Raw genomic sequence first — 115,343 nt, 5'->3', positions numbered from 1 at the left:
TAGAAGCCATCCTCGGAACAGGGTTATTTCTGGCGGAAGTCTATATCTGGATAATGCTGCTGCTGAACTATTTGCAGACCGTCTGGCCTTTAAAGCGCGATATTACGCCGCTGCCGGATGATATGTCGCTGTGGCCCACGGTGGATGTTTATATCCCGAGCTACAACGAACCGCTGGACGTGGTACGCGATACCGTGCTGGCGGCGCAGTGTATCGACTACCCGAAAGACAAAATCAAAATCTATCTGCTCGATGACGGTAAACGCAGCGAGTTCGCGGTGTTTGCCGCCGATGTGGGCGTGGGTTATATCACCCGGCCTGACAACAAGCACGCCAAAGCGGGCAACCTGAACCACGCGATGAAGCTCACTAAAGGCGAGCTGATTTGTGTCTTTGACTGCGACCACGTGGCAACGCGTATTTTCCTGCAGGCGACAGTTGGCGGCTTCCTGAAAGACCCCAAACTGGCGCTGGTGCAAACGCCGCACTACTTCTATTCGCCGGACCCGTTCGAGCGTAACCTTTCTGTCGGCCGCAACATCCCGAACGAAGGGATGCTGTTCTACGGGCCCATTCAGCAGGGCAACGACAACTGGAACGCCACCTTCTTCTGCGGCTCTTGTGCGGTGATTCGCCGCAGCGCGCTGGAAGAGATTGGCGGGTTTGCGGTAGAAACCGTTACCGAAGATGCGCACACCGCGCTGAAGATGCAGCGTCTTGGCTGGAAGTCGTCGTTTATTGATATTCCGCTGGCTGCGGGGCTTGCGACCGAGCGTCTGGTTCTGCACGTTATCCAGCGAACCCGCTGGGCTCGCGGCATGACGCAGATTTTCCGTATGGATAACCCGCTGTTTGGGCGTGGGCTCACTTTCCAGCAGCGCCTGTGTTATCTCAGCGCCATGATGTACTACCAGTTTGCTCTGCCGCGTGTGGTGTTTGTCACCGCACCGCTGGCGTATCTGCTGTTTAACCTCAACATCATTCACTCCTCTGCGAGCCTGATTGTCGCTTATGCATTGCCCCACCTGTTCCTGGCGATATACGTCGGTTCGCGGATGAATGGCCGCTATCGCTACAGCTTCTGGGGCGAAATCTACGACATCGTGCTGGCCTTCCACCTGGTGCTGCCAACGCTTATCACCATGATTTTCCCGAAACGCGGCAAGTTCAACGTGACCGACAAAGGCCAGCTGCTGGATGTGGGCTATTTCGACTTCGCGGTGGTGCGCCCGCATCTGGTGGTGGCGTTCTTGCTGGGGGCCGCGGTGATTGCCGGTATTGTCAGGGCCATCGGTCATGACTACTTCGGCTCAGACCCGAGCGTTATCGCCCTGAACGTCGGCTGGGGAGCGTACAGCCTTATCTTCCTGCTGGCGGCCATCGCGGTGGCGCGTGAATCCAAACAAACCCGTAAAACTATCCGTATCGATGTCGATATTCCGGTGTTGATCCACTATGCCAGCGGCATTGTCTCCCGCAGTAAAACGGCAGACTTGTCGATGGGCGGTTGCCGCGTGGTGGTTCAGGATGAGCGCCATCTGAATGATGAGATTGAAGAAGTGGAACTGATCCTCGGCTCGGGCGCGATTTCTATTCCGGCCAAAATGATTGCCTCGGACGAGCGCTATATCCGCCTGATGTTTGAAGAAAATATGCCGCTGTCGCGCCGCCGTGAGCTGGTGCGTGTGGTGCTGTCTCGTGCCGATGCCTGGATAAACCCGCCGCGTCCACAGGACAATCCGTTCCGCTCGTTCGTGACCATTTTACGCTGCGTCTTCGATCTGTTCTGGCTGTCCTGGAAATCACGTAAGGAGAATCGTCGCGCGCGTGCGGCGATGGCAAAAGGGGAAGGCCGAGTATGAAACGAATGACGACGCTGGCGTTGCTGATGGGCACGCTGCTGGCGCCTTCTGTCCACAGCGACGACACGCCATCCGCGCCGATGAGCTTCCCGTCTCCGATTGCCGAAGGGGATGCTGCACCTGACAGCCAGAGTGCGCCTGCAACCAGCGCTACTGCGCCTGATGCGGCGGCGGCTGAGGGTGATGCTGCACCTGACTCAGCGGCTGCACCAGATACCACAGAGTCACCTGCGGCGGTGGTTCCGCCTCCGGCGATGCCACCTGTTCAGGATGACACCACGCCAACCCTCGGTGGCCTGGTTCCCTCCATAGTGAGCAGCCTGAACCTGTCGCAGATGGGGATGCCGGAAGGGGTGATCCTCAGCGGCGGTCAGCTTCAGGGCGGCGCGGATTTTACGCTGCCGGGCGATCAGGTGGTGACCACGGCACAGCTGAATCTTGATGTGAAAGTCTCGCCAGAAATGGCGACCCGTAACGCCACGCTGCAACTGATGCTCAACGGCCAGCCGTTAGGCACCGTGCCATTGGGTGCGGCAGAAAATGACATTTCCCACTATCAGCTCGACGTTCCGGCGGCGCTGATGGTGTCGAGTAACAACCTGAGTTTCAAAATTAACGATGGCGATGCCCAGCAGTGTCTGCGTGACCTGACGGATAAATACCGCGTCGTGATCATGCCGACTTCTCGCTTTAACTGGGAAGGGCAGCAGCTGGATATTGGTTCCGATTTGAGCCACTTCCCGCGCCCGTTCTTCGACAGCATGCAGATGACACCTGCCAGCGTTTCCGTGAGCTTCCCGGCGCGTGTGACGCCTGATGAAGTGGGCGCGGCGGCGATAGTCTCTTCCTGGCTGGGGATTCAGGCGGATTACCGTGGGATCTCCTTCGATGCGATGCATGACCGCCTGCCGGATAAACACGGGATTGTCATTGGGCATCCAGGCGAGCAGGTCGGCGGGCTGACGCTGCCGCAAACCAACAAGCCGCTGCTGAAAATCATTCCGAACCCGGCGAACCCGGTTTATAAACTGCTGCTGATTGTTGGTAACGATGACACCGCGCTGCGTGCCGCCGCATGGCGACTGACTCGCGGTAACTTCGCCCTGCAAACGGCGAGCAGCGATATCGATCCGCAGGCGATCCCGGTGAGCCGTCCTTACGATGCGCCGCGGTGGATCCCAACCGATCGTCGGGTGAAAATCAGCGATCTGATCCGTAAAGATCAGAGCACCACCGTCAGCGGTGTGTGGCATGAACCGCTGCGCGTGGCGTTCCGTGCGGCCCCGGATTTGTACCTGTGGGATGGCGAAACTATTCCGCTGCAGATTGGCTACCGTTTCCCGTCTGAAAGCTGGATTGATGAGCAGAAATCCCTGCTGAGCGTAACGCTCAACAACACCTTCCTGCGCAACCTGCCGATGAACAAACAGGGGCTGCTGGAGTCGCTGTGGCACAAGCTCGGCGGTGATGCCCGTCAGGAGCAGTTCACCATTCCGCTGGAGCCGTACCTGATTTACGGTGACAACCAGATGTCGCTCTATTTCAACGTGGTGCCGAAAGACAGCGCCCCGTGCAGCGTGCTGCTCAACAACAACATCAAGAGCCGGATAACCGACGACTCGTGGATTGATTTGAGCCACACCCGTCACTTTGCCCTGCTGCCGAACCTGTCGTATTTCGTGGGGGCTTCGTTCCCGTTCACGCGGCTGGCGGACTACTCACAGACCGTGTTACTGCTGCCGGAAAAACCGTCGGAAATGCAGATTACCACGATGCTGAATATGACCGCGCGTTCCGGTAATGCCACCGGCACCGCGCTCGGCAACAACAAAGTGGTGATGGGCATTCCGGCAGGCGGGGCGAATCTGGAGTATCTGCGTAACCGCGATGTGCTGGCGGTCAGCGGCCTCGATCAGAAAGCGTTCAACCAGAGCCTGCTGGAGAACTCGCCTTATACCGTCACCGATAACACCCTTGGCGTGCGTGGGGCCACGATGTGGCAAAAAATGCAGCGCTGGATGGTGGGTGACTGGACGGCAGATGGTGTTGACGCAGACCGTTACTTCTCTTCCAACAGCTCGTGGCGTGGCTTTATCAGCTATCGCTCGCCGTGGAACAGCGACCGCCTGGTGGTGACCGCCATTGGCAGCAATGACGATCAGCTGTCGCATCTGTATGACGACCTGAATTCACCGCGCATCAACGCCGGGATCCGTGGCGACACCTCTATCATCACCAACGAAAACGGGGTGCGCAGTTTCCGCGTCAGCACTCAGTTCCCAAGCGGGCAAATGCCGTGGTACATGATGGCCATCTGGTATGCCAACCAGCACTCCGGCCTGCTGGCGATCCTGGGGCTGATTGCCACCACGATAATGGGCGTGGCGCTCACCGCCATGTTCCGCCGTCATGCCCGTAAGCGCCTGAATCCGGGGGAAGATAAATGAAAAGAGCCACCCCAATGAAGACACCTAAGCTGCGCAGGCTTTCCACGCTGTGCCTTTCCGGCGCGCTGGCGTTTGGCGCGATGGACAGCGCCCAGGCCGCGGGTAACGATGCGGCGATGAAAGCGCTGTTCGACCAGGCGCAGTACTGGCATGAAAAATCCCATGACGACCTGGCGATGGACTCGCTGAAGAAAGTGCTGATGGTCGACCCCAACAACACCCAGGCGCTGTACCTGATGGCGCTGTGGAACCAGCAGAGCGGCAACCTGCAGGCGTCCGCGCAGTGGCGCGAGCGTCTGGCGAAAGTCTCGCCTGGCGATAACGGTCTTCAGGAGCTGGATAACGCCCGCAAAATGGCGAAAGTGCCGCAGGGGCAGTTGAACCTTGCCCGCCAGCAGGCCCGCAGTGGCAACATTCCGGCGGCGCTCACCACCTGGCGCAGCATGTTTAACGGCGACCAGCCACCTCAGGCGCTGGCGGCGGAATACTACATGACCATGGCGAGCGACAAATCGCTCTATCCTCAGGCGGTGAGCGAGCTGCGCGGGTATGTGGCACAGCATCCGCAGGATAACGCCAGCCGCGTGGCGCTCGGCAAAGTGCTGACCTGGCGTGAAGATTCACGCCGCGAAGGTATTGAGATGCTGGAGCCGATGGCGAGCGGCAACAAAGAAGCCGATGCCGGGTTACGTCAGGCGCTGTTGTGGCTGGGGCCACAGTCGGGCGATGACCAGTATTACAACACCTGGATGCAGCGCCACCCGCAGGATTCGGCGGTACAGGCGTATTACCGTGAGCACGTTGGCGGGCTGGCGAAAGGTCAGGGTTATACCGATCTCAACAGTGGCAATACCGCGGGCGCGAAACAGCAGTTCGAACAGGTTTTACAGACCAACCCGGAAGATGCCGACGCGCTGGCGGGCATGGGCTATATCGCCCAGCGAAATGGCGATTATCAGGCGGCGGCGCAATACCTGAACCGTGCAGCCGCGCTGGGTGGCGATGCTTCAGCCGAGCGAAAACAGCAGGCTGAGGATTCCCAGTTCTACGGGCAGCTGGCCCAGGCGCAGGCGGCTTATAAGCAGGGCAACGTCAGCCAGGCGCTGGCGCTTTCCGCCCCGCTCGCCCAGCAGAGCGGTACCCGCGGCACCGCGGCGAAGCTGTTCCGCGCTGACGTGCTGCGCCACAACAAAGATTATCCGCAGGCGGAACAGACGCTGCGCTCGTTGCTCAACGATCAGCCACAGAACGCCTCCGCGCGTGAAAACCTGTATTACGTCCTGCGTGACCAGAATAAAACTGAAGAAGCCCAGGCGATGCTGCGCACGCTGCCAGCCAGCTTGCAGGCTAAGCTTGCTCCGAAAGTGGTGACTGGCGTACCGGGAGATGGCATTCGCCGTCAGGCACAGCAGCTGGCGGCCAATGGCAATACGCAGCAGGCCATCACCACGCTGCAGCAGGGCGTGGCGCGTTATCCGGACGATCCGTGGATGCGTCTGGATCTTGCGCGGATGCTCCAAAAATCCGGCAACAGCAGTGAAGCCGCCTCGGTGATGGCAACAGCTTATCGTCCGGGTGCCAGCAATAACTCGCTTTATGCCGCTGCGCTGTTTGCCAGCGAGCAGGGGGCATGGCAGCAATCGCAGTCTTTGCTCTCGCGCATTCCGGGTTCTGCACAGACTTCGCAGATGCGCGATTTGCGCCAGCGGGTGAACTACAACCTGCAAATGGCGACGGCGCAGAGCTATCTCGCCCAGGGCAATACCGTCGCCGCCGCGAACACCCTGAAAGCGCTGGCCGCCACGCCGCCGAAAGACCCGGCGGATGTCGGAAAACTGGCACGTATGCTGGCGGATAGTGGAGATATGAATACGGCTGTTTCGCTGGTGCGGAACAACATCAGCCAGGGCGTGCAGGGCAACGTGGGTGATTACGCAGACCAGGTCACCGTGCTGAATCAGGCCGGACTGACGCGTGAAGCGCAGACCTTGTTGTCGAATCCGACCTTACAGGCCAGCAGCACGCCGACTCAGCTGGCGAGCATTCGTAATGGTTACGTGATCAACGATGCCGATCGCCTGCGCGAACAAGGCAACTATGCCGGGGCTTACGACAAGCTGATTGGCGCGCTGCAAAACGATCCGCAAAACACCGATCTGATGTTTGCCATGGCGCGTCTGTATCAGACGGGCAAGATGAACAAAGAAGCGGGTGTCGTTTACGACTACCTGATGACGCGTGATACCCCAACGCAGGATGCCCGCGCGGGCGCAATCGACGTGGCGCTGGCACAAGGCAATGACGATCGCGCGGCGGATTTGGCCAAAGGATTACGCAACGACAACACGCCGGATCGCTTACTGCTGCTGGCCCGTGTGGAAGAAGCGCAGGGCCACCATCAACAGGCCATGACTTACCTGCGCAGTGCACGCGGGAAGCTGGTGGGGCTTGATGCAACCAACAATGCGCAGACGCCAACTGTCGGTGGTTTGCTGATGGCGGATAACCCGTTCATCGGCACTTCGAAAACGCAGGTTCCGCCGCGCACGGCTTCAGCCTATGGCACCACGTTGCCGTGGCAGGTTGGGCAAGTTGCCGCCGATCCGGGCACGGCGTATCCAGGCACTCAGCGTACCGATTTGCCCGTCGATACCGCGCAAAGCCGTACGCTGCGCCAGGTTGATACCATGATGCAGCAGCTCGAAGAGAAAACCGGCACCTGGCTACAGGCGGGCATGCAGGTTCGCAGCCGCGATGGTGAATCGGGCACCAGTAAACTCACTGAAATGAAAGCGCCGCTGACGTGGTCTTCCTCCCCGTTTGGCGATGCACGCTTTGATTTCACCGTCACGCCAGTGACGCTCAGCGCAGGGGCGGCAACCGGCGATGCCTGGCGTCGCTACGGTTCGAATCCGCTCTCAAACGCGGTATCGAACATCACCACCACGGCAACCAATGAACAGAAAGCCATCGCGAATATGACGGCCGCAGAGCGCGCGACCTATTTCGCTGCGAATCCAGGTGCCGCTGCGCTGGCCGGATTGGGCACGCTCGACCCGGCTGATTTCAATGCCACCACCGAAAGCGGAATGGAAAATCTGGCGAAGCTCGGTGCTTATGACGGCGGGAATGTCGCGTCTTACCTTGCGGCCTCTAACCAGAAGCCGAACGTGAATCAGCCGGGCGATGTGTCGACGGATTCACAGAAGGCTAACGGCGTTGAGCTTGGGATGGCGCTGAGCGGCGACAACTACAAGGTTGATATCGGTAGTACGCCGCTCGGGCAGGATCTCAATACCCTGGTCGGCGGCGTGAAATGGTCGCCGAAGCTGACCAATTACCTGTCGCTTATCTTTACCGGTGAGCGCCGTTCACTGACCGATAGCCTGCTCTCGTATGTTGGGCTGAAAGATCAGTATTCCGGCAAAACCTGGGGCCAGGTAACGAAAAACGGCGGCGATGTTCAGCTGAGTTACGACGATGGCGATGCCGGGTTCTACGTGGGGGCGGGCGGCTACAGCTATCTCGGCGACAACGTGGAAAGCAATACCAGCTTCAACGCCAACGCCGGGGTCTATCTGCGTCCGTATCACGACGAATACCAGACGCTGCAAACCGGGCTCAGCATGAGCTACATGGACTTCTCGAAGAACTTAAGCCAGTTCACCTTCGGGCAGGGCGGCTACTTCAGCCCGCAGAATTACGTCAGCGTGTCGCTGCCGGTGGATTTGACGCAGAAATACAACAACTGGACGCTGAAAGTGGGCGGTGCGGTCGGCTATCAGTCCTACAGCCAGGATGAAAGCCCGTACTTCCCGACGCAGTCCGGCTGGCAGCAGTCGCTGGAAAACGCGGTGGCTAACGGCTTTGCGAAAGAAGCGTACTACAAGGGCACCACCGAAAACGGCATGGGTTACACCGTGCGCGCGGGTGCAGATTATAAGGTCAATCATCAGATGACCATTGGCGGTCAGGTGGGTTACGACACCTTTGGCAGTTATAACGAAAGCACCGCCGCGCTCTACTTCCGTTACATGTTGGGAGATTATTAAAATGACGGACAACACCGCCTCCACCGCACTGGCGTGGTTTCAACAGCAACAGACGCCTGCGGGCTGGTTTGATCTCCTGACCATCATGGTCGATGGGATGGTGCGTAACGCGGGTGAAGTGGAAAGCCAGCCGTTTCTGCGTCAGATGGGCCAGCAGCTTGCGGAAAGCTGGCCGCTGCCCGAATCGGAAACGCTGGGACAACTGGAGAGCAACATCAACCATTTCCTGACGTTGTTCAAGTGGGGCGTGATCACCCTGCACACCGGCGAAAACGGCATTCTTATTCGGCATCAGGCGCTGCCCGTCAGCCGTGATGAGGAACAACAGATGCGCTGGTGCAACGCATTTTGTACGATACTGGAAGGGCTTTACGCACGCTGGCTGCAGGCGCAGGGCGGCGGCGACCATGTGCTGCTACAGCGGGAACGGATTGGGTCCGTGACCGATGTACAGTTCCGCTACTTCAATCCATAAGAGTGACGCTATGCTGGTGCGACTGCTGATAGCAATGACGGTGCTGATGTCCGGGTTTGCCCGGGCCGATGCCTGGGAGAGCTTTAAATCCCGTTTTGTGATGCCTGACGGGCGAGTGGTGGACACCGGCAATGGCAATGTCTCCCACACGGAAGGCCAGGGGTTTGCCATGTTGATGGCGGTCAATCTTAACGACCGCCCGACGTTTGATAAGCTCTGGCAGTGGACGAACGCGACGCTAAAAAACAAAGATAACGGCCTGTTTTACTGGCGTTATAATCCGGTCGCCGCCGATCCCATCACCGATAAAAACGATGCCACCGACGGCGATATGATGATTGCCTGGGCGCTACTGAAAGCGCAAAAGCAGTGGAGGGAAAACAGCTACGGTATTGCGTCTGATGAGATAACCCGGGCCTTGCTCAAACACACCGTGATCACTTACGCGGGCTATAAGGTGATGTTGCCTGGCGCAAACGGGTTCAACCTCAACAGCTACATTAATCTCAACCCTTCCTATTTTATCTTCCCGGCCTGGAAAGCGTTTGCCGACAGAACACATCTGGTGGCGTGGCGAGATTTACAGCGAGACGGGCAGAAGCTGCTTGGCAACATGGGCTGGGGCAATGCCAGGCTGCCGACAGACTGGGTGAGCCTGAGCGCCGATGGAAAAATGAAACCTGCCGACCAGTGGAAACCCCGGATGAGCTACGACGCAATCCGCATTCCGCTCTATATCCGCTGGCAAGATCCGCAAAGCGCTCTGCTAACCCCGTGGAAAGCCTGGTGGGGACGCTATCAGCGTGAAAAAACGCCAGCCTGGGTCAACGTGCTCAGCAATGAAACCTCACCTTATCCCATGAACGGTGGCCTGCTGGCTGTCCGTGATTTCACGATGGGCATTAACTCCGGCGAACCGCAAATTACCGCACAGGATGATTATTACTCCGCAAGCCTGAAGATGCTGACCTGGCTTGCTGAACGGGATATCACGAAGTAGCGACAGCGTTTTGCGAGGCGCTTTCAGGAACTGGAACAACCCTATTTACAGCCAGCCTCCGGGGATTACACTGCCCAAAAGTTAATCACTGGAGGAAATATATGGATGTTATCTGGTCAAATATGCACCGTGATTGTACAGTAAGTAGTACAATGATGGAGGTGCCCTTGCGTACGATCACTTATAGCGAAGCCCGACAAAAATTGTCGGAAACCATGATGCAGGCTGTTGAAGGGTGTGAACCCGTACTGATAACCCGGCAAAATGGTGATGATTGCGTATTAATGTCCCTGAAAGAGTACAACGCGCTGGAAGAGACTTTCCATCTGCTGCGTTCACCAGAAAATGCCCGACGATTAATGCAGTCAATCGAGCAATTGAATAGTGGTCAAAGTCTGGAAAGGGACATCATTGAATGAAACTGATCTGGGCAGCGGATGCCTGGAAAGACTATCTCTGGTGGCAGGAGCACGATCGGTCGGTGCTTGTCAGGGTGAATGAGCTGATTAAAGAGTGTCAGCGAATGCCATTCTCTGGCAAGGGGAAACCCGAGCCGCTACGCCATACCCTGAAAGGGCTCTGGTCACGCCGTATCACCGGCGAGCATCGTCTGGTTTACAAGGTGACTGATGAGGCGCTGCTGATAATTGCTTGTCGGTATCATTATTAATAAAAAAACCGCTGCGAAAGCGGGTTTTTTTGTGGCCGAAGCTTATTGCGGATAAGGCACCCAGTCGCCGCCGTTGAGACGGACATACGGTTTGCCCTGGTACTGAATAACGACGGCATTCGAGTTTTCTGAGACGGGCGCAGTCTGTGGCAGATTGCTGGTGTACTGATCCCAGTTCACGCTGTCTTCGGTAAACATTTTGCCGTCAACCGCACGGGCCACCAGTTCAGAGATGGCCAGGTAGCTGCTCGGCTGATCGATTTCAATCGCGGAGCCCTGATGCGGCGCTTTCATGCCAAAGAACTTGATGGCGGCTGGCACGTTGGTGATGTTCGGGCTTGGGATATCGCGCAGGCCAGAGACCTGCATCTTATCGCCCTTCAGCGCTCCACCGTGCTCCGGCGCAATCACGACCATCACTTTACGGCCCGATTTTTCCAGCTCGGTGAAGAACGAATCAAGCTCATCAAACAGCTTCTGCGCACGCACTTTGTAATCGGCCGTTTTGCTTTGACCGGCAAAATGGTTGCCGTCATGCAGAGGCAGAATATTAAAGAAGGTCGCTGTCCGTTCCCCGTTCTCTTTGCCCTCGCCCTCAAGCCAGCGGTTTAGCACCGCCAGGTCGTCGTAGACAGGTGAACCGTCAAACCCAAGCAGGCTCACCGGCAGACCTTTTTGGTCCATCAGCGGCGCCTGCATGTCGCCATAGTTACGCAGCTCCTTCAGGAAGTCGCCAAATACGCCGTTGTGGCCGAGCATCAGCTGGTTTTTGAAGCCCAGCGTGGCAAGGTTATCAAACAGATAGCACTGTTTTCCTGCCGGTGAATAGAGGTTGGTGTGTGAAGGCTGTCCGCAGCTGGCGCGCAGTAAACGTATGGCCGCCGGGCCGCTGTAGGAGGTCGCTGAGTTAAAGTGTTTAAACACGATATCGAAATGAGACCACAGCGGATGCTGCATCAGGCCTGCGGCCTCAATGTCATCCCACGACAGGGAGCAGATGTTGATCACCAACAGCTCAAACGGCTGCGCATCCGCGGGCAACGCCGTTGGGAATGTGGTCTGGCGTTTATCTTCTGCGGCATAGAAGCTCGACAGCCAGGCGTTCAGGTTCGCTGATGTCGGCGGAGCCGTCTGCGCAGGAATATCGCCCACGACAGGTTTTGCGTTAGCCGTGGCGATAGTTGCCGCAGCGGTTCCGCCGGTGGTGGTCACGGTGCCGGTTTGCTGTCCGCCCGGGAACAGAGAGAAGTTCGGCCCGACGACGGTTATCAGATTGAGCCACAGCATCGCCGCCACGATAAACACCGTGACGCGCACCCACTGGGATAAAAACAGCCAGGCCACCAGGCCGACGAAGAACAGCCCGACCATCTGCCAGTTAATAAAACGGGTCACCAGGTCGATGATGTAATCCATGCTGAAGCCCGCCAGCTGCGAGCCCTGGCTGAAAATACTTTCCGGGCCCGGCAGCCAGGTGTCATGCCAGAACAGCGCAAAGCCAATCGGGATGGCAATCCAGTGGCGCCATTTGTGGAGCTTGCTGTTCGGGATAGGCAGCAGCAGAAACGCCATAAACACCAGGTTCTGTAGCGCGTGAAAATTCAGATAGCCCGCCCACAGCAGGCCAAACTTCACCAGAAAGTAGAAGTTCCAGCCGGAAAGGCCGCGCCAGTACTGCCAGAAAGGTGACGGGGAGACGGCGGTTTTAGTTGGTTTAGTCATCTTTTTGCTTTGCCTTGACGTGCCCGGTCCTGTGCAATGTGCCTGCCGGTTTGACATAACGAGGTTTGAAGAACATCAGTCTGAGCGTCGTTTCAATCCGACGGAAAAAGTGGCGCGCGATGTAGCCCAGCGGGAAAAAAATCAGCGCACACAGAACAACCAGTTGAATAATATCGGCAATGGACATCATTGTTTTGATTCTCCCTGTGCCTGCCCAAGATGAAGTGGCTCAGGGAAGCGGCGCCAGCTGCGGCCGTCGTGCGTGGCATTCATCACTTCGTTCTTGTCCGTCGTGAGAGGCAGCGGCGCTGTCCAGCGCTCAGCGGTAACGGCTTTCATCTGCACGATTTCCGCCGTGATTTGCTTGTCTTCAAACCAAATCATTCGGTTGGAGAAAATATCGCCCGTCGGCAGCGGGAAAATGTGGTTAAGGGCGGTATCAAGATCGTTGATGCGGCAGAACGTTAAGAACAGCACCAGACGATTATCACCAATGGTCATGATATCGCCAAGGCGGTTTGGGCGGCACAGCGTGAGCGCTTGCTCCACTCTCAGGCCCGGTACCGGGCGCAGAGCGACCATCACCCCTTTGTTGTCATCAGGCAGCAGAGGGTTGTTCATGATGTTGTGCACCGCGTCGCAGAAAATGTCCCACTTCTGGTAACCGCGCAGCTTCAGCGGTTGGGTCATCGCCAGCAGGGTGCCAATCTCATCCGGCACGTGGCGCTGGAACTGTTGTTTTTGCACACTTTCAACCAGCGTCAGGCAGCGTGAGAGCGGGGCATTCCAGGGGATAACCAGATTCGCACCGCAGCCCAGCAGCAGGCGTTCATCGGTGGCGCGCAGGCAGGCTGCCGTTTCGCGAACGACTATCTTCAGCGCGCTTCCGCGCTGTCGACGTAAGGTGTGAATAGAGTGCGCCAGTTGTTCAATCTGGCTGGTTTGCTCTACGGAGAAGATTATCGTGGCGGCCTGAACGGAACGGGAGGCGTTAAAGACGGCATCGTTAGTATCGAAAACTGACCAGTACTCTGACAGCGGTGGCGCACCTTCCAGCGCCATTTTGGTGCTGATAACGTCTTTTTCATCGCTACGAGGCTGCACCACGGCTTCTTCGTCTTCCGCCAGTTGCCATAAGCTGTCGTTATACGTCACGCGCAATTGCTGACGGGCACTCACCCCTTTCTCATTACCCCAGAAAGCAATATCAAAGAGGTGGCTATCGCCCTGGAAACGCAAACTTGCCAGGCCGGAAAGGGTTCGAAATTCGCTCAATAATAGCGACAGTTGCGCATCGATATTGTTACCTGGATTAAGCACCAGCAAAGAACAATGGTAGTATTCGGCCCAACGCTGAGCGTTATTTAGCCATGTTCGAAAACGATCTGCGGAGATATTTTGCCAAATGTTATCGGCACACAAGAGGATAAATAAATAGCCCGTGGGTTCTAATGAGCAGAGCAGATCACGGCGCAGTGAGTATAGACCATTTTCATTTTTTGGCATGGTGAAAAGGCGTATTTTTTCAGGACCGTGAGATTCATTAAGTTTCACTATCGTGCGGGGTTTTTCTCCCATCGTAATGGCGGCAATTTTGGCGTCAGCGTGCTGTGCTGCAATCGTTTGATTCAGCAGACTTACGGCATCTTCCCGACGTTCAATATTCATCCACCACACGCCGCCTAAGGGCATATGGCTAACTTCGTCCCATAGAGACTGGATTCCAAGTGAAAATACAGGGTCCACGGCATCCCTCGTGTGCAATTTAGCTAACTCTCAGTTTACTAGCAAAAGAGTCAGATTAAACCTAACATTGAAATTAAAGAGTAACAGATTTAGCATGTAAACGATTTTTCCGATCGGGCACAGTGTATCGAAAAGCAGAATCCACGTTGAGTCCCGCGAATCAAAGAAATGTCCGATACGTTTATCCACGAAATGTCCGATGAAGGGTTAAAGCTATGTCTGAGAATGAACTCCGGACAACATCAGATACAACGCCTGGTTACACCTTCCAGAATGACTTTTTGGCATTAAGCCGGGCATTCTCATTGCCGGAAATAGATTACACCGATATTTCCCAGCGCGAGCATCTTGCTGCCGCTTTAAAGCGTTGGCCGCTGCTGGCTGAGTTTGCGGAACATAAATAAGGAAGCCTGAATGGCCATTTTGGGATTGCAGGGCCTGCGAGGCGGTGTCGGAACAACATCGCTGACGGCAGCGCTGGGTTGGTCATTACAGATGCTGGGTGAATCCGTCATCGTGGTCGATGCATGTCCAAATAATATGCTACGTTTTTGCTTTAACGACAGCATTTCTCACTGTGATGGCTGGGCGCGGGCATTGCTCGATGGAGGAGACTGGCGAGATGCCGGTATGCGTTACACTTCCCACGTCGATTTTCTCCCCTTTGGCCAGCTTTCGGCCACAGAACGTTTAAATTTCCAGGTTTTGACCCCGGTCCTCGACCGTGCGGTTGAGATCATCAAAGCGCTGCATCAGCAGGGCCAGCACAAGTGGATTCTGGTGGATTTACCGCATGAGTTTGCGCCCTGGCTCCAGCCGCTGATTGAGGCCTGTCATCATGTGGTGACGGTGGTCAATCCGGACGCTAATACGCATATTCGCCTGCATCAGCAGGTGCTGCCAAAACATGGTCACATCCTGATTAACGACCTGCGCGTTGGCAGTCAGATTCAGGATGACTTGCATCGCATCTGGCTGCAAAGCCAGCACCGTCTGTTGCCGGTTGTAATCCACCGCGATGAAGCGATGGCGGAGTGCCTGGCGGCAAAACAGCCGTTGGGCGAGTACCGCAGTGATTCCCTGGCCGCAGAAGAGATGATCACCTTTGCTAACTGGTGCCTGATGCATTACGCCGGCTCACCGGCAGCCGTGGAGTCATCTTCATGATACGCCTTACCGCTCTGCTGCTGGCGCCGGAAGCGGGGGCACGCCTGCGTGCGCGGTATCAGGATTATCGAACTCATAAAGCGTCGTGGTTTGGTGCCACGATGGGCTGTTTCTGGGTCGCTCTGTCCTGGATTTTCCTGCCGCTGGAGCATCCTCGCTGGCAGCGAATTCGGGAGAATCACGCCGAATTTTATCCTCACATCAATCCTCATCGTCCGCGCCCGCTGGATCCGATTCGTTACCTGCTGCAAAGCGTGTGGCTGGTGGCAACGCGCCCGACGGAAGAGAAGAAAAACTTCGACTGGCAGGGCTTCAAAAAGATGGCGGGCGTTCGCGGACGTTACCACCAGTGGCTTGAAGATTTGCCCGAGAGGATGAGCAAAAAGACCGCGCACCTCGACCATAAAAAAGAGCTGGCGCACGTGAACCCGAAAGTGCGTAAAGCCATTCTTGGGGTCGTCATTTTCTGTTCGCTGCTGCTGGCACTGGTTTGCGTGACCCAACCGTTTAACCCGATGTCGCAGTTTATTTTCCTGCTGCTGCTTTGGGGCGTGGCGCTGCTGGTGCGCCGCATGCCGGGGCGTTTCTCCGCGCTGATGCTGATTGTTTTGTCGCTCACCGTGTCGTGTCGCTATATCTGGTGGCGCTATACGGCGACGCTGAACTGGAACGATCCGGTCAGCCTGACCTGCGGGCTGATTTTGCTGTTTGCGGAAACCTATGCCTGGATTGTGCTGGTGCTGGGTTATTTCCAGGTTATCTGGCCGCTAAACCGCCAGCCGGTGCCGATGCCTAAAGACATGTCGCAGTGGCCTGCGGTCGATATTTTTGTCCCGACTTACAACGAAGACCTGAACGTGGTGAAAAACACCATTTACGCCTCGCTCGGGATCGACTGGCCGAAAGACAAGCTGAACATCTGGATCCTGGATGATGGCGGGCGTGAAGAGTTCCGCCAGTTTGCGAAGGACGTCGGGGTGGAATATATCGCCCGTACGACTCATGAACACGCCAAAGCAGGTAACATCAACAATGCGCTGAAGCACGCCAAAGGCGAGTTTGTGGCGATTTTTGACTGTGACCACGTGCCGACCCGCTCATTCCTGCAAATGACCATGGGCTGGTTCCGCAAGGACAGTAAACTCGCCGTCATGCAGACGCCGCACCACTTCTTCTCACCTGACCCGTTTGAACGTAACCTCGGGCGTTTTCGCAAAACGCCAAACGAAGGCACGCTGTTCTATGGCCTGGTGCAGGACGGCAACGACATGTGGGATGCTACGTTCTTCTGCGGCTCCTGTGCCGTGATTCGCCGCGCACCGCTGGATGCCATTGGCGGCATTGCGGTAGAAACGGTGACAGAAGATGCGCATACCTCGCTGCGTTTGCACCGCCTGGGCTACACCTCCGCTTATATGCGCATCCCGCAGGCGGCGGGTCTGGCAACAGAAAGCCTTTCCGCGCACATCGGCCAGCGTATTCGCTGGGCGCGAGGCATGGTGCAAATCTTCCGTATGGATAACCCGCTGTTCGGTAAAGGGCTGAAGATGGCACAGCGCGTCTGCTATGCCAACGCCATGCTCCACTTCCTCTCAGGTGTCCCACGATTGATCTTCCTGACAGCGCCGCTGGCTTTCCTGCTGCTGCATGCCTACATCATCTACGCCCCGGCGCTGATGATTGCGCTGTTCGTCCTGCCGCACATGATCCACGCGAGCCTGACCAACTCCAAAATACAGGGCAAGTACCGCCACTCGTTCTGGAGTGAAATCTACGAAACGGTGCTGGCCTGGTATATCGCGCCGCCGACCATCGTGGCGCTGATTAACCCGAAAATCGGTAAATTTAACGTGACGGCGAAGGGCGGGCTGGTGAAAGAAGAGTATGTCGACTGGGTGATTTCCCGTCCGTATCTCTGGCTGGTGTTACTGAATTTACTGGGGATTGCTTTCGGCATCTGGCGTCACTTTACCGGGCCGGAAAATGAAATTCTCACCGTCTGGGTCAGTATCGTGTGGGTGTTCTACAACCTGATTATTCTCGGCGGCGCGGTTGCGGTGTCGGTGGAAAGCAAACAGGTGCGTCGTTCTCACCGTGTGGAAATGAGGATGCCAGCCGCGATTGCGCGTGAAGACGGGCATCTCTTCTCCTGTACGCTGCACGACTTCTCTGACGGCGGGGTTGGCCTGAAAATCAACGGCCAGGCGCAGGTGCTGGAAGGCCAGCGAGTGAATCTTCTGCTCAAACGAGGCCAGCAGGAATACGTGTTCCCGACGCAGGTGGTTCGCGTCTACGGCAGCGAAGTGGGCCTGCAACTGCTGCCGATGTCCACGCGTCAACATATTGATTTTGTTCAGTGTACTTTTGCCCGCGCCGATACCTGGGCGCTGTGGCAGGACAGCTTCCCGGAAGACAAACCGCTGGAGAGCATGCTGGACATTTTGAAACTGGGGTTCCGGGGTTATCGCCACCTTGCGGAGTTCGCGCCGCCTTCGGTGAAATTTATTTTCCGATCGCTTCTTTCACTGGTTGCCTGGATTGTCTCTTTTGTCCCGCGTCGCCCCGAGCGCGCTGCGGTCACGACGCATCCACAGCCGGCAATGGCTCAACAATGATGATTCTATGATGAAAAGAAAACTTTCCTGGATTTGCGCAGCGGCTGTGGGAATGGGGGCACTGACCCCACTGACGACTTACTCCGAGCCGACGGCGGCGACCCCGTCACCTGAACAACCTGCGGCCGCCGCGGCAGATGCACCTGTCGTGACAGCCACTCCGGCTGATGCTGCACCTGCCGTGCCTGAGGGAGACGCAACCACGCCAGCGGCACCGGTTCCGCCTGTTGCGGCACCGGGCATGGTTGATCCCACGGTTACCGATCCGGGTGCTGTGGGTTCTGCCGCAGCAGTGACCACGCCTGCGGTCGTCGAAAATACGCCAAGCCGCGACGTGAAGCTGAGCTTTGCGCAAATTGCCCCCGCGCCGGGAAGCATGGTGCTGAAAGGCTCGAACCCGACCGGTTCCGTGCAGTTTGGTACGCGCAGCGATGAAGTGGTGTCGAAAGCGATGCTCAATCTGGTCTATACGCCATCGCCTTCGCTGCTGCCCGTTCAGTCGCAGCTCAAGGTCTATCTCAACGACGAGCTGATGGGCGTTCTGCCAGTCACCAAAGAGCAACTGGGCAAGAAAGTGATGGCTCAGGTGCCGGTTGACCCGCTCTACATCACCGATTTGAACAACGTGCGGCTGGAGTTTGTCGGCCACTATCGCGACGTGTGTGAAAACCCGGCCAGCACCACGCTGTGGCTGGATGTGGCACGTAACACGTCGCTGGATTTGACCTTCCAGCAGCTCAACGTCAAAAATGACCTGTCGCACTTCCCGGTGCCGTTCTTTGATTCTCGTGACAACCGCCAGCTGAATTTGCCGATGGTGTTTGCTGAGACGCCGGATATCACGCAGCAAAAAGCAGCCTCAGTGGTGGCTTCGTGGTTTGGTGCGCGCGCAGGCTGGCGTGGGCAGACGTTCCCGGTGCTGTATAACCAGTTGCCGGATCGCAACGCCATTGTGTTTGCGACCAATGACAAGCGCCCTGATTTCCTCAAAGATTACCCGCTGGTGAAGGCACCGACTATCCGGATGGTAAGCCACCCGGATAAGCCGTATGTAAAGCTGCTGGTGGTGTTTGGCCGCGACGACAAAGATTTATTGCAGGCGGCTGAAGGGATTGCCGCCGGGAACATCCTGTTCCGTGGCGATACCGTCACGGTGGATGAAGTCAAACCGCTGATGGAACGTAAACCTTACGATGCGCCGAACTGGGTGCATACCGACCGTCCGGTGACGTTTGGCGAGCTGAAAACCTACGAGCAGCAGCTGCAGTCTACCGGGCTTGAGCCTGCGTCCATCAACCTGTCGCTGAACCTGCCGCCGGATCTCTATCTGCTGCGCAGCAACGGCATCGACATGGATCTGAAGTATCGCTACACCCAGCCCGCGATGAAAGACAGCTCGCGCATGGACATCAACCTCAACAACCAGTTCCTGCAATCTTACAACCTGAGCAGCACTCAGGAAGTGAGCAGCCTGCTGCTGCGTCTGCCGATTGTTCAGGGCCTGCTGGATGGCAAAAACGAAGTGTCGATCCCGGCGCTGCGTCTGGGGGCAACCAACCAGATGCGCTTTGACTTCCAGTACACCAACCCGATGCCGGGTGGCACCATTGAAAACTGTATTACCTTCCAGCCGATTCAGAACCACGTGGTGATAGGTGACGATTCGACTATCGATTTCTCCAACTATTACCACTTCCTGGCGATGCCGGATCTGCGCGCGTTCGCCAACGCAGGTTTCCCGTTCAGCCGTATGGCAGACCTGTCTGATACGCTAATCGTCATGCCGTCAAAACCGACGCAGAATCAGGTCAGCACGCTGCTTGATACTGTCGCAACAATCGGTGGACAAGTTGGATTGACGGGCGCTCGCCTCAAGCTGACCGACGATCCGGCTGAAATGCAAAAGCAGGATGTCGACATCATGCTGATTGGCTCCATCCCGGACAAACTGAAAGACGACAAGCATATTGATCTGCTGGTCGATGCGACGAAGAGCTGGGTGAAAACGCCGGTTCGCCAGAACGAATTGCCTTCCGTGAATGTGGACGACAACGAGCGCCAGCCCGCGGCTCAGGCTACGGTGACCTCGGACGGCCCGATGGCCGCCATCATTGGCTTCCAGTCGCCGTATCACGATCAGCGTAGCGTTATTGCGCTGATGGCTGACAGCCCGCGTGGTTTCGAGCTGATGAACGAAGCGCTGAACGACAGCGGCAAGCGTGCGGTGATGTTTGGTTCCGTCTCGGTTATCCGTGAATCTGGCGTGAACAGCCTGCGCGTCGGTGACGTCTATTATGTCGGGCATCTGCCATGGTATGAGCGCGTCTGGTTTGCGCTGTCTAACCATCCGATTCTGCTGTCGATTCTGGCCGCATTGAGCGTCGTGCTGCTGGCCTGGGTGCTGTGGCGTCTGCTGCGCATTATCAGCCGTCGTCGCCTGGATCCGGATAACGAGTAACCGATGATGAACCGCCCGGGCCAGTCTCTACTGGCACTGCTGATGCTTTTCACGTTGCAGGCCTCTGCGGCCTGCAACTGGCCTGCGTGGGAGCAGTTTAAAAAGGACTATATCAGCGACGGTGGGCGAGTGATTGACCCCAGCGACGCAAGAAAAATCACCACCTCCGAAGGACAGAGCTATGCGCTGTTCTTCGCCTTAGCCGCTAACGATCGCCCGGCGTTTTCGTCGCTCTTCAACTGGACGCAAAACAACCTCGCGGAAGGCAACCTGAAAGCGCATCTCCCGGCCTGGCTGTGGGGCAAAAAAGAGGACGGTAGCTGGAGCGTTATCGACAGTAACTCCGCCTCGGATGCCGATATCTGGATTGCCTGGTCGCTGCTGGAAGCGGGGCGGTTATGGAATCAGCCGCAGTACAGCGAAGCGGGCAAAGCGTTGCTCTCTCGTATCGCCAGTGAAGAAGTCGTTAAGGTGCCGGGCCTCGGCTCGATGTTGCTACCGGGGAAAGTGGGCTTTGTCGACGAGGCAGGCTGGCGGTTTAATCCCAGCTATTTGCCTCCTCAACTCGCCGCTTACTTCGCCCGTTTTGGTGAGCCGTGGAAAGCCTTACAGGCGACGAATTTACGCTTGCTGCTGGAGACTGCGCCGAAAGGCTACTCGCCAAACTGGGTGCGCTTTGACAAGAAAAAAGGCTGGCAGTTAAAGCAGGATAAATCTTTGCTCGGCAGCTACGACGCCATTCGCGTGTATCTGTGGACTGGGATGATGAACGATGCCGATCCGCAGAAAGCCCGGTTGCTGAACAAGTTTAAAGCCATGGCGGCGCAAACCGCGAAAGCCGGTGTGGTGCCTGAAAAAATCGATATCGCTACGGGCAACATTGACGGCGATGGGCCGGTAGGGTTTTCTGCTTCGCTGCTGCCTTTCCTGCAAAATCGCGATGCTCAGGCGGTACAACGCCAGCGCGTGGCAGACCATTTTCCGGGCAATGGCGCCTATTACAGCTATGTTCTGACCCTGTTCGGGCAAGGATGGGATCAACACCGTTTTCGGTTCACTGCTCGCGGTGAACTTCTACCTGACTGGGGCCAGGAATGCGTACCTTCTCACTAAGTTTACTCAGCCTCTCGCTCGGCATTGCGCTCATGCCTCTTGCGCATGCCGCGTCGTCGGCACAGCAACAACTCCTCGACCAGGTTCGACTGGGCGAATCGACCAAACGTGAAGATCTGGTGCGCCAGTCGCTCTATCGCCTGGAGCTTATTGCGCCTGACGACCCGCAGGTGATTGCCGCTCGTATGCGCTATCTGCTGCGGCAGGGCGACAACGCCGGAGCTCAGAAACAGCTTGAACGCCTGAAGGCTTTAGCGCCGGATTCCGACACCCTCAAAGCCTCGCAGAGCGAGCTGCAACTGTCGAGCGGCGAGGGGCGTCAGGCCTTGCAGCAGGCGCGTTTGCAGGTCACGACCGGGCATATTCCTGAAGGGATTGCGCTCTACGACAAACTGTTCAACGGCGTGCCGCCTGATGGCGATCTTGCGGTGGAATACTGGAGCGCGGTGGCACGTCTGCCTGCTCGCCATAACGAAGCCGTCAACAAACTGAAAGCCATTAACGCGACGTCGCCGGGCAACACCCAATTACAGACAACGCTTGCGAAAATGCTGTTTGCCGATAACCGCAGTCAGGAAGGCTACGCGGTGCTGGAGCAGATGGCTCGCTCTGACGCAGGCCGCGGGACGGCGGCAGACATTTGGTATGGCCAGGTTAAGAACCAACCGCCCAGCGATAACAGCGTGAAAGCGTTGCAGCGTTTCCTGACGCTTTTCACCACCGGTGATCTGGCGGATGAAGCTCGCAGCAAACTGGCTGAACAGCAAAAGCAACTGGCCGATCCGGTGTTCCACGCCAAAGCCGAACAGCAGGCCAAAGCTGCGGAAGTGGCGAAGGTGGAAGCCAGCAAACCGCAGACCTGGCAAATAGTCTGGCCGCTTATCCGTAAGGGCGATGCGGCGCTGAAGACTAATAATCTCGATCAGGCGCAGCGCTTCTATCAGCAGGCGCAACGCGTGGACAACAGCAACAGCTACGCCGTGCTTGGCCTGGGTGATGTGGCCCTGGCTCGCAAAGACACGGCGGCCGCAGAACGTTATTACCAGCAGGCTTTGCGCCTGGATCGCACGAACAGCAACGCCGTGCGCGGGCTCGCAAATATTTACCGGGCAGAGTCACCTGAGAAGGCGACGGCGTTTATCAACGGGCTCTCTGCCAGCCAAAGACGCAGTATCGATGATATTGAACGCAGCCTGACCGACGATCGTCTGTCACAGCAAGCCGAAGCCCTGGAAAATCAGGGGCGCTGGGCGCAAGCGGCTGAACTTCAGCGCCGCAGGCTGGCGATGGATCCTGAAAGCGTGTGGGTGACTTATCGTCTGGCGAAAGACTTAAACAGCGCCGGGCAGCGCGGTGAAGCCGATAATCTGATGATGGATCTGGCGCGCAAAAAGTCCGGCGATCCGGATCAGGTATACGCCTACAGCCTTTATCTTTCGGGGAACAATCAGGATCTGGCGGCGCTGTCACACCTCAACACCCTGCCGAAAAGCCAATGGAATGCCAATATTCAGGAGCTTTCAGACCGTCTTGAGTCTGACCAGCTCCTGCAAAAAGCCAGGCTGCTGCGTGATAACCGCCATGAAGACCAGGCCATTGCTCTGCTGAAACAGCAGCCACCGTCGGCGCGTTTTGATTTAACGCTGGCAGACTGGGCGCAGCAGCGCGGTGATACCCCTGCGGCAATCGCAGCCTACAACTCGGCTCTGGCGAAAGAAGCGGACAACGACGATGCACGCTTAGGTCTGGCAGAAGTGTATGTGGCTGACGGCAATGATGCCGCCGCTCGTGAACAACTGGCGAAAATCAAAGCCCCTGCGGCGGGGGAAACGCCTTCACTCGGCACTCAACGCCGCATCGCGCTGGTGGATGCAAGCCTGGGCGACACGGCAAAAGCCCAACAGATTTTCAGCTCCATCGTGCCACAGGCAAAAGCACAGCCCGCATCGATGGATAGCGCGCTGGTTTTGCGTGATAACTCGCGTTTTCAGGTCCAAAACGGCGACCCGCAAGCCGCGCTGGAAGGCTATAAAGATGCGATGGTGGCAGCCGGTATCACGCCGGTTCGCCCGCAGGATAACGATACCTTTACCCGTCTGACGCGTAATGATCCGAAAGATGACTGGCTCAAACGAGGCGTGCGCAGCGATGCAGCCGATCTTTACCGTCAGCAGGATGTGAACGTTACCCTCGAACATAACTACTGGGGCTCAAGCGGCACCGGTGGCTATTCCGATCTTAAAGCTCACACCACCATGTTCCAGGTGGATGCGCCGCTGGCGGATGGCCGCATGTTCTTCCGTAGCGATTACGTGAACATGAACGAGGGCAGTTTCTCCACGGATGAAAACGGCGGGTATTCACCGAAATGGGGCACCTGCGCCGATATCACCTGTTTTGGCGGCGATAAGAGCCAAAGCGGCAAAGGGGCGAGCGTTGCCGTGGGCTGGCGTAACGCGACCTGGGATATGGACATTGGCACCACGCCGATGGGCTTTGACGTTGTGGATGTCGTCGGCGGCCTGAGTTACAGCAACAGCATCGGTTCGCTGGGCTATACGCTCGAAGGGCATCGCCGCCCAATTTCCAGCTCTTTGCTGGCATTCGGCGGGCAAAAAGATACCAACACCGGCACCACCTGGGGCGGCGTACGGGCCAACGGGGGCGGCGTGAGCCTCAGTTATGACAAAGGGGATGCGAACGGCGTCTGGGCTTCATTAAGCGCCGATACGCTGACCGGTCAGAATGTGGAAGATAACTGGCGCGCCCGCTGGATGGCCGGGTATTACTACAAGGTCATCAATGAGAACGATCGCCGGGTAACGGTCGGCCTCAACAACATGATCTGGCACTACGACAAAGATCTCAGCGGCTACACCCTTGGGCAGGGCGGTTATTACAGCCCGCAGCAATATTTGTCGTTTGCGGTGCCGGTGAACTGGCGTCAGCGTACCGAGAACTGGTCATGGGAACTGGGCGGGTCGGTATCGTGGTCGCATTCGAAAACAGATAACCAGGCGCGCTACCCGTTGCCGAACCTGCTTCCGGCAGACTTCCGCAATGAAGGCAGTCAGATTATTGATGATGGCAGTAGCAGTTCGGGCTTCGGTTATACCGCGCACGCGTTGATTGAGCGTCGTTTGACCTCAAACTGGTTTATCGGCGCGGCTATCGACATTCAGCAGGCGAAGGATTACACCCCGAGCCATGCGTTGCTGTATGTGCGTTATTCTGCCGCAGGCTGGCAGGGCGATATGGACTTGCCGCCGCAGCCGCTGATCCCTTACGCTGACTGGTAACAGATTCGCCCGAAAACTGCTTTCTCCCGTCACGATATACTCTCAGTTAGCGTATAATGTGCCGAAAATCACTTAATGCCGGGTTGAACTGTGCTAACCCGGCCTTAACGTGATCCGCCGAAGGGCGTGGTTTTACTCTGGGGAGAGTTCCTTTGCGCGTCAGCCGCTCACTCACAATTAAACAAATGGCCATGGTGGCGGCAGTGACCATGGTGTTTGTGTTCGTCTTTTGTTCCATTTTGTTCTTCCATTTTGTTCAGCAGAACCGCTACATGACGGCGACGCAGCTCGAAAGCATCGCCCGTTCCGTGCGGGAACCGCTTTCTTCCGCCATTTTGAAAGGCGATATTCCGGAAGCCGAAACCATTCTGGGGCGCATTCAGCCTGCGGGCATTGTCAGCCGTGCGGATGTGGTGTTGCCCAATCAGTTTCAGGCGTTAGGCATGCGCTTTATTGAAGAGCGCCCGGTGCCGGTCTGGATCACCCGCACGTTTGAACTTCCCGTGCAGATTTCGCTGCCGGTTTACTCCCTGGAACGCCCGGCAAACCCGCAGCCATTGGCTTATCTGGTGCTGCAATCGGATTCTTATCGAACCTATAAGTTTGTCATGAGCGCCCTTGCGACGTTGGTGACTGCTTACTTACTTCTGGTGTTAATGCTGACCGTTGGATTAACGTGGTGCATTAACCGTCTGATTGTGCGGCCTCTGCGCACCCTTGCTCGCGAACTGAACGATGTGTCTCCGCAGGAACGCGTCGGGCACCAGTTGGTGCTGCCGCGCCTGCATCATGACGATGAAATCGGCATGATGGTGCGCAGCTACAACCGTAACCAGCAAATTATGTTGCGCCAGCATGAAGAGCTGAGCAGCCATTCCACACGTTTTCCGGTGACTGACCTGCCTAACAAAGCTTTTCTGCTGGCTTTACTGGAACAAACCGTCGCGCATCAGAAGACCACTGCATTGATGGTGGTGGCCTGTGAAACGCTGCAGGACACTGCAGGTGTGCTGAAAGAGAACCAGCGTGAAATGCTGCTGCTGACGCTGGTTGAGAAGCTCAAATCGGTGATTTCACCGCGTATGGTGCTGGCGCAAATCAGCGGTTATGACTTTGCTATCCTGGCTCACGGGGTGAAAGAGCCGTGGCATGCCATTACATTAAGTCAGCAAGTACTCACTCTCATTAATGAGCGTTTGCCGCTTCAGGGCATTCAGCTGCGCCCCAGTGCGAGCATCGGGATTGCGATGTTCCATGGCGATTTATCCGCAGAACAGCTCTATCGTCGCGCTTGCTCGGCGGCTTTTACCGCTCGTCGTAAGGGCAAAAACCAGATTGAGTTCTTCGATCCGGAGCAGATGGAAAAAGCGCAACAACGCCTGACCGAAGAGAGTGACATCCTTTCCGCGCTCGATAACCAGCAGTTCGCCATCTGGCTTCAGCCGCAGGTGGATATTGCCAGCGGCAAAGTGTGCAGCGCCGAAGTGCTGTTACGTTTACGCCAGCCGGACGGGAGCTGGGAGCTGCCGCCCGATCTTATCGAGCGGATTGAAACCTGCGGCCTGATGGTCACGGTGGGTTACTGGGTGCTGGAAGAAGCCTGCCGTCAGCTCGCGGCGTGGCAGAGTCGGGGCATCATGCTGCCGCTGTCCGTTAACCTTTCGGCGTTGCAGCTCCTGCATCACGACATGGTGGCGGACGTGCTCGAACTACTGAACCGCTACAGGATTGCACGCGGTACGCTGGTGCTGGAAGTGACCGAAAGCCGACGTATCGACGACCCGAAAGCCGCCGTGGCAATCTTGCGCCCGCTGCGTAATGCGGGGGTACAAATCGCGCTCGACGACTTCGGCATGGGCTATGCCGGTTTGCGTCAGCTTCAGCATATGAAATCGCTGCCGGTCGATATTCTCAAAATCGACAAGATCTTCGTTGAATCGCTGCCCAATGACACCAGCATGGTGTCGGCCATCATTCAACTGGCGCGCAGCCTGAACCTGAGCATTGTGGCGGAAGGCGTTGAAACACAAGCCCAATTCGACTGGCTGAAAACGGCAGGGGTGGATATCGCCCAGGGCTTCCTGTTCGATCGTGCGGTTGCCCCGGAAACCTTCGAGAGCCACTATCTCGAGTCCCTTGATGAAAATGAAAGCGCGTAATTGTTGCGCGCTTTTACGAGTCAGCTCTAAATTTTTAACATTAGTCAGCCATTTTGTTTCTGTGTTGTATGCCGGATGTTATTTTAAAGCCGCAGGCGAATAAAAACCCTATTCAGCCTGTGGTTTTATATTTAAGGACATCCTATGAAAACCTCTCTGTTCAAAAGCCTTTACTTCCAGGTCCTGACGGCTATCGCTATCGGTATTTTGCTCGGCCACTACTACCCGGAACTCGGTGCTCAAATGAAGCCGCTTGGCGATGCCTTCGTTAAGCTCATCAAAATGGTTATCGCTCCCGTCATCTTCTGTACCGTGGTGACCGGTATTGCCGGAATGGAGAGCATGAAAGCCGTTGGCCGCACCGGTGCGGTGGCGCTGCTCTACTTTGAAGTGGTCAGTACGCTGGCGCTGATTATCGGTCTGGTGATTGTGAACCTGGTGCAGCCAGGGGCAGGCATGAACGTCGACCCGGCAACCCTTGATGCGCATGCGGTGGCGGTGTATGCCGATCAGGCGAAAGATCAGGGCGTGGTCGCCTTCCTGTTGGATGTCATCCCTTCCAGCGTGATAGGCGCGTTTGCCAGCGGTAATATTTTGCAGGTGCTGATGTTCGCTGTGCTGTTTGGTTTTGCGCTGCACCGTCTGGGCAGCAAAGGCCAGCTGATTTTCAACGTGATTGAGAGCTTCTCTCAGGTCATTTTCGGCATTATCAACATGATCATGCGTCTGGCCCCGATTGGTGCATTCGGCGCGATGGCGTTTACCATCGGGAAATACGGTGTCGGTACGCTGGTGCAGCTCGGGCAGCTCATCATCTGCTTCTACATCACCTGTATTTTGTTCGTGGTGGTGGTGCTCGGGTCGATTGCGCGAGCGACGGGCTTTAGCATTTTCAAATTCATCCGTTATATCCGAGAAGAGCTGCTGATTGTTCTGGGGACGTCATCTTCTGAATCTGCGCTGCCGCGTATGCTCGATAAGATGGAAAAGCTGGGCTGTCGGAAATCGGTGGTGGGGTTAGTCATTCCGACAGGTTACTCGTTTAACCTCGACGGCACCTCGATTTACCTGACCATGGCGGCGGTGTTTATCGCTCAGGCGACCAACAGCCATATGGATATTTTCCATCAGATAACGCTGCTGGTGGTGTTGCTGCTTTCCTCGAAAGGGGCGGCGGGCGTGACGGGCAGTGGCTTTATCGTGCTCGCGGCGACTATCTCAGCGGTCGGTCATTTACCGGTAGCGGGTCTGGCGCTGATTTTGGGCATTGACCGCTTTATGTCTGAAGCCCGTGCGCTGACCAACCTTGTTGGTAACGGTGTGGCGACCATCGTGGTGGCAAAATGGGTAAAAGAGCTGGACACCAAACAGCTCGACGATACGCTCAATAACCGTACTCCGGCTGAGAAAACGCAACAAATTTCCTCATAATCCCGCGACTTATCACATCTATCTGCCCGTAGTCCCTTGATGGACTACGGGCTCCTGCGCATAATTGACCATATTTTTCGTGGAACGTGTGACTTTTCATCTTTCGCACGGTCTATACCCTAAATAATTCGAGTTGCAGGTAGATGGCAAGGGAGTGAATCCCCAGGAGCTTACTTGAGTAAGTGACTGGGGTGAGGGAGTGCAGCCAGCGCCCCTGCAGCTTGAAGTATGACGGGTATAACCACGTATTTAACTCATCATAATGATCATGAGTTGTCATTTTAACCAGGATTGTTGATTCAGGGGTTCACATGCAGGGCACAAAAATTCGACTCGTAGCGGGCGGGATGCTGATGATGGCGACCGCGGGCTATGTGCAAGCAGAAGCGCTCCAGCCAGACCCGGCATGGCAACAGGGAACACTGGCGAACGGACTTCAGTGGCAGGTGTTAGCCACGCCGCAGCGCCCAAGCGATCGTGTTGAAATCCGCCTTCAGGTCAACATCGGTTCCCTGAGTGAGAGCACTCAGCAGACTGGCTATAGCCACTTTATTCCCCGGCTGGCGCTCTCGCAGAGCGGCAGCTTAGAGACCATGCAGGCACGTTCTTTATGGCAGCAGGGCATTGATCCTCAGCATCCGATGCCTCCGGCGATCGTTTCTTACGACTACACCTTGTTCAGCCTGAGCCTGCCGAATAACCGCAATGATTTACTCAAAGAAGCGCTGACTTACCTCGCCGATGCGGGCGGTAAGCTGAACATCACCCCGGAAGCCGTGAATCACGCGCTCAGCGGCGAAGACATGGTGGTGACATGGCCTCAGGATCCGAAAGAAGGCTGGTGGCGCTATCGCCTGAAGGGCTCAACGATGCTGGGCCACGATCCGGCCGAACCGCTCAAACAGCCTGTTGACGCCGCGCAGCTGAAAAGCTTCTACCACAAATGGTACACGCCGGATGCGATGACGCTGATTGTGGTCGGTAACGTCGACAGCCGCAGCGTAGGCGAGCAAATCAACAAAATCTTTGGCGAGTTAAAAGGCAAACGCGAAACACCTGCCGCCGTGCCAACGCTGGCTCCGCTGTCACCGCAGCCGGTCAGCATCATGACCGACGCGGTGCCGCAAGACCGCCTGTCTATCATGTGGGACACGCCATGGACGCCAATCCGCGAATCCGCTGCGCTTCAGCGTTACTGGCGTGCGGATCTCGCTCGTGAAGCCCTGTTCTGGCATGTGCAGCAGAATCTCAGCAAAAACAACGTGAAAGACATCGGCCTGGGCTTTGATTGCCGCGTGCTTTATCTGCGTGCGCAATGTGCGATCAACGTCGATTCACCGAACGAGAAGCTCAATAACAACCTCGGTTTGGTGGCGCGCGAGCTGGCAAAAGTGCGTGAAAATGGCCTGACGCAGGAAGAGTTCAACGCGCTGATTGCGCAGAAAAATCTCGAGTTGCAGAAGCTGTTTGCGACCTACGCCCGCACCAATACGGATTTGCTGATCAGTCAGCGCATGCGCTCCCTGCAAAATCAGGTGGTGGATATTGCGCCGGAGCAGTATCAGAAAGTGCGTCAGGATTTCCTGAATTCGTTGACGGTTGAAAGCCTGAATCAGGACCTGCGTCAGCAGCTGTCACAAGAGATGGCGCTGATCCTCCAGCAGCCGAAAGGCGAGCCGGAATACAACATGAAGGATTTGCAGGAAACGTGGGACAAACTGATGGTGCAACCGGCAGCCGCTGCCCCTGCAGCGAATGACGATGCGCATCAGGATGTGACGGATATTCCGCCGGGGCAGTAAGGACAGGTACGCGCTGTTCCCCCTCTCCCCGACCCTCTCCCCATGGGAGAGGGAGAAAATCAAAGACCGCGCCGATCGGTTCCCTCTCCCTGGGGAGAGGGTTAGGGAGAGGGTGTCAGCCGGACGTTGCCTTCACCCTCACACTCTTCACTCAGGCATCGCATCCCGAGGAATAATCGCCCCGCGATACTGAATCACAGTGCTGGCAGTCAGGTGCCCACGCTCGGCAGCCGCTTTCGTGTCGCCACCCGTCAGACGAACCGCCAGATACCCCGCGCTGAAGGAATCTCCCGCCGCTGTCGTATCCACGACTTTCTCTTTTGGCAGTTTCACCGCAGGCACATCCACAACGGCTTCGCCCGCCAGCGACACCAGGCAGGAGTCTGCTCCGCGCTTCACCACCACTTCATTCACGCCAGCCGCGTGGGTGCGGGCAATCACTTCGTCCACCGGTTTTTCGCCCCACAGCGCGTCTTCGTCATCCAGCGTCAGGAAGGCGATATCTGTGCATGCCAGCATCTGCTGATAGACCTGCTGCGTCTCTTCGCGGCTGGCCCACAGGCGCGGGCGATAGTTGTTGTCGAAAATGACTTTGCCGCCGTTTGCCCGGCATTCGTGCAGTAGTGAGAAGAGTTTTTCACGGCTGGCAGGGCTTAAAATCGCCAGGCTGATACCGCTCAGGTAGAGGTAGTCATACGTTGCCAGCTCTTCGCAGATAGCCGCGGACTCCTCGCTTTCCAGCCAGAATTTTGCGGCCGCTTCGTTGCGCCAGTAGTAGAAAGTGCGCTCACCTGTATCGTCGGTTTCGATGTAATACAGGCCCGGCATGCGGTTGGCCATGCGTTGAATCAGGCGGGTGTCGACGTTCTCATTCTGCCAGGCGTCCAGCATCTGCTGGCTGAAACTGTCCGTGCCCAGCGCAGTAATGTAGCTGACCTGGAGGCTGCTTTGTGCCACCTGACGGGCGATGTACACGGAGGTGTTCAGCGTATCGCCGCCAAAACCGCGATTCACCAGCGAACCCTTCTCTGAAAGCTCAATCATGCATTCGCCAATGACGGCAATTTTCTTGGACATAGTCTCCAGGCCTTATCGAAATCGGAAAAAATAAGCGCTAGTTTGCGCTGTGGCTGTAAGGGGGTCAACTATATTAAAACAACGTTCCATTATTTTTTTGAGCTGGCGCGTATCTTGCTCAGAAACTTCCCGCACAGATTCGCAAAATGCCGCGAGTTGAACATAAAGTTCTCACCCTCAGCGCCGATAACCCAATGACGAGTTCCGAGAGATTCCCCCTATTAACAGGACAGCTGAGATGAAGTTAAAGCAGGTTATCCAGCGGCTAAGCCTTCCCGATGCAGGCATTGAAAGCCTTCAGGAGCGACGCTATTGGCTGGAGTGTGAGCGTGCTTATACTTACCAGCCCATCTACAAAATCGATGGTCGCCTGATGGCGGTTGAAGTGCTGACGGTCGTGACGCACCCGGAGCATCCGGGCCAGCGCATTGCCCCGGATCGCTACTTTGCAGAAGTGGCCGTGCGCCAGCGTATCGACATCGTCAAAGAGCAACTGGCGGTGTTGACCGCAAAGCAGGATTTTTTCACCCACAACGGCATCCTGGCGTCGGTCAATGTGGACGGCCCAACGCTGCTGGCGATGCGTCAGGACTTGTCGCTGATCGCGCAAATCGAAAACACGCCGTGGCTGCGTTTCGAACTGGTGGAACACATTCGCCTGCCGCAGGACTCGTCGTTCGCCACCATTTGCGAGTTTGGCCCACTGTGGCTGGATGACTTCGGTACCGGAATGGCTAACTTTTCGGCGCTCAGCGAAGTGCGTTATGACTACATCAAAGTCGCTCGCGACCTGTTTATCATGCTGCGCAAAACCCCGGAAGGGCGCAATTTATTCGAGCTGCTTATCCAACTGATGAACCGTTATTGCCAGGGCGTGATTGTGGAAGGGATTGAAACGCTGGAAGAGTGGCGTGACGTTCAGCAATCCCCTGCTCATGCAGCTCAGGGCTACTTCTTATCCCGTCCGGTGCCGATTGCCACCCTTGAAGAAGTGATGCTTAATCTGGCCTGATCTGCCGTTTTTCTGTCAGCCTCAACTATATTCATGAAAGGCGAGGCAAAACAGGAGTGCTCTCGGTATGTCAAAAACCACCAAAACGATAGCCATCATTTTTGCGACGTTCGTGCTGCTCATCGTCCTGCTTATCATCATTATCGCGACCTTTGACTGGAACCGTCTGAAGCCAACCATTAACCAGAAAGTGTCTGCGGAGCTCAACCGTCCGTTCGCGATCCGGGGTGATTTGGGGATTGTCTGGGAGCGTCAGCCAACGGAAACCGGCTGGCGAAGCTGGGTGCCGTGGCCGCATGTGCATGCCGACGACATTATTCTTGGCAACCCGCCGGACATTCCCGAAATCACCATGGTGCATTTACCGCGTGTAGAAGCGACGCTCGCGCCATTGTCTTTGCTGACTAAAACGGTGTACCTGCCTTGGATCAAGCTTGTCCAGCCCGACGCGCGCATCATTCGCCTGTCGGAAAAAACCAACAACTGGACATTCAGGCTGGCCTCTGACACCGGTAATCAGAAAGACGCGCAGCCCTCTTCATGGTCATTCCGTCTGGACAATATTCTCTTCGATCGTGGCCGTATCAAAGTCGATGACAAAGTGACGAAGGCTGACATTGAGATCTTCGTCGATCCGCTGGGTAAACCGCTACCGTTCAGCGAAGTGACGGGCGATAAAGGCAAAAACAGTGGCCCGAAACCGGGTGACTACGTCTTTGGCCTGAAGGCCGACGGGCGCTACAACGGTCAGCCACTCACCGGCACCGGCAAGATTGGCGGCATGCTGGCGCTCCGCAGCGAAGGCACGCCTTTCCCGGTGCAGGCAGATTTCCATTCCGGCAATACGCGCGTGGCGTTTAGCGGCACAGTGAATGACCCGATGAAAATGGGCGGTGTTGATTTGCGCCTCAAGTTCTCGGGCGACTCGCTCGGACAGCTTTACGATCTCACGGGCATTGTGCTGCCAGACACGCCGCCGTTTGAAACGGACGGCCATCTGGTGGCGAAAATCGATACCGATAAAGGCTCGGTCTTTGACTATCGAGACTTCAATGGGCGCATTGGCGACAGCGATATTCACGGCACGCTGAAATACAGCATGAGCAAGCCCCGGCCGAAGCTGGAAGGGGATATGGAGTCGAAACAGCTGCGGCTGGCGGATTTAGGCCCACTGATTGGCGTCGATTCTGGCAAAGGCACCAAATCTGCTGAAGTGAAAAAGGATGCCCAGCCTGCCGGCAAAGTGCTGCCCTACGATCGCTTTGAGACCGATAAATGGGACGTGATGGACGCCGACGTGCGCTTTAAAGGGCAGCATATCGAGCATGGCAGCACGCTGCCGCTGAGTAATCTCTCAACGCACGTGATCCTGGAGCGCGGCGACCTGCGCCTGCAACCGCTGAAGTTCGGCATGGCGAACGGCACCATCAGCGCCACCATCCACCTGGCGGGCAACAAAAAACCGATGCAGGGCGAGGCCAATATTCAGGCCAGGCGGCTGCGGCTGAAAGAGCTGATGCCAAATGTTGAGCTGATGCAGAAAACGTTGGGTGAAATGAATGGCGATGCTCAATTGCGTGGGACGGGCAACTCGGTCGCCGCGCTGTTAGGCTCAAGCGACGGTAATCTCAAGCTGCTGATGAATGACGGCGTGGTAAGCCGCAACCTGATGGAAATCCTCGGCCTGAACGTCGGCAACTTTATCGTCGGGCAAATCTTTGGCGATGACGAAGTGCGGGTGAACTGCGCGGCGGCCAACGTTGATATCCGCAACGGCGTTGCCCGGCCACAAATTCTGGCGTTCGATACCGAGAATGCGCTGGTTAACGTGACGGGAACGGCGAGCTTTGCCTCGGAGCAGCTGGATTTGACGATTGATCCGGAGAGCAAAGGCATTCGTATTATTACCCTGCGTTCTCCTCTTTACGTTCGCGGCACGTTCAAAAATCCGGATTACGGCGTGAAGCCTGGCCCACTGATTGTGCGTGGCGCGGTGGCGGCAGCGCTGGCGACACTGGTAACACCAGCCGCAGCGCTGCTGGCACTGATTTCACCGTCAGAGGGGGATGCCAATCAGTGCCATGTGATTTTGTCGCAGATGAAACGGTAGGCGGTTTTTCCCCTCTCCCTAACCCTCTCCCAAAGGGAGAGGGGACAGGCAGGTGCGGTCTTTGATTTTCTCCCTCTCCCTTGAGGGAGAGGGGAAAGGCAGGTACGGTCTTTGATTTTCCCCCTCTCCCTTGAGGGAGAGGGCCGGGGAGAGGGGGGGCAGACAGCTCAAATCTCACAAAGACTGATGCTTCGTCTCATGCGTCAACACCAACGCAATCAGCGTCAGTGCCGCCATCGAGGCCAGGTAGTAACCCACATACGCCAGACCATACGTCCCGGTCAGCCATGCCGCGATATACGGTGCCACGGATGCCCCGAGAATCGACGACACGTTATAAGAGAACGAGGCACCGGTGTAGCGAACTTCTGTCGGGAACAGCTCTGGCAGCAGTGCGCCCATCGGGCCGAAGGTCAGGCCCATCAGGCTCAGGCCCAGCAGCAGGTACGCCATAATCAGAGCAGGATTGCCTGATCCCAGCAGCGGCTGGAACACAAACAGGCCAAACAGGATGATCAGCGTGGTGATGGTGATCATGCTCTTACGACGGCCAAAACGGTCAGCCAGCAGGCCTGCAATGGGCACCATCACCCCGAAGCCAATCACCGCCATCATCAGCATCCACAGCACTTCATTACGCGGCAAACCCAGACCGTGTGGCACGGCAGCGGTGCTGTATGTCATTGAGTACACGGTCATGATGTAGAACAGCGTGTAAGTGGCCAGCATGATGAAGGTGCCCAGAATGGTCACACGCAGATGCTTGCTGAGCAGCGTGCCCATCGGCACTTTGACCTGTTTTTTCGCTGCCGCGACTTTGGCGAAGACCGGCGTTTCATGCAGAGAAACACGCACGTACAGGCCGATAATGACCAGCACGGCAGAGAAGATAAACGGCACGCGCCAGCCCCAGCTCATGAACTGCTCGTCGGTAAGCAGCCACGAGAGCAGCAGGAAGGTACCGTTGGCAAAGAAGAAGCCAATCGGTGCGCCGAGCTGCGGGAATGAACCGTACAGCGCGCGTTTTTTCGCCGGAGCATTTTCTGTCGCCAGCAGCGCCGCGCCACCCCATTCACCGCCCAGACCGAGACCCTGGCCAAAGCGCGCCAGCGCCAGTAACAGCGGAGCCAGAATGCCGATAGTTTCATAGCCCGGCAGCAGGCCAATCACCACGGTGGAAATGCCCATGGTCAGCAGGGAAGCCACCAACGTGACCTTGCGGCCAACGCGATCGCCGAAGTGACCAAACAGCGCAGAACCAATGGGGCGCGCGACAAACGCGATGGCGAAAGTCGCCAGCGATTGCAGCGTGGCAGCAGCAGGATCGCCCTGCGGGAAAAAGATGTGCGGGAAGACGATAACCGCGGCGGTGGCGTAAATATAGAAATCGAAAAACTCGATGGCGGTGCCAATCAGCGAGGCGACGATGACCTTATTACGTGAGTTTGCCGGAGCGGCATCCTGAGGCGTATCAAGTGTTGTGGTGGCAGTTTGCATAGCATTTTCTTATTTTTTGGCGAACGAAGGGCCATATTACGCACAGCAAAAGCCCTATTTCAATGTGTAACAAAGGCGCGGCTTGGGTGAAAAAAAGACAAAAAGTGGATAATTTTCAGGCCGGGAAATTCGCAACCATGAAATGCTTCACATAAATGAATAATTAGCAGATAAAACCAGTTTTTGGTTAAAGAAAAGTTACCATCTGGATTTATCTGCTAAGGATGTGCGCCGGGCTGAGATTTCTCCCCGGCGAGAGGATTAGCGGTGCGTTTTGCCCGGCATTCTCGGGTCGTCTTTGTACTCTGCGGTGGCTATCCACGCCGCGCAGAACAGGGTCAGGCGCGCGAAGAAGTAGAAGAAAGCCATCAGGCCGAGTACGGAGCCGAACGCTGCGCCTGAGGGGGATTTCACCAGGGCAGGCAGCGTCCAGGTCATGATGATTTTGATCACTTCAAAACCAATTGCCGCGATAAAGGTGCCGCGGATTAACGCCTTTTTACGTGGGCGATGGCGAGGCAGACGCCAGAAAATCCAGAAGAACAGCAGGTAGTTGGCGAAAATGGAAATCGCCAGACCAATCACTCGCCACGCGGGTTTTAACCACTCGACAGAATCCAGATACAGCGCGGAAATGATCATCTGCTGCGCGGAGCCCGCAACCGACGTAATGGATAGCGTGACAATCAAGGCAACCAGCAGGCCAATCAGCGAGACAAGATCGCGGAAATACTTAACCCAAATTTTCTCCTGATCCTGCGGCGTGCGCTCCCAGACGTCACGAGACTGCGCCCGAATGGCTTCGCGCAAATTCCCCATCCAGTTGATGCCGGAATAAAGCGCGACCAGCAACCCGACAATTCCGACGGTGGTACGCTGCTGAACGGCGGTGTTGATGGTGCTTTTCAGCGTGGCCGCAAGCGTCGGGTCACTGACATTAATCAGGATCTTGTCGAAAATATCCTGCAACAGCGTGGGGTGTGAGGCCAGAATGAAGCCCCCGGCGGCAAAGGAAACCATCAGAATGGGGATCATCGACAGGAAAGAGAAGTAGGTAATTGCCGCACCAAACTGATTACCTAGCCTGTCGTTGAAACGTTCCGCCGCGCGGAGCAAATGCGCGATAATCGGCTGGCGCTGCACCTTCTGCGCGGTGCCTGTGGCTTTGGTCAGCGCGCCTGTCGCACGCTGTTTAATTCCCGAAGTGGCTTTCTCCCCGGTCTCCATTTTCCTGACGGGATCGTAGTCCAGATCCTGAGTAGGGCGTTTTGCGTCGTTATCCGGCGTCATCAGGGTGCTATTCCTTATATTTACAACATAACGGAAATTATAGCCGATGAGGCGTCGAAAACTGACAAAACCTCAGGACAATCAATCTACATAGCTTTTTAAAATTTCCGTTAACCACTCCATAAACAGATGAACGCGGCGGGAAAGATTGCGGCGATGCGGATAAATCAGCGAGACCGGCATCGGTTCTGCGCGATACTGCGGCAGGATTTCGACCAGTTTTCCGCTGCGCAACGCTTCCTTCACTCCCACGCGCGGCACCTGAATAATCCCCAGTCCGGCAAGGCAAGCGGCGTGATAAGTTTCGGTGCTGTTGACCGTCAGCACCCCTCCGGTTTTCAGCCAGTGGGTCTGGTTATCCATGCTCAGCTCAAACCCCTGTGGGCGAACGCCAAGATTCACGGCGTAATGAATCAGCGCATGACTGGCGAGATCGTCGAGCGTTTCCGGGTAGCCAAAACGCTCCAGATAATCCGGGCTGGCGCAGTTCACCACTGTCAGTTTACCGACCGGACGAGCCACTAAGCCGGAATCTTTCAGCGTGCCAACGCGCACCACGCAGTCGAAACCTTCGCGAATCACATCGACCAGCCGATCGCTGCTGCTCAGCTCCAGTTCAATGCCGGGATACTGCTGAAGAAACGCAGGCAGCTTAGGGATGACTAAATTTCGGGCAACGCCGACAGGCATATCCACCCGCAGGCGGCCGCTGATGCTGGTGGGATCGTGGAGAAACATGCCGTCCAGCTCATCGAGATTGCTGAGCAAATCCTTCGCTCGTTCGTAATAGACCATCCCGTCCTGAGTCAGCTGAACCCGGCGGGTCGTGCGATGCAAAAGGCGCGCGCCCAGCAGATTTTCCAGCGCCTGGATCTGGCGCGATACGCTACCTTTAGGAAGGCCCAGCGTGTCGGCGGCGCGGGAAAAACTCTCCAGTTCCGCCACGCGAAGGAACAATTGCATTGCGTGAATTTTATCCATAGCTAACGCCTTTTGTTGTTCTCATTGAAACAATGAAACGTAATTTGCACTCTTTATTGATTTTATAGCAGCTAATAAGCTCTTTCTCACTGTTCACAGACCGGAAACGAGGTGGGTTATGTCTCAACGTATTGCTGTAATCACTGGCGGCAGCCGTGGCCTGGGTAAAAACGCGGCGCTGAAGCTGGCGGCGAAAGGAATTCATATTCTGCTGACTTACAACAGCAACCAGCAGGAAGCGCAAAAAGTTGTGCACGAAATTGAGCAACTTGGCGTGAAAGCCGTGGCATTGCAGTTGAATGTCGGGGAAGTCTCAGGCTTCGAGCGATTCGCAACAGAAGTGCAGCAACAGCTGAAACATGTCTGGCAGCGTGACACATTTGATTATTTAGTGAACAACGCCGGAATTGGTTTGTACGGCGCATTTTCCGAGACCACGGAAGCCGTTTTTGACGAGCTGATGAACATCCACTTCAAAGGCCCGTTTTTCCTCACTCAGCGCCTGCTGCCGCTGATTCAGGACGGCGGGCGCATCCTGAATGTCTCTTCCGGTCTGGCGCGTTTTGCTCTGCCAGGGTTCGCGGCTTATGCCTCGATGAAAGGCGCAATGGAAGTCCTGACGCGCTATCAGGCCAAAGAGCTGGGGGCGCGCAACATTTCGGTGAATATCATTGCCCCGGGCGCGATTGAAACTGACTTTGGCGGCGGGCAAGTGCGCGATAACGCTGAGATGAATAAGCATATTGCGGCACAGACGGCGTTGGGTCGCGTGGGCCTGCCGGACGATATCGGCAATGCGATTGCGGCGCTGCTGAGTGATGAACTCGGCTGGATGAATGCGCAGCGCGTTGAGGTTTCAGGCGGGATGTTCCTGTAATCTTTTTGTGTGTGCCGGGTGGCGAGTGCCGGGTGGCGGCTACGCCTTACCCGGCCTACCAAACCCCGGGAGAGTAGGCCGGGCAAACAACGTGCCGCCCGGCAATCAGCGCTGAAACTCGCTGCGCAGCAACCCCAACAACCAGTCATTATGCCACTGCCCACCGAGCTGATAGCTTTCTCTCAACTCGCCTTCCAGCACAAAACCTGTTTTTTCCAGCAGGCGGCGTGATGCCTGATTTCCCACCGTCACGGTTGCCGACAAACGCCTGATCTTCCCCTCAGTGAAGGCGAAATCACACACCGCCTGAAGCGACTCAAAACCATACCCTTTTCCCTGAGCCGCGGGCGTGAAAAGAAATCCAACCTCGGCTATCTCATCATCCCGCTGGATAAATCCCGTCAGCCCCAGCGGCTGGTTACTTTGCTTTTCGCGAACCACCAGACAAAGCCAGTGAGCCGCTCCCGGTGCCCAGGCGGCAAGCCGTGGTTCGAACGCTTCACGGATATCGGTTTCGCTGAGTTCATCCATCACAAAGCGCATCACCGCAGGGTTCTGGTACAACGACAAAAAGAACGGCCAGTCCGCTTCGCACAACGTTGTGCAGGTCAGGCGCGGGGTCGTGAGAATTATCATCGTAATTACTCCGGGTAATTTTGTCGGTTTATAGACGGATTAGCGCTGACGCAGATGCGCTAAGCTACTTTGTAACTGTCTAAAAACAAAAATAAAACCCTGTTGTTTATCAGGGGAAATACACGGCCTTGCAATAAGGAAAATGGATGCACACAGCATCGCACTACTCCGGCGATCAGTTTGAACACTGCCTTGGCGTGGTTCGCCAGGCGGCCACAGAAATTCTGTCGTTGCTCAACGTTCATACCTCTGAAGCGAAAGATCCTCGCTGGTTTCTGGAGCAGCTGGAGCAGGCGCGTTTGAATCTGGGCGGCTGGGCGGCAGTTGCTCGCAAGCTCAATCTTAATGATGCTGAGCTGAGTGATTTCACCGTGCAGTTACGCCACTTACAGCAGGCCGTGCCGGTGTATGAGCGTGGTCAGGCGGTCAGCGAAAATCAGCTCATTGCGGCTTTGCGCTTTGCGGCGGTGCTGGAAGCCGTGCGGGAAAAACAGCCGCTGCTGAAGTTTGCCTCCATTGCGGGGGATGACAGCAATGCGCGCCAGGAGCAGGCGCAGCGGCAAATGCGTGCGCTGACATTGACGCTTAAAGCGTTGATTTCGCAAGCGTGGCCGGACACCACGAAACTCAATAACCACCTTAAATTACAGTTTGGTGCTGATAGCGTACGGCGCTGGCTGGCGAACAGCGATGCGGGCGATATTCTCTCCGGTATGTTGTTCAGCGATCTGGCTTCGCTGGTGGTCGATAAAAAAGCGTTTGCTCGTCACTACTCCCCTTTATTTAACTCGGCGTCAGCCCTGACTTTTCTTGCTGAACAGCGCGTCACGCTGCATGCCTTTCTTGAGGATTGTCGGGGAATGCGCAACGCCATGGTGGCGCAACGTCCTCTGACAACCACGGAAATCGCCCTGCTGGATAACTTTGTTCAGCAAATCGCAGGACCGATTCAGCGAGCCTTTGAGCAAGGGCGAACCCGGGTGAACCCGACAGCGTTTATGGCCGTGGACAGCAATGAGTTACACCATTTCTGGGAGGAGGCCCGCACGAAGGATCGGGCGCTGGGCGGCGATCATCTGCCTGTTCGCGACAACATTGAACCGCCAAAGAAGCAGGAGAAAAGCACGCCGGAAGATCGTGAGCAGCTCATCTCAACGATTTTGTGGGGAACGGTGGGCGTCGTGGTGCTGGTAATGGCTTTCGCTTCGCTGTGGATGTTCAGCAACACCACACCGGCAGAATCGGCCGCGCAGCCCACGACTCAGGCGCTAATTGATGCTCCGGAGCGTGAGATCCCTTCGCCACGTGAAAAGCTGGCGAACATGGGCATTACCTGGGATGTGAACAGCTTACGTGCGGCTATCGATCGTAACGATACGCGCGTCACGACGCTCTTTTTACAGGGCGGCATGACCTGGCAGCTGGCGTGGACAGAGCAGGCCCAATCCTTCCGCTATGACGAAGTGCTCGAACTGTTGCTGCGTTATCGCCTGCAAATGGATGAACCCAAGCCGTGCCGTCGCTTTATGAATACATTGGGGCATGCCATGGCGAACGGGGAGTCGCTGAATTCGATGCGAAAATCTTACCTGCAGGCGTTTTGCACCACCCCAGCCGTGGTGGAACGCCAGCGCTATAACGTTTCACAGGCCAGATTACGCGCGGATGCCTCACCGGATGTGCAGAATAAAAAATGGCTGACGATCCAGTCAGCCATTTACGATGCGATTCGCTAAGCTAGTCCGGCTCGCCGTAAAGCCCCATCAGGCGGCGCACCACGCCGTTGGTCCAGCCGAAACCGTCCTGCAACGGATATTCACCGCCGCCCCCTTGCCGGGGCGTGCTGGAACCGATGTGATACTTCTCAATCAGCTTGTGATGCTTCTGATAAACGTGGTTGACGGTCTTCAGCCAGCTGCGGGCGATTTCATTGCCGAGTGCGTCGTTGCCATAGAGCTTGAAGCCCTGGATCGCCATCCACTGTAGCGGTGCCCAGCCGTTAGGGAAATCCCATTGCTCGCCGCTGTCGTACTCTGTCGACAGAATACCGCCGGGCGTAAGCAAGCGCGTTCTGACCGCAGTGTCCAGCTTATCGGCCTGCTCATGCGTCGCCATGCCGACATAAAGCGGGGCCATGCTGGCGGCAGAAAAAAGCCCCAGCGCTTCGCGACGCCAGTCGTAATCACGATAACAACCCTGTTCGTCATCCCACAAATAACGGTTCACGGCCGCGCGGCGCTCGCTGGCCTTATGACGAAAGTCGGCTTCGGTTTCTTTATCACCCTTCAGACCAGAAAGATTGGCGATGGTATTTTCCAGTTTGAACATAAAGGCGTTCAAATCGATCGGTACAAACTGCGTGGTGCGAATACTGGCCAGGCGGGTGGTGTCCCGCAGCCAGCGAGAGGAGTAATCCCAGCCGGATTCTGCCCCGGCGCGCAGGTCGCGGTAAACTTCATTGGGCGGTCGTCCCGAATGGCGAGCCGTTTCCACGTCTTCCAGCCACGACTCATCGCGCGGCGTATCACGGTCATCCCAATAGCGGTTCAGCAGCGAGCCATCGGGCAGGCGAACCACGTGGCGATACGCCTGATTGGGCAGCAGCGTGCCTGAGCCGTCCATCCAGAAGTCATATTCCATCTTCAGATGGTCAAGATAGCGCTTCGCACCGCGCACGCCGTCTTCCTCAAAAAGCTCAACCATCAGGGCGAAAACCGGTGGCTGGGAGCGGCTCAGATAGTAGGTACGGTTGCCGTTGGGAATATGGCCGTAGCGCTCAATCATCCACGCGAAATTATCCGCCATGCACTTGAGCAAATCTTCGCGCCCGCTCTCTTTCAGGCCGAGCATGGTGAAGTAGGAGTCCCAGTAATAAGTCTCGGTGAAACGCCCGCCGGGCACGATATAGGCCTGAGGCAGCGCCAGCAGCGAAGACCAGGGGATATGATCCTGCGGTTCACGCGTCAGAATGGGCCACAGGTTTTCAATGTGTTCTTTGAGTGAGTTTTCGGGGTCAGAGACGTACTCATTGGCGTGACTTTCCGGCAGCCAGAAATGCTCTTCAACAAACGCCCGCAGGTTGAAGCCAGGCAGGCGTTTCTGTTGGCGAAAGCGAATCAGAATATCCAGCGGGTCCATTCTTGGCGCACAGTCGGGGAAGGTTTTGCTGTCGGCAAAAATGCGCGCGGCCTGAACACGTTCAAAAAGCTCCAGATATCGGTCAGCAGGGGTGAGGGCATCCGAGGCGGGCATCCCCTCGATCATTTCCGGCTCCGGCTCAACCTCCGTCATGGCATCCAGTTTTAGCTCGCACGGATCCGTCTGGTAGCAAAGCTCAGCGGCCAGCGCCTGCACTTCGTCGGTGTCCGGGTTACGTAATTTCTGGTTGAGCATAGTGATAAACACCTCCGGCTAACGTCAGTACAAAATGCCGGGTTCCTCCGGCGCTCTACTAAGCTTAGACATTCGCTTCGATCGGTGGGGCGTGAAACGTGCACTTCGTCGCAAAAATGTGCGAAGCCTTTCGGCGATGTTGCGGCCTAATGCGATGTATTCACGAAAAATTCGCTGAAAAAGCGGCAAACCGGCTGGTCTGCACTTTCGGAGCTTTCACTTTGCAACCGAATGTGAATCTCGCTATGGTTTGTGCGCTGTTTACCCCCGCTCACTTTATCTCTCTTATGTCAGGAAGGTCAGTTTTGAAAGGGTTTGTACTCCCTGTGCTGATGGCGTCTGCGCTTGTCTGTGGCTGCTCAGGAACGCTATCACAAATGAATATGCCTTCCAGTGAAGTGAAGCAGGTGGCGCAAAATGGTCGCACGCTTTCTGTCAACGAACTGGTGACGGAGTACATGCAGAGCAAACAGGTCTCCGGCATGGTGGTGGCCGTGATCCACGAAGATGGCCCGCCGAAGTTTTATTGCTATGGCGTGACCGACGAACAGCATCGCTATCCCATCACGCCTGACACGCTTTTCGCGCAGGGCTCACTGAGCAAAGGGATTACGGCGGAAGTGACCACGCAGCTGGTCAATGAAGGGCGTCTGCACTGGGATGATACGCTGGAAACGCTGCTGCCACCGGGCACGCCGCTCAGTGACGACGCACGTAAAATTACGCTTTTGCAACTGGTGACGCACACCTCCGGCTTACCGCGTCAGCCAATGAGTTTGCTGTCACTTGAGCATCTGTTGCGCTATCTGAGCGACGGTGAGAACTTCTATCACGAACTGGATAACGACAGCGTGCTGGGCTATCTGAGCAGCTTCAACGCACCGCTCACCCGCGAGCCACGCTACTCCAATATCGGCTATGCCATTCTGGGCTATGTGCTGAAAGTCCAGACCGGGCAGCCTATCGAATCCCTGGCTGAGCAGCGCATTTTCCAGCCCCTGAAGATGCAAAATTCCAGCTTCACGCCTGAAACGCTGCGCAGCTATCCATTACGCGCATTAGGGCATGCCGGCGATCAGCCAAAATTTATCGCTCGCGGTTCTTTAACGCCGGACTGGCAGTTCAGCAACAATATGATGGGCGCGGCAAGTCTCTACAGTGATGCCCGCGATTTGATTGAATACGCCAGAGCTCATTTCAGCGACACGGGAAATATTGTGCTGAATAAAGCTTTCCGCGACGTCAGTGCGGATTATTTTCCACGTGAAAAAGAAGCAGCCAATATTGCATGGATTACTGATACCTACGGCGATCAGAAAATTACGTATCAGGTAGGCTATATCGGCGGATATTCCAGCTATATCGGATTTGATAAAGCGAATAAAAGCGCGGTAGTGGTTTTGCAGAATAGCTTTAACTGGAGTAATTATATCGGGCACGCACTTTTAAAACGTAACGTGCCCGAATAATCAATTTACCACTTCTCGTCGCGCGCGTTCTGACGGCCATCACGGCGGTTTTCACGCTTATCATGGCGGCAGCTGGCATTGCTTTTATTATCATGCTCGTAGCATTCGCGCTTATCTTCACGCCCCTGAGTACGCGTATCCTGGCGAATATCGCGGGCATCCTGACGTTTGTCGCTACGGTAAGTCGCCTGTGCAGGAAGCGTCAGTGCGGGCAGCAATAATGCGGCGGTGACCAGAGAAATAATTAATTTTTTCATTGATTTAAGACCTTCTGGAAAAACAAAGAATAGTGGACGCTATTCATCAAAATGTAGCCTATTTTCTCTTGGTTCAAATTAGGGACTTGGTGCAATTTGTGCGGGGCAGAAAGAAAGGTTGTTTAATTTAAAATTGCGAAACCAGATACGCGGAAAGAACGAAAAAAAAGCCCCGTGATAACGGGGCCTTAGGGATTAACGCATGGTGACAAATTCTTCCGCAGCGGTCGGGTGGATCGCCACAGTGTTGTCGAAGTCTTTCTTGGTTGCGCCCATTTTCAGCGCCACAGCGAAGCCTTGCAGAATTTCGTCCATGCCAAAGCCAATGCCGTGGATACCGACGATCTTCTCTTCCGGGCCCACACACACCAGCTTCATGCGACACGGCTGACGGTGAGACGTCACGGCGGTGTACATGGCGGTGAAGGACGATTTGTAGACCTTCACGGCATCCTCACCGAACTGCTCACGCGCTTGGGGTTCTGTCAGGCCCACGGTGCCGATTGGCGGGTGGCTGAAGACCACTGTCGCGATGTTGGTGTAATCCAGATGCTCTTCCGGCTTGTTGTTAAACAGGCGTTCAGAGAGGCGACGGCCAGCCGCAACGGCAACCGGAGTCAGTTCTACAGCACCGGTGTTGTCGCCAACGGCATAGATGCCCGGCACGCTGGTGTTCTGGAACTTATCGACAACGATGTAGCCTTTGTCGTTGGTTTTCACCCCGGTCGCGGCCAGGTTGAAGTTGTCGGTTTCTGGCTCACGGCCAATCGCCCAAATCAGGCTATCGACCGTCTGGCTGCGACCGTCTTCCAGTTCCAGCGTCAGGCTACCGTCGGCATTTTTCACGACTGCTTTTGGAATGGCATTGGTGTGCAGCGTCGGGCCTTCAGCCGCCATCACTTCTACCAGCGTTTCGACAATCATTGGATCGAAGCTACGCAGCGGCGCGTGTTTGCGCACGAACAGGTGCGTTTCAGCGCCCAGACCGTTAATCACGCCAGCCAGTTCGACAGCGATGTAGCCTGCGCCCACAACAGCCACACGTTCTGGCAGCGCGGGCAGCTCGAAGAAGCCGTCAGAGTCGATGCCGTATTCCACACCTGGAATGTTCGGGTGGCTTGGGCGGCCGCCGGTGGCGATCAGAATGTGATCTGCTGTCAGCGTTTCGCCGTTCACTTCGATGGTTTTCGCATCAACAAAGCGTGCAAAACCTTTGATCACATCGACATTGTTCTTGCCCAGCACGTTGTCGTACGAGGTGTGAATGCGGTCGATATAAGCGGTGCGGCTGGCAACCAGCTTGTTCCAGTCGAAGTGGTTAATCGTGGTGTCGAAGCCGTAGTCCGGGCCATACATATGGATGGCCTCGCGGATCTGCGCGGCATGCCACATCACTTTTTTCGGCACGCAGCCCACGTTGACGCAGGTGCCGCCCAGCTCTTTGGCTTCAATCAGCGCACACTTCTGGCCATACATGGCCGCGCGGTTGATGGAGGCGATGCCGCCGCTGCCGCCGCCGATAGCGATGTAGTCATAATGCTTAGTCATAGGGTCTTCCTTAATCGTTGATTGCCGCGATTGTATACCTGGAATCCATAGGTTCCACCGATGATTGCGATTACTCAGGCACGATCCAACTGACGGTGGCGTGGCCTGTGCCGGCTGGAACCAGCGTTTTGTGCAGCCACGGCAGCACGTTGTTCATCTGCTGTTCGAGCTTCCACGGTGGGTTAATGACGATCATGCCGGAGGCTGTCATGCCGCGCTGATCGCTGTCCGGACGAACGGCCAGCTCAATTTGCAGAATGCGGCGGATGCCGGTGGCTTCTAACTCTTTAATCATGCGTTTGATCTGCGCACGCAGAACGACGGGATACCACAGCGCGTAAGTGCCGGTGGCGAAACGCTTGTAGCCTTCGCTGATCCCGGAAACCACCGCCTGATAGTCGGTTTTAATTTCGTAAGGTGGGTCAATCAGGATCAGGCCACGGCGAGACTGGGGTGGCAGTTTCGCTTTCAGTTGCTGATAGCCATCGCCTTTCGCCACACGAGCGCGATCGTCTTTCTGGAACTCAGAACGCAGCAGCGGGAAATCGCTTGGGTGCAGCTCGGTCAGCTCCAGGCTGTCTTGTTCGCGCAGCAGCTGGCGAGCAATCAGCGGGGAACCTGGGTAATAGCGTAACTGGCCGCTGCGGTTAAAGTGCTGCACAACGCTGATGTACGGCTCCAGCTCGGCAGGTAAATCATCCTGCTGCCAGATACGTGCGATCCCTTCCAGATATTCACCGGTACGCTCTGCATGCTCGCCGCTCAGCTGATAACGCCCGGCGCCCGCATGAGTATCGAGATACAGAAACGGTTTCTCTTTCTCTTTCAGTGATTCGATGATCAGGCTCTGAACGGTGTGTTTGAGGACGTCGGCATGGTTGCCGGCGTGAAAGCTGTGGCGATAACTGAGCATGGATACGGGTGTTCCGAAGTAATAAACGATGCCGACAGTTTACCGCAGATTGCCGCAGATTACCGCTGAAGCCTCACGACAGGCTGGCAAGGATGCCAGAATCGACCAACACTATGAGGGGCATCGTGCGTAATGGCTACTTAAGACAGGACTCAACATGAATCATCGTCTGGCCTTTTTTGTTTCCGTGTTGTTGATGAGCTCGCCCGGTATGGCGAAAGAGATGTCGATTCCCGGTTCGGCGGAAGTGGCCGACAGGGTGTCGCAATCGTCTGAACTGTCTGCGTATGTGAGTCTGGAAAAAGAGGTGCTGACGGCGCTGCGAAAATCATTGCAGGGCACTGCTCCGACGCTGACGCGTGACAATCTGGAGAAAGCCACGCAGTCGTCCACTCAGGCTGATACCGCCTGGCTTAAGGCCAGCGGCTATGACTTCCAGACTGCCGCTTTGCAAAAGCAGGGAATTCAACTGCTTTCCGGCTTCAGCGATCTGCCGGAGAACACGCTGAAAGCCAGCCTGCAAACCGTGATTATCATCAATCAGGACGCGACGGAAAGCCTGCGCCGTCAGGCACTGATGGACGCTGAAGGGATCAGCTATTTGTGGTTCCTGAGCGATGCATTGGGTCCGCGCCTGGGCAGGGCGTTTATGACGGCTTATGGCAAAGGTGAACTCAGTAAAGCGGCGGCGCTTATCAAAGCCAGCGAAGTCAGCACCGGGGCGGCCAAAAAATATTTTCGCTATGAGCGGCCTTTCCTGGTGCAGGGCAGCGGCATTTATCTGGTGCCGGATAACACGGTCGTCAAAGATTTGCATCCGTATAGCGCAGAGGGGGGCTCATTTCCCAGCGGACATACCAATACCGGCGTAACGGATGCGACGCTGCTGGCGCAAATGCTGCCCGAACGCTACGAGGCGCTGATGGTTCGCGGAGCGCGCTACGGCTACTCACGCGTCGTGCTTGGCGTGCATTATCCTTTGGACATTATGGGCTCGCGAATGGTGGCCCTGAGCAATGTGACGCACTATCTGAACGATCCCAACTATCGCCGCCTGTTTAACGAGGCGCGGGATCAGCTTCGATCCGCGCTGGAAAAAGAGTGTGGTATGCCGCTGGCTGAATGCGCACGTTCCGATGCGAAAGAAGATCCCTGGCACGACCCGGATATGCGTGAATTCTATCGTTATACCCTGACATGGGATTTGCCAAAGCGGGACGCCGCTAAGAGCGGGTTAACGGTTCCGCCGGGTGCCGAAGTGTTGCTTGAGAGCGCGTTGCCTCATCTTTCTGCGGCCAAACGGCGTGAGCTTTTGCAGAAAACGGCTTTGCCTGCGGGATATCCACTTTCTGGCAGCACGCCTGAGCAGCAGTTCTGGCAGCGGGTTGATCCTGTGGCGGCTTACGTGGCGGGGACGCATTTACATTAACAGAATGCCGGGTGGCGCTGGCGCTTACCCGGCCTACTTTTCGTGTAGGCCCGTGCAAGCGTCAGCGCCGCCGGGCAGAGTAATATGTCTTCCACGTGTTCCGCTATTGAAATCCTCTACACTTAACCCCATTCTCACTCTTATCGGTAAAGCGCCGGACGTGCGCTGTGACATTCACTTTTTCAAAGGACCGCGCTTATGACCAATCCATTACTGACGCCTTTCGAATTACCGCCTTTCTCAAAAATCCAGCCAGAGCACGTCGTGCCAGCCGTCACCAAAGCGCTGGATGATTGCCGTGCGGCGGTAGAAAGCGTTGTGGCGCAGGGCGCGCCTTACAGCTGGGAAAATCTCTGCCAGCAGCTTGCTGAAGTGGATGATGTGCTGGGCCGTATCTTCTCCCCGGTGAGCCACCTGAATTCCGTGAAGAACAGCCCGGAACTGCGTGAAGCCTATGAGCAAACGCTGCCGCTGCTGTCTGAATACAGCACCTGGGTCGGTCAGCACGAAGGCCTGTATCAGGCCTATCGCGATTTGCGCGAGGGCGACAATTACGCGGGCCTGAACACCGCGCAGAAAAAAGCGGTAGATAACGCGCTGCGTGATTTTGAATTATCCGGTATTGGTTTGCCAAAAGAGCAGCAGAAGCGTTATGGCGAAATCGCCGCGCGTCTTTCTGAGCTGGGCAACCAGTACAGCAACAACGTGCTTGATGCCACCATGGGCTGGAACAAGCTTGTCACTGACGAAGCTGAGCTTGCCGGGATGCCGGAAAGCGCCCTGGCCGCCGCCAAAGCGCAGGCTGAAGCGAAAGAGCAGGAAGGCTATCTGCTGACGCTGGATATCCCAAGCTACCTGCCAGTGATGACCTATTGCGACAACCAGGCGCTGCGTGAAGAGATGTATCGCGCTTACACCACGCGAGCTTCCGACCAGGGGCCGAATGCGGGCAAATGGGACAACAGCCCGGTGATGGAAGAGATCCTCGCGCTGCGTCACGAGCTGGCGCAACTGCTGGGCTTTGAAAGCTACGCGTTTAAATCGCTCGCCACCAAAATGGCGGAAAACCCACAGCAGGTGCTCGATTTCCTGACTGACCTGGCAAAACGCGCGCGTCCTCAGGGCGAAAAAGAGCTGGCACAGCTGCGTGCTTACGCGAAAGCCGAGTTTGGCGTGGATGAGCTTCAGCCCTGGGATATCGCTTACTACAGCGAAAAACAGAAACAGCATCTGTACAGCATCAGCGACGAACAGCTTCGTCCTTACTTCCCGGAAAACAAAGCCGTTAACGGCCTGTTTGAAGTGGTGAAACGCATTTACGGTATCACCGCCAAAGAGCGCATCGATATCGACGTCTGGAACCCGGAAGTGCGTTTCTTCGAGCTGTATGACGAGAAAAACGAGCTGCGCGGCAGCTTCTATCTCGACCTGTATGCGCGTGAGCACAAGCGCGGCGGGGCGTGGATGGACGACTGCGTAGGCCAGATGCGTAAAGCCAGTGGCGAACTGCAAAAACCGGTCGCCTACCTCACCTGTAACTTCAACCGCCCGGTGAATGGCAAACCTGCGCTGTTTACTCACGATGAAGTCATCACCCTGTTCCATGAGTTCGGCCATGGTCTGCATCACATGCTGACGCGTATCGAAACCGCCGGTGTTTCCGGTATCAGCGGTGTGCCGTGGGATGCGGTCGAACTGCCGAGCCAGTTTATGGAAAACTGGTGCTGGGAGCCGGACGCGCTGGCGTTTATCTCCGGTCACTTTGAGTCCGGCGAACCGCTGCCGAAAGAGCTGCTGGATAAAATGCTGGCGGCGAAGAACTACCAGGCGGCGATGTTTGTTCTGCGCCAGCTGGAGTTCGGTCTGTTCGACTTCCGTCTGCATGCTGAGTTCAACCCGCAGCAAGGGGCGAAAATTCTCGACACACTGGCCGAAATCAAGAAACAGGTTGCCGTGGTGCCGGGTCCGTCATGGGGCCGCTTCCCGCACGCCTTCAGCCATATCTTTGCCGGTGGCTATGCGGCGGGTTACTACAGCTATCTGTGGGCCGATGTACTGGCAGCCGATGCCTTCTCTCGCTTCGAAGAAGAAGGTATTTTCAACCGCGAAACCGGGCAGTCGTTCCTCGACAATATTCTGAGCCGTGGCGGTTCTGAAGAGCCGATGACGCTGTTCAAACGCTTCCGTGGCCGCGAGCCGCAGCTGGATGCGATGCTTGATCACTACGGCATTAAGGGCTAAGCGTTTCGTGAAAATCTGTTTAGTGGATGAATCAGGCGCCAGCGATGGCGCCTTATCTGTTCTTGCCGCCCGCTGGGGGCTGGAGCACGATGCTGAAAACCTGATGGCGCTGGTGTTAACGCCGGAGCATCTTGAATTACGCAAACGCGATGAGCCAAAGCTTGGCGGGATCTTCGTGGATTTCGTGGGCGGCGCGATGGCGCATCGCCGTAAGTTTGGTGGAGGTCGCGGTGAAGCGGTGGCGAAAGCGGTCGGCATTAAAGGCAGCTATTTGCCGGATGTCGTCGATGCAACCGCCGGGCTTGGGCGCGATGCGTTTGTGCTGGCTTCCGTGGGTTGTCACGTGCGAATGCTGGAACGTAATCCTGTCGTCGCAGCATTGCTGGATGATGGGCTGGCGCGTGGCTACGCAGATCCGGAAATAGGCGGCTGGTTGCAGGAGCGTTTGCAGCTGATCCACGCCTCAAGCCTGACGGCGCTGACGGATATCACGCCGCGCCCGCAGGTGGTTTATCTCGACCCGATGTTCCCGCATAAGCAAAAGAGTGCGCTGGTGAAAAAAGAGATGCGGGTGTTTCAGTCGCTGGTGGGGCCGGATGTAGACGCCGATGGTTTGCTGGCACCAGCGCAGCAGCTGGCAACGAAGCGTGTTGTCGTGAAGCGCCCGGATTATGCGCCGCCGCTGGCGGATGTCGCGACGACCAATGCGGTGACCACCAAGGGCCATCGGTTTGATATTTATGCGGGGAGTCCTGGGTAGTCCCCTCACCCTAACCCTCTCCCCAAAGGGGCGAGGGAATGGTTTGCTCCCTCTCCCTTTTAGGGAGAGGGCCGGGGTGAGGGTTACAGCAACGGCTTAATCTTCGTCTTCGTCATCTCGCAGTGGGACAATCAGCATGTCCACGTGCACGGTGTTAATCAGCTGACGAGCAGAAGACATCAGCTTGCTCCAGAAGTCCTGATGGTGACCGCAAACCACCAGGTCCATATCGTATTTCTTAATGGCATCTACCAGCACCTGACCCAGATCGCCGCTGCCGCTCAGGGTTTCGGTAATCGGGTAGCCGGCGTTGGTGGACAGCTCAGACAGCGCGTGGTGAGTCTCTTCCGAAATGCGTTTCTGCATATCACCGAGGTTGACATCAATCAGGCCGGTGTAGAGATCGGAGTAGTTCACATCGACATGAATCAGGGAAACTTTCGCGTTGTAAGGGCGGGCCATGGAAACAGCCTTGTCGACCAGAACTTTACTCTCTGGTGACAGGTCAACGGCGATAAGAATGTGTTTGTAAGCCATAGTGTTACTCCTTCCTTAAGTGATGACTAAGTGGTTATGCCTTAAAGTGTAGACAACTCAACCTTAAAACTCCCCTCAGGCTACGTCAATCGGCCTTGATCACCAATCAGTCAAACAAATTATTCGGCTTGAGCAATTGATAACGGTTAAGGATGTGGCAAAAAAATCCGCTGATCTCCTACACTATTTAAAGAGCCGATGGGTTGGCGTTCTGTGATCGGTTTCTCACTCTTTCACTGACTGTCTGTCGAGTTTCGGGTTGCGGTAGTCCCGGAGGGGTTCTCCGTGGGCGGGTCGCCGGGGAGGAGGTATGGTAAGCACTGTCGCACTGTTTTGGGCTTTGTGTATCGTTTGTGTTGTGAATATGGCGCGCTACTTCTCATCATTGCGCGCGCTGCTGGTGGTGCTGCGTGGTTGCGATCCCTTGCTCTATCAGTATGTGGATGGCGGAGGCTTTTTTACCTCCCATGGTCAGCCTGGCAAGCAGGTGCGTCTGGTGTGGTACATCTACGCGCAGCGATACCGCGATCATCATGATGATGAGTTTATCCGGCGCTGTGAGCGTGTTCGTCGTCAGTTTGTGTTGACCAGTGCGCTGTGCGGACTGGTGATTGTCAGCATGGTTGCGCTGATTATCTGGCACTGATTTAAGGCGATTGCGGCATAAAAAAACGGGTCAGTTTCCTGACCCGTTTTTGGCGTTTGTGCAATCTTAGATTAGCTTCAGGCTGAGCCAGTACAGCACGCCGGAAAGGATAATCGCTGCTGGCAGGGTTAACACCCACGCCATCAGAATGTTGGTCACGGTTCTGCGCTGCAACCCGCCACCGTCAACGAGCATCGTACCGGCAACCGAGGATGACAGAACGTGAGTGGTGGAGACCGGCATCCCGGTGTAGCTTGCCAGACCGATTGAAACCGCTGCGGTCATCTGCGCGGACATGCCCTGAGCGTAGGTCATGCCTTTCTTACCGATTTTCTCGCCGATGGTGGTCGCCACGCGACGCCAGCCGATCATCGTACCAATGCCCAGCGCCAGTGCGACGGCCATGATAATCCAGATTGGCGCATACTCGATGGTGTTGAGCATGTCGGTTTTGAGTTTCTTCAGCAGACGCTGATCGTCAGCGCTTACGTCTGGCAGCTTCGCCACTTTATCCGTGGTATCAGAGATACACAGCATGATACGGCGCAGCTGGCTGCGCTGATCGACGCTCAGCTTGTCGTAGCTTTCGACATTGTTCGCCAGCATGCCCTTCACGCGATTCAGTGCGTTAAGGGTATTGGCCGGGTGGCAATGGAATTCGCCAGGCGTGGTCGTGGTCGCTTCCGGTGAAGGAATTAACTGATCAACGCCGGTCACTTTTTTCAGCAGGTCAGGATGCTGCTGGAAGTAGATTTCGACGTTGTTCACGGCATCGCGGGTACGGGTAATGTCGTAACCGGAGGCATTCATATTCACCACGAAACCAGCCGGTGCCACACCAATCAGAACCAGCATCACCAGGCCAATGCCTTTCTGCCCGTCGTTTGCGCCATGAGAGAACGCCACGCCGATAGCGGAGAGGATCAGCGCAATACGGGTCCAGAATGGCGGCTTTTTCTTGCCGTCTTTCTTTTCACGTTCCGCTGGAGTGAGGTGAATGCGAGCGCGTTTTTTGGTGCCGCTCCAGTAACGACGCAGGATGAAGATTAACCCCCCTGCGACAACCAGACCGACAATCGGAGAGATGATCAGCGAGCCGAAAATCCCCATGACTTTCGGGATATTCAGCGCGTCAACCACCGAGGTGCCGGTCATCAGCGCATTGGTTAACCCAATCCCGATGATCGCCCCGATAAGCGTATGCGAACTGGATGCAGGCAGGCCGAAGTACCAGGTTCCGAGGTTCCAGATAATCGCGGCTAACAGCATCGAGAAGACCATGGCGAGACCATGAGCAGAGCCCATATTCAGCAGAAGATCCGTTGGCAGCATATGCACAATCGCATAGGCTACGCTCAGACCGCCCAGCAGCACGCCAAAGAAGTTGAAGAGGGCCGCCATCACCACCGCGAGCTGAGAACGCATCGCGCGGGTATAGATGACGGTTGCAACTGCGTTTGCAGTGTCATGGAAGCCGTTAATCGCTTCGTAGAACAACACAAACCCCAGAGCAAGCAATAATAAAAGCCCGGTATGGAGATCCAGGCCGGCAAACAAATGTAGCATAGGACGTTACGCCATTTTGAGGACATGAACGCGGCGCATTATCCAGGACAAACGCAGCGTGGGCAAAGAGAAATATAGACTTTTATTGATATTTGTTCACTTCGGTAAAAATGCCGTCAGGAATTATCCTATATGTTTCAACGGTATGACTGGTGATGAAAAAAATCTTACTGGTCGTACCCGCCGGTAAAATTTACACTTCCCGACATTCAAAGAAGAGGAAACGTCTGTGGAAAGGTTTGATGCCATTGTTGTCGGCGCTGGCGCGGCGGGAATGTTTTGTGCGGCCCAGGCAGGGCAGGCCGGTGCGCGTGTGCTGCTGCTGGATAACGGTAAAAAGCCTGGCCGCAAGATTTTAATGTCCGGTGGCGGGCGCTGTAACTTCACCAATATGTATGTCGAGCCAGCCGCTTACCTGAGCCAGAACCCGCATTTCTGCAAATCGGCGCTGGCGCGTTACACCCAATGGGATTTCATCGATCTGGTGGGTAAGTATGGCATTGCCTGGCATGAGAAAACCCTCGGGCAGCTTTTCTGCGACGATTCTGCTGAGCAAATCGTCGATATGCTGGTGGCCGAATGTGACAAGGGCAACGTCACAACGCGCCTGAGGACGGAAATTCTCAGCGTTGAGCGCGATGACGAAGGTTACGTTTTACAGCTGAACGGTGACGCCGTGGCGGCGAAGAAGCTGGTTATCGCCAGCGGCGGTTTGTCGATGCCGGGTTTAGGTGCCTCGCCGTTTGGCTATAAGATTGCCGAACAGTTTGGCCTGAAGGTTCTGCCAACCCGCGCGGGTCTGGTGCCGTTCACGCTGCATAAACCTCTGCTGGAGCAGTTGCAGGTGCTGTCCGGTGTTTCTGTGCCTTCGGTGATCGCTGCCGACGACGGCACGGTGTTCCGCGAGAATCTGCTGTTTACGCATCGCGGCCTGTCCGGCCCGGCGGTTCTGCAAATCTCCAGCTATTGGCTGCCGGGTGAATTTGTCAGCATCAACCTGCTGCCAGAATGCAGTCTGGACGAGTTCCTTAATGAGCAGCGAACAGCGCATCCAAACCAGAGCCTGAAAAACACGCTGGCGATGCAGCTGCCGAAGCGCCTGGTGGAGTGCCTGCAGCTTTTAGGGCAAATTCCGGATGTGCAGCTGAAACAGCTCAACAGCAAAGATCAGCAGCAGCTGGTTGAAACGCTGACAAACTGGCGAGTGCAGCCCAACGGTACCGAAGGTTATCGTACGGCAGAAGTCACGCTCGGCGGCGTGGACACCAACGAACTCTCTTCCCGCACCATGGAAGCCCGAAAAGCGCCTGGCCTGTATTTCATTGGCGAAGTGATGGATGTCACCGGCTGGCTTGGGGGCTACAACTTCCAGTGGGCCTGGGCGTCCGCCTGGGCTTGTGCTCAGGCTTTGGTGGAGGTTTAGGCCATATGACAGGGAATTGTTATTTTAAACGGATTTAAATGAATCCAGATTGTTTAAAACTCAGAAACAATTCCCTCCTTTCACCATGGGCATGGCTGAGGTAGCATTCGCAGTCCTGATCCGGTCGACCCAAGAGCACGCATGAGCCTTTTTGCTATTCTTCTGATTACCTTTGCCGCTAAGGCCCTGATTTCTTTTGCTGTCTATCTGAAAGCCAGGCACGCGATCGCGCGCATGAGCATGCCTGCGAAAGGGATGGTAATTGGCAGCAGCTGGTTATTTGGCTACGGTATTTCCCAGCTTGTCGAAGAGTTTATCTGACCACCGTGTCAGGCAGCACCCGACGAACAGCCAGCAGATGGTTGTTCCAGTAAGGGTTGCTTAGCGCTGAAATGGTAACGCCTTTGCGGCGTGAGGCGTGAATAAAGCGGTTATCCCCGATGTAAATCCCCACATGTTTTTGTGCTCTCCCGGTTTTAAAGAAAATCAGATCGCCAATGTGCGGTGACAGCTGCTTCGCTTTTTTCCCTTTTTTGAGCTGTGCGGTCGTTGTACGCGGCAGATCAATCGCAAAAGCTTCCCGATAAAGCCGTTTGGTCAGGGCAGAACAGTCGATCGCATTATGCGAGTTGCCTCCCAGGCGATAACGGGTTCCTTTCCAGTTTTTATACTCATTCATCAGGCGCTTACGGCGTTTGAGATTACTGGCTTTTTTCGTCGGTTTGAGGGCGACTTCTTTGGCGTGATGAGGCACCAGCAGGCTGTCGGCCTGGGCTGCGCAATGAAAGCCCAATAAAAGGCCGGTCAGGAGAAGGAGACGAAAAAACATAGCAGTAATATAGGATGACGTATAAGAAATTTAGGGTGAATAACAGGCATTGATGCTACTTATTTTATGTACAAGGGGCAATGTTAAATATGCAAATATGTGATTTGAAAAAGTCCTTTCTGCATATCACTTCAACCGGAATGTGTCGCGACGATTTTTATTTAAATCTGGATTGCATCCTGATGTTCCGCCTCTGTTTAAACCCGGGCAGACAAATTGTCCGCCCAAATTATCAAAGTGCATTCAGTGCCGTTGAAATTTTGTCCAGATTCAGCGCGTTTATATTCTCTTCCATAGCCCGGTGATAGTGTAAATAACATTCAAAGGTCATCTCTAACGCCGGAGGCGGCGTATGTGCCTTAAGGGGGAAACGGGCTTGCAAAAACGGAATGAACATCTTTGGCATTATCATCACGTATTCTGAGGCAGAACAGTGCCAGGCCAGCGCCAGCAGGTTCGGGCTGGTCCAGGCAATTTTACGCCCCGTCATCAGGTGGACATCCACTTTATCCACCATTCCCCTGAGGCTTCCCACTCCACGTTGCCAGCTGAGATGTTCGTTTTCGAGCCAGTCTTCAAGCGTGAAATTTTGCTGAATGCGCGGGTGATCCGCGGCCGTCAGAATGCAGGTTTCGGAACGCACAAACCGCCTGGAGACGATAGCGCGGTCATCCGGTAACTTCCCGCCAATATCAATATCCACTTCACGGTGTTTCAGTTTACGCAGGCGCTCTTCCGGGCAGGTCGCCATGGTCGTAAAGTGCATCAACGCATCGCTGCCTAAATGGATATGTTCTGCCAACAGCATCTCAATCAATGAATAGGTCGCAATAACAAATTCATTTTTGATCGAGCTTAGCTGTGAAATCTCTTCAAATTTTTTCTGTAACGCCAGCGCATGTTCATTTGGCTTGAGCCCGCTGCGCGTTCGCACAAACAACTCCTGCCCCATTTGCTTTTTTAGCTGATTGAGTGAGTAACTGATCGCCGAGGGGGATATCTTTAATTCCTGAGCCGCTTTCACGGCGCTTTGGCACTTAATCAGAGTGTTAATAATTTTTAACTGGCGAATGCTAATGTCATTCATTGCGTAAGATCCCGGATGTTAACTGCGTGACAATATCGCTAATGACGGTCATCAGCTCTTCGTTTTCAGTCAGTTGTCTATTGAAGTGGATATAGCAGTCGTAGCGGATAGCCAGTTCACGAGGCATTGCCAGACGTTTAACTGAAAAGACAGAGGTCAGCGTGCGGGTAAAATAATCCGGGATCATCATGATGCAGTCACTGGAAGCACAGAATGTCACCATATTGATAATGCTCGCGGAAATCATCGCGACTTTACGCTCGCCGATATGCTTCATGACCTCCTGAGAGGTGGCGATGTCTTCCGTATAGTAATCTGCCAGCACGGACCATACTGCGTGTTTTCGGCTTTGCCACTCATCGAGCGTTAGCTCTGTGTCTAACGAGGTGTTGCGATTCACCAGAACCGACACCGGGCAAGAGAAGAGCTTAATTTTATTGATGAGCGGGTCGGCCGGTAGCTTGGCGCCAATATCAATATCCACCTGCCCATTTTTAAGCTTTTCCAGTCTGTGATTTACGTTGGAATCATAAGGAAGAAAGGAGAAGTGGGTGGTTTTCTCTCTGGGGCCTCTTTCTTTGACAGCACAAGCGATCATCATCTCGACCGGTGAATAGGTCATAAACGTTAAGCGATTGCCGCTTTCTGTTTCGTCCGTCTCTGCCGTTTCGCTATTAACGCCGGTGAATTTTTGATAGCGCTGACTTAATTCCCTGGCGGTGGTATCGGGTTTCATCCCTGATTTGGTGCGGATAAAAAGGTGCGCGCCAGTAATACTCCGCGCCTTTTTAAGTGCATAGCTGATGGTGCCTGGGCTCAGGTTCAGCAACTGCGCGGTTTTGGTGACGCTACCACTGACGACCAGCGTATTAATGACTTTTAATAATTTGAGATCAATTTCAGTATGCATGTGTTTTATTCCCAGCGGATCGAGCTCTTGGTAAAACTGACACGCATCTCAGGGTATTCGGAGGTTTCTGGTCGGGTAGTATTCTCGTTAGACGTAAGATATTTCTGGAAGAAAGGAATCTACTCGTAAAGGGCATGTAAACACAATCACGGATCCTTTTTGACCTTTGGAAAACTAAGGCATTAAGGCGAAAGGGATATCTAACTGTGTGTATTATTAAGGTTTTTTTGAGTATTTAAATTGTTTAAATAGCGCTGGTGCTTTTTTTGAATATTGGGGGAATAGCGCACTAAGGCGAATTCTGTTGATGAAAATGAGTATTTTGAAAAGAGACGGTACGGAAAGAATGGGGGAATGGCAGGGAGAATATCTCTCCCTGTCGGCAGGCTCAGAAGCTATCAGGCGTGTTGGCTGATCAAGCCATGTAGCTGAGAACCATTGCTGCGTGAGATGGCGGTTTTAATGCGCAACATCGCCAGCGTGTTCTTCGACTTCATGCGAAGTTTGTGTTGAATATTAACGCGATGTCCGCTGGCTGTTTTCTGTGAGATATCCAGCTCACGGGCGATTTTGACATTTTGCAGGTGGAAGACGTCAAGGATGTCCAGTTCACGCTGAGTCAACACGTTTTGCCGTGGTTTCGGGAAATAGCGGGCAATTTTCTGGATGTAATGCGGCGTGCACTCCATCGATGAGAACACGACATCACCAATCTTAAAGCAGTGATCTTTGATGATATCCTGCATCAGCACCATGTACTTTATGCTGAGCTGATTCACTTTATTGATAAAGTAATCACGCAGAAACAGATTCTCAATGCCGACCACCAGATAATTAGCGGGATTATAGTCACTGAGATAGCTGTCGATGTCAGATTTGCAGGCAATTTGATGTGACTCAAACACCTGCGATTCGATTCCTGCGCACAGGTAAAAATTATCACTAACAAAACTGATATTCATAATTTATTTCAGATCCTGGGCGGTAAGTAAATTTCCCTGAGCCAGAGTTATAATGTTTATTTTTAAATTTCTGACGGAGGGTGAGTATCCGCAAAAACAGTAATGTTATTCGCCGGGCATGTAAACCCCTGACAAACAGAACATTGTTCAAAATGAAATTTTATAAAACTGCAATTTGTTGTTTCTCATCCCAAAACAGGTGTTTTGGGAGAGGTGGATAAAAGATGCTGTTACATATATTGTTATTTTGATTAATTGAATACTTGCTGAAAAAAAGTAATCAACTCGCTCAGGTTCTTATTATCAACGTGACTATGATGATAATGAAGAAAACATTCGTAATGCATGGTTAATTCATCCGGCGCAGAAAGCCATTTTACCGGAAGTATTTTTTCCAGCTTATTGCCAACAATTTTGGGCATCAAAATCACCAGATCGCTAAGGGCGCAAAGCGTCGCAACGCTCAGGGAGCTACTGGAAACCAGCGAGAGACCCTGATCCCGGAAGATCGCATTAAACTGATTGGTTTTTGTGATGTCATCGCTGAAGAAGTGCATTCCGCGAGCCCAGATGGCATGGCGGCTGTTTTGCCACTGCTCAAGCGTTATGCTTTCTTTGATAGTCGGATGCTCTTTGCTTAACAGCACTCCTGTGTCGCCGACAATGAATTTAATCTGCACAATGGAGCGGTCTACCGGCAGGCGAGTGCCAATATCAATATCGACTTCTTTATTGCGTAACTTAATCAGACGCTCGTTTTCACTTTCATGCTGCGGCTGAAAGTGAAGCATCGGCAGCGTTGAGGCGCTGTTGAGTGCCGCGTGTGACAGGATTAATTCGGCAAGTGAATAGGTACTCACCACGATGTTTCGGCTGGCATAGGCATTGTCGCTGTCTGGTGCGTTCAGCTCATGGTTGATGTTCTGATAACGCTGGCTAAGCTCTTTGGCCAGCGTGTTGGGCTCCATGCCGGTGCGGGTACGAAAAAACAGAGCTGAGCCCGTTGTCTTACGGGCTTTGTTGATAAGATAGCTCACCGCGCCCGGGGTGACATGCAAAATTTCGGCTGCCCTGGTCACGCTTCCACAGGTGCTAAGCACGTGGATTGCTTTCAGGACTTTCATATCCAGGCCATCGTCCGCCATAGTTTTTTCTCGTTATATTATTGATTAGTTGAATGATAGTTCACGCCGCGGGAGACGGAAGTTCCTTTTGTGCCTTCGATGAAACCGGGTCGGAGGAGAGCGTATTTCGGTTTTCACGATGTATCAGTGCTAAAGCGACCAGAGGCGACGGAAAATGAAATGTGAAATGTGACGAAGTTCATTGAATAGCATGCAGAATATATTTCCCGTTTAGCTTTCATTGACATTATTAACAAAACCTTAGGATGACAGTATTATTAATCTTCGATAAAGATGTGTTTTGCTGACAAAAGGGCATGTTACATAACTACATGAAAAATTAGATATTATCTTGATATCTCCCCCCGTCATTGTCTTTCTTAATATTATCCTAATAAACGTTGGCTATTTTTGATGGCATTGAACTGGCGTTTATAAAACCGTGCCATTTGACCTCTTTTATTTTTATTTCGTTTAACTTCGCAAGCGCACCATGGTGGTGTAATTCCCAATGTCTGGGTGAGGACAATTAATGAGTGAATTTTTACCCTTCTCACGTCCCTCTATGGGCGACGAGGAGTTTGCCGCGCTCAAAGAGGTGCTGCAGTCTGGATGGATCACCACCGGGCCAAAAAATCAGCAGCTTGAAGAGGCGTTTTGCACCCTGACCGGAAATCGCCATGCGATAGCGGTAAGCTCCGCGACCGGCGGGATGCACGTCACCCTGATGGCGCTCGGTATCGGCCCGGGCGATGAAGTCATTACCCCCTCGCAAACCTGGGTTTCCACCCTCAACATGATCGAACTGCCTGGCGCGACGCCGGTGATGATCGATGTCGATCACGACACGTTGATGGTGACGCCAGAAGCGGTTGCTGCTGCTATCACCCCGAAAACCAAAGCGATTATTCCGGTTCATTACGCTGGTGCGCCGTGCGATATTGACGGCATTCGCGCCGTTGCCGAACAGCATGGCATTCCGGTGATTGAAGATGCGGCCCATGCGGCAGGCACTTACTACAAAGGCCACCACGTTGGGGGCAAAGGCACCGCCATTTTCTCTTTCCACGCGATCAAAAATATGACCTGCGCGGAAGGTGGTTTGATCGTTACTGACAATGACCAGCTGGCGAATCGCATTCGCAGCCTGAAATTCCACGGGCTGGGTGTCGATGCCTACGACCGTCAGACTCACGGCCGTGCGCCACAGGCGGAAGTGATTTCCCCAGGCTTCAAATACAACCTGGCGGATATCAACGCGGCGCTGGCGCTGGTTCAGTTAGGCAAGCTGCCGGAAGCGAACCGTAAACGTGAGGCCATTGCTCAGCGTTATTTGCAGGAACTGGCCGACACGCCATTCCAGCCGCTGACCATCCCCGCCTGGCCTCATCAGCACGCCTGGCATCTGTTTATCATTCGTGTGGACGAAGCACGCTGTGGCATCAGCCGTGACGGCCTGATGGAGCAGCTCAAAGCGCAGGGTATTGGCACTGGCCTGCATTTCCGCGCGGCACACACGCAAAAATACTATCGCGAACGCTACCCGACCCTCTCTCTGCCCAATACAGAGTGGAATAGCGCGCGTATCTGTTCATTGCCTCTTTTCCCGGATATGACTCATGACGACACAACCCGCGTCATTTCTGCGCTCCGTAAGCTCGCAGGACATTGATATGTTTGAAACCCCGAAAGTGAAAAAAGTCTCGGTGGTGATCCCTGTTTACAACGAACAGGAAAGCCTGCCAGAGCTGATTCGCCGGACTGATGCGGCCTGTGCCACGCTGAACCGCGACTATGAAATTCTGTTAGTCGACGACGGCAGCAGCGACGACTCCGCACGCATGCTGTGCCTGGCCGCTGAAGTGCCAGGCAGCCATGTGGTTGCCGTGCTGTTGAACCGTAACTACGGCCAGCACTCAGCGATCATGGCCGGTTTCAGTCACGTCACAGGCGATCTCATCATTACGCTTGATGCCGACCTGCAAAACCCGCCGGAAGAAATTCCGCGCCTGGTTGAAAAGGCAGATGAAGGCTATGACGTGGTCGGCACCGTGCGCCAGAACCGTCAGGACAGCATCTTCCGTAAAACAGCTTCGAAGACGATTAACCGCCTGATTCAGCGCACCACCGGCAAAGCCATGGGCGACTACGGCTGCATGTTGCGCGCTTATCGCCGCCACATTGTTGACGCGATGCTCAACTGCCACGAGCGCAGCACCTTTATTCCGATCCTTGCCAACACCTTTGCGCGTCGCGCGGTAGAGATCCCGGTGATGCACGCCGAGCGTGAGTTTGGCGATTCCAAATACAGCTTTATGCGTCTTATCAACCTGATGTACGACCTGGTGACCTGTCTGACCACCACGCCGCTGCGTCTGTTGAGCGTGGTCGGCAGCATTATCGCGGTGGCGGGTTTCGCCTTCGCCCTGCTGCTGGTCGTGCTGCGTCTGGCCTTCGGTGCTGAGTGGGCAGGCGATGGTTTGTTCCTGCTGTTCGCCGTGCTGTTTATGTTCATCGGCGCGCAGTTCGTCGGTATGGGTTTACTTGGGGAATATATCGGCCGCATCTACAACGATGTCCGTGCTCGTCCCCGCTATTTTATTCAACGTGTTGTTCGTCAGGAAAGCCTGGCGACTGAAGAGGAAGATCGTTCATGAAAGCTGTTGTATTCGCCTATCACGACATGGGTTGCACAGGTATTCAGGCCCTGCTGGACGCCGGATATGACATCGCGGCCATTTTTACCCACCCGGATAACGCCGGTGAAAACCACTTCTTCGGCTCCGTTGCTCGCCTCGCGGCAGAGCAGGGGATCAGCGTTTACGCGCCAGAAGATGTGAATCACCCGCTGTGGGTGGATCGCATTCGCGAGATGAGCCCGGATGTGATTTTCTCCTTCTACTACCGCAACCTGCTGGGCGAAGAAATTCTCAACACCGCGCCTATTGGCGCCTTTAACCTGCACGGTTCCCTGCTGCCAAAATACCGGGGTCGCGCACCGCTGAACTGGGTACTGGTGAACGGTGAGAAAGAAACCGGCGTGACGCTGCACCGTATGATCAACCGCGCGGATGCCGGTGACATCGTGGCGCAGGAAGGGGTCGCGATTGAGGCAAACGACGTTGCGCTGACGCTGCACCGCAAACTGTGTTCTGCCGCTCAGACCCTGCTGCGTGATGCTCTGCCGCTGATCCTGAACGGCAAAACCGTTGAAAAAGCGCAGGACGAAAGCCAGGCAACCGTGGTGGGTCGTCGTACGCCAGAAGACGGTCGTCTTATCTGGGAACAGCCTGCTGAAGCGCTGCACAACCTGGTGCGTGCGGTCTCTGACCCATGGCCGGGCGCGTATGGCTTCGTCGGCACAAACAAATTTATCGTCTGGAAATCTCGCGTGCGTCACGATGTGGCTGCCGCTAAACCGGGCACCGTTATCTCTGCTTCTCCGCTGATCGTCGCCTGTGGTCAGGGCGCGCTGGAAATCCTGACCGGTCAGAGCGACAAAGGCGTTTACATGCAGGGCGCTCAGCTTGCTCAGGCGCTGGGTCTTGTGGCGGGCGCGCTGTTGACGAGTTCACCGTTTGTGGCGGTAAAACGTCGCACCCGTGTGCTGATCCTCGGCGTAAACGGCTTTATCGGTAACCACCTGACTGAACGCCTGCTGAAAGACGACAACTACGAGATTTATGGCCTGGATATCGGGTCTGATGCGATCAGCCGTTTCCTCGACAACCCACGTTTCCACTTCGTTGAAGGCGATATCAGCATTCACTCCGAATGGATTGAATACCACATCAAGAAATGTGACGTGGTTCTGCCGCTGGTGGCTATCGCCACGCCAATTGAATACACCCGTAACCCGCTGCGCGTGTTCGAGCTCGACTTCGAAGAGAACCTGAAAATCATCCGTGACTGCGTGAAGTACAACAAGCGCATCATCTTCCCGTCCACTTCAGAAGTGTACGGCATGTGTACGGATAAGAACTTCGACGAAGACAACTCCAACCTGGTCGTCGGGCCAATCAACAAGCAGCGTTGGATTTACTCGGTGTCCAAACAGCTTCTGGACCGCGTGATTTGGGCGTACGGCGACAAAGCCGGTCTGAAATTTACCCTGTTCCGTCCGTTTAACTGGATGGGGCCGCGCCTGGACAGCCTTAATTCTGCGCGTATCGGCAGCTCTCGTGCTATCACTCAGCTGATCCTGAACCTGGTGGAAGGCTCACCGATCAAACTGATTGAAGGCGGCAAGCAGAAGCGTTGCTTCACCGACATCAGCGACGGTATCGAAGCGCTGTTCCGCATCATCGAGAACAAAGAAGGGCGCTGCGACGGGCAGATCGTCAACATCGGTAACCCGGACAACGAAGCGAGCATCAAAGACCTGGCTGAAATGCTGCTCGACTGCTTTGAACGTCACCCGCTGCGTAACCAGTTCCCGCCATTCGCCGGTTTCCGTGAAGTGGAAAGCAGCGACTACTACGGGAAAGGTTATCAGGACGTTGAGCACCGTAAGCCAGGCATTCGCAATGCCAAACGTTGCCTCGACTGGCAGCCGACGGTGGAAATGCAGCAGACCGTTGAACAAACCCTGGACTTCTTCCTGCGCACCGTCGAGTTAACGGAAACCCCAAAATGAGGCAGAAGGTTGGCTTACGCGTTGATGTAGATACCTTTCGCGGGACGCGCGATGGGGTGCCGCGCCTGCTGGATATTTTCCAGCGGCACGGCATTCAGGCCAGCTTCTTTTTCAGCGTCGGGCCTGACAACATGGGGCGCCACTTGTGGCGCCTGCTAAAGCCGAAGTTCTTGTGGAAAATGCTGCGCTCGCGCGCAGCATCGCTGTATGGCTGGGACATCCTGCTCGCGGGCACCGCCTGGCCGGGGAAAAATATCGGCACGCCAAATGCCGATATCATCCGCGCCACGGCGCAGGCTCATGAAGTGGGTCTTCACGCCTGGGATCACCATCGCTGGCAGATGTGGAGCGGGGTGTGGGGTCAGGCTGAGCTGGAAGCGGAAATCGCCCGAGGGTTGCAGGCACTCGAAGCCATCACCCAAACGCCCGTGACCTGCTCAGCGGTTGCTGGCTGGCGTGCTGACGGTCGGGTCGTGAAAGCCAAAGAAGGGTTTGATTTCCTCTACAACAGCGACTGTCGCGGCACTCGCCCTTTCCTTCCTGTTCTTGAGGAGGGGAAAACGGGTACCGTACAGATCCCGGTCACTTTGCCGACCTGGGATGAAGCCGTGGGCGTGGAGGTTAGCGCGGAAGGGTTTAACGACTGGCTGATTGACCGCATCCATAAAGATTGTGGTGTGCCGGTGTATACCATTCACGCTGAAGTGGAAGGGATTATCGGCGCGGCACAGTTTGAGCGGCTCCTGCAACAAGCGGAGGACGAGGGCATCGAGTTTTGCCCACTGAGCGAACTGCTGCCGGACGACTTCAGTACGTTGCCAAAAGGGAATGTGGTACGTGGCGAACTGGCGGGTCGTGAAGGCTGGTTAGGACAAGAACAACTTTTGGGATAAGCCTGATGAAATCCTTACGTTTAAGCGCATCACTGCTGTTTTTGTACGCGCTCTACTATTTACTGCCGTTGAATTTCCGCTTGTTATGGCAGCCGGACGAAACCCGTTACGCGGAAATCAGCCGCGAAATGCTGGCTTCCGGCGACTGGATTGTGCCGCATTTTTTGGGCCTGCGTTACTTTGAAAAACCGATTGCCGGGTACTGGATCAACAGTATCGGGCAGTGGCTGTTTGGTCATGGCAATTTTGCCGTGCGCTTTGGCGTGGTGTTCTCAACGGCCAGCACCGCGTTGCTGGTGGCCTGGCTGGCGTGGAAACTCTGGCAGGATAAGCGTACCGCCATTCTCTCTGCCGTCATCTTCCTGACCGCGTTCCTGGTCTACGGGATTGGCACGTATGCCGTGCTCGACCCGATGATATCCCTGTGGCTGATGCTGGCGATGTGCAGCTTCTGGGGCGCAACGCAGGCACAGACCACGGCCGGAAAACTGGGCGGCTACGTGCTGCTGGGGATTGCGTGCGGAATGGGCGTCATGACCAAAGGCTTCCTCGCGCTGGCGGTGCCGGTCATTGGCGTGTTGCCATGGGTGATTGTGCAGAAACGCTGGAAAGAAGTGCTGCTCTGGGGCTGGGTGGCGATCGTCGTTTGCGTCCTGACGGTGCTGCCGTGGGGCCTGGCGATAGCGCATCGCGAGTCTGATTTCTGGAATTACTTCTTCTGGGTCGAACATATCCAGCGCTTCGCGAAGAGCGATGCGCAGCATAAAGCCCCGTTCTGGTACTACATTCCGTTCCTGGTTGCGGGCAGCCTGCCATGGCTGGCGCTGCTGCCGGGGGCGCTGAAAAAGGGCTGGCAGGAGCGCGAACCGCAGCGCGGCGCGTTCTACCTGCTAGGCTGGATTGTGATGCCGTTCCTGTTCTTCAGCATCGCGAAGGGCAAGCTGCCAACCTATATCCTCCCTTGCTTTGCACCGCTGGCCATCCTGATGGCACGTTATGCGCTGGAAGCGGTAGACAAAGGGGCGAAGGCGCTGCGCTACAACGGCATGATTAACATCGGCTTTGGCTTAATCGGCCTGATTGCGGTGTTGGTGGTGTCGCCGTGGGGCATGCTGCATAAACCGGTGTGGAGCAACATTGAGCTCTACAAATGCCTGCTGGCAGCGATCGGATTTGGCGTCTGGGCGCTGGTCGGCTGGTTGTCGATTCGGGATGGCGTGAAGGGCTGGGCGCTGGCGGCCTGTTGCCCGCTGGGTATCGCGTTGCTGATTGGCTTTGCTATTCCTGACAAAGTTATCGACAGTAAGCAGCCACAGTTCATTACTGATATTGTGAGTGAACAGCTGACACCAAGCCGTTACGTTCTGACCAACAGCGTCGGCGTGGCCGCAGGACTTGCGTGGGAGCTTAAACGCAGCGATATCACGATGTTCCGCCAGCAGGGTGAGCTGAAATATGGGCTGGCCTATCCGGATGCGAAAGACCGCTTTGTCGACAGCGATCAGTTCGACGGCTGGCTGGCAGAGCATCGCAAAGAAGGGCCAGTCTCGCTGGTGCTTCAGCTCAACAAAGGACAACAGCTTGAGGATCTGAATCTGCCGAAACCGGACAACGTCTACAAGATGAGCCGAATGGTGTTCGTGCAGTATCTGCCACAATGATAACGACCCTCTCTCTGCTGCTGGCAAGCCTGTTGAGCTGCGCCGGGCAGCTCTGCCAGAAACAAGCGACCCGTCCGGCGAAAGCCGGGCGGCGCGGGCAGCATATCGCCCTGTGGCTCGGGCTGGCGTTAGTGACGCTAGGAATGGGTATGGCGCTGTGGCTAGTGGTATTGCAGCGCTTGCCGGTCGGCATTGCTTACCCGATGCTCAGCCTGAATTTTGTCTGGGTGACGCTGGCGGCAAAATTCATCTGGAAAGAGCCTGTTTCAGTGCGCCACTGGTTGGGCGTGAGCCTGATAATCGGCGGGATTCTGGTGTTGGGGAGTAGCCTCTGATGGGTTTAGTCTGGGCATTATTCAGCGTCATTCTGGTCAGCGGCGCGCAGTTGCTACTGAGAGCAGCGATGCTGCTGCTACCGCCAGTCGGGGATATCGGCGATCTGCTCTCGCATCTGATCACCCTTCAGCCGGGAAGCGGTCTGTTAGTGCTGGGGTTGTTTGGCTATCTGGCATCGATGATGTGCTGGTTCTTCGCCCTGAAACGCCTGCCGTTGTCGAAAGCCTACGCCCTGCTGAGCCTCAGCTACATCGCCGTCTGGGCCGCAGCAGTGTTCTTTCAACACGAAGCGTTTTCAGTACAAGCGCTGGTGGGGGTCTTGCTGGTGATGGCTGGGGTGATGACGATTTTTGCGCCTGTGCGGCGGTAAGATTTCCCCCTCTCCCTAACCCTCTCCCTCAGGGAGAGGGAACCGAAATGTGCGGCCTTTGGTTTTCTCCCTCTCCCTGGGGAGAGGGTCGGGGAGAGGGCGCGCACAAGACGTTCAACAATGATCTCAACCCACCCGCTCAATCACCTGTTCTGTCACATGAAACGGCGTTGGCGTACACGCCGCCAGGCTCAATCCTTCATGTTGTAAATCACTCAGATGCAGATTCAGCGGCGTGGTGCTGTCAAAGCTCACTATCTGCCATGCGCTGCCGCCGCGCTGTTTCACCATCGCTTCTTTGCGTGTCCAGATGCACCAGAACCTTTCCAGACGGTGCGCTTCGGCTTCTTTCTCCAGCTCCGCGTGTTCATTGATGGTAAAGGTCGCATTGGCGAGCTGTTGCCAGTGTGGGCGCGGGCGAATCGCTTCGATGTCACACCCCACCGGGCCTTCATCACTCAACAGCAGCGCGATGTTGTCGCCGCTGTGGCTCAGGTTGAACCACAGCGCGTGATCCTCGTCGAACCCCGGTTTTCCCTGATCGCCATAGTGAATCGTCGGCAAAGGCGAGACGGCATGGCACAGCAACGCGCGGCCAGCCAGCCACGCATTGCGCCGTTTTCCTTCCGGGGCAAGCTTCGCAAGCTCAGGCGGAAGCGCCGTCAGACTAAGGGTCGATATTTTCCCGAGGAACAGCCGATACATCGTTACTCCCAACGCTTAATGACAATCGAGGTGTTAATTCCGCCGAAGGCGAAGTTATTGCTCTGCAAGAATTCGCAGTCGATAGCCCGCGACTCTCCCATAATGTAGTCCAGATCGCCACATTGTTCGTCAGGCTGTTGCAGGTTAAGGGTCGGCGCAAACCACCCTTCGCGCATCATTTGCAGGCTCATCCAGGCTTCCAGCGCCCCGCACGCGCCGAGCGTATGGCCGAAATAACTTTTCAGCGAAGAGATAGGCGTCTGGTTGCCAAACACCGCCGCCGTCGCCTGGCTTTCCGCAATATCGCCACGATCGGTTGCCGTGCCGTGTGCTGAAATATAGCCGATGTCGGACGGCGCAAGGCCCGCCTGACGCAGCGATTGCTCCATACAAATCTGCATGGTTTCGCGCTGGGGTTGGGTGATATGCGCCGCATCGCAGTTGGTGGCAAAGCCGACGATTTCACCGTAGATTTTTGCCCCGCGCGCTTTGGCGTGTTCCAGCTCTTCCAGCACCAGCGTGCCGGCACCTTCGCCGATCACCAGTCCGTCGCGATTTACATCGAACGGTGATGGCGTGGCCGCTGGCGCATCGTTGCGCTGGCTGGTGGCGAACAGGGTATCAAATACCGCCGCTTCTGACGGGCAGAGTTCTTCCGCGCCGCCCGCAACCATCACGGTCTGATAGCCGTTACGAATGGCTTCGTACGCATAGCCAATGGCCTGGCTGCCAGACGTGCAGGCGCTGGAGGACGGGATCACGCGCCCGCGCAGGCCGAAGAACAGCCCGGTGTTCACTGCCGTCGTATGCGGCATCATCTGCACGTAAGTGGTGCCGGTGATGTTATTGGTGTGCTTCTCAGTCAGCATGGTGGCGAACTCGCTCACCGGGCCGGTACTGCCCGTGGAGGAACCATAGGCTATACCAGTTTCGCCGTTGGTCAGCACAGGGTTATCGATTAACCCAGCTTGTTCCAGCGCCAGCTCGCTGGCACGCGTCGACAGCAGAGACACGCGGCCCATCGCACGAATGCGTTTGCGGGTGTAGTGGGCTGGCAAAGTGAAGTCGTCAATCGGTGCGCCGAGCAGCGTGTGCAGGCCGTCGTAAACCTGCCACTCAGGCATTTTCCGCACCGCATTTTGATAATTCCGCAGGCGCGCAGAGACCGATTCCCAGTCTTCGCCGAAAGCGGTCACGCCGCCCATCCCGGTGATCACAACGCGACGGGTCATAGCATGCCTCCGTTAATGGAAATCACCTGACGGGTGACATAGCCCGCGATATCCGACATCAAATAGCTGGCAAGCCCGGCCACTTCTTCGGCCTGACCCATGCGTTTCATCGGGATAATGCTCATCGCTTCTTTCAGCGCGGCTTCTTCCATCGCAATCATGCCGGTGTCGATAAGCCCGGGCGCGATGCAGTTGACGGTGATTTTGCGCTTTGCCAGCTCAATCGCCAGCGCTTTGGTCGCGCCGATGATCCCCGCTTTTGCCGCGCTGTAGTTCACCTGGCCACGGTTGCCCATGACGCCGGAAACGGAGGAAAGGGTGATGATGCGACCGCCCTGACGTGCTGAAATCATCGGCATCACGCAAGGATGGATGACGTTGTAGAAGCTGTCGAGGTTGGTGTGGATGACGCTGTCCCAGTCGTCTTCGCTCAGCGCCGGGAAGGCGCCATCGCGGGTGATGCCAGCGTTGCTGACCACGCCGTACCACGCGCCGTGCTGTTCTATATCCGTTTCAAGCACCTCGCGGCATTGCTCGCGGTTGCCAACATCAAACTGCAACAGACGTCCCGCGCCGCCCGCGCTTTCAATGGCGGACAAGGTGTCCTGTGCGCCTTGCGCATCGCTGTGAAAATGCACGCCGACGGTAAATCCGTCAGCGGCCAGTTTGAGCGCAATCGCGCGCCCAATGCCTTTACTGGCCCCGGTAACCAGGACTGAACGACTCATGATGACGCTCCCTGTTGAAAAAGCGTGGTTAATTCTTCTTGTGATGGCTGGAAAGTGTTCACTCGCCCGGAGGCAAGCTTCTCGCCGCAGACATTGATAACGCAGTCAAAGCTGCCGAAGCGCTCATCCTGCATCAGCAAGGTGACGGTGATGTCCAGCAGACTGTCGGCCTCAAATTCGCCCGTGGTGCATTTCAGTTCGCGTGCACCGAGAACCATGCCGAGAGAGATTTGCGCTTCGCCGCGCTGCATACGATGCCAGCCAGACCAGACGCCAACGGTTTGTGCCATCAGCTCCAGGGCATACCAGCCGGGCAGGTTGCCATTGGCATCGATAAACGGCGCTAACACGCCGCTCCGGTTGACCGTCACCCGGCAAATGGCCTGTTCGTCGGTCACGCTCTCAACGCTTTCAAGCAGCAGCATCGGCGCGTCGTGGGGCAGGTAATGACCCGGTGCTAAATAGTGGCTCATACCGTTCTCCCCAACAGAATGCTGGCGTTGTTGCCGCCAAAGGCGAAAGAATTGGACAAAATAGTCGGGCGCGTCAGCGGCTGTGGCGAAGTGATAATCCCGCAGGCTGGCAGCGATAAGTCGGCTGGCGAGGCGCTAAAATCCTGCGCGGGCAGCGGCAGGTCGCGCTCTAAAATCAGCATACACAGCGCTGCTTCGGTGATCCCCGCCGCGCCCAGAGTGTGGCCCGTCAGATGCTTGGTCGAACTGCAAGGCACGCTTTCGCCAAACAGGGCGTGAACCACCTTCGATTCCACCTGATCGTTCAGCGGCGTGGCGGTGCCGTGCAGGTTGATATAGCCAATCTCCTGCGGCTGCAATCCGGCGTCATTTAACGCCTGCTGGATCGCGCGGATAGCGCCTTCGCCTTCAGGATGCGGCGCAGAAATGTGGTGCGCATCGCTGGATTCGCCCACGCCGAGCAGCGCGACAGGCTGCGGTTCGCGAGTCAGCAGCATCAGCGCCGCACCTTCACCAATGGTGATGCCGCAGCGGTCACGGCCAAAGGGCTGGCAGAGCGTGGTCGATAGCGATTCTAAGCTATTGAAGCCGTTCACCGGCATGCGGCTCAGCGTATCGGCCCCGCCGACAATCGCCACGTCCACGAGATCCGCTTCAATCAAACGGCGGCCGCTGATGATGGCGCGCGCGCTGGAAGAGCAGGCGGTGGAGAGCGTGTACGCCGGGCCTTCAAGCTTCAGCCAGTTGCGCAGGAAGCGCGACGGATCGCCCAGTTCCTGCTGGGGATAGCGCCACGCAGTGCTCTCTTTGCCGTTCAGCTTCAGCCTGACGTGTGTGTCGCCTTCATCAAGCCCTGAGGTGCTGGTGCCTAAAATCACCGCCACGCGGTCGCGACCAAAGCGGGCGATGGCGGCATCGACCTGCGGCTGGATCTGCTCGAGGGCAACCAGCAGCAGCTGGTTATTGCGGGAACGATGGCTGGCAAATTCCTCTGGAATGTCTGGCAACTCGCCGTCCACGCCGCCTAATACGGCGCTCACCTCACCCTGAAGCCAGCCGTCGTGCGAGCGCATTCCGGGTGCGACGCCTGCGGTTAAACTGGCGGCGATCTCATCCGGGGTTCGGCCCAGCGCGTTAATCATGCCTGCGGCAGCAATGTAGATCATCTCAGTCGCCCAGATAGTGGATGGTGATGTGGTAGTTGAAGACGTGCTGCTCGATGCTGATCGGCTCGCGTTTGCCCTTACGCTGGAGGTAAGTGATTTCCGTCACCAGTTTGCCGTTCGCATTACGAAGTTCACGTTTATCACCGTCATCTTTCAGCGTCCAGCCTTTCGGCAACTGCGGCGTCCAGGCGCTTACAGGCCAGTGGCTCAGCATCACGTCAGCCAGTACCTGGCTTGCTGGTGGCAGTTGTGGCACCACAATGGATTGTTCGGTGTGAATCCCTTGCTCATCATAGGTGAGGAGGAACAGGCGAATGCCGACAGAAGAAAGACCTGCCAGCGTCAGCTTTTTGTCATCGGCGTTAAGCATCACCAGCAGCGACTGCGTCTTGCCGTTGAACGTGCCGGTCAGCAGTTGCTGTGAACTGACCGCAGGCGTGATCCCCGGCGCAGGCAGCGTGACCTGAGTACCCGGCTGAAGCCAGGCCTGAGGACGATCGTTTTCATCACCGGAAGAGTGGCTACAGCCTGTCAGGATCAGCACGGCAGCCAGTGCGGCGCAGCGCCAGAAGGTGCGTATCATCGTTTTTCTCTCTCTTTTTTGCCCGGCATCGCCAGCGGCGACAGCAGGAAGGCGGTGAAAATGCCGCTCACCAGCACAATGCCAAAACTGCTGATCGCCTGAGTGGCGCTGAATACCAGCATGCCCAGCGTTAACAGCGTGGTCATCATCGCCAGCCCGATAGCCAGCATGGAGGTGAGCGGCGTCCCGCGCGGGTTACTGAAAAACAGGGTGTAGTTGATGCCGATCCCCAGAACCAGCACCAGCGCCAGCAGGGAAAACAGGTTCACCGAATGGCCGCTGAACGACAGCACGGCCAGCCCGCAGCTCAGAGACAACGCCGATGGCACAAGGCTAATCAGCCCTTTGCGCCAGCCAAGACGCAGTATCGCGCCCACGGCGATAATCACCAGAGCGACGCCAAGCAGCACCGTCAAAATGGTGCGATAAAGTGAGAACAGCGCGTCGAAAGAGGCTTTGCGATCGTTCCACGCCACGCCCGTTGCGTTATCGGTCAGCTTTTGCAGCCCAGCGCTATCTTTCACGCCATCAACCGGTACCAGCACGCCGCTCTTGCCATCGGGCAGCGTTATCCACAGCAGTCGCCAGCCTTCGCTGGCCGGGCTTTTCAGCCACTCATCCACGCTAACCGGCATGGGGGTGAGATCGGGCGTGACGGTCTGCAACCCGGCTGTTTGCAGCGCATTGACCACGCCTGGCGCAGCCTGCTTGAGTAGCTGTAAATCCTGCTGCTGGCGCTTCAGTGAATTGAGCGGCAGTGTGCGGTATTGCGCGAACAAGCCTTGATGCTGCGCTTGTTTAAGCTGCGGCGTGAAGGCTTCGAGGCGTTCCAGCGTTTGTTGCGCCGTGTCGCCGTAGACCACAAACCACTTCTGATCGACGCTCTGCCCGGTCAGGCTGGTGATCTGCTTTTCCTGCGCCAGCAGGTGTTGCGGCAAAGCCTGAAGCTGCGAGATATCGTCATTCACGTGTAGCTTTGACAAGCCGACAAGAGAAAACAGCGCCAGCGCGACAGGCAAACCGACAGACAGTTTTTTGTTGCGACGCCAGGCCGCCAGCCAGCGCAGCATTAGCGTCATCAGCGGCACCGGGCGAACGGGCAAACCACGGCACAGCCACGGATGCCAGAAAATCACGGTCAGGCAAGAAGCGCTTAATCCAACGGCCGCGAACACCGCCATCTGGCGGATGCCCGGGAACGGCGCGAGCATCATGATCAGATAAGCCGCCACGGTGGTCAGCAGCGCTAACAGCAGCGCGTTACGTACTTTTATCAGGCTTTCCCAGGGGTATGACATCTCCCCGTGAACCATGCGCTCAGTCAGATAATAGAGCGTGTAGTCGGCGGAGATGCCGATGATGCTCATGCTCATCACCAGCGTCATCAGGTGCAGCTCGCCAAACACCAGCAGCGTGACGACCGTTCCGGCCATCGCCCCGATGCCAATGGAAATCAGGCACAGCAGCAACGGGCGAAGGGAGCGGAACACCAGCACAATCAGCAGGATCACGCCGAGCACAGTGGCAACGCCGAGCGTCGACACGTCATGTTTTGCCTGTTGGCTGGCGTAATCGCTGTAGAACACTGTGCCGCGTGAAAGCAGCTTTGCCTGCGGGTACTGCGTTTTAAGGCTTGTTTCCAGCGCGCTCAGTTTGCCGACCAGCGCATGGGTTTGCTGCATATCGAACGAAGAACCGTTCAGTTCGCCGTGCAGTAAGTACCAGTAGTTGCCTGCGCTGTCCTGCGCGACCAGCCAGCCGTCCATCAGGCGCATCTTCTGCCCGTTTTGCGCCAGCGCCAGCTGCGAGCCGCGCATCAGCATCAGCGGATCGTTATTCAGCTCTTTCCCGCTGACGCCAGAAAATGCGGAATAGAGCTGAGACAAAATCCACTGAGCCTGCGCTTCACCGCCTTGTTGCAGGCGGGCGCGGGTCGTCGGGTCAATCAGGCCATTGCGGTGTCTGAAGAAAAATTCTCCCCACGCCTGTTGGCTGTTGGCATCCATCGCGCCCTTCACTTCCCGAAGCTGACCTGACTGCGCCAACAGCGTTTGCCAGCGCTGCGCGACAGCCGGATTGGCCGTTTTCCCGGGGCTGACAAGCCACACCACCTGCTGGTCGAGGCGTTGCATAAAGCCGTCGCTCAGGGCGGGGGGGATCGCGCCCATGCTCTGCGCGGGCAGCATCGCCAGCACGCTGCTGTTCAGGCGTGCGCGCGGTAACAGCAGCGCCAGGGCCGCAATCAGGATCAGGCACAGCGCCAGCCAGCCAAAGGCCGCGCGGCGGGCGTTATTGGGCGGCAAAGCGCGTGCGTTCGTCATCGGTCAGGGTGGCGGGTGTCAGGCGTTGATTTGAAAGGGTGATATCGGTGCGATCGCCCTGTTTATCGTTAAGCTGGATGGTTTCCAGATATGTTTTTCCCCCCAGATCGATAGAGGTGAAAATCTTGTCCAGCGGCGTGGTGATTGGCGTGAGCTTCAGCGTCCAGCGATCGCTGCCCTGGTCTTTAAAATCGATGCGGAAGTTTTGCTCCAGTACCTTGCGGTCAGCCTGAAACAGCGCGCGCAGCAGGTGATTAAACTGGAACATCTGCGGGTTGTTGTCGGCTGTAATGGTCTGCGGCGGCTGACCGTTAACGATCTGCACCATTCGCGAGTCGTCGAGCATCATGCTCATCGGGAACGGTGAGGTCTGATCCCACAGCAGGCCGGTATCACGGGCAATCAGCATTTCACCCTGCGAGCGCAGCGGCTGCGGCATCTCTTTGATGGTGCGGGTCTGGTCGAAGTGAGCGCGGACTATTGGCTGTTCGGTGAAGCGCTGCTGAAGTTCGTCCAGCGTCACGGCGTGCACCAGCGGTACCAGCAGCAGAGCGACTAATGGCCACAGTTTCATGCTGAGACTCCCATGCGTTCAAACAGAACCGGCGGGCTGACGAAGCACAGCTCTTTGGTTTTCTCTTCGACGGCCACCTGAATGGTGTAGCCGGTGGTGGTGCGTTTGCCGGTCGCGGCGTCGAAAATTTCGTAGCCGATACGCAGCCGGTTTTCATACTCTTCCAGCTTTGCGCGCACGCGGATGGTTTGCTCGAAGGTCACCACGTCGCGGTATTTCACGCGGGTGTCGACCACCGGCCAGACGTAACCGGACTCTTTCATCTGGCGGTAGCCGTAATCGAACTGGTTGAGCAGCGCCTCGCGGGCAATTTCAAAGTAGCGGAAGTAGTTGCCGTGCCAGACAACGCCCATCATATCGACGTCGTGAAACGGGACGGTGATGTCAACTTCGGTGGTAAAGCGGGGATCGTTCAGCACCCGTTACTCCTTATCCGTAGCATCCGGCAGCTGCCAGAAATCAAAAAAGTTAAACCAGTCGAGCGGCGACAGCAACGCGTAATGCTCCAGGCGTTGGGCGTAACGGTCGACGGCGTTTTGCAGCGCCTGCTGGCGTTCACCGCGCGGCAGCACCAGCGGGTCGGCGAACGGCTCGCAGTGAACCTGTAGCTTGCCCTGCTGCTTGAGGGCGAAAATCATCAGCACCGGGCATTTCAGCACCGAGGCCAGAATAAACGGGCCTTGCGGGAAGGGCGCGGGTGTTCCTAAGAAGTTGCTCCAGATAACCCGCCAGTCACCGCCACGCTGCGGGTTCACCGCAATGCGATCGCCGACGATCGCCACCCATTCACCCTGATCGAGCTTCTCTTTTAGCAGCATTGCGGTGTCGGGGCCGACGTCGGTGACGGAGATCAGGTTGATCCCCGATTGCGGGGCGTTCTCTTCCATCACCTGCTTAAAACGTTGAGCGTTTTCATTGAACACCAGCGCGTTAATGGTGCGGGTCGAGAGCGCCCGACAAGCTTCCACATCCCCCAGATGCGAGGCCAGCAGCAGCTTGCCCTGCGGGGCCGACATGTCTAACGCAACCTGCGCGCCCGGTGCGAACACAATGTCACGCCCAGGTTTCAGTTCCCCTCGCCAGCTGGCGATTTTGTCGAGGATCGCATGGCCGAAGCGCATGAAGTGATGGAAGCTGTTGAAGCGGGCTGGCTGCGGGAGTTGACGGGCATCCAGCTCGTGTTTGGCTTTCGAAATCCACTGCTGAGAGGCGCGGCGTGGAACGCTTGCGGTCAGCCAGAACACGGCGATGACCGGCCACAGCAGCAGCGAAAAGGCCCCGCGACCAAAGGTTTTCCACACCCAAATCATCAGCCGCATGCCCCACAGCCCTTTGGCTTCCGGCTGACGCGCCCAGTGCTGTGTGCGACGGCGGAACAGCAGAGAAGGGATGCGCGGCAACATGCCGAAGAACAGGCGGGTATGCATCCACGAAATACGCACGTTGTCCTTCAGGGCGTCAAAGTGCGATAAACCATCTTCAGGGTAAGTGACGCGCGTGGGCACGAAATAGCTGGTGTTGCCCTGCCAGTACAAACGCACCATCACTTCGGTGTCGAAATCCATGCGTTTGCCAAGCGTGACGCGGCTTGCCAGCCTCAGCGTCGGAGCCACCGGGTAAACACGGAAGCCGCACATGCTGTCCTGAAGCTGCAAGGAAAGCGTTTCAATCCAGACCCACACGTGGGTAACGTAACGCCCATAAAGGCGCGAACGTGGAACAGAATCATCGTAAACAGGCTTGCCTGAAATCAGCGCTTCCGGGTGCTTTTCCGCCATCGTCAGCAGGCGCGGGATATCTTCAATCGCATGCTGACCATCGGCGTCCACCTGCACGGCATGGCTGAAACCTGCTCGTTGGGCTTCTTCCAGCCCGCGGATCACCGCCGCGCCTTTGCCTGCGTTTTCGGTCAGGCGCACCAGCGTCACGTTGTGATGGTCTGCCGCCAGCGCTTCGAGCACCTCGCGAGTGGCGGTGTTGCTACCGTCATCGACCACAATGCACGGCATCTTAAAGGCTGAGAGACGCGCAAGCACGGCCGCCATCATCGCGCCATGGTTGTAGCAAGGGATCAGGATGCAGGGCGTAAACGTTACTGACATAACCGAATCTTTCCGCTGCTGGCGGTGTGGCGTAATTCGCCCTCATGACGCTGGAAGCTGAAGCTGAGAAGCTGCTTTTCAGCCAGCCAGGAGAGCGTCAGCGTGACGGTGGTTTCCGGCAGCAGCGGCGCCTGGAATTTCACGTTCTGAATGCTGTGAAAGCGAAAGCCTGGAGCCAGCAGGGTAGTGGCGTAGTGCATCACCCAGTCGAGCTGCGCCACGCCGGGAAGCAGCGGCTGGACGTCAAAATGCCCCTGGAACCAGAACAAATCCGGATCGAGATGCAGAACAACCGCCAGCTCCTGAGGCTGTGCCTGATGGCGTTCAATTTCACGAGGTTTCACGAAAATAGCTCCTGCAATTGCGCATAGATCCGCTTGTTCAGGGTGTTGACGGGGATCTCATCGATAACTCGCCAGTAGCGAGGCACCGCGACAGATTCCAGCACCGGCATCAGCGCACGTCGCCACGCCTGTTCCTGCGCTTTTCCGCCGCTCTCCCGCCACTGCTGACGCGCCTGCTCTGTGAGCACCAGCGCCACGCCAATGCCCTGACGACCCCCGCGGGAAACGGGTACCGCGGCGGCATCGACAATGCCTTCCAGCGCCATCAGACGGCGTTCAATTTCGCTCAGCGAGACGCGTTTTTCTTCAATTTTGACGATGCGACCGCGTCGCCCGACGAGGCGAAAACCGTCGTCGACCAGCTCGAGCTGATCGTCGAGCAACATGCCTTCCGGGTCGTTAAGCAGAGGCGATAACAGCCGCCACTCTTCCCCTTCCGCGCGCAGCGTCACTTCGGGGAAAAGCTGCCAGGAGGTGCTGTTATCCACGCGCTGTCGCCAGGCCATAATGCCGGTTTCGGTGCTGCCGTAAATTTCGTCCAGCCAGACCTTCAGCCAGCTTTGGGTCTCTTTGACCTCTTTCCACGGCAGTATGCCGCCTGCGGACAGGATCATCTCTACCGGCGGCGGGGTGAGCTTTGCGTCCAGGCGTTTCAGGAACGCCGGGCTGCTGATAAAGATATAGCGGTGCTGAGGCGCGAGCGCACTCAGCTGCTCAGCGTAATACAGCATCGAGGCATGCAGCGGCATTCCGCAGGCCATCGGCAGGAATATGCGGAACGTCAGGCCATACAGATGCTGCGGCACAACGGAGGCCACCACGCGGCAACCTTCCAGCCGTGGGCCAAAGCGGGTATGCAGCATGCGGGCTTCTTCATCCAGCAGCGCGACGGGTTTGATTATCTGCTTCGGCTGTCCGGTGGAGCCTGAGGTAAACAGTTCCACGTAGCTGTCTGCCGCAATCGGCGGCAGGGGGATGTCGCTGTGCGTGGGTGGCGCGGGTGTGGCGGTCACTGCAAGGTGCGGCCCTTCCCACTGGAGCGTCGTTTCGCTCATCACGCCATCGAACAACTCCTGTTGTTCAGTGAGCAATGACGCACGGCAATGCCCCGGGATCACCGGAACTTTGCCCGCATGCAGCGAGGCCAGCAGCGCCACGATAAACAGGTAGCTGTCTTCGAAGCACAGCGCCCAGCGTTCGCCGGGCTGAGCCTGCAACGCCTGCACCTGAACGCTAACGTCGCGACGTAACTCGCCGAGCGTCCAGTGGCGATCGCCGAGCCAGGCAACGACCGTGTCGTCAGGCCGCCGCGCGGGGTTCAGCCACTGTGCCAGCGGAAGGGGGTAGTTCATGGTTGTTCTCTTTTCATCAAGCGCCTGCGAACCAGCCATTCAGCGGCCATCAGGGTTCCCATCAGCAGGTAGGCAATGACGCCGTTCCATGCCGTCCACAGCTTCATGTCGCCATGCAGCGCGGTGAAGAGGGCGATTGATCCATTGACGATAAAAAACAGGCACCAGACACGGGTGACCTGACGGGTATAGCGCACTCCGGCGGGCGGCAGTTCGGGTTCACGCAGGCGCGCCAGACGCTCGACCAGCGGCATGGTGCTCCACAGCGAGCCGCCAAACACCGCCAGCATCACCAGATTGACCACAACCGGATAAAACAGCAGCAGCTGGTGAGCCTTCAGTAAGGCACTGGCGGCACACAGAGCAATGCCCGCGAGGGCCACGACCTGCAACACGCCACGCATCGGCCCGGCTTGTCTCCGCACCTGAAAAAGGCGCAATAACAGCAGCAGCGCCATGGTCGGCAGCAGCCAGTGCAGCCCGTTGTGCGCCAGACCAAAGCCAACCAGCAAGGGCCAGGCAAGCACAATGGCACCTGTCGCCAGCCGCATCAGCGGTAGCGAGCGTGAGCCGCGCATGCTCGTTATTCGTCGTGCAGCAGACGGCTTACGGCATCCACCACATCCTGAACGGTGCGGACCGATTTGAATTCGTCAGGCTTAATTTTCTTGCCGGTTTTTTTCTGCAGATGGACGACCATATCGACGGCGTCGATGCTGTCCAGCTCCAGATCTTCATACAGGCGGGCTTCAGGTTTGATGTCCTGAAGGTCGATTTCAAACAGCTTGTGCAGAAGGTCAGCGACTTCCTGATAAATGGTTTCTTGTTCAGTCATAACGGACTCGTCTTCAGGCGCGCTGAGCGCTGATAAAGGACGCCAGTGTGGCAACGGAATAGAAATGCTGACGCATCTCTTCGCTTTCTGCGGAAAGCACCACGCCATACTGATTTTTCACCGCGAGCCCAAGCTCGAGCGCATCAATGGAATCCAGGCCTAAGCCATCGCCAAAGAGAGGGGCATCGGTGTCGATATCATCCGCTGACAATTCATCAAGATTCAGGGTCTGAATAATGAGATTTTTGAGTTCAAGATAAAGGGCTTGCATCATTAATTCCTGCCAAAGAAGGTGCTTTCCCGGTCATGTTTCCGGGTCTGTCTTTTGCAATTGAGACAAAAACAGTCGGTTGAGCTGGCGTGCGGCCAGGGCCGGTTCTTGTAAGTTTGCATCATAAAAGTCAGTGATGGCGAGACGCTCGCAAACATTCACATCAAATATGGGTTTTACCGGTGGCACATCATACCACTGGCTTTGTTTATCCAGCATACGTTGGCTACAGCGAATCGTCACAATTCGGATATCGCTTGTGCAGCGTACGGCAATATTGGCGGCGCCGCGTTGCAGCGTCATCGGTTCCCCCACGCGCGTGCGGGTGCCTTCCGGGAAAATCAAAATGGTCTCGCCTCGCGCCAGACGCTCTTCGCAGGCGGGGAGCAGGCTGTCGGCTTCGCTGTTAATCAGGTAGTTAGCGCTGCGGATAACCCCGCTCATAAACGGGTTTCGCAGCAGCCCGCTTTTCACCATGCAGTCGGTTTCGGGCATCACTGAGGCAATCAGTACGTAATCGAGCAGCGAAGGGTGGTTGGCAATCACCAGACAACCGCGCTCTTTTTGCAGGATCTCTGCGCCGTGAAAACGGTAATCCAGCACGCCCATCACTTTGGTTATCCACAGGAAAAAGCGAAAGCTGGCTGAGATGCTGCGACGGGCAATACGGCGACGGCGCGTCGGATTACGCACCGCTATCAGCAGGATGTTAAACCAGATAAGCGAAAGCAGCAGACCGCCAAGGCCGAACAGCGAAAAGCAAAATCCGGTGGCGAAGATGCGCCAGACGCGATTGAACGGTGAACTGACCGCCTTCATGCGCGGCTCCAGCACCACTGGGCGACTTCGCCGCCGACGGTAAACTCACTGTCCTGATTCAAATAATGACGCAGGAACGTCAGGCTTTGCGGCAATCCGGTTTCTGCCTCATCGCCACCGGCTCGCGTGGTGCAGCAGAGCTGGTTTCCGGCTTCAAACACGAAGGCGGCCGCATAGGCCCACGTTGGGGTATTGGCCTGCAGGTTCTGGTGATAAAACGCAGGCACTGCGCCGTCAAAATCAACCATTAATACCCGTTTGTAGCCCGCCTGAAGCAGGCTGACGACTTCCAGCAGCCCCTGCTGGAAGGTGTCTTTTCCGGCTGAAAGAGAAGAGGAAACAATCGGTTGCTGGGCGACGATCGTCAGATTGCCGACGGCGGAATTGTGCACCGACAGGGCGAAATCCGTTGGGGAAACCGGCTGCTGTTTTGCCAGCGCTTCCAGAATGCGGTAGTTGCGCTCAAGCTCACCGTGGCGGCTGGTGTAGAGCACGGCATCAATGGTGTGCTGTTGCAGCATCGACAGGCCACATTCCACCGCCAGCTTGCTGCCAGAGCTAAGACGACGAGCCGTCATCATCGGCAACGCGGTCAGTTTGCCTTGCGGGGCGGCTGAGTCTATCCCGGCTGCGCCAGGTGCCCAGTCGAGCCAGTGAGTCGGGTCGCTTAAGCCAGGCGCGCGGGCCTGCCAGTCGGTTAGGGTTAATGAGTATTTCATCGGTGCGGGCCTGAGCTATCAGTACGTTAACTAAAGTGATGCCACTTATTATTGGTGTATTCATGCGGCATATTGTTCTTCGCGCGTACATCCTACAATGTTATTGATGCGTAAGCGATCAGAGATAAGGCAGAGTGGTCTTAAACTCGCAAATGGCTTCGGTCGGGGGATGAATATCGAACCTGCAAGGCCCGATATTCATCTTATCAGGATTACAATTGTGCGCCGGTAGAGAGATAAAGCTGAATATCTTTATCCAGGTTATGCACCCAGCGATTGTAGTTGCGGTGGATTTGCCCGCCTGATGCCATCAGATTGATGCTGCTGTCATATTTGATGAGGTAGCTGTTGGCAGAATACTGCACGATAATATTGGCAGTATGGTCGCGAGCCTGCTGGCGACCTTTAATTACCCCTGGACCGGCATCGGTCATAATCCACTGGCGGTTCAGGCCAGCTTTTAAAATAGCGGTGCGAACCTGAGCTTCAGTATGGCCTGTGGCAACCGGGCTCTGTACGGTGTCAATCGGCTCCGTGCGGGAAACGCAGCCAGCCATCACGCCGACCATCAGTGCGGCAGCGAACCATTTCATTAACTTTTTCATCAATAACTCCATTCCAAACCTGAATCGATGTGTTATTAAACCCGGCATTATCCAAACCTTTTATCAACGGCCGGTGGAAATTTACCCATTGCCTATAATTGGCGATTTTCTCGTTATTTTAGGGTTAATAAAGCCTTTTTTTATTAAGCCCCGGTTGCCAATGATAGTGGGTTGTAAAATGATATGTGAGTGTGTGCGACGCTGCAACAAAAACGGCTGTTAATATCTTGCTAATACACGGATGAATACTCATTACGTAAAATGTAAATTTTATAAAGGTGGATTTTAGTTAGGGGGTTATTTATTTCTGAATTAACAGAAAACAAAACTACCTGAACAGGTAGTTTTGTTTCTCTCCGCAGGCTATCCAGGAAGCCGGCTCTTGGGTCGCCCTGGCCCCAGTAAAATGGCCAGCTTGCTGCCGCCTTTGGTGGTTTCCATCCAGATCTTGCAGACGCTGGTGAGCGGGACGGACAGCAGCATGCCGACCGGGCCCAGCAGCCATCCCCAAACAAGCAATGACAGGAACACCACCAGGGTCGACATCCCCAGCCGGTGGCCCATCATTCGTGGCTCGACGATGTTGCCCAGCACCATGTGTACCGCCAAAAACAGCGCGCCGACCAGCAGGCATTCGTACCAGCCGTTAAACAAGAAAGCCTGAATCATCGGCGGAATGGCTGAAATCACCGAGCCGATGTTGGGCACGTAGTTCAGCAGGAAGGCCAGCACGCCCCACATCAGCGCAAACTGCACGCCAAGCAGCACCAGACCAAGCCAGACGATCACGCCCGTCCACAGGCTTATCAGCGTTTTCAGCGCCAGATAATGCGAGACGCCTTTCAGCGCGCGGTGCAAACCGGCGATATGGATCTGCGGATTTACCAGCGCGAAACGCAATTTGTAAGGCACATGCCGTACTTCAAACAGCATAAACACCACGGTCATCACCAGCAGGATAATGCTCGCCATCGCCCCGGAAAGCCCGGCCATCATGGTGGTGGCGAAGGTCATCATTTTGTCGGAATCAATACGCTGCAACATGCGCTCCGGCGACATGTGCATATGAAGAAACGGCAACGAATCCTGCAGGGCGAGCAGCTTGTGGGTCAGCTCCTTATTGTACTTCGGCAGCATGGCGATAAATTCATTGCTCGACGCCGCCAGCACGCCAAACAGGGCGGTGAGCACGCACAGCATCACGAACACCACTATGCTAATGGCGAGAGGGCGCTTCATGCCGCGACGGATAAACCAGGTGACCAGAGGGTTGAGAACAATGGCGAAAAAGAGTGCCAGTAAGAGCTGAACAATAATGTCGGCGGCGGCGTGGATCCCGGCGAGGATAATGACCAGTGAGGCCAGTTTTAACAAAATATGCAGGCCCGCTTTATCAGCGGCAGATGTATTCATGGTGCTTTCCTTATGAGCTATCGGCATTAAGTGTAGTGCGTTGCTGCGGGGTAACTATCCGAAAGCGAAAGCGGGGGAAGGGCGATGAAGCAAAAAAAAGCCCCCGGTCGTGAAACCGGGGGCCTTGTCGTCAGCAGACTGCGTTAGTTGATGACGATGGTATTGATGATGTTTTCCGCTGCGGTCTGCGCTTTCTGCTGATCGTCAGCAGGCAGGGTGATTTGCAGCGTCAGCAGTTTGTTGTCCACTTTACCCAGCACAACGGAAGAGTAAGCGGTCTGGCCTTTGGCAGAAATAATGCTGTCGAGCTGCTGCAGGGTGTGGCCTTTCAGCTCGATGGATTTGTTGGTGACAACCTGCAACTGCGGATCGCGGCCGCGCTGCTGTTCTTCCAGACGCTGAGCCAGCACACCCAAATCTTCATTGGTGTTGTCGCCGACAATCACAATCACCGCTTTCTGGCCCGTGGCGTCAGAATAAACGTGCATGTTGTTGGCCTGAGTGCCCAGTTTGCCGCTCTGGTCGGTCATATCGGCCGGCAGGGAGAAACTGAGTTTGCCATCCAGCAGGCTGACGGGCTGAGCCGCTGCATTGCTTTCAGCGGATGCGCCCTGTGCTGGGGCTTTGCTGTCGCTGTTATCACAGGCGGCAAGACCCATCACCAGCAGGCCAATACCGACATATTTCACCAAATTGCGCATTGACATCTTCCTTTCGATAAACGGCCATTAATGGCACATCCGGCTATCTTATCACAACCTGTGTAATGAACTCTTAACCGTGCTGAAAAGCCCGGATTTCAGACTTATCTGCGAGTTTTTTCAACAGCATATTGAGCAACACGCCGTACATCGGCAGGAAGAAGACGATGCTGATAAGCACCTTAAAGCTGTAATCGACCAGCGCGATTTCCTGCCAGTGCGTCGCCATAAACGGGTCGGTGCTGCGCCAGAAAGCGATGAAGAAGAAGGCGACGGTGTCGCTGATGTTGCCGAACAGCGTGGACGCAGTGGGTGCCAGCCACCAGTGGCGGCTTTGGCGCAGGCGGTTGAACACGCCAACGTCGAGGATTTGCCCCAGCGCATAGGCCATAAAGCTTGCTGCCGCGATTCGTGCCACGAACAGGTTAAAGCTGCCCAGTGCAGCAAAACCTTGCCACTCGCCCATATAAAACAGCGAAGAGATGACATACGAAATCAGCAGGGCAGGCACCATCACCGTGAAAATAATCTTGCGGGCAAGCGGCGCGCCAAAGATACGCACGGTCAGATCGGTAGCAAGGAAGATAAAGGGAAAACTAAACGCGCCCCAGGTGGTGTGAAAACCAAAAATGGAGACCGGCAGTTGAACCAGATAGTTACTGGAGGTGATCACCAGCAAATGAAAAAGCGAAAGCCAGAACAACGCTTTTACGCGCTGCGTTTGAGAAAACTGCGTCATATTGTGACCTTTTTAGTGGTTGGGGTGAGGGAACCCAATAAAAACCGCCGCATGATACTGCGTTCTGTGCGCTTTGCAATGGCTAATTTTCACGCAACCGTTAACCTGCCTTGCGTCACAAAACGGTGGCGGTAAACTAGGGCGGTTTTTTTGACGAACTGAGTAAACCATGAGCGATCTTTTTTCTGCGGCCGACCACACTTTGGATGCACAAGGCCTGCGTTGCCCTGAGCCGGTTATGATGGTCCGCAAAACCGTACGCACCATGCCGGTAGGCGAAACCCTTCTGATTATTGCCGACGACCCGGCCACCACCCGCGATATCCCGGGTTTCTGTCGTTTCATGGAGCACGAGCTGATTGCTCAGCAAACCGACAGTCTGCCTTATCAGTATTTGATTCGTAAGGGTCACTGATCGGACTGAGCTGGCTTCCTTTCTGGAAGCCAGCTCGTGAATTTGCAAAGAATCCCCCTTTCCCAACACCCGTCGGCTTTCTTCCTTTCAGCGCTTCGTTCAGAGTCGTAAACGTGCATTTGCCTACAAACTCTGCGGTAATATTTACGGGCATAGTAATTATTACTATAGTAACCTTTACTACAACAAGGACGTGTTGTGGCTCTGTATCTCACAAAAAAATTCGAACGTTTGTCTCGCAAAATGAGGCTCGATCCTGACGAATTAAAAATCGGTGCTCAGGAAGTTCTGGCAGGTCAGTACGAAGCTAATCTGGGCAGTGGCGTCATCAAGAAGCGCATAGCGCAAGGTCAGGGGAAAAGCGGCGGAGCCAGGGTGATCCTCTTTTTTTGAAAAAGGATTCCCATCTCTTTTTTTATGACTGCTGGTCAAAGTCTGATGTTGCGGGAAAAGGGGCAAAAGAGATTGAAGATGACGAACTCGAAGCCTACAAACTGATGGCCCGACGCTATCTCAGTTGGCGTGAAGATCAGCTCAATACGCTGATACAGATGGGTTTGCTCAAAGAGGTATGACATGCGCGATAAATTAAAAGAAATGCTCGAAGAGGCTCAGGAACTCAATGCGCTGGGACTGATGCCTGATGCAGAGGTTCAGCAAATTCAGACCCTGGCGCAAATGCGGGCTTTGAACAAAAGCATCGCAGCGCTGAAAGAGATGAGCGGGGATGAAATCCGGGCCATGCGCACGCGCCTCGGGATGTCACAATCTATTTTGGCTCACGCGATGGGGATGTCGAAGGAGAGCGTCTCCAAGTGGGAACGAAATGAAGTTAAACCTGCGGGTCCGGCACTGCGGATTCTTAACCTGCTGGATAGTAAAGGCTTGGGTATTTTAGTCGGTTAAGGTGAAGCAGAGCAGGAGAAGACCTCCTGCCCTAAGGGTATTTATTTCCGCCGTAACAACCGCAAAGCATTCGCCGTCACTAACACTGTAGCGCCTGTGTCCGCCAGCACGGCCAGCCACAGGCCGGTCATGCCGAGTAGTGTGGTGACGAGGAAAATCCCTTTCAGCCCTAACGCGATGGCGATGTTCTGCCGGATGTTGGCGTGCGTGGCGCGGGCGAGGGCTATCATCTGCGCCAGGCCGGTCAGGCGGTTACCTGTCAGGGCGGCATCGGCGGTTTCCAGCGCCACGTCAGTGCCGCTGCCCATCGCAATGCCGATGGTGGCGGCTTTCATGGCTGGTGCGTCGTTGATGCCGTCGCCGACCATGGCCAGGGGTTCACTGGCGTTTAGCTTACTGACTTCCTTCACTTTGTCTTCCGGCAACAAGCCCGCCCGATAGTCCAGACTCAATTCTTTAGCGATAGCTGCGGCGGCTCGCGGGTTATCGCCTGTCAGGATCACGCCTTGTACGCCAAGCTCATGCAGGGCCGCAACGGCTTCCCGGGCGTCTTCTCGCAAGGTATCGCGCAGGGCGATAATCCCCAGCAGCGCTTCGTTGCGTACAACCAGCACCACCGTTTGGCCGACGCTTTCTAGTTGCTGGATTTGCTCTTCGAAACCAGCCGCTTTGAACTTTCCTGCGGCGCAAATCAGCACGCGCTGGCCTTCCACTTCAGCCTCAATGCCTGAGCCAGCCAATGCTCGCTGATGCCTGGCTTCCGCTAACGTCAAACCGCGAGCCTGCGCTTCGGTCACTATGGCCTGCGCCAGTGGATGGCTTGACCCTTGTTCAACTGCGGCTGCGAGGGCGAGCAATGCATCCTCATCAACAGAACCTGTCGCCACAATCGACGTCACTTTCGGCTTGCCGACGGTGAGGGTGCCCGTTTTATCAAAGGCAACCTGGCGGACTCGTCCCAGTTGTTCAAGTGCCGCGCCGCCTTTAATCAACGCGCCCCGACGGGCTGCCGCCGCCAGACCGGAGGTGATCGCTGCTGGCGTAGAAATCACCAGCGCACAAGGGCAACCAATCAGCAGCAGCGTCAGGCCTTTGTAGATCCACGGCAACCATTCGGCTGCAAAGAACAGAGGTGGGACAACGGCGACGAGCAGGGCGACAAGCATGATCGCCGGGGTATAAATTCGGCTGAAGCGGTCGATGAAGCGTTCAATCGGGGCGCGGCGTTCGTCGGCTTCTTCAATCAGGCGCAGGATGCGGTCGATGGCGCTGTCACCGGGCTCAGAGACAACGGTCAACTGCACCAGGCGGTCAACGCTTGTCGCGCCAGCCGCGACTTTTTCGCCTGCGTTACGCTCCACGGGAATGGATTCACCGGTCAACGCGCTTTCATCAAAGCTGGCGAAAGGTGAAATCAGCGTGCCGTCGGCTGGCAAGCGCCCGCCTGCGGCAACTTCAATCACATCTCCAGGGCGCAAATCACGCTGGGCGACAGTCTCTCGCTCGCCGTTACGCAAGCGAACGGCCGTTTCAGGTTTGAGGGCCATCAACGCGCTGACGCCTTTACGCGCGCGGCTGGCGGCCCAGCCTTCAAGCCGTTCACCAATCAGAAACAGCAGCAGCACCATGGCAGCTTCAGCGGTTGCCCCGATAAACAGCGCGCCGAGGGCGGCAACGCTCATCAGGGTTTCAATGGCGAACCCGCTGCCGCTGCGCACTAAGCGTAACGCCTGACGGGCAATCGGGAACAGCCCGACCAGCGTGGTCACGATAAACGCCAGCTGTCCGGCCGGGTGATTGAGGTGCTCCAGCCCCCAGCTGATCGCCATCATCACGATAAGCGCTATCAGCGGCAGATTTTCCCGCCAGGCTGGCGTTGCCGCTTCCTGTGGAGCATCTTCGCTTTGCAGGCTGTAGCCGAGCGCACTGACTGCTTTTTCAATTTGCGGACGCACGTCGGCGCTGGCTGTGACCACCAGTTTCTCGGTGGCAAACATCACCTGGACGTGATTGACGCCAGCAACCTGACGGGCGGCATTTTCGACTTTTCGCGCGCACGCGGCGCAGTCCATACCGCTGACATTCCAGCTAAAGCGGTTTCCGGTTGTGTCTTCCGGCTGTGCAGTATTTTCAGCGCAGCCCGCGTCGCAGCAGCAGGTTTCTTTCTCTGCCGCCGCTGGTGCGAAGCGCAGAGCGGAAAATTGCGGGACGTTTTTGTGGTCAGATTCTGGTGTCGCCATGGCACCCTCCGGCTAATGATAATTTTCTCATTAACCGAAGGATACACTCTGGAGTCGACTCCAGAGTCAAGGGCTTTTACAGATACAGCGCGCGGACAATCAGGAAGTGCCCGGCGAAGTAGCAGGCGGACGCCAGGGCACTGTCGCCACGGAAGCGGCGGCGGTAGTGACTGCCCAGCCAGACGATATTGCTGATAAGCAGCAGCGTTGCGCCCAGGAAGCCGGACAGTGCGGTATCGACAGGGCGGAAGAACCACAGTTCACCCGCCAGCCACACCATCACCAGCGTCATGGCGATGAAAGTGCAAACGGGAAGGCGCAGCTCTTCAAGGCGCGACCAGATAACGGCAATCAACACCGCGCCAATCACCAGCAGCACCAACGGCAGTGGCCAAAAGAACGACAGCGTCATCTGGCTGGCAAACCAGATGGTATAGAGCAGATGAGAAAGGAAAAAAGCGCCGATGGCATACAGCAGCCGTTCACGCGAAAGCAGCGTGAGCGCATCCCCAATCAGCGAAGCACAAAGGCCCGCGAGCACCAGATAGCTGATGGCGTTGAACATCGGCGCTTGCCAGGCAAGCAACAGGAGTAATATCAGGGTGACAGGTTTGAACACCCAGCGTTGCCAGACGGGCCCACGATAAGATGCATCCACATACAACCAGCCGGACAAACAGACTGCGATGAAAGACCAAAGCATAGTAAATCCTTGTATTGTCTAATAAGCACTCTCCGGTTTCAGTGTAGTGGTGCGGGCAGGCAGATGGCAATGGCGGTGAAGGCAAGGTATCCTGATTTCCGCCAAATCTGATGGGACATTCCAATGAGTAAGATGCCGCTCTTTTTTGTGGTTGTGGTGGCGATTATCGTGATTGCAGCCTCGTTTCGCTTCGTGCAGCAGCGCCGTGAAAAGATGGATAACCAGGCCGCACCCTTGCTGCAAAAGCAGGTGGTGGTCAGCAATAAGCGTGAGAAAGTCATTAATGACCGCCGTTCCCGGCAGCAAATTGTGGCCCCTGCGGGCAGTGATATGCGCTATGAGGTGAGCTTCAGGCCGCAAACGGGCGGGCTGGAAGTGACCTTCCGTGTGGAAGAAAAAGAGTATCACCAGATAACCGTCGGCGATAAAGGCACCCTGAGTTACAAGGGTTCGCAGTTCGTTGAGTTTAAAGCGGAATAACGTTGCCGGGCGGCACGTTCGTTTGCCCGGCCTACGGGTTTTGTAGGCCGGGTAAGCGCCAGCGCCACCCGGCAATCCGCCACCCGGCATCGCCCATCACTTCTTCTTCGGCGTTAACTTCTTCTGCCAGGCGATCAGTTCAAACACCCCAAACAGGAAGATGCGAATCTGCTCGCCGCGCGTCATCTGCGGGCCTTCTTTTGGCATCGTGGATTTCAGCAGCGCCATCTGCATGCCGTGCATCAGCACCATAAAAATCAGCGCCACGTTGACGAAAATGTTCAGTGGGCGCGGGAAAGGGTGTACCAGATTCAGTACCAGAAAGGCCCAGACGCAAAGCATCAGCAGGCGGCCCAGATTAAGCAGCATTGTTTTCTCCTTGTGCTTCACGATGATAAAGACGATAAGCCACCTGACCGGCCACTTTCTCGCGGTGTAAGTCCCAGTGCGCGGGCACGGGGGGCAGGCCATTTTCTACTTCGCTTTCGACGTAAATCAGCGCGTCGTCGGCCAGCCAGCCGTTTTTTTCCAGCAGACTCAGCGTTTCTTCCAGCAAGCCTTTACGGAACGGGGGATCGATAAACACCACGTCATGCGGCGTGCCAGGCTGGGCGAGGAAGGTTAACGTGTTAGTGTTAACCACCTGCGCATGGCTGGCTTTCAGCGTGGCGAGGTTTTTTTGTAACTGTTGCGCGACGTGACGCTCCATCTCCAGCAGGGTGGTGCTTCCGGCATAACGGGATAGCGCTTCAAGCCCTAAAGCGCCGCTGCCAGCGAAACAATCCAGGCAACGTGCGTCGACCATATGCGGGGCAAGCCAGTTAAAGAGCGTTTCACGTACGCGGTCTGTGGTTGGGCGCAGGCCAGGGCTGTCGGGCACCGGGAGCTTACGGCCCCGCCATTGCCCGCCTATAATGCGGATCTGGCCGCTGCCGTTGTGGTTTGGTTTTTTCATAGCGTTCTTCAGCTCAGTGCTGGATTACTCTTCCAGGCGGTGATGCGCGTTAAGTAAAGTGATAGACTATTTCATCATTTTTTTAGCTTCCATGTACATAGCGGTGACGCGGTGCCGGGAGTCAACAGCGAAGAGTGTGGTCGCCGATGGCAAAAAACAAAAAGAAAGGCTTTTTCTCCTGGCTGGGTTTTGGTCAGAAAGAGCAGGAACAGCCGCAGCAGGAAGCCGAACAGCAACTGACAGACGTTGAGCAAACGCCCGTCGAGCCTGTTGTTGAAGAGGTAGCGGAGCAGATTGCTGAGCCTGAAGCAGACACGTCCGCACACAGCATCGAAGAGAGTAAAGCGTTCGCCGATGACGTAGTCGACGTGACCGAAGATGTCATCGAAAGCGAAAAACCGCAGCCCGTAATCGAGCCGGAACCTGTCGCTGAAATTCCAGCACCGGTTGAAGAGCCTGTCGTTATCGACGAGCCGAAGGCAGAAGTGGAACACGAAGCGCTGCCGCTGCCGGAAGAGATCGTCGAAGAAGAACCTGTCGCCGTCATTGAAGAAGAAGTCGTGGCGGCGCATCAGCCTGTGGCTGAAGAAGAGATTGTCGAAGCAGACGAACTGACCGACGAAGAGCTGGAAGCCCAGGCGCTGGCGGCTGAGAGCGCTGTCGATGCGCCAGAAGAAGAGGCTGTGGAAGCGCCACTTCAGGAGCAAGAAAAACCGACGAAAGAAGGTTTCTTCGCGCGTCTCAAACGCAGTCTTCTGAAAACCAAAGAAAATCTCGGTTCCGGATTTATCAGCCTGTTCCGCGGCAAGAAAATTGATGATGATCTGTTTGAAGAGCTGGAAGAACAGCTGCTGATTGCCGACGTCGGCGTGGAAACTACGCGTAAAATCATCGCTAATCTGACCGAAGGCGCGAGCCGTAAGCAATTGCGTGATGCCGAAGCCCTTTACGGTCTGCTGAAAGATGAGATGAGCGAAATCCTCGCAAAAGTGGACGAGCCGCTTAATATTGAAGGCAAAACCCCGTTTGTTATCCTGATGGTTGGCGTCAACGGGGTGGGTAAAACCACGACCATCGGGAAGCTGGCACGTCAGTTTGAGCAGCAGGGCAAATCCGTGATGCTGGCGGCGGGGGATACCTTCCGTGCGGCAGCCGTTGAACAGCTTCAGGTTTGGGGCCAGCGCAACGACATTCCGGTGATTGCTCAGCACACCGGCGCAGATTCCGCTTCCGTGATTTTCGATGCGATTCAGGCCGCGAAAGCGCGCAACGTGGATGTGCTGATTGCCGATACCGCAGGGCGTTTGCAGAACAAATCGCACCTGATGGAAGAGCTGAAGAAAATCGTCCGCGTGATGAAAAAACTGGACGAAGACGCGCCGCACGAAATCATGCTGACGATTGATGCCAGCACCGGGCAGAACGCCATCAGCCAGGCGAAGCTGTTCCATGAAGCCGTTGGGCTGACCGGCATTACCTTGACTAAACTGGACGGGACCGCCAAGGGTGGCGTTATCTTCTCGGTGGCCGATCAGTTCGGCATTCCGATCCGCTACATTGGCGTCGGCGAACGTATCGAAGACTTGCGTCCCTTCAAATCGGACGATTTTATTGAGGCACTTTTTGCCCGAGAGGATTAACAATGATTCGCTTTGAACAAGTCAGCAAAGCCTATCTCGGTGGGAGACAAGCGCTGCAGGGGATTAACTTCCAGCTGCAGCCGGGCGAGATGGCCTTTCTGACCGGCCATTCCGGGGCGGGGAAAAGTACCCTGCTGAAGCTTATCTGCGGTATCGAGCGTCCAAGCACCGGGAAAATCTGGTTCAGCGGGCATGACATCAGCCGCCTGAAAAACCGTGAAGTGCCGTTTCTGCGTCGTCAGATTGGCATGATTTTCCAGGATCACCACCTGCTGATGGACCGGACCGTTTACGATAACGTCGCTATCCCGCTGATCATCGCGGGCGCCAGCGGGGATGACATCCGTCGTCGCGTGTCGGCGGCGCTGGATAAGGTCGGGCTGCTCGACAAAGCGAAAAACCTCCCCATTCAACTCTCCGGCGGTGAACAGCAGCGTGTGGGTATCGCCCGTGCGGTGGTCAACAAACCGGCAGTGCTGCTAGCGGATGAACCGACCGGTAACCTCGACGAAGCGCTTTCGGAAGGCATCCTGCGCCTGTTTGAAGAGTTCAACCGAGTTGGCGTGACGGTGCTGATGGCGACGCACGATCTGGGGCTTATCTCCAGCCGTTCGTACCGCATGCTGACCCTCAGCGACGGGCATTTGCACGGAGGCTACGGTGAATAAACGCGAAGCGATGAATCAGATTCGCCAGTTCGGCAACCGTTTTGATCGGCTGCGTAACCCGGCGAGCGGCGGCGCTAACAACGGCAGCAATGCGCCGAAACGCGCAAAATCCTCGCCGAAGCCGAACTCCCGCAAAACCAACGTGTTCAACGAACAGGTGCGTTATGCCTTCCACGGCGCGTTGCAGGACTTAAAAAGTAAACCGATTGCGACGTTCCTGACGGTGATGGTGATCGCCATTTCCCTGACGCTGCCTAGCGTGTGCTACATGGTTTACAAGAACGTGAATACTGCGGCGTCGCAGTACTATCCGTCGCCGCAAATCACGGTCTATCTGGAAAAAACGCTTGATGATGATGCCGCCGCGAAAGTGGTGGGGCAGCTTCAGGCCGAGCAGGGCGTGGATAAGGTCAATTATCTGTCACGTGACGAAGCGCTGGGCGAATTCCGCAACTGGTCCGGCTTTGGCGGTGCGCTCGATATGCTGGAAGAAAACCCGCTGCCAGCTGTAGCGGTGGTCATTCCCAAGCTGGATTTCCAGGGAACGGATTCGCTCAACAGCCTGCGTGACCGGGTATCGCGCATTCAGGGCGTGGATGAGGTGCGTATGGACGACAGCTGGTTCGCGCGCCTCTCTTCTATTACCGGGCTGGTGGGCCGCGTATCGGCGATGATCGGTGTGTTGATGGTCGCTGCGGTGTTCCTCGTTATCGGCAACAGCGTGCGTCTGAGTATCTTCGCCCGTCGTGACACCATTAATGTGCAGAAACTGATTGGTGCGACAGATGGTTTCATCCTGCGCCCGTTCCTGTATGGCGGGGCTTTATTAGGCTTCTCAGGGGCATTTCTGTCGCTGATCCTGTCTGAAATACTGGTGCTGCGTTTGTCTTCGGCGGTGACGGAAGTCGCGAAGGTGTTTGGTACTCAGTTTGAACTCAGTGGCTTAGGGCTGGATGAGTGCCTGCTGATGCTGATTGTCTGCTCAATGATTGGCTGGGTAGCCGCGTGGCTGGCGACCGTTCAACATTTACGCCACTTTACGCCAGAGTAATAAATTTCTGATATAATCTCTCCCTGCTGCATCATGTTCCTGTTCGCAGGGAGAGTTTCAAAAACCCATCCGCTTTCCCTGTCTCCCGGTATCATCATCGTGGTGTCACATTTTGTGCGTAATCTATTCACAGCATTGCATGGAACTTGTGGATAACATCACGGTCTGATAAAAGTGTGAATGCTAACCTCGTTGCTCAAAATTTCTGGCATGCTTGTTGCCTCTAAGAGGGACGAAGCAGCAGAAGAGAAAGAATTGAGAGGATTTGAATGACCAAAGATATGCAAACTTTAGCTTTAGCCCCTGTTGGCAACCTGGATTCCTACATCCGGGCGGCAAACGCATGGCCGATGTTGACGGCTGATGAAGAACGGGCGCTGGCGGAAAAGCTGCATTACCAGGGCGATCTGGAAGCAGCGAAAACGCTGATCCTGTCTCACCTGCGCTTTGTTGTTCATGTTGCTCGTAACTACTCGGGCTACGGCCTGCCGCAGGCGGACCTGATTCAGGAAGGTAACATCGGCCTGATGAAAGCCGTACGTCGCTTCAACCCTGAAGTGGGTGTGCGTCTGGTGTCATTTGCCGTGCACTGGATCAAGGCTGAGATCCACGAATACGTTCTGCGTAACTGGCGTATCGTGAAAGTCGCGACCACTAAAGCACAGCGTAAGTTGTTCTTTAACCTGCGTAAAACCAAGCAGCGTCTGGGCTGGTTCAATCAGGACGAAGTCGAAATGGTGGCACGTGAGCTGGGCGTTTCCAGCAAAGACGTGCGTGAAATGGAATCGCGAATGTCCGCGCAGGACATGGCATTTGATATGTCGTCCGATGATGATTCCGAAAGCCATTCCGTCGCGCCTGTGCTCTATCTGCAGGATAAAACGTCTAACTTTGCCGATGGCATCGAGGACGATAACTGGGAAGAGCAGGCTGCCAACAAACTGACGCACGCAATGGAAGGTCTGGACGAACGTAGTCAGGACATCATCCGCGCCCGCTGGCTGGACGAAGACAACAAGTCCACGCTGCAGGAACTGGCCGATCGTTATGGCGTCTCCGCCGAACGTGTGCGTCAGCTTGAAAAGAACGCGATGAAAAAACTGCGTATGGCGATTGAGGCCTAAACAGTGTTTTTGCCGGGTGGCACTTCGTTTACCCGCCATACATAGGCTGATATCGTTTTGCCGGATTGTGCGGCTTGATGCCCTCACCCCGGCCCTCTCCCACGGGGAGAGGGAGCAGACACTAAAAACGGCTACCTGAAGGTAGCCGTTTTGCTTTTACCTGGGGCTTTCGTTTTTTATACACCCCACCAGCACCTTAAAAGCGCCTTCCATCTCTTCCTCACGCATCGCCGCAAAACCCATTAACAGCCCTCGCTGTGTGGCTTTATTCAGGTAGTAACGGGAAAGCGGGCGCACCAGCACACCTTTCTCATTGGCTTTTTTCGCCAGCGCCACATCGTCACACTCTGCATCCAGTTTCAGCACCAGATGAAGCCCGGCATTATCGTTAAATTCGCTGAGGGCCTCTTTGCCCAGATAATCCGTAATAAGCCCTGCGAGCTTCTGGCGACGACGCGCATACAGCAGGCGCATCCGGCGAATATGCGCGGTGTAGTGGCCTTCGCGGATAAACAGCGCCAGCGCTTCCTGATCGAGCAGACGCCCGCTGCGATACAGTTCGGTGTGAGCGGTGCTCAATGCCTGCGCCAAAGGGCGTGGCAGCACGACGTAGCCAAGCCGCATGCCCGGCCACATGGTTTTACTGAACGTGCCGATATAAATCACTGGCGCATCTTCCACCAGGCCTTGCAGGGCAGGGATCGGCTGGCCGGAGAAGCGAAATTCACTGTCGTAATCATCTTCTACAATCCAGCTTCCTGTCTGACGTGCAAGCGCAAGCAGGCGCTGGCGGCGCTCCAGGCTCATCACGCAACCCAGAGGGTATTGATGTGAAGGCGTGACGAATATCAGTCTTGGCGGCGTGTCGCCGGGTTCCGGCGGATTCATGCCGCTGAGATCGACATCCACCGCCTGCAACTGCACGCCATTCATCTGCAATACGTTCCGAATCCCCCAGTAGGCAGGCTCTTCAATCCATGCGCTGTCGCCTGGGTTGCAGAGCATCCTCGAGACTAAATCGATGGCCTGATGAATCCCTTCGGTGATCAGGATTTGGTCTGGCGTACAGCGTACTGAACGCGCCACGCGCAGATACTCCATCAACGCCTGTTGTAGCGCATGGCTGCCGCCTGAAGGGCTGTAAGAAAGCTGAACCGCCTGCGGTTTGCGGCTGACTCGGGTGTGGATTTTACGCAACAGCACGTGGGGAAACTCGTTAACGTCTGGCACGCCCGGCAGAAATGCGCCCCACTGGCGCGGGCTGGCTCTACTGTGTGCAAGCAACGCCTGACCACGTTCTGAAAAGCTAATGCAGCGCACGTCGCTGCCGGGATCTTCCTGTGTACCCGTTGCAAAAAGCAGCGCATCGGGCACTGTCTGGGCCACAAACGTACCGCTGCCGGATCGGGAGATGATATAGCCCTCTGCCAGCAGCTGTTCATACACGGTCAGCACCGTGTTGCGTGACAGCTTCAGTTGGCTTGCCAGATCGCGGGAAGGGGGCAGGCGGCTTTGTGGCGGCAGGCTGCCGTCGAGGATCGACAGGCGGACAGCGTTATACAGTTTCCTGTGCAATTTATCGTCAGGCTGTTCATCCAGACGCAGTTGCAGGAGATCGCACACTAAAGAACGCAATTGGATCCCTCAATTATTCAAAACTGGTACTCGATTATAGGACCGCTCAGGCAGTAAAACTATCACATGTTTCAAAGTTGTTAACACAAACGAATCTGTGATGGGGTAAGGTCGATGAAAAACAATGAACTGAATCAGCGCCGTTTACAGGCGACACCGCGTGGAATTGGCGTCATGTGTGGCTTCTACGCCGAAAAAGCAGAGAACTCGACTCTGTGGGATGTGGAAGGTAACGAAGTTATCGACTTCGCCGCAGGAATTGCCGTGCTGAACACCGGCCATCGTCATCCGAAAATTGTCGCGGCGATTGAAAAGCAGCTTCAGGCATTCACCCACACGGCCTACCAAATCGTGCCTTACGAAAGCTATGTGTCGCTGGCAGAGCGCATCAACGCTCGCGTGCCGGTGAACGGCCCGGCGAAAACCGCCTTCTTCTCTACGGGTGCGGAAGCGGTTGAGAACGCAGTGAAAATTGCTCGCGCTTACACCAAACGTCCGGGGCTTATCACCTTTGGTGGCGGCTTCCACGGCCGTACCTTTATGACCATGGCGCTGACTGGCAAAGTGGCACCGTACAAAATCGGTTTTGGCCCGTTCCCGGGTTCTGTTTATCACGGTCAGTATCCTAACGCCGCACACGGTGTGACTACTGAAGATGCGCTGAAAAGTCTGGATCGTATTTTCAAAGCGGATATCGCGCCGGATCAGGTTGCGGCGATCATCCTTGAGCCTGTACAAGGTGAAGGCGGCTTCAACGTGGCTCCGGCTGATTTCATGCAGGGTCTGCGTAAACTGTGCGACACCCACGGCATTCTGCTGATTGCTGACGAAGTGCAGACCGGTTTCGCCCGTACCGGCAAACTGTTTGCGATGGAGCACTATGATGTTAAGCCAGACCTGATGACCATGGCAAAAAGCCTGGCAGGTGGCATGCCGCTTTCAGCGGTGGCGGGTCGTGCGGACGTAATGGATGCACCTGCGCCGGGTGGTTTAGGCGGAACTTATGCCGGTAACCCACTGGCTGTCGCATCCGCTCATGCCGTGCTGGATATTATTGACGAAGAAAAATTGTGCTCGCGCGCTTCTGAACTGGGTCACCACCTGGTTGAAGTGCTGAACAATGCCAAAGCCGATTGTCCTTACATCGTCGACGTTCGTGCTCAGGGCTCTATGGTTGCCGTTGAGTTTAACGATCCACAGACCGGCGCGCCGTCCCCTGAATTCACCAAACAGGTGCAGGAGAAGGCGCTGAAAGAAGGTCTGCTGCTGCTGAGCTGCGGCGTGTACGGCAATGTGATCCGTTTCCTTTACCCTCTCACCATTCCTGAAACGCAGTTCCGCAAGGCGCTGGACATTATTCGACACTCCCTCAGCCACTGATGGCTCGGCGCTCTTCGGAGCGCCTTTTTTTTGTCACGATTCTGTTACATAACCCTCAAATTTCTGGTTCCAAAAGAGAAAAAATCGGGTATGTTTTAGCAGAGTATGCTGTAAAAGCGCGTGCGGCAGACCGAATAATGAAATAAAGCGCCACATAACAACATCACAACAAAATCAACCACCATCACAATGGGGAATCTCAGGATGAAAATGAAGGGTAAAGCGTTGCTGGCAGGATGTATTGCCTTGGCATTCAGCACCATGGCACAGGCTGATATCAAAGTTGCCGTTGTCGGTGCCATGTCCGGCCCGGTAGCGCAGTACGGCGATCAGGAGTTCACCGGGGCTGAACAGGCTGTCGCTGACATTAACGCCAAAGGCGGCATCAAAGGCGAAAAACTCTCAATCGTAAAATATGACGATGCCTGCGACCCGAAACAAGCGGTAGCAGTGGCGAACAAAGTGGTTAACGATGGCATCAAATACGTTATTGGCCACCTGTGCTCCTCTTCCACTCAGCCTGCGTCTGACATTTATGAAGACGAAGGCATTCTGATGATCACCCCAGCGGCCACGGCGCCAGAGCTGACCGCACGTGGTTATAACCTGATCCTGCGCACCACCGGCCTCGATTCCGACCAGGGCCCAACAGCAGCAAAATACATTCTGAACACCGTGAAGCCGAAGCGCATCGCGATTGTGCATGACAAACAGCAGTACGGCGAAGGCCTGGCTCGCTCCGTTCAGAACGCGCTGAAAGGCAAAGCAAACGTGGTGTTCTTTGACGGGATCACCGCAGGCGAGAAAGACTTCTCCACGCTGGTGGCGCGCCTGAAGAAAGAAAACATCGACTTCGTTTACTACGGTGGCTATCACCCGGAAATGGGCCAGATCCTGCGTCAGGCTCGTGCAGCCGGTCTGAAAACCCAGTTCATGGGCCCGGAAGGCGTGGCGAACGTGTCTCTGTCTAACATCGCTGGCGATTCTGCGGAAGGTCTGCTGGTGACTAAGCCGAAGAACTACGATCAGGTTCCTGCGAACAAACCTGTTGTAGATGCGATCAAGGCGAAGAAACAGGATCCAAGCGGCGCGTTCGTGTGGACGACCTATGCGGCACTGCAGTCACTGTCTGCTGGTCTGAACCAGAGCGACGATCCGGCGAAAATTGCTGAATGGCTGAAAGCCAACAAAGTCGATACCGTCATGGGTCCGCTGACCTGGGATAAGAAAGGCGATCTGAAAGGCTTTGAGTTCGGCGTGTTTACCTGGCATGCGAACGGCACCGCGACTGACGCGAAATAAACTGCAAAAGGCAACCTCCGGTTGCCTTTTTAGTGTTTGCACCCTCTCCCCGTGGGAGAGGGCGGGGTGAGGGCATCAGACCGCACGTACCCGTGGTAGCTAAAGCTTCTCCCACCCATTCTCACGAGCAGTAAAGCTTAACGCCTGCATAAACCCATTCATTGCGCTTCTGTCTTCGACCCCGACATCCGCTACCCACCAACGGGTTATCTCTGCGTTATTACGCAGCACTTCTTCGATGAGATATTGCCCCACGCCGCGTCGACGTGTGATTTCGCGAATGCGCAGGGAATCCAGCGCACCCTGATTGCCTTTAATCGTCACTCGTACAGCGCCCAGCAGTCTTTCGTTAAAACGCGCGGCGTAAATTCGGTGCTCTTCGTCCATCAGCAGAGAAGCCGCACTGTATTCCGGCCAGATTTTGCCGAGATCGATAATGTCCTGCTCGCTGAGCGTTGTCAGCCTGATGATCGTCAGTTTCATGTGAAGCTATCCGTTAAAAAGTTTTCCCCGAGTTTATCGAATTTATCGGTTCGCCGATTTCTATTTTTATGCTGAATGACAGGGGATTCGTTTTCTCCGTCATTCGGTAGTAGTGCAATGCGTTATGGATCGAAAAATAAGCAGGATTTTAACCTAAAGGGCAGTGATTTATTCGGTCCTTTGTACCCTTATTTTATGCTGAAAATGACGGTTTTTTTTGTTTAACTCTGCCTGAATACAGAATATTATCTTTGCTTAATCGACTGAAAAATAGAGATTTTAGTCAGGTTTTTGGCAAAAAACATCGCTAAACCATTAAAGAGACTGGTAAAAATAGCGTTGTGCATTAAAAGTACAGAATGCTTTTTAACCAGATAAATACAAAATTTATACAAATTACATCACGAGCGGGGATGGAACGATGAAACGGAATGCAAAAACACTGATTGCGGGCATGGTGGCACTGGCGATGTCGCACTCGGTATTAGCAAAAGATATTAAAGTCGCGGTGATTGGCGCGATGTCCGGCCCGGTTGCACAGTGGGGCGACATGGAATTCAACGGCGCGCGTCAGGCTATCAAAGACATCAACGCCAACGGCGGCATCAAAGGCGACAAACTGGTCGCGGTGGAATATGACGATGCCTGCGACCCGAAACAGGCTGTCGCGGTGGCGAACAAAGTAGTTAACGACGGCATCAAATACGTTATCGGCCACCTGTGCTCCTCCTCCACTCAGCCCGCGTCTGATATCTATGAAGACGAAGGCATTTTGATGATCACCCCAGGCGCGACTAACCCGGAGCTGACCCAGCGTGGCTACCAGTACATCATGCGTACTGCGGGCCTGGACTCCTCTCAGGGGCCAACTGCGGCGAAATACATTCTGGATAAAGTGAAGCCGCAGCGCATCGCGATCATTCATGACAAACAGCAGTACGGCGAAGGTCTGGCTCGTTCCGTCCAGGACAACCTGAAGAAAGCGGGTGCCAATGTAGTGTTCTTCGATGGCATCACCGCCGGTGAAAAAGACTTCTCCGCGCTGGTGGCTCGTCTGCAGAAAGAAAATATCGACTTCGTGTACTACGGCGGTTACTACCCTGAAATGGGCCAGATCCTGCGTCAGGCGCGTTCTGTTGGCCTGAAAACCCAGTTTATGGGGCCAGAAGGCGTGGGTAACGCTTCGCTGTCCAACATCGCGGGTAAAGCGGGCGAAGGCATGCTGGTGACGATGCCGAAACGTTATGACCAGGATCCGGCCAACAAAGGTATCGTTGATGCGCTGAAAGCCGAGAAGAAAGATCCGAGCGGTCCGTACGTGTGGATCACTTATGCCGCAGTTCAGTCTCTGGCGACCGCCATGGACCGTACCGGCAGCGAAGATCCGCAGGCGTTAATTAAAGATTTGAAAGCTAACGGGGCTAAAACCGTGATTGGGCCGCTGAACTGGGATGAAAAAGGCGATCTGAAGGGATTTGAGTTTGGTGTCTTCCAATGGCATGCGGACGGCTCGTCCACCGTCGCCAAATAATAAGATCCCCCGCCCGCTTACCTGCCGGGCGGTTATAAGAAAGGTTACTTTATGTCAGAGCAGTTCCTTTATTTCCTGCAGCAGATGTTTAACGGCGTGACGCTGGGAAGCACCTATGCGCTGATCGCCATCGGCTACACCATGGTGTACGGCATCATCGGGATGATCAACTTCGCCCACGGCGAGGTCTACATGATTGGCAGCTACGTGTCGTTCATGATCATCGCCGCCCTGATGATGATGGGTATCGACACCAGCTGGCTGCTGGTCGCCGCCGGGTTCGTTGGCGCGATTGTGATTGCCAGCGCCTACGGCTGGAGTATTGAGCGTGTGGCTTATCGCCCGGTGCGCAGCTCCAAGCGTCTGATTGCGCTGATCTCCGCCATCGGGATGTCCATTTTCCTGCAAAACTACGTCAGCCTGACCGAAGGCTCGCGCGACATCGCGCTGCCAAGTCTGTTCAACGGCCAATGGATTGTGGGGGCCAGCGAGAACTTCTCCGCCAGCATCACCACCATGCAGCTCGTTATCTGGATTGTGACGTTTGTGGCGATGCTGGCGCTGACGCTGTTCATCCGTTATTCCCGCATGGGCCGTGCGTGCCGTGCGTGTGCGGAAGACCTGAAGATGGCGAGCCTGCTCGGCATCAACACCGACCGTGTGATTGCGCTGACCTTCGTGATTGGCGCGGCCATGGCGGCGGTGGCGGGCGTGCTGCTCGGTCAGTTCTACGGCGTAATCAACCCATACATCGGCTTTATGGCCGGGATGAAAGCCTTTACCGCAGCGGTTCTTGGCGGCATCGGCAGCATTCCTGGTGCGATGATTGGCGGCCTGATTCTGGGCGTCGCTGAAGCCCTTTCCTCTGCTTACCTGAGTACTGAGTACAAAGACGTGGTGTCGTTCGCGCTGCTGATTGTGGTGCTGCTGGTGATGCCGACCGGAATTCTGGGTCGTCCGGAGGTAGAGAAAGTATGAAACCGATGCATTTTGCGATGGCGCTGCTCTCTGCCGCCATGTTCTTCGTGCTGGCGGGCGTCTTCATGGGCGTTCAGCTGGAGCTGAGCGGAACCAAACTGGTGGTCGACACCGCCGCGGATATCCGCTGGCAGTGGATTTTCATCGGCACCGCCGTGGTCTTCTTCTTCCAGATGCTGCGCCCTGTTTTCCAGAAGGGCATGAAAAGCATCAGCGGGCCGAAGTTTGTGCTGCCTGCGATTGACGGTTCGACCGTTAAACAAAAGCTGTTCCTGATTGCGCTGCTGGTGATCGCAGTAGCATGGCCATTTATGGTGTCTCGCGGCACCATCGATATTGCCACGCTGACGATGATCTACATCATTCTGGGCCTCGGCCTGAACGTGGTGGTGGGCTTGTCCGGTCTTCTGGTGCTGGGTTATGGCGGCTTCTATGCGATTGGGGCGTACACCTTTGCGCTGCTGAACCACTATTACGGGCTCGGTTTCTGGACGTGTCTGCCGTTAGCCGGTCTGGTTTCTGCGGCTGCCGGTTTCCTGCTCGGCTTCCCGGTGTTACGCCTGCGCGGTGACTATCTGGCGATTGTGACCCTCGGCTTCGGTGAAATCGTGCGTATTCTGCTGCTCAACAACACCGAAATCACCGGTGGGCCGAACGGCATCAGCCAGATCCCTAAACCGACGCTGTTTGGTCTTGAGTTCAGCCGTACCGCGCGTGAAGGCGGCTGGGACACCTTCAGCAATTTCTTCCACGTGAAATATGACCCGAACGACCGCGTGATTTTCCTCTACCTGGTCGCGCTGCTGCTGGTCGTGCTGACGCTGTTTGTGATCAACCGTCTGCTGCGCATGCCGCTGGGCCGCGCCTGGGAAGCATTGCGTGAAGATGAAATTGCCTGCCGTTCTTTGGGCCTGAACCCAACTCGCATCAAACTGACGGCCTTTACCATCAGCGCCGCGTTTGCAGGCTTCGCCGGGACGCTGTTCGCCGCACGCCAGGGCTTTGTCAGCCCGGAATCCTTCACCTTCGCCGAATCGGCGTTTGTGTTAGCGATAGTCGTGCTCGGCGGGATGGGCTCGCAGTTTGCGGTCATTCTGGCGGCCATTCTGCTGGTGGTTTCTCGCGAACTGATGCGTGATTTCAATGAATACAGCATGTTGATGCTGGGTGCTCTGATGGTTCTGATGATGATCTGGCGTCCGCAAGGGCTGCTGCCGATGACCCGTCCGCATTTGAAACTGAAAAACGGACAGACCAAAGGAGAGCAGGCATGAGTCAGCCATTGTTAACGGTTAACGGCCTGATGATGCACTTTGGCGGCCTGCTGGCGGTCAATAACGTCAATCTTGAACTGCATCCTCAGGAAATCGTCTCGCTGATTGGCCCGAACGGCGCGGGTAAAACCACGGTGTTCAACTGCCTGACGGGATTCTACAAACCGACAGGCGGCAGCATCATGCTGCGTGATAAGCATCTCGAAGGGATGCCAGGCCAGCAGATTGCTCAAATGGGCGTGGTGCGAACTTTCCAGCACGTGCGTCTGTTCCGTGAAATGACGGTGATTGAAAACCTGCTGGTGGCGCAGCATCAGCAGCTGAAAACCGGCGTGTTCTCCGGCCTGCTGAAAACCCCGTCGTTCCGCAAAGCGCAAAGTGAAGCGCTGGACAGGGCCGCCACCTGGCTTGAACGTATTGGGCTGCTCACACATGCCAACCGTCAGGCGAGCAATCTGGCGTACGGCGACCAGCGTCGTCTGGAAATCGCCCGCTGCATGGTGACGCAGCCGGAAATCCTGATGCTGGATGAGCCGGCGGCAGGGCTGAACCCGAAAGAGACCAAAGAGCTCGATGAACTGATCGCTGAGCTGCGTAGCCACCACAACACCACCATCCTGTTGATTGAACATGATATGAAGCTGGTGATGGGGATTTCCGACCGCATCTATGTCGTGAATCAGGGCACGCCGCTGGCAAACGGCACGCCGGAAGAGATCCGCAACAACCCGGACGTGATCCGCGCATACCTTGGTGAGGCATAAGATGGAAAAAGTGATGTTGTCTTTTGACAAGGTAAGTGCCCACTACGGCAAGATTCAGGCGCTGCATGACGTCAGTCTGCATATCAATAAGGGTGAAATCGTCACCCTTATTGGTGCGAACGGCGCGGGTAAAACCACGCTGCTCGGCACGCTGTGCGGCGATCCGCGTGCAAGCAGCGGTCGCGTGACCTTTGATGGCAAAGACATTACCGACTGGCAGACCGCAAAAATCATGCGTGAAGCGGTGGCGATTGTGCCGGAAGGTCGTCGCGTTTTCTCCCGCATGACGGTGGAAGAAAACCTGGCGATGGGCGGTTTCTTTGCCGACCGCAGCCAGTATCAGGAACGCATCAAGTGGGTCTACGAGCTGTTCCCGCGCCTGTGGGAGCGTCGTATCCAGCGTGCGGGCACCATGTCCGGTGGTGAGCAACAGATGCTGGCGATCGGCCGTGCGCTGATGAGCCAGCCGCGTCTGTTACTGCTTGATGAACCTTCGCTGGGGCTTGCGCCGATCATCATTCAGCAGATTTTCGACACCATCGAACAGCTGCGCAAAGAAGGGATGACCATCTTCCTCGTCGAGCAGAACGCCAACCAGGCGCTGAAGCTTGCCGACCGTGGCTACGTGCTGGAAAACGGCCACGTGGTGCTGGAAGATACCGGCGATGCGCTGCTGGCGAATGAAGCGGTTCGTAGTGCGTATTTAGGGGGCTGAGTTGTTTTTTGCCCGGTGGCGCGATGCTTACCGGGCCTACCAAACACGATTCGTAGGCCGGGTAAGGCGAAGCCGCCACCCGGCCTTGTTGCAAATGGACAAGGAGATCAGGATGAGACGTTCATATTTACCCGTCATGGTTGCCATGAGTCTGACAGCGGGCAGCGCTATCGCAGAAAGCATCAACCTGCGCGATCCGTCAATCTGGCAGACGCCGCAAAACAGCGAGCAGGAGAAGGCCGATCCCTGCGAAGGTTTTCAGCCGTCGGTGTGCCCGGGCTTCGAGGAGAGCAAAACGGATATCGAGCGTGAGCAGCAACGGCGAGAAGAGAATCGTCATTACAACGATATTGAGCGCTGGCAGAGGGAGTAATCAGCCCTCGCGCTGTCGTTAAACACCGCCAGCCGCACCGCGTTGGCGTCATCGAATCATCACCCCTCTGAAGCCTGGCTGTCACCGCTTCGTCATGTTCCGGTTATTTTTCTGTCATTCGCGCATGTCATGTTACCTCGCGAGCATAAAACGCGTGATTTCGCGCATCCGAGATAACAAGAGAGATAACCGAATGACATCGTTACGACACACCGCTTTAGCTGTCACTCTGGGTCTGGCATTTGCCTCTCAGGCGATGGCGGCCACCACCATACCTTTCTGGCATTCCATGGAAGGGGAGTTAGGCAAAGAAGTTGACTCCCTCGCACAGCGTTTCAACGACGCGCACCCTGACTACAAAATTGTGCCGATTTACAAAGGCAACTACGAACAGAGCCTGGCCGCAGGGATCGCGGCTTTCCGTACTGGCAACGCGCCTGCTATTTTGCAGGTCTATGAAGTCGGTACCGCAACCATGATGGCGTCGAAAGCCATCAAGCCGGTGTACGAAGTGTTTAACGATGCGGGCATCAAGTTTGATGAATCGCAGTTTGTGCCGACGGTGTCGGGTTACTACACCGACTCCAAAACCGGGCACCTGCTGAGCCAGCCGTTTAACAGCTCCACGCCGGTGCTGTATTACAACAAAGACGCTTTCAAAAAAGCCGGATTAAACCCGGATCAGCCGCCGAAAACCTGGCAGGATCTGGCGGAGTACACCGCCAAACTGAAAGCCGCAGGGATGAAGTGCGGTTACGCCAGCGGCTGGCAGGGCTGGATCCAACTGGAAAACTTCAGCGCCTGGAACGGCTTACCGTTCGCCAGCAAAAACAACGGCTTTGACGGCACCGATGCGGTACTGGAATTCAACAAGCCGGAGCAGGTGAAGCACATCGCCATGCTCGAAGCGCTGAACAAGAAGGGCGATTTCAGCTACTTCGGGCGTAAAGATGAATCTACCGAGAAGTTCTATAACGGGGATTGCGCCATCACCACCGCGTCTTCGGGCTCACTGGCCGATATCCGTCAGTACGCCAAATTCAATTACGGCGTAGGGATGATGCCATACGACGCTGACGCTAAAGGCGCGCCGCAAAACGCCATCATCGGCGGGGCCAGCCTGTGGGTGATGCAGGGCAAAGATAAAGACACCTATATGGGCGTTGCCGAGTTCCTCGACTTCCTGACCAAACCGGAAATCGCTGCCGAGTGGCACCAGAAAACGGGTTATCTGCCGATCACCAAAGCGGCCTATGACCTGACTCGCCAACAGGGCTTCTATGACAAGAACCCAGGGGCAGATACGGCCACACGTCAGATGCTGAACAAGCCGCCGTTGCCGTTCACCAAAGGTCTGCGTCTGGGCAACATGCCGCAAATCCGCACCATTGTGGATGAAGAGCTGGAATCGGTGTGGACGGGCAAGAAAACCCCACAGCAGGCACTGGATGCAGCTGTAGAACGTGGCAATCAGTTGCTGCGTCGCTTTGAGAAATCAACGAAGTCTTAATGTTTTTCCCCTCTCCCTAACCCTCTCCCAAAGGGAGAGGGGATTTCTTTTCTCCCTCTCCTTGGGGGAGAGGGCCGGGGAGAGGGGGAGCAACGTGCACTTTGCTCCAATCAGGAAAGATCATCGCAATGTCATCATCCCGTCCGGTATTTCGCTCGCGCTGGCTGCCTTACGCGCTGGTTGCGCCACAGCTGATCATTACCGTTATTTTCTTCATCTGGCCTGCGGGCGAAGCGCTGTGGTATTCGCTGCAAAGCGTCGATCCGTTCGGGTTGTCCAGCGAGTTCGTCGGGCTCGATAATTTCATCGCCCTGTTCCATGGCAGCTACTACCTCGACGCGTTCTGGACGACCATGAAATTCAGCGGCCTGGTGACAATCAGCGGCCTGCTGGTGTCGCTGTTCTTCGCCGCACTGGTCGATTATGTGGTACGCGGTAGCCGCCTCTATCAAACCTTAATGCTGCTGCCGTACGCCGTTGCGCCTGCGATTGCGGCGGTGTTGTGGATTTTCCTCTTCAACCCAGGGCGTGGGTTGATAACGCACTGGCTGGAGCTGGTGGGCTACAACTGGAACCACGCGCAGAACAGCGGACAGGCAATGTTCCTGGTGGTGTTTGCCTCGGTGTGGAAGCAGATAAGCTACAACTTCCTGTTCTTCTTCGCCGCTTTGCAATCCATTCCTCGTTCACTTGTTGAAGCTGCCGCCATCGATGGTGCTGGCCCGGTGAGGCGTTTCTTTGCGATTGCGTTGCCGCTTATCGCCCCGGTGAGTTTTTTCCTGCTGGTGGTGAATCTGGTGTACGCCTTTTTCGACACCTTCCCGGTTATCGATGCGGCGACGGCGGGCGGTCCGGTGCAGGCCACCACCACACTTATCTACAAAATTTATCGCGAAGGCTTTGCGGGCCTCGACCTGTCGGCATCTGCTGCACAGTCGGTGGTGCTGATGCTGCTCGTCATCATTCTGACCGTGGTTCAGTTCCGCTACGTTGAAAGTAAGGTGCGCTATCAATGATTGAACATCGTCGCGGGCTGACCTGGTTCAGCCACATCATGTTAATCCTCGGGATTGCGGTGATCCTTTTCCCGCTGTACGTCGCATTTGTGGCGGCGACGCTGGACGACAAAGCGGTCTTCGCCACGCCGATGACGCTCATTCCGGGTTCGCATCTGCTGGATAACCTGAAAACCATCTGGTTGCAGGGCGTGGGCGCAAACAGCGCACCGTTCTGGCTGATGCTGCTCAACAGTTTCATCATGGCGTTCACCATCACGGTGGGCAAAATCGCGGTGTCGATGCTGTCGGCTTTCGCCATCGTCTGGTTCCGCTTCCCGCTGCGTAACCTCTTCTTCTGGATGATTTTTATCACCCTGATGCTGCCGGTTGAAGTGCGTATTTTCCCGACGGTGGAAGTGATCGCCAACCTCAAACTGCTCGACAGCTACACCGGGCTGACGCTTCCTCTGATGGCTTCGGCCACGGCAACCTTCCTGTTTCGTCAGTTCTTCATGACGTTGCCGGATGAGCTGATGGAAGCGGCCCGCATTGACGGCGCTTCGCCGATGCGCTTTTTCCGCGACATCGTGCTGCCGCTGTCGAAAACCAACCTTGCCGCGTTATTTGTGATCACCTTTATCTACGGCTGGAACCAGTATCTGTGGCCGCTGCTGATCGTGACTGATGTGAACCTCGGTACGGCGGTTGCAGGGATCAAAGGGATGATCGCCACCGGCGAAGGCACCACGGCGTGGAATCAGGTGATGGCGGCGATGCTGCTGACGCTGATCCCGCCCGTTATTATCGTTTTAGCCATGCAGCGCGCGTTCGTGCGTGGTTTAGTGGACAGTGAGAAATAAGATGGCAGGACTGAAATTACAGGCGGTCACCAAGAGCTGGGACAACAACAAAACCCAGGTTATCCAGCCGCTGACGCTGGATGTTTCCGACGGTGAATTTATCGTGATGGTGGGGCCATCTGGCTGCGGGAAATCGACGCTGCTGCGCATGGTGGCCGGGCTGGAACGCGTCTCAAGCGGCGATATCTGGATTGACCGACAGCGTGTGACGGAGCTGGAACCCAAAGAGCGCGGCATCGCGATGGTGTTCCAGAACTATGCGCTTTATCCGCACATGAGCGTGGAAGAGAACATGGCCTGGGGCCTGAAAATCCGCGGTATGGGCAAAGGGCATATTGCGGAGAAGGTGAAAGAGGCGGCGCGCATTCTTGAACTGGATGCGCTATTGAAACGTCGCCCGCGTGAGCTTTCCGGCGGCCAGCGCCAGCGTGTGGCAATGGGCCGAGCGATTGTGCGCGACCCGGCGGTGTTTCTGTTCGATGAACCGCTCTCGAATCTTGATGCCAAACTGCGTGTCCAGATGCGCCTCGAACTTCAGCAACTGCATCGTCGTCTGAACACCACGTCACTGTACGTGACTCACGATCAGGTCGAGGCGATGACGCTTGCTCAGCGTGTAATGGTGATGAACAAAGGCGTTGCCGAGCAGATTGGCACACCGGTAGAAGTTTACGAAAAGCCCGCCACGCGCTTTGTGGCGAGCTTTATCGGCAGCCCGGCGATGAACCTGCTGGACGGGCATGTCAGCACATCGGGCACCCATTTTGAACTGGCCAGCGGCATGGCGCTACCGATGAACTGGCAGCATCGCGGCTATGCCGGAAGGCGAATGACGCTGGGTATTCGTCCGGAGCATATTGCGCTAAGCTCACAGGCCGAAGGCGGCGTACCGCTGGTGATGGATACGCTGGAAATTTTGGGTGCAGATAACCTCGCGCACGGCCGCTGGGGCGAGCAAAAAATGGTGGTGCGTCTGCCGCATCAGCAGCGCCCGCAGGCGGGCAGCACGCTGTGGCTGCATTTGCCGGAAAATCATCTGCATCTGTTTGAGGGTGAAACAGGACAACGTGTATGAGTAACTGGCCTTACCCGCGCATTGTCGCCCATCGTGGCGGCGGCAAGCGGGCTCCGGAAAATACCCTGGCGGCGATTGACGTCGGCGCCCGCTACGGTCACACGATGATCGAGTTTGACGCCAAGCTGTCGAAAGACGGGCAGATTTTCCTGCTCCACGACGACAACCTTGAGCGCACCAGCAACGGATGGGGTGTGGCAGGGGAATTGCGCTGGGATGAACTGCTGAAAGTGGATGCGGGCAGCTGGTACAGCAGTGAGTTTAAAGGTGAGCCGCTGCCTCTGCTGTCGCAAGTGGCGGAGCGTTGTCGGCAGCATGGCATGATGGCGAATATTGAAATTAAGCCCACCACAGGCACCGGCCCGCTGACTGGCAAAACTGTTGCGTTAGCTGCCCGCGAACTGTGGCAAGGCATGACGCCGCCGTTACTTTCTTCCTTTGAGATTGATGCGCTGGAAGCCGCTCAGGACGCTGCGCCTGAACTGCCGCGCGGGCTGCTGCTGGACGACTGGCGAGATGACTGGCAGGCGCTGACGACGCGTTTAGGCTGCGTGTCGATTCACCTGTATCACAAGCTGCTGGATGAAGCGCGGGTGAAAATGCTGAAGGCGGCGGGGCTGCATATTCTGGTGTATACCGTCAACAAACCCCAGCGTGCAGCAGAGCTGCTGAGCTGGGGCGTGGACTGCATCTGTACCGATGCGATTGATACTATTGGGCCAGATTTCCGCTAGTGATTAGCGGGAAAGCGGCTGCGGATTGGACGGCGTACTCAGCAGGTCGCCGTTCTGCGTCTGCGGCAGCATGTGCTGTTGCGACGAACTGTTTAACATTTTGTCGCTACTGCCGCCGCTCAACATCCCGCCGTTGGTATTGGGCAGCATTTGCTCCCCCGGCTGGGAATTCATCACCCGTTGCTGATTGTCGTTCAGCTGCGTTTTCAGATGCTGTTGCTGAAGCTGCGTCTGAGTCTGCAACTGCTGGTTGAGCATCCCTTTTTGCTGGATCTGCTGGCTCTGCATCTGATTTTGCATCCGCTGCTGGCTGGGGATCACATACCCCGGCTGATTCGGGTTGTTGGTCGGGTTTAACGGCTGTGCAAGTACGGCAAACGGCATCAGCGCCGCAATAAGTAATAACTTTTTCATCTTTCCTCCTCCCCTTTTGAGGGCTCCTTTAAGTTTACCTCCATTTGCGCACCACGATGATTTTTTAAGAATTGTGAACCAGGCTTAAGCGGGAGCATAAATCCTTTCACCTGGAGAAGAACAATGATTGAAACTCGTTTTTGGCGCGGGGCGGCGATGGCTGCTCTGCTGGCAGGAAGCTGTTTCACCGTCGGGGCTACGCCACCGCCAGTCTCGGTTCCTCCCGTTTCGACCCCTTCCGCACCCGCTCCGGCGGTGTCTTACGGCGTTGAAGAAGATGTTTTCCACCCCGTTAGTGCGCAACAGGGCATGGTGGCCTCGGTGGATGCGACGGCCACGAAAGTCGGTGTCGATATTCTGAAAGAGGGCGGAAACGCGGTGGATGCCGCGGTGGCCGTGGGTTATGCGCTGGCGGTCACGCACCCGCAGGCCGGTAATCTTGGCGGTGGCGGCTTTATGCTGTTACGCACCAAAGACGGAAAAACGACGGCGATCGATTTCCGTGAAATGGCACCCGCTCAGGCCACTCGCGACATGTTCCTCGACGATCAGGGCAACCCTGACAGCAAAAAATCCCTCACTTCACATCTGGCTTCCGGCACGCCGGGCACCGTTGCCGGTTTCTCACTGGCGTTGAAAGAGTACGGCACAATGCCGCTCAACAAAGTCGTGCGGCCGGCAATTAAGCTGGCGAAAGAGGGCTTTGTGGTGAACGATGCGCTGGCCGATGACCTGAAAACCTACGGCAGCGAAGTGATCCCTAATCATGAGAACAGCAAAGCTATCTTCTGGAAAAACGGTGAGCCGCTGAAAAAGGGCGACAAACTGGTGCAGGCGAATCTGGCGAAGAGCCTGGAAATGATCGCTGAGAATGGCCCGGATGCGTTCTATAAAGGGTCCATTGCCGATCAGATTGCCGAGGAAATGAAGAAAAACGGCGGGCTGATGACCAAAGAGGATTTGGCGAACTACAAAGCCGTCGAACGCGCGCCCATCAGCGGGGGTTACCGTGGTTATCAGGTCTTCTCCATGCCGCCTCCCTCGTCTGGCGGCATTCATATCGTTGAAATCCTCAATATTCTGGAGAACTTCGATATGCACAAATACGGTTTTGGCAGCGCCGATGCGATGCAAATCATGGCCGAAGCGGAGAAGCACGCTTATGCCGATCGCTCGGAATACCTCGGCGACCCTGATTTTGTGAAAGTGCCGTGGCAGGCGCTGACCAGCAAGGCGTACGCCAAATCCATCGCCAGCGAGATTGACGTCAACAAGGCCAAACCGTCGAGCGAAATTCGCCCGGGTAAGCTGGCCCCGTATGAAAGCAATCAGACCACGCATTTCTCTGTCGTGGATAAAGACGGGAACGCCGTGGCGGTGACTTATACCCTCAACACCACGTTCGGAACAGGGATTGTGGCGGGGAACACTGGCATTCTGATGAACAACGAGATGGATGATTTCTCTGCCAAGCCGGGCGTGCCGAACGTTTATGGTCTGGTAGGCGGTGATGCCAACGCCGTGGGGCCGAACAAACGCCCGTTATCGTCGATGTCGCCCACTATCGTGGTGAAAGACGGCAAAACCTGGCTGGTGACGGGTAGCCCTGGCGGGAGCCGAATCATCACCACCGTGTTGCAGATGGTGGTCAATACTATCGACTTTGGCATGAATGTGGCTGAAGCGACTAACGCTCCGCGCTTCCATCACCAGTGGCTGCCTGACGAGCTGCGAGTGGAGAAGGGATTTAGCCCGGACACGCTGAAGCTGCTGGAACAGAAAGGGCAGAAAGTCGCGGTGAAAGAAGCGATGGGCAGCACCCAAAGTATTATGGTCGGCCCGGACGGCGCATTGTATGGCGCTTCAGATCCGCGTTCCGTGGATGATTTGACGGCGGGGTATTGATTTTTTCCTCACCCTAACCCTCTCCTCAAAGAGGAGAGGGGACTGATTTGCGCCGGTTTTCTCCCATTTTCGCTATGGGGCAGGCGGGACTGGTGTTGTTGCGGTTTTCTCCCTCTCCCTTTTAGGGAGAGGGCCGGGGTGAGGGTTAGCTATTTCATCCGTGCCATAAAGTAAGCATCCACATACTCGCCATTACGCAGCGCGTAGTGCTTACCCGTGCCCTCAATTTCAAAACCAAACTTGCGGTATAGCGCGATTGCCAGTGGGTTATCGACAAACACCGTCAGCTCGATTCTGTCGACACGCAGCCAGTTGTCGCACAGGTTTACCATCTCACGCATCAGGGCGCTGCCCACGCCGCGATTCTGGAATTCAGACGCAATGCTGATCCCAAAGGTTGCGACATGGCTACGACGTGGGTTTTCCATTACGTCCAGCGCCAGATGACCCACCACTCGCTCATCGATGCAGGCCACTAGCTGCCGTCTTCCGGGCTTGCGCATCACGCGTTCGTGCCACATGTCCATGGACGGATGAGGAATTTGTAGCGTGTCGTGATAGACGCCCTGATGGGTATGCATCTGATGTAAAGCTTCAGCATCGGCAGCTTGTACATGGCGTATCACTATGTCACTCATTCCTCTTCTCCTTTGGGTTGTGTTTTCCCTTTAACCCTCTCTGAATCACAAAAATTCGTCAACTGCTGTTTTTTGTTAAAAATTGCTAGACAAGTGCGAATGATAATGATTATTATTGCCATGCGTTCAGGGAGACCCCTACGGAGAACCTGAAGCACGACATTGCTCACATTGCTTCCAGTATTATTTTTATAGCCAGCCGGGTGCTGGCTTTTTTTTTGCCCGAGGTAAACAGCAAACGCTTCGTTTCAGGAAGCGTTTTAGTGTTTGCTCCCTCTCCCCGTGGGTGTACGGTCCGGGGACATCATGAACACTTGTTCGGGGACATGGTAGACACTTACAACTAAGGCATAAGAACCCGTTTATGGAGTCGCTTATGCCCTGGGATGCGAGAGATACCATGTCATTACGTACCGAGTTTG

General features: G+C 55.8%; 105 protein-coding genes (1 of these 105 running past the window's edge). 57 read left to right on the top strand and 48 right to left on the bottom strand.

The features are described from left to right. The 7 genes from bcsA (ACRCWW_RS20565) to ACRCWW_RS20535 all read left to right on the top strand — a co-directional run. Nucleotides 1-1,862, top strand: the 3' portion of a protein-coding gene (gene bcsA, locus ACRCWW_RS20565) for a UDP-forming cellulose synthase catalytic subunit (protein ID WP_438684055.1). The gene continues 244 nt to the left of window position 1, outside the view; only the last 1,862 of its 2,106 coding nucleotides appear in the window; the start codon falls outside the window, past its left edge; its stop codon occupies nt 1,860-1,862. After that, nucleotides 1,859-4,309, top strand: a complete 2,451-nt coding sequence (bcsB, locus tag ACRCWW_RS20560; RefSeq protein ID WP_438684054.1) for a cellulose biosynthesis cyclic di-GMP-binding regulatory protein BcsB — start codon at nt 1,859-1,861, stop codon at nt 4,307-4,309. Before bcsA (ACRCWW_RS20565) ends, bcsB (ACRCWW_RS20560) begins: the two co-directional genes overlap by 4 nt. After that, nucleotides 4,306-8,361, top strand: a complete 4,056-nt coding sequence (locus ACRCWW_RS20555) for a cellulose synthase subunit BcsC-related outer membrane protein (protein WP_438684053.1) — start codon at nt 4,306-4,308, stop codon at nt 8,359-8,361. Before bcsB (ACRCWW_RS20560) ends, ACRCWW_RS20555 begins: the two co-directional genes overlap by 4 nt. Before the next feature lies 1 nt (nt 8,362). Continuing rightward, entirely contained in the window at nt 8,363-8,836 is a 474-nt protein-coding gene (gene bcsD, locus ACRCWW_RS20550; RefSeq protein ID WP_438684052.1) for a cellulose biosynthesis protein BcsD, read from the top strand. A 10-nt stretch (nt 8,837-8,846) separates the two neighbouring features. Then, nucleotides 8,847-9,836 carry a glycosyl hydrolase family 8 gene (locus ACRCWW_RS20545; RefSeq protein ID WP_438684051.1) on the top strand — a complete coding sequence of 330 codons (990 nt, stop codon included), beginning with the start codon at nt 8,847-8,849 and terminating at the stop codon, nt 9,834-9,836. Nucleotides 9,837-10,003: 167 nt separating this feature from the next. Further along, nucleotides 10,004-10,255 (top strand): YoeB-YefM toxin-antitoxin system antitoxin YefM, encoded by a 252-nt coding sequence (yefM, locus tag ACRCWW_RS20540; RefSeq protein ID WP_438684050.1) that lies wholly within the window; start codon nt 10,004-10,006, stop codon nt 10,253-10,255. Next, nucleotides 10,252-10,506 (top strand): Txe/YoeB family addiction module toxin, encoded by a 255-nt coding sequence (locus ACRCWW_RS20535; protein WP_438684049.1) that lies wholly within the window; start codon nt 10,252-10,254, stop codon nt 10,504-10,506. Before yefM ends, ACRCWW_RS20535 begins: the two co-directional genes overlap by 4 nt. Nucleotides 10,507-10,548: 42 nt before the next feature. Here ACRCWW_RS20535 and bcsG read toward each other — a convergent pair whose 3' ends face one another. The 3 genes from bcsG to bcsE are packed head-to-tail and all read right to left on the bottom strand — an operon-like array spanning nt 10,549 to nt 13,974. Then, nucleotides 10,549-12,228 (bottom strand): cellulose biosynthesis protein BcsG, encoded by a 1,680-nt coding sequence (bcsG, locus tag ACRCWW_RS20530; RefSeq protein WP_438684048.1) that lies wholly within the window; start codon nt 12,226-12,228, stop codon nt 10,549-10,551. Then, nucleotides 12,221-12,418 (bottom strand): cellulose biosynthesis protein BcsF, encoded by a 198-nt coding sequence (bcsF, locus tag ACRCWW_RS20525; RefSeq protein ID WP_404656655.1) that lies wholly within the window; start codon nt 12,416-12,418, stop codon nt 12,221-12,223. The genes bcsG and bcsF overlap by 8 nt, the downstream gene beginning before the upstream one ends. Further along, entirely contained in the window at nt 12,415-13,974 is a 1,560-nt protein-coding gene (bcsE, locus tag ACRCWW_RS20520; protein ID WP_438684047.1) for a cellulose biosynthesis protein BcsE, read from the bottom strand. Before bcsE ends, bcsF begins: the two co-directional genes overlap by 4 nt. Before the next feature lie 215 nt (nt 13,975-14,189). On the opposite strand from bcsE, the gene bcsR reads away from it, so the two are divergent. The 9 genes from bcsR (at nt 14,190) to ACRCWW_RS20475 (ending at nt 30,018) form a co-directional block, all read left to right on the top strand. Then, the gene (bcsR, locus tag ACRCWW_RS20515; RefSeq protein WP_438684046.1) at nt 14,190-14,378 is read left to right on the top strand and encodes a cellulose biosynthesis protein BcsR; all 189 of its coding nucleotides are present in this window, start codon (nt 14,190-14,192) and stop codon (nt 14,376-14,378) included. A gap of 10 nt (nt 14,379-14,388) precedes the next feature. Continuing rightward, nucleotides 14,389-15,141, top strand: a complete 753-nt coding sequence (gene bcsQ, locus ACRCWW_RS20510) for a cellulose biosynthesis protein BcsQ (RefSeq protein WP_438684045.1) — start codon at nt 14,389-14,391, stop codon at nt 15,139-15,141. Continuing rightward, entirely contained in the window at nt 15,138-17,756 is a 2,619-nt protein-coding gene (gene bcsA / locus ACRCWW_RS20505) for a UDP-forming cellulose synthase catalytic subunit (RefSeq protein WP_438684044.1), read from the top strand. Before bcsQ ends, bcsA (ACRCWW_RS20505) begins: the two co-directional genes overlap by 4 nt. Nucleotides 17,757-17,766: 10 nt before the next feature. Then, nucleotides 17,767-20,214 carry a cellulose biosynthesis cyclic di-GMP-binding regulatory protein BcsB gene (gene bcsB / locus ACRCWW_RS20500; RefSeq protein ID WP_438684116.1) on the top strand — a complete coding sequence of 816 codons (2,448 nt, stop codon included), beginning with the start codon at nt 17,767-17,769 and terminating at the stop codon, nt 20,212-20,214. Nucleotides 20,215-20,217: 3 nt separating this feature from the next. Then, nucleotides 20,218-21,327, top strand: a complete 1,110-nt coding sequence (gene bcsZ, locus ACRCWW_RS20495; protein WP_438684043.1) for a cellulose synthase complex periplasmic endoglucanase BcsZ — start codon at nt 20,218-20,220, stop codon at nt 21,325-21,327. Continuing rightward, a complete protein-coding gene (gene bcsC, locus ACRCWW_RS20490; protein WP_438684042.1) occupies nt 21,309-24,626 on the top strand; it encodes a cellulose synthase complex outer membrane protein BcsC in 3,318 nt (1,105 codons plus the stop codon). Before bcsZ ends, bcsC begins: the two co-directional genes overlap by 19 nt. 152 nt (nt 24,627-24,778) lie before the next feature. Continuing rightward, on the top strand, nt 24,779-26,785 hold the full coding sequence (hmsP, locus tag ACRCWW_RS20485; RefSeq protein ID WP_438684041.1) for a biofilm formation regulator HmsP: 2,007 nt from the start codon (nt 24,779-24,781) through the stop codon (nt 26,783-26,785). A 144-nt stretch (nt 26,786-26,929) separates the two neighbouring features. Then, nucleotides 26,930-28,216, top strand: a complete 1,287-nt coding sequence (locus tag ACRCWW_RS20480) for a dicarboxylate/amino acid:cation symporter (protein ID WP_438684040.1) — start codon at nt 26,930-26,932, stop codon at nt 28,214-28,216. A gap of 311 nt (nt 28,217-28,527) precedes the next feature. Further along, nucleotides 28,528-30,018, top strand: coding sequence for a M16 family metallopeptidase (locus tag ACRCWW_RS20475; protein ID WP_438684039.1), 1,491 nt, complete (start codon nt 28,528-28,530; stop codon nt 30,016-30,018). Between the two features lie 147 nt (nt 30,019-30,165). On the opposite strand, the gene ACRCWW_RS20470 is transcribed toward ACRCWW_RS20475, so the two are convergent. Then, nucleotides 30,166-31,095 carry a sugar kinase gene (locus ACRCWW_RS20470; RefSeq protein ID WP_438684038.1) on the bottom strand — a complete coding sequence of 310 codons (930 nt, stop codon included), beginning with the start codon at nt 31,093-31,095 and terminating at the stop codon, nt 30,166-30,168. A 238-nt stretch (nt 31,096-31,333) separates the two neighbouring features. Between ACRCWW_RS20470 and pdeH the strand changes: the two genes are divergently transcribed. Continuing rightward, nucleotides 31,334-32,107: a cyclic-guanylate-specific phosphodiesterase gene (gene pdeH, locus ACRCWW_RS20465; protein ID WP_438684037.1), complete on the top strand. Its 774-nt coding sequence runs from the start codon at nt 31,334-31,336 to the stop codon at nt 32,105-32,107. 67 nt (nt 32,108-32,174) lie between these two features. Beyond that, complete coding sequence (locus ACRCWW_RS20460; protein ID WP_438684036.1) at nt 32,175-34,217, top strand: AsmA family protein; 2,043 nt, start codon at nt 32,175-32,177, stop codon at nt 34,215-34,217. A gap of 174 nt (nt 34,218-34,391) precedes the next feature. Here the strand turns inward: ACRCWW_RS20460 and ACRCWW_RS20455 are convergent, their stop codons facing one another. The 3 genes from ACRCWW_RS20455 to ACRCWW_RS20445 all read right to left on the bottom strand — a co-directional run bounded on the left by ACRCWW_RS20455 (nt 34,392) and on the right by ACRCWW_RS20445 (nt 37,985). Then, nucleotides 34,392-35,714, bottom strand: coding sequence for an MFS transporter (locus tag ACRCWW_RS20455; RefSeq protein WP_438684035.1), 1,323 nt, complete (start codon nt 35,712-35,714; stop codon nt 34,392-34,394). Between the two features lie 261 nt (nt 35,715-35,975). Continuing rightward, nucleotides 35,976-36,941: an inner membrane protein YhjD gene (gene yhjD, locus ACRCWW_RS20450; protein ID WP_438684115.1), complete on the bottom strand. Its 966-nt coding sequence runs from the start codon at nt 36,939-36,941 to the stop codon at nt 35,976-35,978. Between the two features lie 144 nt (nt 36,942-37,085). Further along, a complete protein-coding gene (locus ACRCWW_RS20445; protein WP_404656670.1) occupies nt 37,086-37,985 on the bottom strand; it encodes a LysR family transcriptional regulator in 900 nt (299 codons plus the stop codon). A gap of 118 nt (nt 37,986-38,103) precedes the next feature. Here ACRCWW_RS20445 and ACRCWW_RS20440 point away from each other — a divergent pair, with 118 nt between their 5' ends. Continuing rightward, a complete protein-coding gene (locus tag ACRCWW_RS20440; protein ID WP_438684034.1) occupies nt 38,104-38,862 on the top strand; it encodes an SDR family NAD(P)-dependent oxidoreductase in 759 nt (252 codons plus the stop codon). A 105-nt stretch (nt 38,863-38,967) separates the two neighbouring features. Here ACRCWW_RS20440 and ACRCWW_RS20435 read toward each other — a convergent pair whose 3' ends face one another. After that, entirely contained in the window at nt 38,968-39,498 is a 531-nt protein-coding gene (locus ACRCWW_RS20435; protein ID WP_438684033.1) for a GNAT family N-acetyltransferase, read from the bottom strand. Between the two features lie 146 nt (nt 39,499-39,644). On the opposite strand from ACRCWW_RS20435, the gene ACRCWW_RS20430 reads away from it, so the two are divergent. After that, the gene (locus ACRCWW_RS20430; protein WP_438684032.1) at nt 39,645-41,234 is read left to right on the top strand and encodes an STY4199 family HEPN domain-containing protein; all 1,590 of its coding nucleotides are present in this window, start codon (nt 39,645-39,647) and stop codon (nt 41,232-41,234) included. A gap of 1 nt (nt 41,235) precedes the next feature. Here the strand turns inward: ACRCWW_RS20430 and ACRCWW_RS20425 are convergent, their stop codons facing one another. After that, a complete protein-coding gene (locus tag ACRCWW_RS20425) occupies nt 41,236-42,891 on the bottom strand; it encodes an alpha,alpha-trehalase (RefSeq protein WP_438684031.1) in 1,656 nt (551 codons plus the stop codon). Nucleotides 42,892-43,268: 377 nt separating this feature from the next. On the opposite strand from ACRCWW_RS20425, the gene ACRCWW_RS20420 reads away from it, so the two are divergent. Next, a complete protein-coding gene (locus ACRCWW_RS20420; RefSeq protein WP_438684030.1) occupies nt 43,269-44,360 on the top strand; it encodes a serine hydrolase domain-containing protein in 1,092 nt (363 codons plus the stop codon). Nucleotides 44,361-44,365: 5 nt separating this feature from the next. Here ACRCWW_RS20420 and ACRCWW_RS20415 read toward each other — a convergent pair whose 3' ends face one another. The 3 genes from ACRCWW_RS20415 to ACRCWW_RS20405 all read right to left on the bottom strand — a co-directional run bounded on the left by ACRCWW_RS20415 (nt 44,366) and on the right by ACRCWW_RS20405 (nt 47,078). Beyond that, on the bottom strand, nt 44,366-44,617 hold the full coding sequence (locus tag ACRCWW_RS20415; RefSeq protein WP_438684029.1) for a hypothetical protein: 252 nt from the start codon (nt 44,615-44,617) through the stop codon (nt 44,366-44,368). A 195-nt stretch (nt 44,618-44,812) separates the two neighbouring features. Then, on the bottom strand, nt 44,813-46,165 hold the full coding sequence (gene gorA / locus ACRCWW_RS20410) for a glutathione-disulfide reductase (RefSeq protein ID WP_438684028.1): 1,353 nt from the start codon (nt 46,163-46,165) through the stop codon (nt 44,813-44,815). Between the two features lie 70 nt (nt 46,166-46,235). After that, on the bottom strand, nt 46,236-47,078 hold the full coding sequence (locus ACRCWW_RS20405) for a 23S rRNA (adenine(2030)-N(6))-methyltransferase RlmJ (protein ID WP_438684027.1): 843 nt from the start codon (nt 47,076-47,078) through the stop codon (nt 46,236-46,238). Between the two features lie 157 nt (nt 47,079-47,235). Between ACRCWW_RS20405 and ACRCWW_RS20400 the strand changes: the two genes are divergently transcribed. From ACRCWW_RS20400 to rsmJ, 3 genes are all read left to right on the top strand, one after another. Further along, complete coding sequence (locus tag ACRCWW_RS20400) at nt 47,236-48,507, top strand: acid phosphatase (protein ID WP_438684026.1); 1,272 nt, start codon at nt 47,236-47,238, stop codon at nt 48,505-48,507. A 198-nt stretch (nt 48,508-48,705) separates the two neighbouring features. Further along, the gene (gene prlC, locus ACRCWW_RS20395; RefSeq protein WP_438684025.1) at nt 48,706-50,748 is read left to right on the top strand and encodes an oligopeptidase A; all 2,043 of its coding nucleotides are present in this window, start codon (nt 48,706-48,708) and stop codon (nt 50,746-50,748) included. Nucleotides 50,749-50,755: 7 nt separating this feature from the next. After that, nucleotides 50,756-51,508, top strand: a complete 753-nt coding sequence (gene rsmJ, locus ACRCWW_RS20390) for a 16S rRNA (guanine(1516)-N(2))-methyltransferase RsmJ (protein WP_438684024.1) — start codon at nt 50,756-50,758, stop codon at nt 51,506-51,508. A 96-nt stretch (nt 51,509-51,604) separates the two neighbouring features. Here rsmJ and uspA read toward each other — a convergent pair whose 3' ends face one another. Continuing rightward, complete coding sequence (uspA, locus tag ACRCWW_RS20385; RefSeq protein ID WP_438684023.1) at nt 51,605-52,045, bottom strand: universal stress protein UspA; 441 nt, start codon at nt 52,043-52,045, stop codon at nt 51,605-51,607. A gap of 310 nt (nt 52,046-52,355) precedes the next feature. Between uspA and uspB the strand changes: the two genes are divergently transcribed. After that, nucleotides 52,356-52,691 carry a universal stress protein UspB gene (gene uspB, locus ACRCWW_RS20380; protein WP_438684022.1) on the top strand — a complete coding sequence of 112 codons (336 nt, stop codon included), beginning with the start codon at nt 52,356-52,358 and terminating at the stop codon, nt 52,689-52,691. Nucleotides 52,692-52,757: 66 nt separating this feature from the next. On the opposite strand, the gene pitA is transcribed toward uspB, so the two are convergent. Then, nucleotides 52,758-54,257 carry an inorganic phosphate transporter PitA gene (gene pitA, locus ACRCWW_RS20375; RefSeq protein ID WP_438684021.1) on the bottom strand — a complete coding sequence of 500 codons (1,500 nt, stop codon included), beginning with the start codon at nt 54,255-54,257 and terminating at the stop codon, nt 52,758-52,760. A 229-nt stretch (nt 54,258-54,486) separates the two neighbouring features. On the opposite strand from pitA, the gene ACRCWW_RS20370 reads away from it, so the two are divergent. After that, on the top strand, nt 54,487-55,680 hold the full coding sequence (locus tag ACRCWW_RS20370) for an NAD(P)/FAD-dependent oxidoreductase (protein WP_438684020.1): 1,194 nt from the start codon (nt 54,487-54,489) through the stop codon (nt 55,678-55,680). A gap of 141 nt (nt 55,681-55,821) precedes the next feature. Further along, the gene (locus ACRCWW_RS20365; protein ID WP_438684019.1) at nt 55,822-56,001 is read left to right on the top strand and encodes a hypothetical protein; all 180 of its coding nucleotides are present in this window, start codon (nt 55,822-55,824) and stop codon (nt 55,999-56,001) included. On the opposite strand, the gene ACRCWW_RS20360 is transcribed toward ACRCWW_RS20365, so the two are convergent. The 5 genes from ACRCWW_RS20360 to ACRCWW_RS20340 all read right to left on the bottom strand — a co-directional run bounded on the left by ACRCWW_RS20360 (nt 55,994) and on the right by ACRCWW_RS20340 (nt 60,613). Beyond that, a complete protein-coding gene (locus ACRCWW_RS20360) occupies nt 55,994-56,509 on the bottom strand; it encodes an NlpC/P60 family protein (protein WP_438684018.1) in 516 nt (171 codons plus the stop codon). The two genes, ACRCWW_RS20365 and ACRCWW_RS20360, sit on opposite strands and share 8 nt — an antisense overlap. 232 nt (nt 56,510-56,741) lie before the next feature. After that, complete coding sequence (locus ACRCWW_RS20355; protein WP_438684017.1) at nt 56,742-57,596, bottom strand: LysR family transcriptional regulator; 855 nt, start codon at nt 57,594-57,596, stop codon at nt 56,742-56,744. Continuing rightward, on the bottom strand, nt 57,589-58,506 hold the full coding sequence (locus tag ACRCWW_RS20350) for a LysR family transcriptional regulator (RefSeq protein ID WP_438684016.1): 918 nt from the start codon (nt 58,504-58,506) through the stop codon (nt 57,589-57,591). The genes ACRCWW_RS20355 and ACRCWW_RS20350 overlap by 8 nt, the downstream gene beginning before the upstream one ends. 398 nt (nt 58,507-58,904) lie before the next feature. Beyond that, nucleotides 58,905-59,411, bottom strand: coding sequence for a LuxR C-terminal-related transcriptional regulator (locus tag ACRCWW_RS20345; protein WP_438684015.1), 507 nt, complete (start codon nt 59,409-59,411; stop codon nt 58,905-58,907). 308 nt (nt 59,412-59,719) lie between these two features. After that, entirely contained in the window at nt 59,720-60,613 is an 894-nt protein-coding gene (locus ACRCWW_RS20340; protein ID WP_438684014.1) for a LysR family transcriptional regulator, read from the bottom strand. Nucleotides 60,614-61,124: 511 nt separating this feature from the next. Between ACRCWW_RS20340 and arnB the strand changes: the two genes are divergently transcribed. From arnB to arnF, 7 genes are read left to right on the top strand one after another with little or no spacing between them, the layout of a single operon-like run. After that, nucleotides 61,125-62,264 carry a UDP-4-amino-4-deoxy-L-arabinose aminotransferase gene (gene arnB / locus ACRCWW_RS20335; protein WP_438684013.1) on the top strand — a complete coding sequence of 380 codons (1,140 nt, stop codon included), beginning with the start codon at nt 61,125-61,127 and terminating at the stop codon, nt 62,262-62,264. A 1-nt stretch (nt 62,265) separates the two neighbouring features. Next, entirely contained in the window at nt 62,266-63,249 is a 984-nt protein-coding gene (gene arnC, locus ACRCWW_RS20330; protein ID WP_438684012.1) for an undecaprenyl-phosphate 4-deoxy-4-formamido-L-arabinose transferase, read from the top strand. Next, complete coding sequence (arnA, locus tag ACRCWW_RS20325; RefSeq protein WP_438684011.1) at nt 63,246-65,228, top strand: bifunctional UDP-4-amino-4-deoxy-L-arabinose formyltransferase/UDP-glucuronic acid oxidase ArnA; 1,983 nt, start codon at nt 63,246-63,248, stop codon at nt 65,226-65,228. Before arnC ends, arnA begins: the two co-directional genes overlap by 4 nt. Beyond that, entirely contained in the window at nt 65,225-66,121 is an 897-nt protein-coding gene (arnD, locus tag ACRCWW_RS20320; RefSeq protein WP_438684010.1) for a 4-deoxy-4-formamido-L-arabinose-phosphoundecaprenol deformylase, read from the top strand. The genes arnA and arnD overlap by 4 nt, the downstream gene beginning before the upstream one ends. Before the next feature lie 5 nt (nt 66,122-66,126). Next, the gene (gene arnT, locus ACRCWW_RS20315; RefSeq protein ID WP_438684009.1) at nt 66,127-67,782 is read left to right on the top strand and encodes a lipid IV(A) 4-amino-4-deoxy-L-arabinosyltransferase; all 1,656 of its coding nucleotides are present in this window, start codon (nt 66,127-66,129) and stop codon (nt 67,780-67,782) included. Next, on the top strand, nt 67,779-68,117 hold the full coding sequence (arnE, locus tag ACRCWW_RS20310; protein ID WP_438684008.1) for a 4-amino-4-deoxy-L-arabinose-phosphoundecaprenol flippase subunit ArnE: 339 nt from the start codon (nt 67,779-67,781) through the stop codon (nt 68,115-68,117). The genes arnT and arnE overlap by 4 nt, the downstream gene beginning before the upstream one ends. Next, complete coding sequence (gene arnF / locus ACRCWW_RS20305; RefSeq protein WP_438684007.1) at nt 68,117-68,488, top strand: 4-amino-4-deoxy-L-arabinose-phosphoundecaprenol flippase subunit ArnF; 372 nt, start codon at nt 68,117-68,119, stop codon at nt 68,486-68,488. The genes arnE and arnF overlap by 1 nt, the downstream gene beginning before the upstream one ends. Nucleotides 68,489-68,614: 126 nt before the next feature. Here arnF and acpT read toward each other — a convergent pair whose 3' ends face one another. The 21 genes from acpT to ACRCWW_RS20200 form a co-directional block, all read right to left on the bottom strand. Next, nucleotides 68,615-69,193, bottom strand: a complete 579-nt coding sequence (gene acpT, locus ACRCWW_RS20300) for a 4'-phosphopantetheinyl transferase AcpT (protein ID WP_438684006.1) — start codon at nt 69,191-69,193, stop codon at nt 68,615-68,617. A 2-nt stretch (nt 69,194-69,195) separates the two neighbouring features. Next, a complete protein-coding gene (locus ACRCWW_RS20295) occupies nt 69,196-70,425 on the bottom strand; it encodes a beta-ketoacyl-ACP synthase (protein ID WP_438684005.1) in 1,230 nt (409 codons plus the stop codon). Next, nucleotides 70,422-71,153: a 3-ketoacyl-ACP reductase FabG2 gene (locus tag ACRCWW_RS20290; RefSeq protein ID WP_438684004.1), complete on the bottom strand. Its 732-nt coding sequence runs from the start codon at nt 71,151-71,153 to the stop codon at nt 70,422-70,424. The genes ACRCWW_RS20295 and ACRCWW_RS20290 overlap by 4 nt, the downstream gene beginning before the upstream one ends. Continuing rightward, the gene (locus ACRCWW_RS20285) at nt 71,150-71,626 is read right to left on the bottom strand and encodes an ApeP family dehydratase (protein ID WP_438684003.1); all 477 of its coding nucleotides are present in this window, start codon (nt 71,624-71,626) and stop codon (nt 71,150-71,152) included. The genes ACRCWW_RS20290 and ACRCWW_RS20285 overlap by 4 nt, the downstream gene beginning before the upstream one ends. Further along, nucleotides 71,623-72,792: a beta-ketoacyl-[acyl-carrier-protein] synthase family protein gene (locus ACRCWW_RS20280; RefSeq protein ID WP_438684002.1), complete on the bottom strand. Its 1,170-nt coding sequence runs from the start codon at nt 72,790-72,792 to the stop codon at nt 71,623-71,625. The genes ACRCWW_RS20285 and ACRCWW_RS20280 overlap by 4 nt, the downstream gene beginning before the upstream one ends. A 1-nt stretch (nt 72,793) precedes the next feature. Next, nucleotides 72,794-73,375 (bottom strand): DUF3261 domain-containing protein, encoded by a 582-nt coding sequence (locus ACRCWW_RS20275; protein WP_438684001.1) that lies wholly within the window; start codon nt 73,373-73,375, stop codon nt 72,794-72,796. Then, nucleotides 73,372-75,696 carry an MMPL family transporter gene (locus tag ACRCWW_RS20270; protein WP_438684000.1) on the bottom strand — a complete coding sequence of 775 codons (2,325 nt, stop codon included), beginning with the start codon at nt 75,694-75,696 and terminating at the stop codon, nt 73,372-73,374. The genes ACRCWW_RS20275 and ACRCWW_RS20270 overlap by 4 nt, the downstream gene beginning before the upstream one ends. Then, entirely contained in the window at nt 75,665-76,270 is a 606-nt protein-coding gene (locus tag ACRCWW_RS20265; RefSeq protein ID WP_438683999.1) for an outer membrane lipoprotein carrier protein LolA, read from the bottom strand. The genes ACRCWW_RS20270 and ACRCWW_RS20265 overlap by 32 nt, the downstream gene beginning before the upstream one ends. After that, nucleotides 76,267-76,689 (bottom strand): acyl-CoA thioesterase, encoded by a 423-nt coding sequence (locus ACRCWW_RS20260; protein WP_438683998.1) that lies wholly within the window; start codon nt 76,687-76,689, stop codon nt 76,267-76,269. Before ACRCWW_RS20260 ends, ACRCWW_RS20265 begins: the two co-directional genes overlap by 4 nt. 3 nt (nt 76,690-76,692) lie before the next feature. Next, entirely contained in the window at nt 76,693-78,372 is a 1,680-nt protein-coding gene (locus ACRCWW_RS20255) for a glycosyltransferase family 2 protein (RefSeq protein ID WP_438683997.1), read from the bottom strand. Further along, complete coding sequence (locus ACRCWW_RS20250; RefSeq protein ID WP_438683996.1) at nt 78,363-78,716, bottom strand: ApeI family dehydratase; 354 nt, start codon at nt 78,714-78,716, stop codon at nt 78,363-78,365. Before ACRCWW_RS20250 ends, ACRCWW_RS20255 begins: the two co-directional genes overlap by 10 nt. Then, entirely contained in the window at nt 78,713-80,068 is a 1,356-nt protein-coding gene (locus ACRCWW_RS20245) for an AMP-binding protein (protein WP_438683995.1), read from the bottom strand. Before ACRCWW_RS20245 ends, ACRCWW_RS20250 begins: the two co-directional genes overlap by 4 nt. Further along, nucleotides 80,065-80,646 carry a hypothetical protein gene (locus tag ACRCWW_RS20240; protein ID WP_438683994.1) on the bottom strand — a complete coding sequence of 194 codons (582 nt, stop codon included), beginning with the start codon at nt 80,644-80,646 and terminating at the stop codon, nt 80,065-80,067. Before ACRCWW_RS20240 ends, ACRCWW_RS20245 begins: the two co-directional genes overlap by 4 nt. Before the next feature lie 5 nt (nt 80,647-80,651). Continuing rightward, a complete protein-coding gene (locus ACRCWW_RS20235; RefSeq protein WP_438683993.1) occupies nt 80,652-80,903 on the bottom strand; it encodes an acyl carrier protein in 252 nt (83 codons plus the stop codon). A gap of 13 nt (nt 80,904-80,916) precedes the next feature. After that, nucleotides 80,917-81,174, bottom strand: coding sequence for a phosphopantetheine-binding protein (locus ACRCWW_RS20230; RefSeq protein ID WP_330984132.1), 258 nt, complete (start codon nt 81,172-81,174; stop codon nt 80,917-80,919). Between the two features lie 33 nt (nt 81,175-81,207). After that, entirely contained in the window at nt 81,208-81,993 is a 786-nt protein-coding gene (locus ACRCWW_RS20225) for a lysophospholipid acyltransferase family protein (protein ID WP_438683992.1), read from the bottom strand. Continuing rightward, nucleotides 81,990-82,712 (bottom strand): beta-ketoacyl synthase chain length factor, encoded by a 723-nt coding sequence (locus tag ACRCWW_RS20220; RefSeq protein ID WP_438683991.1) that lies wholly within the window; start codon nt 82,710-82,712, stop codon nt 81,990-81,992. Before ACRCWW_RS20220 ends, ACRCWW_RS20225 begins: the two co-directional genes overlap by 4 nt. Before the next feature lie 212 nt (nt 82,713-82,924). Continuing rightward, nucleotides 82,925-83,317: a hypothetical protein gene (locus ACRCWW_RS20215; protein ID WP_438683990.1), complete on the bottom strand. Its 393-nt coding sequence runs from the start codon at nt 83,315-83,317 to the stop codon at nt 82,925-82,927. Between the two features lie 363 nt (nt 83,318-83,680). Next, nucleotides 83,681-84,730 (bottom strand): AI-2E family transporter, encoded by a 1,050-nt coding sequence (locus ACRCWW_RS20210; RefSeq protein ID WP_438683989.1) that lies wholly within the window; start codon nt 84,728-84,730, stop codon nt 83,681-83,683. A 143-nt stretch (nt 84,731-84,873) separates the two neighbouring features. Then, nucleotides 84,874-85,431, bottom strand: coding sequence for a DcrB family lipoprotein (locus ACRCWW_RS20205; RefSeq protein WP_438683988.1), 558 nt, complete (start codon nt 85,429-85,431; stop codon nt 84,874-84,876). A gap of 73 nt (nt 85,432-85,504) precedes the next feature. Next, complete coding sequence (locus tag ACRCWW_RS20200) at nt 85,505-86,170, bottom strand: 7-cyano-7-deazaguanine/7-aminomethyl-7-deazaguanine transporter (RefSeq protein ID WP_438683987.1); 666 nt, start codon at nt 86,168-86,170, stop codon at nt 85,505-85,507. 169 nt (nt 86,171-86,339) lie between these two features. On the opposite strand from ACRCWW_RS20200, the gene tusA reads away from it, so the two are divergent. From tusA to ACRCWW_RS20180, 4 genes are all read left to right on the top strand, one after another. Continuing rightward, the gene (gene tusA, locus ACRCWW_RS20195) at nt 86,340-86,585 is read left to right on the top strand and encodes a sulfurtransferase TusA (protein ID WP_438683986.1); all 246 of its coding nucleotides are present in this window, start codon (nt 86,340-86,342) and stop codon (nt 86,583-86,585) included. Nucleotides 86,586-86,783: 198 nt separating this feature from the next. After that, entirely contained in the window at nt 86,784-86,978 is a 195-nt protein-coding gene (locus ACRCWW_RS20190) for a type II toxin-antitoxin system RelE/ParE family toxin (RefSeq protein ID WP_438683985.1), read from the top strand. After that, nucleotides 86,975-87,160: a type II toxin-antitoxin system RelE/ParE family toxin gene (locus ACRCWW_RS20185; protein ID WP_438683984.1), complete on the top strand. Its 186-nt coding sequence runs from the start codon at nt 86,975-86,977 to the stop codon at nt 87,158-87,160. The genes ACRCWW_RS20190 and ACRCWW_RS20185 overlap by 4 nt, the downstream gene beginning before the upstream one ends. 1 nt (nt 87,161) lies before the next feature. Next, nucleotides 87,162-87,491 (top strand): helix-turn-helix domain-containing protein, encoded by a 330-nt coding sequence (locus tag ACRCWW_RS20180; RefSeq protein WP_438683983.1) that lies wholly within the window; start codon nt 87,162-87,164, stop codon nt 87,489-87,491. A gap of 41 nt (nt 87,492-87,532) precedes the next feature. Here ACRCWW_RS20180 and zntA read toward each other — a convergent pair whose 3' ends face one another. Together zntA and ACRCWW_RS20170 are read right to left on the bottom strand one after the other, a co-directional pair. Continuing rightward, nucleotides 87,533-89,731 carry a Zn(II)/Cd(II)/Pb(II) translocating P-type ATPase ZntA gene (gene zntA, locus ACRCWW_RS20175; protein ID WP_438683982.1) on the bottom strand — a complete coding sequence of 733 codons (2,199 nt, stop codon included), beginning with the start codon at nt 89,729-89,731 and terminating at the stop codon, nt 87,533-87,535. Between the two features lie 76 nt (nt 89,732-89,807). Beyond that, nucleotides 89,808-90,434, bottom strand: a complete 627-nt coding sequence (locus ACRCWW_RS20170; protein WP_438683981.1) for a lysoplasmalogenase — start codon at nt 90,432-90,434, stop codon at nt 89,808-89,810. Nucleotides 90,435-90,557: 123 nt separating this feature from the next. Between ACRCWW_RS20170 and ACRCWW_RS20165 the strand changes: the two genes are divergently transcribed. Next, nucleotides 90,558-90,914, top strand: coding sequence for a DUF2500 domain-containing protein (locus tag ACRCWW_RS20165; protein WP_438683980.1), 357 nt, complete (start codon nt 90,558-90,560; stop codon nt 90,912-90,914). A gap of 96 nt (nt 90,915-91,010) precedes the next feature. Here the strand turns inward: ACRCWW_RS20165 and ACRCWW_RS20160 are convergent, their stop codons facing one another. Then, on the bottom strand, nt 91,011-91,283 hold the full coding sequence (locus ACRCWW_RS20160; RefSeq protein WP_438683979.1) for a DUF1145 family protein: 273 nt from the start codon (nt 91,281-91,283) through the stop codon (nt 91,011-91,013). Then, the gene (rsmD, locus tag ACRCWW_RS20155) at nt 91,273-91,869 is read right to left on the bottom strand and encodes a 16S rRNA (guanine(966)-N(2))-methyltransferase (RefSeq protein ID WP_438683978.1); all 597 of its coding nucleotides are present in this window, start codon (nt 91,867-91,869) and stop codon (nt 91,273-91,275) included. The genes ACRCWW_RS20160 and rsmD overlap by 11 nt, the downstream gene beginning before the upstream one ends. Before the next feature lie 146 nt (nt 91,870-92,015). Here rsmD and ftsY point away from each other — a divergent pair, with 146 nt between their 5' ends. The 4 genes from ftsY (at nt 92,016) to rpoH (ending at nt 96,352) form a co-directional block, all read left to right on the top strand. After that, nucleotides 92,016-93,509 carry a signal recognition particle-docking protein FtsY gene (ftsY, locus tag ACRCWW_RS20150; RefSeq protein WP_438683977.1) on the top strand — a complete coding sequence of 498 codons (1,494 nt, stop codon included), beginning with the start codon at nt 92,016-92,018 and terminating at the stop codon, nt 93,507-93,509. Nucleotides 93,510-93,511: 2 nt separating this feature from the next. Continuing rightward, entirely contained in the window at nt 93,512-94,177 is a 666-nt protein-coding gene (ftsE, locus tag ACRCWW_RS20145; RefSeq protein WP_330984149.1) for a cell division ATP-binding protein FtsE, read from the top strand. Then, the gene (gene ftsX, locus ACRCWW_RS20140; protein ID WP_438683976.1) at nt 94,170-95,228 is read left to right on the top strand and encodes a permease-like cell division protein FtsX; all 1,059 of its coding nucleotides are present in this window, start codon (nt 94,170-94,172) and stop codon (nt 95,226-95,228) included. Before ftsE ends, ftsX begins: the two co-directional genes overlap by 8 nt. A gap of 269 nt (nt 95,229-95,497) precedes the next feature. Then, nucleotides 95,498-96,352, top strand: a complete 855-nt coding sequence (gene rpoH, locus ACRCWW_RS20135; protein ID WP_438683975.1) for an RNA polymerase sigma factor RpoH — start codon at nt 95,498-95,500, stop codon at nt 96,350-96,352. Between the two features lie 156 nt (nt 96,353-96,508). Here rpoH and ACRCWW_RS20130 read toward each other — a convergent pair whose 3' ends face one another. After that, complete coding sequence (locus tag ACRCWW_RS20130; RefSeq protein WP_438683974.1) at nt 96,509-97,987, bottom strand: PLP-dependent aminotransferase family protein; 1,479 nt, start codon at nt 97,985-97,987, stop codon at nt 96,509-96,511. A gap of 114 nt (nt 97,988-98,101) precedes the next feature. Between ACRCWW_RS20130 and ACRCWW_RS20125 the strand changes: the two genes are divergently transcribed. Together ACRCWW_RS20125 and ACRCWW_RS20120 are read left to right on the top strand one after the other, a co-directional pair. Then, the gene (locus tag ACRCWW_RS20125; protein WP_438683973.1) at nt 98,102-99,367 is read left to right on the top strand and encodes a 4-aminobutyrate--2-oxoglutarate transaminase; all 1,266 of its coding nucleotides are present in this window, start codon (nt 98,102-98,104) and stop codon (nt 99,365-99,367) included. A 204-nt stretch (nt 99,368-99,571) separates the two neighbouring features. Next, entirely contained in the window at nt 99,572-100,669 is a 1,098-nt protein-coding gene (locus ACRCWW_RS20120; protein ID WP_438683972.1) for a branched-chain amino acid ABC transporter substrate-binding protein, read from the top strand. A 99-nt stretch (nt 100,670-100,768) separates the two neighbouring features. Here ACRCWW_RS20120 and panM read toward each other — a convergent pair whose 3' ends face one another. Beyond that, nucleotides 100,769-101,152 (bottom strand): aspartate 1-decarboxylase autocleavage activator PanM, encoded by a 384-nt coding sequence (gene panM, locus ACRCWW_RS20115; RefSeq protein WP_438683971.1) that lies wholly within the window; start codon nt 101,150-101,152, stop codon nt 100,769-100,771. 421 nt (nt 101,153-101,573) lie between these two features. On the opposite strand from panM, the gene livK reads away from it, so the two are divergent. The 11 genes from livK to ugpQ all read left to right on the top strand — a co-directional run bounded on the left by livK (nt 101,574) and on the right by ugpQ (nt 111,964). Beyond that, nucleotides 101,574-102,683, top strand: coding sequence for a high-affinity branched-chain amino acid ABC transporter substrate-binding protein LivK (livK, locus tag ACRCWW_RS20110; protein ID WP_438683970.1), 1,110 nt, complete (start codon nt 101,574-101,576; stop codon nt 102,681-102,683). Between the two features lie 51 nt (nt 102,684-102,734). Then, nucleotides 102,735-103,661 carry a high-affinity branched-chain amino acid ABC transporter permease LivH gene (gene livH, locus ACRCWW_RS20105; protein ID WP_438683969.1) on the top strand — a complete coding sequence of 309 codons (927 nt, stop codon included), beginning with the start codon at nt 102,735-102,737 and terminating at the stop codon, nt 103,659-103,661. Continuing rightward, nucleotides 103,658-104,935, top strand: coding sequence for a high-affinity branched-chain amino acid ABC transporter permease LivM (locus ACRCWW_RS20100; protein ID WP_438683968.1), 1,278 nt, complete (start codon nt 103,658-103,660; stop codon nt 104,933-104,935). Before livH ends, ACRCWW_RS20100 begins: the two co-directional genes overlap by 4 nt. Then, nucleotides 104,932-105,699, top strand: coding sequence for a high-affinity branched-chain amino acid ABC transporter ATP-binding protein LivG (livG, locus tag ACRCWW_RS20095; protein WP_438683967.1), 768 nt, complete (start codon nt 104,932-104,934; stop codon nt 105,697-105,699). Before ACRCWW_RS20100 ends, livG begins: the two co-directional genes overlap by 4 nt. Before the next feature lies 1 nt (nt 105,700). Next, the gene (gene livF, locus ACRCWW_RS20090) at nt 105,701-106,414 is read left to right on the top strand and encodes a high-affinity branched-chain amino acid ABC transporter ATP-binding protein LivF (protein WP_438683966.1); all 714 of its coding nucleotides are present in this window, start codon (nt 105,701-105,703) and stop codon (nt 106,412-106,414) included. A 112-nt stretch (nt 106,415-106,526) separates the two neighbouring features. Beyond that, complete coding sequence (locus tag ACRCWW_RS20085) at nt 106,527-106,787, top strand: hypothetical protein (protein ID WP_438683965.1); 261 nt, start codon at nt 106,527-106,529, stop codon at nt 106,785-106,787. A 193-nt stretch (nt 106,788-106,980) separates the two neighbouring features. Next, on the top strand, nt 106,981-108,297 hold the full coding sequence (gene ugpB / locus ACRCWW_RS20080) for a sn-glycerol-3-phosphate ABC transporter substrate-binding protein UgpB (protein ID WP_438683964.1): 1,317 nt from the start codon (nt 106,981-106,983) through the stop codon (nt 108,295-108,297). Between the two features lie 128 nt (nt 108,298-108,425). Then, the gene (ugpA, locus tag ACRCWW_RS20075) at nt 108,426-109,313 is read left to right on the top strand and encodes a sn-glycerol-3-phosphate ABC transporter permease UgpA (RefSeq protein WP_438683963.1); all 888 of its coding nucleotides are present in this window, start codon (nt 108,426-108,428) and stop codon (nt 109,311-109,313) included. After that, on the top strand, nt 109,310-110,155 hold the full coding sequence (gene ugpE / locus ACRCWW_RS20070; protein WP_438683962.1) for a sn-glycerol-3-phosphate ABC transporter permease UgpE: 846 nt from the start codon (nt 109,310-109,312) through the stop codon (nt 110,153-110,155). Before ugpA ends, ugpE begins: the two co-directional genes overlap by 4 nt. Nucleotide 110,156: 1 nt before the next feature. Next, the gene (locus ACRCWW_RS20065; RefSeq protein WP_438683961.1) at nt 110,157-111,230 is read left to right on the top strand and encodes a sn-glycerol-3-phosphate import ATP-binding protein UgpC; all 1,074 of its coding nucleotides are present in this window, start codon (nt 110,157-110,159) and stop codon (nt 111,228-111,230) included. After that, entirely contained in the window at nt 111,227-111,964 is a 738-nt protein-coding gene (gene ugpQ, locus ACRCWW_RS20060; RefSeq protein WP_438683960.1) for a glycerophosphodiester phosphodiesterase, read from the top strand. The genes ACRCWW_RS20065 and ugpQ overlap by 4 nt, the downstream gene beginning before the upstream one ends. 3 nt (nt 111,965-111,967) lie before the next feature. Here the strand turns inward: ugpQ and ACRCWW_RS20055 are convergent, their stop codons facing one another. Continuing rightward, entirely contained in the window at nt 111,968-112,378 is a 411-nt protein-coding gene (locus ACRCWW_RS20055) for a DUF2756 family protein (protein WP_438683959.1), read from the bottom strand. A 123-nt stretch (nt 112,379-112,501) separates the two neighbouring features. Between ACRCWW_RS20055 and ggt the strand changes: the two genes are divergently transcribed. Then, the gene (ggt, locus tag ACRCWW_RS20050) at nt 112,502-114,283 is read left to right on the top strand and encodes a gamma-glutamyltransferase (protein WP_438683958.1); all 1,782 of its coding nucleotides are present in this window, start codon (nt 112,502-112,504) and stop codon (nt 114,281-114,283) included. Nucleotides 114,284-114,432: 149 nt separating this feature from the next. On the opposite strand, the gene yhhY is transcribed toward ggt, so the two are convergent. After that, nucleotides 114,433-114,921, bottom strand: a complete 489-nt coding sequence (gene yhhY / locus ACRCWW_RS20045) for an N-acetyltransferase (protein ID WP_438683957.1) — start codon at nt 114,919-114,921, stop codon at nt 114,433-114,435. Nucleotides 114,922-115,343 lie beyond the last annotated feature (422 nt).

The organism is Scandinavium sp. (assembly GCF_051650185.1).
GTDB lineage: Bacteria > Pseudomonadota > Gammaproteobacteria > Enterobacterales > Enterobacteriaceae > Scandinavium.
Note: the sequence above shows the minus strand (reverse complement) of the source record. Positions and strands in the feature narration are given on the sequence as shown.

Coding starts and splice junctions, on each gene's coding strand:
- ACRCWW_RS20290 (WP_438684004.1), bottom strand. CDS start 71,153: ATGAGTCGTTCAGTCCTGGTTACCGGGGCCAGTAAAGGCATTGGGCGC.
- bcsA (WP_438684044.1), top strand. CDS start 15,138: ATGATACGCCTTACCGCTCTGCTGCTGGCGCCGGAAGCGGGGGCACGC.
- arnT (WP_438684009.1), top strand. CDS start 66,127: ATGAAATCCTTACGTTTAAGCGCATCACTGCTGTTTTTGTACGCGCTC.
- ACRCWW_RS20245 (WP_438683995.1), bottom strand. CDS start 80,068: ATGAACTACCCCCTTCCGCTGGCACAGTGGCTGAACCCCGCGCGGCGG.
- ACRCWW_RS20360 (WP_438684018.1), bottom strand. CDS start 56,509: ATGTTTTTTCGTCTCCTTCTCCTGACCGGCCTTTTATTGGGCTTTCAT.
- arnA (WP_438684011.1), top strand. CDS start 63,246: ATGAAAGCTGTTGTATTCGCCTATCACGACATGGGTTGCACAGGTATT.
- ACRCWW_RS20125 (WP_438683973.1), top strand. CDS start 98,102: ATGAAAAACAATGAACTGAATCAGCGCCGTTTACAGGCGACACCGCGT.
- livH (WP_438683969.1), top strand. CDS start 102,735: ATGTCAGAGCAGTTCCTTTATTTCCTGCAGCAGATGTTTAACGGCGTG.
- ggt (WP_438683958.1), top strand. CDS start 112,502: ATGATTGAAACTCGTTTTTGGCGCGGGGCGGCGATGGCTGCTCTGCTG.
- ACRCWW_RS20180 (WP_438683983.1), top strand. CDS start 87,162: ATGCGCGATAAATTAAAAGAAATGCTCGAAGAGGCTCAGGAACTCAAT.
- ACRCWW_RS20120 (WP_438683972.1), top strand. CDS start 99,572: ATGAAAATGAAGGGTAAAGCGTTGCTGGCAGGATGTATTGCCTTGGCA.
- arnC (WP_438684012.1), top strand. CDS start 62,266: ATGTTTGAAACCCCGAAAGTGAAAAAAGTCTCGGTGGTGATCCCTGTT.
- gorA (WP_438684028.1), bottom strand. CDS start 46,165: ATGACTAAGCATTATGACTACATCGCTATCGGCGGCGGCAGCGGCGGC.
- ACRCWW_RS20100 (WP_438683968.1), top strand. CDS start 103,658: ATGAAACCGATGCATTTTGCGATGGCGCTGCTCTCTGCCGCCATGTTC.
- acpT (WP_438684006.1), bottom strand. CDS start 69,193: ATGTATCGGCTGTTCCTCGGGAAAATATCGACCCTTAGTCTGACGGCG.
- rpoH (WP_438683975.1), top strand. CDS start 95,498: ATGACCAAAGATATGCAAACTTTAGCTTTAGCCCCTGTTGGCAACCTG.
- ACRCWW_RS20065 (WP_438683961.1), top strand. CDS start 110,157: ATGGCAGGACTGAAATTACAGGCGGTCACCAAGAGCTGGGACAACAAC.
- bcsB (WP_438684116.1), top strand. CDS start 17,767: ATGAAAAGAAAACTTTCCTGGATTTGCGCAGCGGCTGTGGGAATGGGG.
- bcsZ (WP_438684043.1), top strand. CDS start 20,218: ATGATGAACCGCCCGGGCCAGTCTCTACTGGCACTGCTGATGCTTTTC.
- ACRCWW_RS20340 (WP_438684014.1), bottom strand. CDS start 60,613: ATGGCGGACGATGGCCTGGATATGAAAGTCCTGAAAGCAATCCACGTG.
- ACRCWW_RS20160 (WP_438683979.1), bottom strand. CDS start 91,283: ATGCTGCTTAATCTGGGCCGCCTGCTGATGCTTTGCGTCTGGGCCTTT.
- ACRCWW_RS20295 (WP_438684005.1), bottom strand. CDS start 70,425: ATGACCCGTCGCGTTGTGATCACCGGGATGGGCGGCGTGACCGCTTTC.
- bcsB (WP_438684054.1), top strand. CDS start 1,859: ATGAAACGAATGACGACGCTGGCGTTGCTGATGGGCACGCTGCTGGCG.
- panM (WP_438683971.1), bottom strand. CDS start 101,152: ATGAAACTGACGATCATCAGGCTGACAACGCTCAGCGAGCAGGACATT.
- ACRCWW_RS20475 (WP_438684039.1), top strand. CDS start 28,528: ATGCAGGGCACAAAAATTCGACTCGTAGCGGGCGGGATGCTGATGATG.
- ACRCWW_RS20285 (WP_438684003.1), bottom strand. CDS start 71,626: ATGAGCCACTATTTAGCACCGGGTCATTACCTGCCCCACGACGCGCCG.
- bcsF (WP_404656655.1), bottom strand. CDS start 12,418: ATGATGTCCATTGCCGATATTATTCAACTGGTTGTTCTGTGTGCGCTG.
- ugpQ (WP_438683960.1), top strand. CDS start 111,227: ATGAGTAACTGGCCTTACCCGCGCATTGTCGCCCATCGTGGCGGCGGC.
- ACRCWW_RS20405 (WP_438684027.1), bottom strand. CDS start 47,078: ATGCTCAGTTATCGCCACAGCTTTCACGCCGGCAACCATGCCGACGTC.
- ACRCWW_RS20480 (WP_438684040.1), top strand. CDS start 26,930: ATGAAAACCTCTCTGTTCAAAAGCCTTTACTTCCAGGTCCTGACGGCT.
- ACRCWW_RS20275 (WP_438684001.1), bottom strand. CDS start 73,375: ATGATACGCACCTTCTGGCGCTGCGCCGCACTGGCTGCCGTGCTGATC.
- ACRCWW_RS20265 (WP_438683999.1), bottom strand. CDS start 76,270: ATGAAACTGTGGCCATTAGTCGCTCTGCTGCTGGTACCGCTGGTGCAC.
- ACRCWW_RS20440 (WP_438684034.1), top strand. CDS start 38,104: ATGTCTCAACGTATTGCTGTAATCACTGGCGGCAGCCGTGGCCTGGGT.
- ACRCWW_RS20220 (WP_438683991.1), bottom strand. CDS start 82,712: ATGAAATACTCATTAACCCTAACCGACTGGCAGGCCCGCGCGCCTGGC.
- ACRCWW_RS20460 (WP_438684036.1), top strand. CDS start 32,175: ATGTCAAAAACCACCAAAACGATAGCCATCATTTTTGCGACGTTCGTG.
- rsmD (WP_438683978.1), bottom strand. CDS start 91,869: ATGAAAAAACCAAACCACAACGGCAGCGGCCAGATCCGCATTATAGGC.
- arnB (WP_438684013.1), top strand. CDS start 61,125: ATGAGTGAATTTTTACCCTTCTCACGTCCCTCTATGGGCGACGAGGAG.
- ACRCWW_RS20205 (WP_438683988.1), bottom strand. CDS start 85,431: ATGCGCAATTTGGTGAAATATGTCGGTATTGGCCTGCTGGTGATGGGT.
- ugpA (WP_438683963.1), top strand. CDS start 108,426: ATGTCATCATCCCGTCCGGTATTTCGCTCGCGCTGGCTGCCTTACGCG.
- livF (WP_438683966.1), top strand. CDS start 105,701: ATGGAAAAAGTGATGTTGTCTTTTGACAAGGTAAGTGCCCACTACGGC.
- ugpB (WP_438683964.1), top strand. CDS start 106,981: ATGACATCGTTACGACACACCGCTTTAGCTGTCACTCTGGGTCTGGCA.
- bcsR (WP_438684046.1), top strand. CDS start 14,190: ATGTCTGAGAATGAACTCCGGACAACATCAGATACAACGCCTGGTTAC.
- pitA (WP_438684021.1), bottom strand. CDS start 54,257: ATGCTACATTTGTTTGCCGGCCTGGATCTCCATACCGGGCTTTTATTA.
- ACRCWW_RS20200 (WP_438683987.1), bottom strand. CDS start 86,170: ATGACGCAGTTTTCTCAAACGCAGCGCGTAAAAGCGTTGTTCTGGCTT.
- ACRCWW_RS20350 (WP_438684016.1), bottom strand. CDS start 58,506: ATGCATACTGAAATTGATCTCAAATTATTAAAAGTCATTAATACGCTG.
- ACRCWW_RS20545 (WP_438684051.1), top strand. CDS start 8,847: ATGCTGGTGCGACTGCTGATAGCAATGACGGTGCTGATGTCCGGGTTT.
- ACRCWW_RS20535 (WP_438684049.1), top strand. CDS start 10,252: ATGAAACTGATCTGGGCAGCGGATGCCTGGAAAGACTATCTCTGGTGG.
- arnD (WP_438684010.1), top strand. CDS start 65,225: ATGAGGCAGAAGGTTGGCTTACGCGTTGATGTAGATACCTTTCGCGGG.
- ACRCWW_RS20055 (WP_438683959.1), bottom strand. CDS start 112,378: ATGAAAAAGTTATTACTTATTGCGGCGCTGATGCCGTTTGCCGTACTT.
- ACRCWW_RS20455 (WP_438684035.1), bottom strand. CDS start 35,714: ATGCAAACTGCCACCACAACACTTGATACGCCTCAGGATGCCGCTCCG.
- ACRCWW_RS20445 (WP_404656670.1), bottom strand. CDS start 37,985: ATGGATAAAATTCACGCAATGCAATTGTTCCTTCGCGTGGCGGAACTG.
- ACRCWW_RS20165 (WP_438683980.1), top strand. CDS start 90,558: ATGAGTAAGATGCCGCTCTTTTTTGTGGTTGTGGTGGCGATTATCGTG.
- uspA (WP_438684023.1), bottom strand. CDS start 52,045: ATGGCTTACAAACACATTCTTATCGCCGTTGACCTGTCACCAGAGAGT.
- ACRCWW_RS20170 (WP_438683981.1), bottom strand. CDS start 90,434: ATGCTTTGGTCTTTCATCGCAGTCTGTTTGTCCGGCTGGTTGTATGTG.
- ACRCWW_RS20240 (WP_438683994.1), bottom strand. CDS start 80,646: ATGCGCGGCTCACGCTCGCTACCGCTGATGCGGCTGGCGACAGGTGCC.
- ACRCWW_RS20085 (WP_438683965.1), top strand. CDS start 106,527: ATGAGACGTTCATATTTACCCGTCATGGTTGCCATGAGTCTGACAGCG.
- prlC (WP_438684025.1), top strand. CDS start 48,706: ATGACCAATCCATTACTGACGCCTTTCGAATTACCGCCTTTCTCAAAA.
- ACRCWW_RS20555 (WP_438684053.1), top strand. CDS start 4,306: ATGAAAAGAGCCACCCCAATGAAGACACCTAAGCTGCGCAGGCTTTCC.
- ACRCWW_RS20210 (WP_438683989.1), bottom strand. CDS start 84,730: ATGAATACATCTGCCGCTGATAAAGCGGGCCTGCATATTTTGTTAAAA.
- ACRCWW_RS20365 (WP_438684019.1), top strand. CDS start 55,822: ATGAGCCTTTTTGCTATTCTTCTGATTACCTTTGCCGCTAAGGCCCTG.
- uspB (WP_438684022.1), top strand. CDS start 52,356: ATGGTAAGCACTGTCGCACTGTTTTGGGCTTTGTGTATCGTTTGTGTT.
- livG (WP_438683967.1), top strand. CDS start 104,932: ATGAGTCAGCCATTGTTAACGGTTAACGGCCTGATGATGCACTTTGGC.
- bcsD (WP_438684052.1), top strand. CDS start 8,363: ATGACGGACAACACCGCCTCCACCGCACTGGCGTGGTTTCAACAGCAA.
- bcsG (WP_438684048.1), bottom strand. CDS start 12,228: ATGACTAAACCAACTAAAACCGCCGTCTCCCCGTCACCTTTCTGGCAG.
- ACRCWW_RS20255 (WP_438683997.1), bottom strand. CDS start 78,372: ATGTCAGTAACGTTTACGCCCTGCATCCTGATCCCTTGCTACAACCAT.
- ftsY (WP_438683977.1), top strand. CDS start 92,016: ATGGCAAAAAACAAAAAGAAAGGCTTTTTCTCCTGGCTGGGTTTTGGT.
- ACRCWW_RS20270 (WP_438684000.1), bottom strand. CDS start 75,696: ATGACGAACGCACGCGCTTTGCCGCCCAATAACGCCCGCCGCGCGGCC.
- ACRCWW_RS20430 (WP_438684032.1), top strand. CDS start 39,645: ATGCACACAGCATCGCACTACTCCGGCGATCAGTTTGAACACTGCCTT.
- bcsQ (WP_438684045.1), top strand. CDS start 14,389: ATGGCCATTTTGGGATTGCAGGGCCTGCGAGGCGGTGTCGGAACAACA.
- ACRCWW_RS20215 (WP_438683990.1), bottom strand. CDS start 83,317: ATGAAAAAGTTAATGAAATGGTTCGCTGCCGCACTGATGGTCGGCGTG.
- ACRCWW_RS20420 (WP_438684030.1), top strand. CDS start 43,269: ATGAATATGCCTTCCAGTGAAGTGAAGCAGGTGGCGCAAAATGGTCGC.
- bcsC (WP_438684042.1), top strand. CDS start 21,309: ATGCGTACCTTCTCACTAAGTTTACTCAGCCTCTCGCTCGGCATTGCG.
- ACRCWW_RS20415 (WP_438684029.1), bottom strand. CDS start 44,617: ATGAAAAAATTAATTATTTCTCTGGTCACCGCCGCATTATTGCTGCCC.
- ACRCWW_RS20400 (WP_438684026.1), top strand. CDS start 47,236: ATGAATCATCGTCTGGCCTTTTTTGTTTCCGTGTTGTTGATGAGCTCG.
- pdeH (WP_438684037.1), top strand. CDS start 31,334: ATGAAGTTAAAGCAGGTTATCCAGCGGCTAAGCCTTCCCGATGCAGGC.
- tusA (WP_438683986.1), top strand. CDS start 86,340: ATGAGCGATCTTTTTTCTGCGGCCGACCACACTTTGGATGCACAAGGC.
- yhjD (WP_438684115.1), bottom strand. CDS start 36,941: ATGGAGACCGGGGAGAAAGCCACTTCGGGAATTAAACAGCGTGCGACA.
- ACRCWW_RS20425 (WP_438684031.1), bottom strand. CDS start 42,891: ATGCTCAACCAGAAATTACGTAACCCGGACACCGACGAAGTGCAGGCG.
- livK (WP_438683970.1), top strand. CDS start 101,574: ATGAAACGGAATGCAAAAACACTGATTGCGGGCATGGTGGCACTGGCG.
- ugpE (WP_438683962.1), top strand. CDS start 109,310: ATGATTGAACATCGTCGCGGGCTGACCTGGTTCAGCCACATCATGTTA.
- ACRCWW_RS20280 (WP_438684002.1), bottom strand. CDS start 72,792: ATGATCTACATTGCTGCCGCAGGCATGATTAACGCGCTGGGCCGAACC.
- ACRCWW_RS20230 (WP_330984132.1), bottom strand. CDS start 81,174: ATGCAAGCCCTTTATCTTGAACTCAAAAATCTCATTATTCAGACCCTG.
- ACRCWW_RS20435 (WP_438684033.1), bottom strand. CDS start 39,498: ATGATAATTCTCACGACCCCGCGCCTGACCTGCACAACGTTGTGCGAA.
- arnE (WP_438684008.1), top strand. CDS start 67,779: ATGATAACGACCCTCTCTCTGCTGCTGGCAAGCCTGTTGAGCTGCGCC.
- ACRCWW_RS20470 (WP_438684038.1), bottom strand. CDS start 31,095: ATGTCCAAGAAAATTGCCGTCATTGGCGAATGCATGATTGAGCTTTCA.
- arnF (WP_438684007.1), top strand. CDS start 68,117: ATGGGTTTAGTCTGGGCATTATTCAGCGTCATTCTGGTCAGCGGCGCG.
- ACRCWW_RS20225 (WP_438683992.1), bottom strand. CDS start 81,993: ATGAAGGCGGTCAGTTCACCGTTCAATCGCGTCTGGCGCATCTTCGCC.
- ACRCWW_RS20235 (WP_438683993.1), bottom strand. CDS start 80,903: ATGACTGAACAAGAAACCATTTATCAGGAAGTCGCTGACCTTCTGCAC.
- zntA (WP_438683982.1), bottom strand. CDS start 89,731: ATGGCGACACCAGAATCTGACCACAAAAACGTCCCGCAATTTTCCGCT.
- yhhY (WP_438683957.1), bottom strand. CDS start 114,921: ATGAGTGACATAGTGATACGCCATGTACAAGCTGCCGATGCTGAAGCT.
- ftsE (WP_330984149.1), top strand. CDS start 93,512: ATGATTCGCTTTGAACAAGTCAGCAAAGCCTATCTCGGTGGGAGACAA.
- ACRCWW_RS20355 (WP_438684017.1), bottom strand. CDS start 57,596: ATGAATGACATTAGCATTCGCCAGTTAAAAATTATTAACACTCTGATT.